The 85,403-nt window shown below is 28.9% G+C and carries 82 protein-coding genes, 1 pseudogene, 1 CRISPR repeat array and 1 other annotated feature; of the genes and pseudogenes, 14 read left to right on the forward strand and 69 right to left on the reverse strand.

Annotated features, from left to right (window positions below):
* Positions 1-286: 286 nt before the first annotated feature.
* From ASHG_RS07795 to ASHG_RS07840, 10 genes are all read right to left on the reverse strand, one after another.
* Positions 287-1,606, reverse strand: coding sequence for a glutathionylspermidine synthase family protein (locus tag ASHG_RS07795; RefSeq protein ID WP_040398722.1), 1,320 nt, complete (start codon positions 1,604-1,606; stop codon positions 287-289).
* 19 nt (positions 1,607-1,625) lie between these two features.
* On the reverse strand, positions 1,626-1,850 hold the full coding sequence (locus ASHG_RS07800) for a DUF951 domain-containing protein (protein ID WP_040398723.1): 225 nt from the start codon (positions 1,848-1,850) through the stop codon (positions 1,626-1,628).
* Positions 1,837-2,703, reverse strand: coding sequence for a mechanosensitive ion channel family protein (locus ASHG_RS07805; RefSeq protein ID WP_040398724.1), 867 nt, complete (start codon positions 2,701-2,703; stop codon positions 1,837-1,839). Before ASHG_RS07805 ends, ASHG_RS07800 begins: the two co-directional genes overlap by 14 nt.
* Positions 2,696-3,214 (reverse strand): SGNH/GDSL hydrolase family protein, encoded by a 519-nt coding sequence (locus tag ASHG_RS07810; RefSeq protein ID WP_040398725.1) that lies wholly within the window; start codon positions 3,212-3,214, stop codon positions 2,696-2,698. Before ASHG_RS07810 ends, ASHG_RS07805 begins: the two co-directional genes overlap by 8 nt.
* Positions 3,214-5,205, reverse strand: coding sequence for an alpha-amylase family glycosyl hydrolase (locus ASHG_RS07815; protein WP_040398726.1), 1,992 nt, complete (start codon positions 5,203-5,205; stop codon positions 3,214-3,216). Before ASHG_RS07815 ends, ASHG_RS07810 begins: the two co-directional genes overlap by 1 nt.
* Before the next feature lie 24 nt (positions 5,206-5,229).
* Complete coding sequence (gene fusA / locus ASHG_RS07820; RefSeq protein ID WP_040398727.1) at positions 5,230-7,290, reverse strand: elongation factor G; 2,061 nt, start codon at positions 7,288-7,290, stop codon at positions 5,230-5,232.
* A 197-nt stretch (positions 7,291-7,487) separates the two neighbouring features.
* Complete coding sequence (locus tag ASHG_RS07825; RefSeq protein ID WP_040398728.1) at positions 7,488-7,856, reverse strand: DUF956 family protein; 369 nt, start codon at positions 7,854-7,856, stop codon at positions 7,488-7,490.
* The gene (locus ASHG_RS07830; protein ID WP_040398729.1) at positions 7,856-8,785 is read right to left on the reverse strand and encodes a PTS system mannose/fructose/sorbose family transporter subunit IID; all 930 of its coding nucleotides are present in this window, start codon (positions 8,783-8,785) and stop codon (positions 7,856-7,858) included. Before ASHG_RS07830 ends, ASHG_RS07825 begins: the two co-directional genes overlap by 1 nt.
* A gap of 8 nt (positions 8,786-8,793) precedes the next feature.
* Positions 8,794-9,603, reverse strand: coding sequence for a PTS mannose/fructose/sorbose transporter subunit IIC (locus tag ASHG_RS07835; RefSeq protein WP_040398730.1), 810 nt, complete (start codon positions 9,601-9,603; stop codon positions 8,794-8,796).
* Between the two features lie 9 nt (positions 9,604-9,612).
* Positions 9,613-10,614, reverse strand: a complete 1,002-nt coding sequence (locus tag ASHG_RS07840; RefSeq protein WP_040398731.1) for a PTS sugar transporter subunit IIB — start codon at positions 10,612-10,614, stop codon at positions 9,613-9,615.
* Between the two features lie 170 nt (positions 10,615-10,784).
* Here ASHG_RS07840 and ASHG_RS07845 point away from each other — a divergent pair, with 170 nt between their 5' ends.
* The 4 genes from ASHG_RS07845 (at position 10,785) to ASHG_RS07860 (ending at position 16,242) form a co-directional block, all read left to right on the forward strand.
* Entirely contained in the window at positions 10,785-13,643 is a 2,859-nt protein-coding gene (locus ASHG_RS07845) for an insulinase family protein (protein ID WP_040398732.1), read from the forward strand.
* 112 nt (positions 13,644-13,755) lie between these two features.
* On the forward strand, positions 13,756-14,874 hold the full coding sequence (locus ASHG_RS07850; RefSeq protein WP_040398733.1) for a 5-bromo-4-chloroindolyl phosphate hydrolysis family protein: 1,119 nt from the start codon (positions 13,756-13,758) through the stop codon (positions 14,872-14,874).
* Positions 14,867-15,973 (forward strand): toxic anion resistance protein, encoded by a 1,107-nt coding sequence (locus ASHG_RS07855; RefSeq protein WP_040398734.1) that lies wholly within the window; start codon positions 14,867-14,869, stop codon positions 15,971-15,973. The genes ASHG_RS07850 and ASHG_RS07855 overlap by 8 nt, the downstream gene beginning before the upstream one ends.
* 8 nt (positions 15,974-15,981) lie before the next feature.
* Positions 15,982-16,242 carry a dihydroxyacetone kinase gene (locus ASHG_RS07860; RefSeq protein WP_040398735.1) on the forward strand — a complete coding sequence of 87 codons (261 nt, stop codon included), beginning with the start codon at positions 15,982-15,984 and terminating at the stop codon, positions 16,240-16,242.
* 162 nt (positions 16,243-16,404) lie between these two features.
* Here the strand turns inward: ASHG_RS07860 and ASHG_RS07865 are convergent, their stop codons facing one another.
* From ASHG_RS07865 to ASHG_RS07965, 21 genes and pseudogenes are all read right to left on the reverse strand, one after another.
* On the reverse strand, positions 16,405-17,355 hold the full coding sequence (locus ASHG_RS07865) for a magnesium transporter CorA family protein (protein ID WP_040398736.1): 951 nt from the start codon (positions 17,353-17,355) through the stop codon (positions 16,405-16,407).
* A 108-nt stretch (positions 17,356-17,463) separates the two neighbouring features.
* On the reverse strand, positions 17,464-18,096 hold the full coding sequence (locus tag ASHG_RS07870; protein ID WP_040398737.1) for an ABC-2 transporter permease: 633 nt from the start codon (positions 18,094-18,096) through the stop codon (positions 17,464-17,466).
* Complete coding sequence (locus ASHG_RS07875; RefSeq protein WP_040398738.1) at positions 18,077-18,943, reverse strand: ABC transporter ATP-binding protein; 867 nt, start codon at positions 18,941-18,943, stop codon at positions 18,077-18,079. The genes ASHG_RS07870 and ASHG_RS07875 overlap by 20 nt, the downstream gene beginning before the upstream one ends.
* Entirely contained in the window at positions 18,936-19,313 is a 378-nt protein-coding gene (locus ASHG_RS07880; RefSeq protein WP_040398739.1) for a GntR family transcriptional regulator, read from the reverse strand. The genes ASHG_RS07875 and ASHG_RS07880 overlap by 8 nt, the downstream gene beginning before the upstream one ends.
* A 215-nt stretch (positions 19,314-19,528) precedes the next feature.
* Entirely contained in the window at positions 19,529-19,999 is a 471-nt protein-coding gene (locus ASHG_RS07885) for a ferritin-like domain-containing protein (RefSeq protein ID WP_040398740.1), read from the reverse strand.
* A gap of 9 nt (positions 20,000-20,008) precedes the next feature.
* Positions 20,009-21,034, reverse strand: a complete 1,026-nt coding sequence (asrC, locus tag ASHG_RS07890) for a sulfite reductase subunit C (RefSeq protein ID WP_040398741.1) — start codon at positions 21,032-21,034, stop codon at positions 20,009-20,011.
* Positions 21,035-21,043: 9 nt separating this feature from the next.
* Positions 21,044-21,877, reverse strand: coding sequence for an anaerobic sulfite reductase subunit AsrB (gene asrB, locus ASHG_RS07895; RefSeq protein WP_051145908.1), 834 nt, complete (start codon positions 21,875-21,877; stop codon positions 21,044-21,046).
* Entirely contained in the window at positions 21,877-22,917 is a 1,041-nt protein-coding gene (asrA, locus tag ASHG_RS07900; RefSeq protein WP_051145909.1) for an anaerobic sulfite reductase subunit AsrA, read from the reverse strand. Before asrA ends, asrB begins: the two co-directional genes overlap by 1 nt.
* Before the next feature lie 251 nt (positions 22,918-23,168).
* Positions 23,169-23,642: an SH3 domain-containing protein gene (locus tag ASHG_RS07905; RefSeq protein WP_040398742.1), complete on the reverse strand. Its 474-nt coding sequence runs from the start codon at positions 23,640-23,642 to the stop codon at positions 23,169-23,171.
* A gap of 9 nt (positions 23,643-23,651) precedes the next feature.
* Positions 23,652-24,254 (reverse strand): AAA family ATPase, encoded by a 603-nt coding sequence (locus tag ASHG_RS07910; protein ID WP_040398743.1) that lies wholly within the window; start codon positions 24,252-24,254, stop codon positions 23,652-23,654.
* Entirely contained in the window at positions 24,247-25,149 is a 903-nt protein-coding gene (locus ASHG_RS07915; protein ID WP_040398744.1) for a YveK family protein, read from the reverse strand. The genes ASHG_RS07910 and ASHG_RS07915 overlap by 8 nt, the downstream gene beginning before the upstream one ends.
* A gap of 1 nt (position 25,150) precedes the next feature.
* Positions 25,151-25,930, reverse strand: a complete 780-nt coding sequence (locus tag ASHG_RS07920; protein WP_040398745.1) for a glycosyltransferase — start codon at positions 25,928-25,930, stop codon at positions 25,151-25,153.
* 1 nt (position 25,931) lies between these two features.
* Complete coding sequence (locus tag ASHG_RS07925) at positions 25,932-27,077, reverse strand: glycosyltransferase (protein WP_040398746.1); 1,146 nt, start codon at positions 27,075-27,077, stop codon at positions 25,932-25,934.
* Between the two features lie 111 nt (positions 27,078-27,188).
* The gene (locus ASHG_RS07930; RefSeq protein ID WP_040398747.1) at positions 27,189-28,073 is read right to left on the reverse strand and encodes an undecaprenyl-diphosphate phosphatase; all 885 of its coding nucleotides are present in this window, start codon (positions 28,071-28,073) and stop codon (positions 27,189-27,191) included.
* Positions 28,070-28,878, reverse strand: a pseudogene (locus tag ASHG_RS07935) (tRNA 2-thiocytidine biosynthesis TtcA family protein). The gene ASHG_RS07930 and the pseudogene ASHG_RS07935 overlap by 4 nt, the downstream one beginning before the upstream one ends.
* A complete protein-coding gene (locus ASHG_RS07940) occupies positions 28,878-29,669 on the reverse strand; it encodes an MBL fold metallo-hydrolase (protein ID WP_040398749.1) in 792 nt (263 codons plus the stop codon). Before ASHG_RS07940 ends, ASHG_RS07935 begins: the two are co-directional and overlap by 1 nt.
* Positions 29,670-29,782: 113 nt before the next feature.
* Complete coding sequence (locus ASHG_RS07945; RefSeq protein ID WP_040398750.1) at positions 29,783-30,598, reverse strand: Cof-type HAD-IIB family hydrolase; 816 nt, start codon at positions 30,596-30,598, stop codon at positions 29,783-29,785.
* A gap of 76 nt (positions 30,599-30,674) precedes the next feature.
* Positions 30,675-31,979 carry a coproporphyrinogen dehydrogenase HemZ gene (gene hemZ / locus ASHG_RS07950; RefSeq protein ID WP_040398751.1) on the reverse strand — a complete coding sequence of 435 codons (1,305 nt, stop codon included), beginning with the start codon at positions 31,977-31,979 and terminating at the stop codon, positions 30,675-30,677.
* The gene (locus ASHG_RS07955) at positions 31,976-33,253 is read right to left on the reverse strand and encodes an HAD-IA family hydrolase (protein ID WP_040398752.1); all 1,278 of its coding nucleotides are present in this window, start codon (positions 33,251-33,253) and stop codon (positions 31,976-31,978) included. The genes hemZ and ASHG_RS07955 overlap by 4 nt, the downstream gene beginning before the upstream one ends.
* Before the next feature lies 1 nt (position 33,254).
* On the reverse strand, positions 33,255-33,701 hold the full coding sequence (locus tag ASHG_RS07960) for a PPC domain-containing DNA-binding protein (RefSeq protein ID WP_040398753.1): 447 nt from the start codon (positions 33,699-33,701) through the stop codon (positions 33,255-33,257).
* 638 nt (positions 33,702-34,339) lie between these two features.
* Entirely contained in the window at positions 34,340-34,882 is a 543-nt protein-coding gene (locus ASHG_RS07965) for an ECF transporter S component (protein WP_040398754.1), read from the reverse strand.
* 218 nt (positions 34,883-35,100) lie between these two features.
* On the opposite strand from ASHG_RS07965, the gene ASHG_RS07970 reads away from it, so the two are divergent.
* On the forward strand, positions 35,101-35,757 hold the full coding sequence (locus ASHG_RS07970; protein WP_040398755.1) for a hypothetical protein: 657 nt from the start codon (positions 35,101-35,103) through the stop codon (positions 35,755-35,757).
* 39 nt (positions 35,758-35,796) lie between these two features.
* Here ASHG_RS07970 and ASHG_RS07975 read toward each other — a convergent pair whose 3' ends face one another.
* From ASHG_RS07975 to ASHG_RS07995, 5 genes are all read right to left on the reverse strand, one after another.
* Positions 35,797-37,026: an ABC transporter permease gene (locus ASHG_RS07975; protein WP_040398756.1), complete on the reverse strand. Its 1,230-nt coding sequence runs from the start codon at positions 37,024-37,026 to the stop codon at positions 35,797-35,799.
* On the reverse strand, positions 37,019-37,909 hold the full coding sequence (locus ASHG_RS07980) for an ABC transporter ATP-binding protein (protein ID WP_040398757.1): 891 nt from the start codon (positions 37,907-37,909) through the stop codon (positions 37,019-37,021). Before ASHG_RS07980 ends, ASHG_RS07975 begins: the two co-directional genes overlap by 8 nt.
* 75 nt (positions 37,910-37,984) lie before the next feature.
* Positions 37,985-38,503 carry an FUSC family protein gene (locus ASHG_RS07985; RefSeq protein ID WP_040398758.1) on the reverse strand — a complete coding sequence of 173 codons (519 nt, stop codon included), beginning with the start codon at positions 38,501-38,503 and terminating at the stop codon, positions 37,985-37,987.
* A complete protein-coding gene (locus tag ASHG_RS07990; protein WP_040398759.1) occupies positions 38,500-39,360 on the reverse strand; it encodes a nucleoside hydrolase in 861 nt (286 codons plus the stop codon). The genes ASHG_RS07985 and ASHG_RS07990 overlap by 4 nt, the downstream gene beginning before the upstream one ends.
* A 777-nt stretch (positions 39,361-40,137) precedes the next feature.
* Positions 40,138-41,301, reverse strand: a complete 1,164-nt coding sequence (locus tag ASHG_RS07995; protein WP_040398760.1) for a M20 metallopeptidase family protein — start codon at positions 41,299-41,301, stop codon at positions 40,138-40,140.
* A 302-nt stretch (positions 41,302-41,603) separates the two neighbouring features.
* Here ASHG_RS07995 and ASHG_RS08000 point away from each other — a divergent pair, with 302 nt between their 5' ends.
* The gene (locus ASHG_RS08000) at positions 41,604-42,626 is read left to right on the forward strand and encodes a PTS sugar transporter subunit IIC (RefSeq protein ID WP_040398761.1); all 1,023 of its coding nucleotides are present in this window, start codon (positions 41,604-41,606) and stop codon (positions 42,624-42,626) included.
* Between the two features lie 63 nt (positions 42,627-42,689).
* Here ASHG_RS08000 and ASHG_RS08005 read toward each other — a convergent pair whose 3' ends face one another.
* From ASHG_RS08005 to gltX, 7 genes are all read right to left on the reverse strand, one after another.
* Positions 42,690-42,890 (reverse strand): hypothetical protein, encoded by a 201-nt coding sequence (locus ASHG_RS08005; RefSeq protein ID WP_040398762.1) that lies wholly within the window; start codon positions 42,888-42,890, stop codon positions 42,690-42,692.
* A 3-nt stretch (positions 42,891-42,893) separates the two neighbouring features.
* The gene (locus ASHG_RS09165) at positions 42,894-43,070 is read right to left on the reverse strand and encodes a hypothetical protein (protein ID WP_167320530.1); all 177 of its coding nucleotides are present in this window, start codon (positions 43,068-43,070) and stop codon (positions 42,894-42,896) included.
* 468 nt (positions 43,071-43,538) lie between these two features.
* Positions 43,539-44,540, reverse strand: coding sequence for a sigma-70 family RNA polymerase sigma factor (locus tag ASHG_RS08010; protein WP_040398763.1), 1,002 nt, complete (start codon positions 44,538-44,540; stop codon positions 43,539-43,541).
* Positions 44,541-44,631: 91 nt separating this feature from the next.
* A complete protein-coding gene (locus ASHG_RS08015; RefSeq protein WP_040398764.1) occupies positions 44,632-45,156 on the reverse strand; it encodes an NYN domain-containing protein in 525 nt (174 codons plus the stop codon).
* Complete coding sequence (rlmB, locus tag ASHG_RS08020) at positions 45,143-45,856, reverse strand: 23S rRNA (guanosine(2251)-2'-O)-methyltransferase RlmB (RefSeq protein WP_040398765.1); 714 nt, start codon at positions 45,854-45,856, stop codon at positions 45,143-45,145. Before rlmB ends, ASHG_RS08015 begins: the two co-directional genes overlap by 14 nt.
* On the reverse strand, positions 45,856-47,274 hold the full coding sequence (gene cysS, locus ASHG_RS08025; RefSeq protein ID WP_040398766.1) for a cysteine--tRNA ligase: 1,419 nt from the start codon (positions 47,272-47,274) through the stop codon (positions 45,856-45,858). The genes rlmB and cysS overlap by 1 nt, the downstream gene beginning before the upstream one ends.
* Before the next feature lies 1 nt (position 47,275).
* A complete protein-coding gene (gene gltX / locus ASHG_RS08030; protein WP_040398767.1) occupies positions 47,276-48,757 on the reverse strand; it encodes a glutamate--tRNA ligase in 1,482 nt (493 codons plus the stop codon).
* Between the two features lie 314 nt (positions 48,758-49,071).
* Between gltX and ASHG_RS08035 the strand changes: the two genes are divergently transcribed.
* Positions 49,072-49,752 (forward strand): hypothetical protein, encoded by a 681-nt coding sequence (locus ASHG_RS08035; protein WP_040398768.1) that lies wholly within the window; start codon positions 49,072-49,074, stop codon positions 49,750-49,752.
* Complete coding sequence (locus ASHG_RS08040; RefSeq protein WP_040398769.1) at positions 49,749-50,327, forward strand: AAA family ATPase; 579 nt, start codon at positions 49,749-49,751, stop codon at positions 50,325-50,327. Before ASHG_RS08035 ends, ASHG_RS08040 begins: the two co-directional genes overlap by 4 nt.
* A 185-nt stretch (positions 50,328-50,512) precedes the next feature.
* Here ASHG_RS08040 and ASHG_RS08045 read toward each other — a convergent pair whose 3' ends face one another.
* The 12 genes from ASHG_RS08045 to ASHG_RS08090 form a co-directional block, all read right to left on the reverse strand.
* Positions 50,513-51,394, reverse strand: coding sequence for a radical SAM protein (locus tag ASHG_RS08045; RefSeq protein ID WP_040398770.1), 882 nt, complete (start codon positions 51,392-51,394; stop codon positions 50,513-50,515).
* Positions 51,395-51,398: 4 nt separating this feature from the next.
* Positions 51,399-52,409, reverse strand: a complete 1,011-nt coding sequence (locus tag ASHG_RS08050; protein ID WP_040398771.1) for a threonine aldolase family protein — start codon at positions 52,407-52,409, stop codon at positions 51,399-51,401.
* A gap of 194 nt (positions 52,410-52,603) precedes the next feature.
* Positions 52,604-54,676 (reverse strand): heavy metal translocating P-type ATPase, encoded by a 2,073-nt coding sequence (locus tag ASHG_RS08055; RefSeq protein ID WP_040398772.1) that lies wholly within the window; start codon positions 54,674-54,676, stop codon positions 52,604-52,606.
* 1 nt (position 54,677) lies between these two features.
* Positions 54,678-55,019, reverse strand: a complete 342-nt coding sequence (locus ASHG_RS08060) for a DUF6110 family protein (RefSeq protein ID WP_040398773.1) — start codon at positions 55,017-55,019, stop codon at positions 54,678-54,680.
* Between the two features lie 181 nt (positions 55,020-55,200).
* Positions 55,201-55,392, reverse strand: a complete 192-nt coding sequence (locus tag ASHG_RS08935) for a hypothetical protein (protein ID WP_244264285.1) — start codon at positions 55,390-55,392, stop codon at positions 55,201-55,203.
* Positions 55,393-55,416: 24 nt separating this feature from the next.
* Positions 55,417-57,567, reverse strand: coding sequence for a ferrous iron transport protein B (gene feoB, locus ASHG_RS08065; protein WP_040398774.1), 2,151 nt, complete (start codon positions 57,565-57,567; stop codon positions 55,417-55,419).
* The gene (locus ASHG_RS08070) at positions 57,568-57,792 is read right to left on the reverse strand and encodes a FeoA family protein (protein ID WP_040398775.1); all 225 of its coding nucleotides are present in this window, start codon (positions 57,790-57,792) and stop codon (positions 57,568-57,570) included.
* Positions 57,792-58,013, reverse strand: coding sequence for a FeoA family protein (locus ASHG_RS08075; protein WP_004814786.1), 222 nt, complete (start codon positions 58,011-58,013; stop codon positions 57,792-57,794). The genes ASHG_RS08070 and ASHG_RS08075 overlap by 1 nt, the downstream gene beginning before the upstream one ends.
* Before the next feature lie 1,026 nt (positions 58,014-59,039).
* The gene (locus tag ASHG_RS08080; protein ID WP_040398776.1) at positions 59,040-59,906 is read right to left on the reverse strand and encodes a DegV family protein; all 867 of its coding nucleotides are present in this window, start codon (positions 59,904-59,906) and stop codon (positions 59,040-59,042) included.
* Positions 59,907-60,136: 230 nt separating this feature from the next.
* Positions 60,137-60,529: a thiamine pyrophosphate-dependent enzyme gene (locus ASHG_RS09430; RefSeq protein ID WP_244264286.1), complete on the reverse strand. Its 393-nt coding sequence runs from the start codon at positions 60,527-60,529 to the stop codon at positions 60,137-60,139.
* Between the two features lie 93 nt (positions 60,530-60,622).
* Positions 60,623-61,654, reverse strand: a complete 1,032-nt coding sequence (locus ASHG_RS08085; RefSeq protein ID WP_244264287.1) for a thiamine pyrophosphate-binding protein — start codon at positions 61,652-61,654, stop codon at positions 60,623-60,625.
* 91 nt (positions 61,655-61,745) lie between these two features.
* Positions 61,746-61,979, reverse strand: a binding site (T-box leader).
* A 142-nt stretch (positions 61,980-62,121) separates the two neighbouring features.
* Positions 62,122-62,634 carry an AI-2E family transporter gene (locus ASHG_RS08090; RefSeq protein WP_040398777.1) on the reverse strand — a complete coding sequence of 171 codons (513 nt, stop codon included), beginning with the start codon at positions 62,632-62,634 and terminating at the stop codon, positions 62,122-62,124.
* Between the two features lie 86 nt (positions 62,635-62,720).
* Between ASHG_RS08090 and ASHG_RS08095 the strand changes: the two genes are divergently transcribed.
* Positions 62,721-63,767: an exonuclease/endonuclease/phosphatase family protein gene (locus ASHG_RS08095; RefSeq protein WP_040398778.1), complete on the forward strand. Its 1,047-nt coding sequence runs from the start codon at positions 62,721-62,723 to the stop codon at positions 63,765-63,767.
* 48 nt (positions 63,768-63,815) lie between these two features.
* Here the strand turns inward: ASHG_RS08095 and ASHG_RS08100 are convergent, their stop codons facing one another.
* The 12 genes from ASHG_RS08100 to ASHG_RS08155 all read right to left on the reverse strand — a co-directional run bounded on the left by ASHG_RS08100 (position 63,816) and on the right by ASHG_RS08155 (position 79,248).
* Positions 63,816-64,595: a Cof-type HAD-IIB family hydrolase gene (locus ASHG_RS08100; RefSeq protein WP_040398779.1), complete on the reverse strand. Its 780-nt coding sequence runs from the start codon at positions 64,593-64,595 to the stop codon at positions 63,816-63,818.
* A 146-nt stretch (positions 64,596-64,741) separates the two neighbouring features.
* Complete coding sequence (locus ASHG_RS08105) at positions 64,742-65,254, reverse strand: nitroreductase family protein (RefSeq protein WP_040398780.1); 513 nt, start codon at positions 65,252-65,254, stop codon at positions 64,742-64,744.
* A gap of 153 nt (positions 65,255-65,407) precedes the next feature.
* Positions 65,408-67,081: a CRISPR direct-repeat array (repeat unit 32 nt; unit sequence ATTTCAATCCACACTCCCGCGAAGGGAGTGAC).
* A 122-nt stretch (positions 67,082-67,203) separates the two neighbouring features.
* Complete coding sequence (gene cas2 / locus ASHG_RS08110) at positions 67,204-67,497, reverse strand: CRISPR-associated endonuclease Cas2 (protein WP_040398781.1); 294 nt, start codon at positions 67,495-67,497, stop codon at positions 67,204-67,206.
* A 3-nt stretch (positions 67,498-67,500) separates the two neighbouring features.
* Positions 67,501-68,529: a type I-C CRISPR-associated endonuclease Cas1c gene (gene cas1c, locus ASHG_RS08115; protein WP_040398782.1), complete on the reverse strand. Its 1,029-nt coding sequence runs from the start codon at positions 68,527-68,529 to the stop codon at positions 67,501-67,503.
* Positions 68,526-69,179: a CRISPR-associated protein Cas4 gene (gene cas4 / locus ASHG_RS08120; RefSeq protein ID WP_040398783.1), complete on the reverse strand. Its 654-nt coding sequence runs from the start codon at positions 69,177-69,179 to the stop codon at positions 68,526-68,528. Before cas4 ends, cas1c begins: the two co-directional genes overlap by 4 nt.
* A complete protein-coding gene (cas7c, locus tag ASHG_RS08125; RefSeq protein ID WP_040398784.1) occupies positions 69,180-70,043 on the reverse strand; it encodes a type I-C CRISPR-associated protein Cas7/Csd2 in 864 nt (287 codons plus the stop codon).
* Complete coding sequence (cas8c, locus tag ASHG_RS08130) at positions 70,036-71,925, reverse strand: type I-C CRISPR-associated protein Cas8c/Csd1 (RefSeq protein WP_040398785.1); 1,890 nt, start codon at positions 71,923-71,925, stop codon at positions 70,036-70,038. The genes cas7c and cas8c overlap by 8 nt, the downstream gene beginning before the upstream one ends.
* Positions 71,922-72,638 carry a type I-C CRISPR-associated protein Cas5c gene (gene cas5c, locus ASHG_RS08135; RefSeq protein ID WP_040398786.1) on the reverse strand — a complete coding sequence of 239 codons (717 nt, stop codon included), beginning with the start codon at positions 72,636-72,638 and terminating at the stop codon, positions 71,922-71,924. The genes cas8c and cas5c overlap by 4 nt, the downstream gene beginning before the upstream one ends.
* Positions 72,639-72,791: 153 nt before the next feature.
* Positions 72,792-75,311, reverse strand: a complete 2,520-nt coding sequence (locus ASHG_RS08140) for a CRISPR-associated helicase/endonuclease Cas3 (RefSeq protein WP_040398787.1) — start codon at positions 75,309-75,311, stop codon at positions 72,792-72,794.
* Positions 75,312-75,434: 123 nt separating this feature from the next.
* Entirely contained in the window at positions 75,435-77,168 is a 1,734-nt protein-coding gene (locus ASHG_RS08145) for an NADH-dependent [FeFe] hydrogenase, group A6 (RefSeq protein ID WP_040398788.1), read from the reverse strand.
* Positions 77,169-77,177: 9 nt separating this feature from the next.
* A complete protein-coding gene (locus ASHG_RS08150; protein ID WP_040398789.1) occupies positions 77,178-78,758 on the reverse strand; it encodes an NADH-ubiquinone oxidoreductase-F iron-sulfur binding region domain-containing protein in 1,581 nt (526 codons plus the stop codon).
* Positions 78,751-79,248, reverse strand: coding sequence for an NADH-quinone oxidoreductase subunit NuoE family protein (locus ASHG_RS08155; RefSeq protein WP_040398790.1), 498 nt, complete (start codon positions 79,246-79,248; stop codon positions 78,751-78,753). Before ASHG_RS08155 ends, ASHG_RS08150 begins: the two co-directional genes overlap by 8 nt.
* A 451-nt stretch (positions 79,249-79,699) precedes the next feature.
* On the opposite strand from ASHG_RS08155, the gene panD reads away from it, so the two are divergent.
* The 3 genes from panD to ASHG_RS08170 are packed head-to-tail and all read left to right on the forward strand — an operon-like array spanning position 79,700 to position 81,937.
* Positions 79,700-80,083, forward strand: a complete 384-nt coding sequence (gene panD / locus ASHG_RS08160; RefSeq protein ID WP_040398791.1) for an aspartate 1-decarboxylase — start codon at positions 79,700-79,702, stop codon at positions 80,081-80,083.
* A gap of 56 nt (positions 80,084-80,139) precedes the next feature.
* Positions 80,140-80,979, forward strand: a complete 840-nt coding sequence (gene panC, locus ASHG_RS08165; RefSeq protein ID WP_040398792.1) for a pantoate--beta-alanine ligase — start codon at positions 80,140-80,142, stop codon at positions 80,977-80,979.
* Between the two features lies 1 nt (position 80,980).
* Positions 80,981-81,937, forward strand: coding sequence for a bile acid:sodium symporter family protein (locus ASHG_RS08170; RefSeq protein WP_040398793.1), 957 nt, complete (start codon positions 80,981-80,983; stop codon positions 81,935-81,937).
* Between the two features lie 82 nt (positions 81,938-82,019).
* Here the strand turns inward: ASHG_RS08170 and ASHG_RS09600 are convergent, their stop codons facing one another.
* Complete coding sequence (locus ASHG_RS09600; RefSeq protein WP_392389270.1) at positions 82,020-82,121, reverse strand: hypothetical protein; 102 nt, start codon at positions 82,119-82,121, stop codon at positions 82,020-82,022.
* 58 nt (positions 82,122-82,179) lie between these two features.
* Positions 82,180-83,544: a DUF438 domain-containing protein gene (locus ASHG_RS08175; protein ID WP_040398794.1), complete on the reverse strand. Its 1,365-nt coding sequence runs from the start codon at positions 83,542-83,544 to the stop codon at positions 82,180-82,182.
* Between the two features lie 67 nt (positions 83,545-83,611).
* Between ASHG_RS08175 and ASHG_RS08180 the strand changes: the two genes are divergently transcribed.
* Positions 83,612-84,376, forward strand: a complete 765-nt coding sequence (locus ASHG_RS08180) for a triphosphoribosyl-dephospho-CoA synthase (protein WP_040398795.1) — start codon at positions 83,612-83,614, stop codon at positions 84,374-84,376.
* Positions 84,369-85,370 carry a [citrate (pro-3S)-lyase] ligase gene (gene citC / locus ASHG_RS08185; RefSeq protein WP_051145910.1) on the forward strand — a complete coding sequence of 334 codons (1,002 nt, stop codon included), beginning with the start codon at positions 84,369-84,371 and terminating at the stop codon, positions 85,368-85,370. Before ASHG_RS08180 ends, citC begins: the two co-directional genes overlap by 8 nt.
* The last annotated feature ends 33 nt before the right edge of the window (positions 85,371-85,403 follow it).

Raw genomic sequence — 85,403 nt, forward strand, 5'->3', positions numbered from 1 at the left:
ATTAAAGGTTCATGTGTCATTTGTAATGACTATTTAAGTCTACCACCTTTTTGAAAGCTTGTCAAGTTTTTTTTAAGATTTTTTTCAAATTCTTTATTTAACTTATCGCTTTTCTTGGTGCCGACTATTATATTATATCTCGTATTTTTTTATTGTCAAGTTTTTTTTGAAGTTTTTTTAAAACTTTTTTCTTGACTATTTTTGAGATAAAAAATATAGCTGTTAATCAAACAGCTATATTAGTATATTATCTTTTTTGACTTTTGTCAAATGTTTTTTTAGATTTTTATTTTTCTTTAATTTTCAAGGAACTTACAACATAGTATTCTCTAGCAGAACTTATTAAGGCTGCATTTCCTATTCTCATATATGGGGCTAAAAACTTTTCATTATAAGCAAATAAGCCTGTTACATAGGAGAAGTCTTCTAGTTTTGCTTTTTCATCTTCCATTTTCACAAATTTTAATGGTTTTACCATGTAATATTCTTGATATATATAATTTTTATCTTTTATTTCTTCTAAGATTTTTTCAAATTCTTTTTTATCATGCTCTTTTCCTACATATATACCATGAGACGCATAGCCTTGGATTGGTTTTAGTATATATTTATCCTTGTTTTCTAATATTTTTTCTTTATCTTTTTGATAAGAAAATTTTTCAGTGTAAGGTATGTGTTTTTTTATAAATTCATTTTCTTTTTCTGATAGTATTTTTTGACTTTCTTTTAGTCTTAGTATTCTGAAAATATCTTTTGTGTAGAACAAGGTTGACCTAAATGACCCTATAGTCATTATTTCATCATTTAAATATGATTCTATCAAATCTTTACCTATCTCTTTATTTTCTATTAGATCACTTGTTACAAGTCTTCTATATACTAAGTCAATTTTCATATCTTCTATATATAGCCCATCTTCTTTTCTTTTTAGATCTTTTAAATCTGCAATTTTACAATTGTGTCCCTTTTTTTCAAAAAGTTTTTGTATTGTTTTAAATTCTATATTGTCAAATTCTATTATATCTACTATGGCTATATTTATTTTTTTTCTTGTATTTTTTGCCTTGTAATATAAATCTTCTATTGAATCTACTAGAGTTTGTAAAAGATCTATATGTTCTATTTCATATTTTTCTTTTAATTTTTCAATAGCTTTGGTTTCTTTCATTAAATCTGCTAAGGACTTATCTTCTAGCATTGCAGATGAGCCGTCTGTGTTTAATTCGCAAAATTTATAATCTTCTCTACCATCATACATTACATCAAATCTTGCTATTGGTGTTGATATATTATAGCCTGGATCTTTTAATATTAATTTTTCTGTTAAAGGATCTAGGTCAAATATTTTTCTGTATGATTTATTTTCTACATATTCTTTTGTCACTTTTTCTACTATGGACATAAATATATCTATCATGTCTTCGTAAATCTTATAGTCTTCTTGGTTATAAAAATATGCATCATATAAGGTAGGTATTTCTTCTTCTTTATATGTTGCTCCATATGCTTTTCTATTTTTTAGTAATTTTTTGTAGTCGTTTTTGTATTCACTATAATTTTCATTTATTATTTTTATATAATTGTTTTTTATTTGGTCATTTATCATTAATTCCTGTTTTTCTCCTCTAATCTTCTGGATTGTAATTTACTATGGAAACAAATTTCCCATCTTTGTTTTGTATTTTTCTAATTCTTTTATCAAATTCTATTCTTTTTAGCCAAACTAATTTGTCACAACCTAGACATCTTAGTTTCATATCCGCTCCCATTCTTTCTATTTTCCATTTATTTTCTCCACATGGGTGGGGCTTTTTCAGGCTTACTATGTCATTTAATTTATATTTTTTCATATATTTCTTCTTCCAATAAACTGCTTTTTATTTTTCTTTCTTCCATTTCTATTTTTATTAGCTCTCTTATTTTTCTTGAAATCTCCCACTGAGTTCCGATTTTTACAAGTGATGTTACTCTTACTGTATAGGAGAAATCTTTAAACTCTGTAATTTCAAAAAAACTAAGGTCTTCTATAAAGACATTTTTGTATTCAGGTATATTTTTTATTTTTTGTGATACTGATTCAATCATAGCTTTCACTTGCTCAAGTTTTGTATCATTGGATACGCAAAAATATGCCTCACTTCTTTGAGCTCCCCTGTTGTAGTTTTGAACATTTGTTATATTTGAATTTGGAATTATATGAAGAGAGCCATTGTAATCTCTTATTTTTGTAATTCTAAGGTTTACTTCTTCAACTGTTCCTTCTACCCCTGAACATGCAACCCATTCTCCAACTCTTAGTTTATCATCAAATATTATAAAGATTCCTTTTACAAAATCCGCTATTAAAGTTTGAGCTCCAAGAGCTATTGCTATACCTCCGATTCCTGCAGTCGCTATTAAACTTGAGGTATTTATACCAAATATGTCCAAAATAATTGTTATTGCTATAAAAATTATTATTACCCTAACTGTTGAATAAAATACCTTTATTAAGGTTTCAAGTTTTGCTGAATTTCTATTTATTATCTTTTTATTCCTATTAAAAAATCTTATTATGATTTTATGAACAAGTTTTAAGGTTAGAAAACAAATTAGAGCTACAATAAAAACCGAAATCAAATTTATCACTAATTTATTTCTCATAAATTCAGGCAATAAAGAGCTTTTGGCTACCATTTTGTCTATATCATTTATTTCATCCATCTATATCATCCTTTATTATTTTTTCAATTTTCTCTGCCAATTTTTGATGAAAAATCTTTCCCATATGAAGCCCATCTAGGTAGTAGGGGTCGATTTGCCTTGAATCTAAAATAAGGGCATTCAAAACATGCAATTTCTCTGCAAAATCATTTATTTTTTCATTTACATAAGCATATATTGGATAGGCATCTTCCTCTTCTAGAAGGGGTGGAATAATTATTAGATTTTTTTTGGCACTTGATAAGTCTAATATACTTTTGACATTAGAATATGCAAGATTTACACTTTCTCCATTCAAAAAATCATTTGAACCACCAAATATTATTAGATAATCTATATCTTTGTATTTATTTTTTATATTTTTATACCTTTTAACCATATCAGAACTTGTAGAACCATTTAAACCAAGATTTATAATTTCAAAACCCGCCTTAGTTAAAAAGCGGGTGTAATCATTGCATTCTACAAGATATCCTTGGGTAAAGGAGTCTCCTAAGCAAATTATTTTCATTATTCTACCTTCTTTAAAGCGAGGGCTGTTCTTGATGGGATATAAATTTCAATTCCATCATAATCAGTATTTTTCAGATTTTTAGATTCATAAATAACATCTTTTGAAATTCTACCAAGTCCACCAAATTCTTCATCATCAGTATCTAATATTACTTTAAATTTTCCCTTATCGTGAATTGGCACTTGGAAAGAATCATAGGAATTTTGTGGGTGGAAATTGAAAATATAAACTATATCTTTATTTCTGTAAGCTATAACTTTTCTATCATTATCTAGCCAAAGCCTAAAAATATCATTTCCTAATTGATTATCTTCTTTTATTTGATCAAGCATTTTTTCATCCCATTTTAATAGCCAATCATATTTTAATAAATCATTATCTGCCAATGACCAAAGACGTCTTGCATAATGGAAGGAATAATTATTTCCTTCTCTTGGAAAATCTATCCATTCAGGATGGCCAAATTCATTTCCCATAAAGTTTAAATATCCTTCAGCTCCCATAGAAATTGTAATCCATCTGATCATTTTATGAAGAGCAATGGCCCTATCTATAACAATATTGTGAGTTTTCTTTTCCATATCCCAATACATAGAAGAATCTGCAAGTCTAAAAATTGTAGTTTTTGATCCTACAAGAGCTTGGTCGTGACTTTCTACATAAGAAATTCTTTTTTCTTCTGGTCTATAGGTTGAAAGTTCATACCACATTCTTCCCATATCCCAATCTTCATCACGCTTTTCTAGGGCCTTTTCCCAAAAATCTGGCATACCCATAGAAAGTCTATAGTCAAAACCAATTCCACCATCTTTTATAGGAAGGCACATTCCTGGCATAGCAGACATATCTTCAGCAATTGTAATAGCATTTTTCTTAACTTCTCTTATAAGTTCATTGGCAAGTTGTAGATAATTTATAGCTTCAATATCAGTATTCATAGAAAAATATTTTGAATAATTGTCAAAACTTTCTCCTCTTCCATGATTTTTATAAATCATAGAAGTTACTCCATCAAACCTAAATCCATCAAAATGAAATTCTTCTAGCCAATATTTTATATTTGAAAGAAGAAAATGACATACTCCAGGTTTATTATAATCAAATAATTTAGAATCCCAATCAGGATGGTTACCCTCATCTCCTTCATGGAAAAATTGAAAATCTGTTCCATCAAATCTATTGATTCCCTCAAGGGTATTTTTTACAGAATGAGAATGAACTAAATCCATTATCACATTTAGGCCCATTTGGTGAGCTGTATTTATTAATGATTTTAAATCATAATTTTCTCCATACCATGAAGATGGGGCAAAGTAATTGGAAACTTGGTAACCAAAAGATCCATAGTAAGGATGTTCTGCTATAGCCATAAGTTGGATTGTATTATAGCCTTCTTTTTTAATTCTTGGAAGAATATTTTTCTCGAATTCTTTATAAGTTCCAACTCCTTCTCTTTCACAAGCCATTCCAATATGGGCTTCATAAATTAAAAGATTATCTTTTTTAATCTTAAACTTATCGTCAGTCCATTTGAATTTTTTTCTAGGATTTTCAATTATAGCTGAAAAATCTTGGTTTTCATCTCTTTCAACTCTTCTTGCAAAAAGAGGAATTCTATCTTGAAGTTTTTCACCATAATCAACCATAACCTTAACTCTAGATTTATGAGGGATAGTTCTTATACCTTTAATAAAAATTTCCCAATCTCCATCATTTATTTTTTTTAGAGGATGAGAATGTCTATCCCAATTATTAAAGTCCCCAATTAGATAAAGACCTTTGGCATTTGGTGCCCATTCCCTATAAATCCAGCCTGTTTTTGTTTTATGAAAACCGTAATAATTGTGGGCATTGGCAAAATCTTTTAATTTTTCGCCTTTTTTTAAAAGCCTATTTTTTTGTTTTTTATATTCTTCCATCCTAAGGTCTATATCATTTTTGTAGTCCTTTATCCAAGGATCAATCTCAAAAATTTTCCAGTCTTTCATTATTTTGCCCCTTATTTTATAAAATTATTCTTTTTTATTTGCCTCAACAATTTTTTCAGTTAAATCTTTTGGAACTTCTTCGTATTTTTCAAATTCCATTGAGAAAGATCCACGAGCCCCTGTCATTGACCTTAAATCTATAGAATAAGTTAATACTTCACTTTCTGGTGCTAGAGCTGATATTATTTGTGATCCATCTTCTTGTGGATCCATTCCTAAAATTTTTCCACGTCTTTTGTTCATATCTCCCATAACATCGCCCATGTATTTTTCGTCAACTTTTATTTCAAGTTTCATGATAGGCTCAAGTAATATTGGTTTTGCCTCTTCAATTCCTTTTTTAAAGGCAATTCTTGCAGCTGATTTGAAAGCTTGCTCGTTTGAATCTACTGGATGGTAAGATCCATCGTATAATGTAGCCTTAATTCCAACAACCTTGTAACCTGCAAGAGGACCTTCGTCCATAGAATCTTTTAAACCTTTTTCCACTGCTGGGAAATAATTTTTTGGAACAGCCCCACCAAAAACTTCTTCTTCAAAAATAAATTCTTCATCACAAGGTTCAAATCTTACAAAAACATCACCATATTGGCCTGCACCACCGGATTGTTTTTTGTGTTTACCTTGAACATCTGATTTGCCCTTAATAGTTTCCCTATATGGAATTTTTAAATCAACAATTTTAGTATTAACAGAATAATTATCTTTTAACTTATCCATCAAAACTTCAAGTTGAACATTACCAAGTCCTGCCAAAACTTCTTGATGAGTTTCAACATCTCTTCTATCTTCAAAAGTTGGATCTTCTTCAGATAATTTTTTCAAAGCAGATGAAATTTTATCCTCATCATTTTTACTTTCAGCCTCTATTGCATAAAATAAAACTGGTTTTGGATATTTAATTCTCTTATATTCGATAGGCTTGTCCTTTGTACATAAAGTATCTCCAGTTTGAAGACTTTCTTGTTTAGAAAATGCTCCAATATCTCCAGCGACAATTCTTTCAGTTTTAAATTGTTCTTTTCCTCTTAAATAGAAAATATTAGAAGCCTTTAATTCCTTGTCCTTAGAAATATCATAGAAGGTTTGATCTTTTTTAATAGCTCCAGATAAAACCTTAAATAAAGATATTTTTCCCAAAAATGGATCGGCAATTGTTTTAAAAACAACTGCAGAAAAAGGGCTATCTTCACTAACTGCAAATTCTTCATAATCATCTGTTACTCTAAAACCAATATTTGCAGCCTTGTGGTCTGGAGATGGCATAAATCTAGTAATAATATCTAATAATAAATCAAGACCAATTTCCTTTTCTAAACTTCCAGCCAAAAGTGGAACAGCGCTACCATTTATAATAGCCTTTCTAAAACCTTCCTTGAATTCTTCTTCTGTAAAGCTTTCGCCGGAAAAATATTTATCCATTAACTCGTCATCACTTTCAGCAACAACCTCTAAAATTTCCTCATAAACAGCATCAACTTCTTCAACTCTAATTTCTGGTATTTCTATTTCTTCTCTTACGCCTTTATTATACTTATAAGCTTTTTTATCTATAACATCGATCAAACCTTCAAAGTTTTCACCTTCGCCAAGGGTCAAGGTTAGTGGGATTATTTTTTTAGAGAATTCAATGTGTAAGTCACTAACTGCTTGGTTAAAATTAGCATTTTCTTTATCTAATTTATTAACAAAAATTATTCTTGGCAAAGAAATATTTTCTGTATATTTCCAATATTTTTCAGTTCCAACTTCAATTGGATTTTCTCCATCAATTACAAACAAAGCTGATTCACTTGCTCTAAGTGCATTTAAAACTTCACCTTCAAAGTCAAAAAATCCAGGAGCATCGATAAAGTTTACCTTATAATCTTTATATTCAACAGGAATTATTGAAGTTTGGATAGAAATTTTTCTTTTGATTTCTTGCTTTTCATAATCAGAAACTGTATTTCCGTCAGAAACTTTTCCTACCCTATCAATCGCCTTTGTATGGTATAGTAAAGATTCAGTTAGGCTAGTTTTACCTGCTCCTGAATGCCCTACTAAAGCTAAATTCCTTAATTTGTTTGTTTTATAATCTTTCATAATAAAATAACCTCCATTTAGTCGATGAAAACATTTTTTCATTCTATGTACTTTATATACCCAATTTATTAAATTTAACTAAAATATCTTTATAAAAAAAGCAGATTTTTTTGGTGTAAAAGTTTTTATTGTTAAAATTTCTTCTAAAAAAACTTATCAACTTAAAATTGCCCACAAAAAAAGACTCAAACATGAGTCTATTTTTTTATTAAATTTTTAATCCCTCTTTTAATTACTTCAAAAAACGATAGGGACCTTCTTAATTTATTTGAATCTATATAATTATTTAAAGCTCTTAAAACTTTTTTATTATCCTTACTTGTAAAAATAAAATTTCCACTTTCTTTTGTATGAATTGCAAATCTATTTATTTTTTTACCAAACAAAACAGATGCACTTACGAAAGAAATTTCTGTATAAGGAATTTGTATATAATCTTCTAGATTTTTTTCATTATAATATTCAAAAGCCTTATCCCCTATCATTATATCTCCATCAGAAGTAAATCCATTAAGGCATCTAGCCTTAATGGATAAATCTACTTTTTTATTTTGACTTTGAACCATTACATGATTCCAAGTACAGATGCAATAATTCCTATAATAAATAGGGCAACAATTATAACAATTGGAGATACATTTTTCTTTAATAATTTACAAATTCCAAGAGTAAGAAGTACTGGAACAAGTCCTGGTATTAATTGATTTAAGTTATCTTGTAAAGTTGTAACTTTTACTTGATCAAGTCCTGCTGATCCTAATTGATCATAAAGTTTAAAGGCTTCTTGAAGTCCTTTACTTCCACTTGATAGAGAATTCCAATCAATATATGAACCTGCTTGTTGAGTTACTTCGGAAACATTTACTGTAAATGTAACATTTACCCATCTTTGAACTAAAGCACCTACTATAAACATACCTACAATTGATGCAACTAAGTTTACTTTTCCTAAAAGTCCACCAGATAAATCTTTAGTTATTTCATTTCCTACTTTATAACCAAACTCTTGACTCTTCCATTCAAATAACATTCTTATAATATTCCATAATACAAAGAATAATATTGGTCCAATAGGATTTCCTGTAAGTGCCATTGATGCACCGAGAGCACCTATTATTGGTCTTGCTGTAAACCAGAAAACTGGATCACCAACACCTGCTAAAGGTCCCATCATTCCGACTTTTACAGAGTTTATTGTTTTATCTTCTATAGGAGCACCATTTGCTCTTTCTTCTTCCATAGCAAGAGTAACTCCCATTACAGGGCTTGATAGATATGGGTGAGTATTATAAAACTCTAGGTGTCTTTTTAGTGCAGATTTTCTGTCTTCATCTGATTTGTATAATTTTTTGATAGCAGGAATTATTGAATAACACCAACCACCATTTTGCATACGTTCATAATTCCAAGAACCTTGTAGGAGTTGATGACGATTAAATACTTTTATCCTATCAGATCTTGATAATTCTATTCTTTTTTCATTTACTTCAGTCATATTTCCTCCTAATAATCATTTATAATATCGCCAAGTGGATCTCCAGTATTATTTGATCCATTTGATGAAGATGATTCTTTAAGTTTTAAATAAATAAGAGCAAGTGAAAATCCTACTACACCAAGTCCAATTAGTGTTAGTTGTGGGATTGCTGCAACTGCAAAACCAATGGCAAAAAATGGCCAAGTTTCTTTTGTACTCATCATATTAATTACCATTGCATAACCTACTGCTGCAACCATTCCTCCACCTACTTCCATACCATGTGTTAACCAATCAGGCATAGAATTTAAAACTCCTGTTACAACTTTTGGTGATACGAAACAAAGTGCTGCTGCAGGAATTGCAATTCTAAGTCCTTGCATTAAAACTGCAAGCATATGAAGAACTTCTATTTTTCTAAAATTACCATCTTCTGCTGCTGCATCCATTCCGTGAACTATTGGAATTGATAAAGTTCTTGCTATCATTGTTAAAAATAGACCTGCTACTGAAAGTGGTATAGCTACTGCTATTGATGTATTTATAGCATTGTTTATATTTCCTGATCCATCTTGTAAAGCTAAAACCATAATTATAGAGCTCGCTACTGATGCAAGGGCTGCATCTGGAGCTACAGCTGCTCCTACATTTGCCCAACCAAGAGCGATCATTTGAAGAGCACCTCCAAGCATAATTCCTTCTTTTAAATGTCCACTTACAAGTCCAATCAAAGTACAAGCTACGATTGGTTGGTGAAATTGGAATTGGTCTAAGATTCCTTCCATACCTGCAAGTAGAGCAACCATAACAATTAAAATAATACTAATTGCTGACATAATTCCTCCTTAAGCCAAACCAAGTTCTGATTTTGCTTTTTTCATAATATTTTTAAAGTTTTCCGGTTGATTTGCTGGAACTTTTCTAACATCAATTTTTACTCCCTTATCGAGTAATTTTTCATAAGTTTCAACATCTTCCTTACCCATAGAAACTGTAGAAGTTACATAAGCTTTTCCTTGTGAGTGAGACATTGATCCAAGATTTACTTCTTTTAAATCAGCTCCCAAATCAATAAGTGCTAGGGCATCTTGTGGTGTTTCAAATAATAACATAGCTCTTGTATCACCAAAACGTGGATCTTTAAAAATTTCTGCCATTTTCCAAACTGGTACAACGTGAGCTTTAACTCCTGGAGGTGCTGCCTCCATTATCATTGATTTACGAAGTTCATCCTCACTTACATTGTCACTTACAACAATAATCCTTGAAGGATTTGTTGCCTTTGTCCAACTTGTAGCAACTTGTCCATGAAGTAATCTTGTATCAATCCTTGCTAGGACAATATTAATTTTTCCGCTTCCTATTACAGTTCCTTCTGGAATCGATCCCGAAACTGTTGGAACATTTTCTTTAACATCTTCTTTTTGATTTGAATTGTTATAGTCGTCCATCAAGGATTCTGGTTTTGTTTTTACTCCCTCTTTGGCAGGTTCTAACAAGGCTTTTGCAAGATCGTGTGATTTTTCTTCCATAAGTCTTGAACCTAGCGCTTCAATTAACATGGGTAAATTAAGTCCGGTAAGAACTGCCCAATTTTCTTCGTGACCATCCATAAGAGCTGAAACTTGATTAAATGGTGTTCCACCCCATAGGTCAACTAAGAAAAGTATCTCTTGGCAATCAAGTTTTTTGACTTTTTCTTCAAGTTCAGCCCTTAAATCATCAGGACCCATTGAAGGTAAGAGAACTGCTGTTTCTAATTTTTCTTGTTCTCCGAAAATCATTTCACCAGATTGTCTTATACCATTAGCAAATTCACCGTGACTTGCCAGTATAATACCTATCATTTACTCCCCTCCTTAAATTATATTGATTTATTTTATAAACCTAATTTAATTCTACACTATTTTTCGAAAATTTTTAAATATTTTTTTAAAATCATTTTTTTCCTATTAATGAGATAAAATTTATTTAAGAGTATAGTCCTAGTAATAAATATTAAAGAAAGGATTTATTAATGGAAAAATATAACTTAATAAAAAATAAAAATTATGAAAAACTTGGTCTGGATGTTTTTTTGTATGAGCACAAAAAATCTGGAGCAAGAATTAATTATATAAAAACAGATGACAAAAATAAAACTTTTGCCATAGCTTTTAAAACTCCCCCTGAATCTTCAAAGGGAATTTCTCACATTTTGGAACACTCTGTTTTAAATGGATCAAAAAAATATAGGACTAAAGAGCCTTTTATGGATATGGTCTCTTCAAGTCTTCAAACTTTTTTAAATGCAATGACCTATCCTGACAAAACTGTTTATCCTGTGGCAAGCGAAAACGACAAGGACTTTTTTAATCTGCAAGATGTTTATTTGGATGCAGTTTTTAATCCAAGAGTTTTAAATAAGGAAGAAATTTTCTTACAAGAAGGAAAATCTATAAAAATTGATGAAGATGGAAAATTTTCTGTATCTGGAGTTGTTTATAATGAAATGAAGGGAGCTATTACAAATCCTGATACTCACATTATAAATGAAATAAATAAATACCTTTATAAAGATTCTTGCTACCAATATATTTCAGGTGGAAAACCCTATGATATTTCAAAATTATCCTACGAAGAATTTTTAGATTATTACAAAAGATTTTACCACCCATCCAACGCCGATATTTTCTATTATGGGGATATGGATATTGAAAAATATTTAAAAAATCTTGATGAAGAATATTTATCTAATTATGATAAAAAAGAAATTATAGCTGATTGTAAAGTTAAGGAAAATTATTACCAAAAACCAATTTTCACATCTTTTCAATCAAATAATGAAGATAAAAATAAATCTTATCTAACATATTCTTTTTTAACCAACAAAAGATCAAATATAAAAGACCAATTGGCAAATACCATTTTATCAATTGCCCTTTTTAATTCAGATTCTTCCGAAATTTCCCAAAGAATTTACAAGGAAATTTCTCCTGAAAGTTTTTATGCAAGAACAGGTTACGGGGATATATCTTCCATTCAAATTACTGCCCAAGGCACATCATATGAAAATTTGGATATCTTTGTTCAAATCATAGAAGAAGAACTTAAAAAATATGCTCACCACATTCCAAAAGATTCTCTAAGAGCAGCCCACGCTCTTTTTGATTTTTCACAAAGAGATCAAATAAATTCAGCTACAAAGGGAATTGAATATATACTAATGCACAATTTGGATAATGAAATTTTTGAAAGTTTAAATTTGATTGATTATATAAATGAATTGGGTGATTTGATTGAAACTGATTATTTCGAAAAACAAGTAGAGAAATATTTTCTTAATAACAAGACTAAATTAGTTCTTGTAGCAAAAGCTGATAAAAATCATTTTAAAAATATAGAAGAAAAAATCGACCAGGACTTAGAAGATTTGAAAAAATCATTATCAAATGATCAAATCGAAGATTTAAAGAAAAAAGAAGAAAAATTAAAAGCCTTCCAAGAAAAAGAAGATTCAAAAGAAGACAAAGAAACAATACCAAGTCTTGAAATTAGTGACATAGATCTTGAAATAGAAAAAGTTCCAAGAAAAATCGAAGATGATAATTTTAAATTTATCTATCACGACCTTGATAGTGCAGGAATGATTTATAGTGAATTATTTTTTGATATAAACCATCTAGACATTGAAAAGCTCAAATACCTTTGCCTAATTTCAGACTTTTTGGGATCAATCGATACAAAAAAATATTCCTACCAAAAATTGGATGATATAATTCCAATAAATATGGCAGGTCTTAATTTCACCATCCAAAATATAAAAAATAAGGACGGAGAGATTAACAATTTTATAAAAATTTCCTTTAAAACTACCCTTGATAGGTACGAAAATTCTCTTGAAATAACAAAAGAAATAATGGAAAACACTGATTTTTCAGATGAAAAAAGAATTAAGGATATTTTAAAACAAATTAAGGCAATGTTTGAGATGAATATGTATGATTCTGGTCATAGCCTTTCTTTAACTCGTTCTTTTTCACATTTTGATAAACTTTCATACATCAAAGATGAGCTTACAGGCTTTGGCTACTATGAATTTATAAAGAAAATTTCCAAAAATGTAGAGGATGATTTTATTAAATTTAAAGAAAAATTGGAAGATTTGCATAAAGAAATTTTCTCAAAAAATCTATTAATCAATATAACATCATCTAAAAATGATTATATAAAGGCAAAAGAGATTATTAAAAAAGAATTCTCTAACCTTGATGAAATAAAAAAGGAAAAAGCTCAAATCAAATTTGAAAAATCTTATTATAAGGAAGGAATAATTTCTGATGCTAATGTAAATTATGTATCTATGGGAGGAGATTTGAAAGAATTTTCTGATAAGAAATTAAATATTTTAGCCCTTTCCTCATCAATTATTTCAAATCCCTACCTACATGATTTAATTCGTGCAAAAGGCGGAGCTTATGGAGCAGGTCTTATGATTGATAAGTACGGAAATATTGGAACATATTCTTACAGAGACCCACACATTAAAAAAACAGTGGAAAATTACAAAAAAATCCCTCAAATTTTGGAAAATTTAAGGCTTGATCCAAATGATTTGAAAAACCAAAAAATTTCAAAAATGGGTTCATATTTAAAACCACAATCTCTTCAAGCCAAGGGATCTTTAGATTTTATAAGATATTTACAAGGTTTTTCTTATAAAGAACTTGAAGAAAAACTTATGGATATTAAAAATGCAAGTTTAGATGATATAATGAATTTAAGAGATGATTACAATAATATTTTAGAAAAAGATAATTTAACAGTTTTTGGAAACAGAGAAAAAATTCTAGAAAATAAAGAATATTTTGATAATATTATAGACCTTAATTCTTAAATATATGAATTTTCTTTTTAATATATTTAAGCTTTGCCATTATATATTAAATAAATATTAAAGATGATTTAAGATTTTAAGCTTTCGGGTATAATTTTATTAAGGAGTGTTTATGACAAATTTTGATAAAGAAAATGAAAAATCTTTGGAAAATAGCCTAAATAAGGCTATAAACGACATGGATTTTTCTGATATTAGTGAAAAATTAAAAAATAGCTTAGATAATTTTATTGATAAAACTATGGCTTTTATAAATTATAGACCAAATAATAAAGCTCTAGTACAAACCAAAAACCCTCAGGTTTGTGTGCAAAATTTACCCGAAAAAACCAAATCTGGACTTTTGAAAACTGGTGGCATTTTTTCATTTATAGTAACTTTTGCATCTAGCATGTCTTTTATTGATGGAGATCCTGATATGTTTTCAAATTTAATTATGGCTATAGTTTTTGGAGTTTTTGGAGTTTTTTCTTGGAAAAGAGCAAAGGAAATTGACACAATTTCTAAAGATTACACTAGATTTCTAAGAGAGCTTGGTCATAATACTGTAATTCCCGTAAGAGATTTGGCATCATCAGTTCAAAAATCTGAAAAAGATACAATAAAAGAGCTTATGTATATGATGGATAAGGGATATTTTAAACAAGCAAGAATTGTAGAAAATGATTCATTGTTTTTGCTTGATATCCCAACTTTCAAATTATACAAAACTCAAAAGTCCCAACTTCCCCATACAAGTTATGAGGAAAATAAAAAAATAGAAAATCAAGCACATGATGAAAACAGCAAAAATAAAGCTGAAAATATATTAAAAACTTCAAGGGAAAACTTAAATTCGATCAATCTTTCAATTTCAAGAATAAAAAACAGAGATTTTCTTGAAAAGGTAATAGAGATTAAAAAAACCATAGAAAACATTGTAAATATAGTAAAAAGATATCCAGAAAAGTCCTATATTTTGGATAAATTTATCGATTATTATTTGCCAACAACTGTCAAATTAATTGATGCCTATACAGAATACGAGATAATGGAATCAAATGATCCAAAAATTAAAAATTCTCTTTCAGAAATAGAATCTTCCATACAAACAATCAATGAGGCCTTTGGAAAAATCCAATTGGAACTTATGGAAGATAGGACTATGGATATAAAGACTGATATAGATACAATGAAGCTTTTGTTAAATCAAGAAGGATATTTAGAAAAAGATTGGAGCAAAGATGAGTGATATTAAATTAAGGTTAGATGGAGCCGACCAAGATCCAAAACTAGAAGAAGTTTCTTATGACAAAAAAATTAAAATAGATAAATCTATCAAATTTTCACCAGAAGAAGAAAAACAAATTGACGATTTTTCTAAAAAAATAAATCTAGAAGATTCAAATATAATTTTACAATATGGGGTTGGAGCTCAAAAAAAGATTTCGAATTTTTCAGAAAAAACTTTAAACACCGTAAAAAATAAAGATCTTGGTGAAATTGGTGGGCTTTTAGATAGTGTAGTAACTGAGATAAAATCAATGGATCAAGATGATAGTGGAGTTTTTGGATTTTTTAAAAAACAAAAATCTAAAATGGAAAATATGAAATTAAGATATCAGTCAACAGAAAAAAATATTGATGAAATTTCCAAGGCCTTGGATAATCATCAAATAACTCTGCTTAAAGATATTTCCATGCTAGATCAAATGTATGAATTAAATGAAGATTACTACAAGGAACTTTCTATGTATATAGAAGCTGGAAATAGAAAACTTCAAAAAACTTTCGAAAAGGATATTCCTGAGCTTGAAAATAAGGCGCAAACATCAAATCTTCCAATGGATGCTCAAAAGGCAAATGACCTAAAAGCTCAAGCAAATAGATTTGAGAAAAAACTTCACGATCTAGATTTAACAAGAATGGTTTCAATGCAAATGGCTCCACAAATTAGGATGGTTCAATCATCAAATTCAATTATGGCTGAAAAAATCCAAACAACAATTGTAAATACAATTCCTCTTTGGAAAAATCAAATGGTTCTAGCCCTTGGCATGAGCCACACAGAACAAGCAATACGCGCCCAAGAAGCTGTAACAAATCTAACTAATGATTTATTAAAATCAAATGCTGACAAATTAAAACAAAACACAATCGATACAGCAAGAGCAACAGAACGCGGTATAATAGACCTTGATACAATCAAACACACAAACGACACTTTGATTGAAGCCATCGATGAAGTAAGAACTATTCAAATAGAAGGAAAGAAAAACAGAGAAGATGCCAAAAATGAACTTGGTAGACTTGAAGAAGAATTAAAAAGAAATTTATTAAAAAATAGTTAGGAGAAAAAATGGCAGAAAAAATAGAATTCAAATTTGACACTCAGCTTTTAATAGCAGGAGAAGATTTAGACGAAGACGAAATTTTTGATCATATAACAGAAAATTTTGAAGGAGATAGTCTCCTTGCAGTTGGAGATGAGGATTTAATAAAAATTCACTTTCACACAAATAGACCATGGGAAATATTAGAATATGGCCAATCAATTGGAGATATATTTGATGTAGTAGTAGAAAATATGCAAAGACAAGCAGATGGACTAAAAGGATAAAGAAAAAAGACAGGAATTTTTCCTGTCTTTTTGTTTGTCTTGGAATAAAAAATTATACTCTGAGATCTCTCGACTCATTTCATTCGCTCGAGATGGGTATGTGTTCGATTTTTTTATCGTCAAAGTTTATATATTAATAATGCATGTGTCCTACTTTTCTTTTTACCTATCAAATTTTTTAAATAATAAATAAACCAAAATTACACTAATTAAAGAAATTCCAATCACATAAAGATAACCAAAATGCCATTTTAACTCTGGCATATTTTCAAAATTCATTCCATACCAGCCGGTTATTATTGTGATTGGTGTAAAAATCGTAGTAACAACCGTCAAAACTTTCATGGTATTATTCATAGAAAGATCCATCTTTGATGTATAAGAATCTTTTACATTTGTAATATATCCACTTAAATAAGAAATATTTGAAGAATATCTTTCAACTCTAAATAAAACTGATTTTAAATGCTTTATATCATCGTCATCAAAAATTTCATTTTCATTTTCCATAAAAACTTCCAAGGTATCAAGAAGTCTTTCGTAGGAAGCATACAAATTAAGGGCCTTGTGCCTGTTATCAGAAATTACTTCTATACTATTTCTGAAATTTCTATTTTTTATAATAGCATCTTCTACATCAGCTGTTGAATTTTTAATTTGGTTAAAAATTCTTGTATGATTATTAACTAGAGAAGTAATAAAATATTTCAAAAGTCTTCCTGGAGACCTTGCTGAAAATTTCTTTGTAAGCATTTTTCTAAAAGCCTCTGTTGTTGATTGATCTCTATCATATAAATCAACAATAATAAGCCTATTATTTTCTATGTAAAATCCTATTAGGTCTGATGTTTCAAGATTTCCCATAATATCCAGCATTTCAAGAATGGCAAAGGTATAATTATCTTCAACTGCCATATAAGATTTTTTTGCAGTATCTGACATAAGTAAATCAATTATGGCATCATCTAGGTTATAAGTTTTGGCAAAATCAATAAAGCTTGCCTTGCCCAAATACATTAAGTAAAAATCATCATCTTCTATAACATCATAAAAACTGGATATATCAGTCATTTCAAACCCATTATCCGTATCAAATTTATATATATAATCCATTTTTTCTCCTTTGTTAGGAAATTTTATATATCTATTATAACTATATGAATTATAAAAAATAAGTCAAATAATCATTAATATGAAAAAGACAGGAAATAAATCCTGTCTTTAAAAATCTTTATTTTCAAAAATTTTAATTGAAGAAAAAATTGAAAGTAGATGAAAAATTATAGTTATGGCAAATATCAATAGAGCTAAAAGAGTCTTATCCATGCTTAAACCCTTATTTACATATTCCAAAATCCATTCTTTGTTTGAAGAGATGGTTGAGAAAAATGCAAATACGACAAAGTATAAAATCACAAAGATAAACCTTGCCTTTTCTGCCCCAAACTTATACATCAAAGGAAGTTCAATAACCCCAACTATGCTAGTTATGAAAAATAGGGATGATATAATTAAGAGCATGGGGATTTCTTTTGTAAGAGGATTTTTGTCAAATCCAACTACAAAAGCTAGACCTATTGCAAAAAGAGCCATAAATAAAATCATCAAATACCTTGAAATAACAATTTTTTTCCTAGAAATTCCACTTGATACTAAATATTTATTTGTTGAATATTGGTTGTCAATTCCAAAAACCATACCCAAAAGTATTACTGGAACTAGGATAAAAAATAAGGGAATTAAAACCAATTGATTTTCCTTATAAAAATAAAGTCCCAAGGCAATTATAATTACAAATTGTAAAATTAAGGCTTTTTTTATTGAAATCAAATCTTTATATATCAAGGCTTTCATTGTATTTCTCCTTTATCATGTAAACCATAATCTCCTCAACACTTGCCTTTTCAACCTCAAGACTTTCAGGAAGTAATTGTTTTTTTACCAAACATTCCTTGCCAAATTTATAATCTCTCACAGAAATTATGGCACTTTTATCTAGGCTCTCAAATTCTTCTTTGGAAAGAGAAACTATACCGTACTCTTCCTCCAAAATATCCTTACTTTCTACAAAAATTAATTTTCCCCTATGTATAAAGGCAATTCCATCAGCAATTTTTTCCAAATCTGACAATATATGGGATGAAATCATAATGCTATTATTTTCATCTTGGATAAATTCTAAAAGTATATCCAAAATATCATCCCTTGCAACAGGATCGAGCCCGCTTGTCGCCTCATCCAAAATTAAAAGCTCTGCCTTATGACTTAAGGCCAAAGTCAAAGACAATTTCATCTTCATACCTCTAGAAAAAGTAGAAATTTTCTTTTTTTCTGGAAGATTAAATCTTTTAACAAGCTTATTAAATTTTTCCTTCTCCCAATAATTTCCATAATACATAGCATGAAATTTTTCCACTTCATTAATGTTAAGCTCTTGGGGAAAGAAAAAATCTTCAAAAACAAAGGCAATTTTTTTCTTCTCATCTTCTGTCAAATCTTCAATTTTTTTACCAAAAATATAAATTTGCCCAGAATCTTTTTTCATATCTCCTAAAATCAACTTTATTGTAGTAGATTTTCCAGCTCCATTTTCTCCAATATATCCAAGGATAGACCCTCTTTTGATATTTAAATCCAAAGGTCCAAGATAAAAATCATTCAAAGATTTGCTAAGGCTTTTTATTTTTAATATATCATTCATAATCTTGCTCCAATATATCTATAAGAGAACTAATTTCTTTTTTTGAAATTCCTGCAAGTTTAGACAATTTAATAACTTCTCTTAGATGGTCTTCAATTTTTAATGAAAATTTCTCTCTGATTAATTCTGGATTTTGATCTTTAATAAAATTTCCTTTTCCAGGAACAGAATTAATAAGTCCATCTTTTTCAAGTTCATCATAAGCCCTTTTCGTTGTAGCTACACTAACTCTAAGCTCTTTTGCCAAAAGTCTAATAGAAGGTAGGGCCTTGTCTTTTTCTATCTCGTCATTTAAAATTGCATCTCTTATTTGATTTTTGATTTGTAAATATATAGGATCTTTACTCGAGTATTTGATCTTAATATCCATTTATTCCTCCTACTGTTCATAGTGTACATTAACAGTTAAAGATTGTCAAGTCCTAGCCTAAAGCTAGCTATTTAAAAATTAAATTTATTTTAATTCCTATAAAAATCAAAACTTTCATATGAATTTTTTTATTTTTAAATAAAAAAACACCCATTTCGGGTGAAAGTAAAGTCTAGCTTTTAAACTTTTCTTCATTCGAAATGGGGTTTTAATTTTTATTTTACAAAATCATTGTACCATTGGTGGATTAATTTGATGTGACCTCTTTCTTCTGCCTCAACTCTATCGATTAATTCTGGTTCAAAGTCAGGAACTATTGTTCTTACTTCTTTAATAAAAAGAATTGTATCTTTTTCAATTCCTATAGAAAATCTATAAATATCTATTGGATCATCTCCAACATTTGATGAATCAAAATTAAATATTTGATCAATCATTGATTGGATATAAGATTTGTATTCATCATCGTATTCTTTATCAATTGATTGGTTGTTATCAATTTTTTCTGACAAATTTTTGTATAAAACTTCGTGATGAGTTTCTTGCTCAGCTAAAAATTCAAAGAATTCTCTATTTTTTTTGTCATCTGAGAATTTTTTTGCCATTTCTTCATAAAATTTTTGACCATTTTGTTCTAGTTTTACTAATGTTTCTAGTAAATCTTTTGGTTGAAATTGTGATCTCATATAAGCTCCTTATTTTACATTTTTGTGATCTTCTACTTTCATTACATTTATTGAAGATCTATATTCTTTTTCTGTCCAATTAATTCTATCAGCTATTAGACACTCTGGATTTAAGTCAACATCTTTTAACATCATTTTTTTGAAAGTTGGGAAACCTACTCTATCTATTAAATGTCCACCATGCATATAAACAGGTTTATTATCAAGTACATAGGCAGAGAAATCTTTCCAATTTTTCATCATTTGAATTACAGCATCTTCGTCCATCCATCTTGCGAACATTTGTCCCATTCTTGGGAATTGCTTTCCGGTTCTTCCACCAATTATTACATTCCACATTTTTCTATCTGGTCTTTTCCATGCAGAATTTGGACATCTTGTTACACATTCTCCACATCCAACACAGCAACATGGATCTTTATCTACTTTACCTTGTTCATTTAGTGATAATACCCTTGTTGCTACAGCTTTGCATCTATCAACACAAGCTCCACAACCTATACAACGATCAATATCATAAACTGGCTTTGTAACACCAATAAATCCAAAATCTGTAAAGTGAGCTTTTACACAGTCATTTGGGCAACCTGTAACTGCAACTTTTATTTGATAAGGTGATTCATATATTATTTTTTCTAATTTATCTGCAAGTCTTTGTGTATTTTGTGCAGCTTTTATACAATGTCTTCCACCAATACAAGCCATAATATTTCTTGGCCCAATATATGGATATCCTTCGTCATTGTATACAATTTCTACATCTCTGCTTCCTTCAATTTCTTCTATGTATGGTCTTATGATTTCATTTACTTTTGGAATATCTTCGTATTTTATTCCTGTAATATTAAAAGTTTGTCTTGTACCAAAATGAAAATTTCCATCTCCATATTTTTGACAAAGCATTTGTACCATTTCTAACCATTTTGCATCTACCAAAGCTCCAGGAGATCTTAATTGTAGTAAAAATTCCCCAGGTATTTTAGATTGGCGATAACAATTATTTCTAACTTTTGCTACATTAATATCTAATGTCATAATCTCTCCTTAATCTAGTAAGTCTTTTGCAACTGTATAAGGGAAAACTGGGCCATCTAAACAAACATATGTTTCATTTATTCTACAATGTCCACATTTTCCTACTGCACAAGACATTTTTCTTTCAAAACTTGTCCAAATTTTATCTTCTGTTACACCTTCTTTTATTAAGGCAAGAGATGTAAATTTCATCATAATTGGAGGGCCTACCATAACTACTGCATAGTTTCCATCAAATGATTTTAACGGAAGATCAGGAATAAATGCTGTTACCATTCCTTTTTTAAATCCATCAACTTCTTCATTATCTAGTGAATAAACAGTACTTATTTTTTCTTGATTTTTCCATTCTTCTAAATTTTCTTTGAACAAAACTGATTCATGATTTTTAAATCCTAAAATTAAATTTAATGATTCGAATTCATTTGGATTTTCTTTTATGTATTCTATTAAACCTTTTACAGGGCTTACTCCTGTACCACCAGCAATAACAATTACATTTTTACCTTTCAATTTATCAATTGGCCAACCATTTCCATATGGTCCTCTTAGATAAATTCTATCACCTGGAGTTGATTTGAAAAGCTCAGATGTAACTTCACCAACATTTCTTATAGTCATTTCTACATAGCCTTCTCCCATTCCTGAAACAGAAATTGGAGCCTCACCAATTTTGGCAAGAGATACTTGTAAAAATTGACCAGGTTCTACTTTTTTATCAAATTCTACTTTGAAAGTCCATTCATTATTTGTGTGTTTTTTGATATCCAAAATTTCATAAGATTTTGGTAAAACATAATTTAAATAATCATCTGTTGATCTTTTTATTTCATTTTTTTGCATTATTTTACCTCACTTCTTACTTTTTCTAATTCTTTACTTACCTTGTTAATTGTTTCTGGATAAGAAATCAATTGTGGGCAGTGAGCTGAACATCTTCCACAACCTACGCACATTGGGCCATCGCCAAATCTCTTGTTGTGAGCGTAGATTTTATGCATGATTTTATATCTGTATCTTTCTTTCAATTGGTTTCTAAAATGTCCACCACCAGCTACAAGATCAAAATCTTTAGTCATACAAGATGCATTTGTTCTTCTTCTTTCACCAACACGTCTATTTAAAGTATAAGTAACATCTCTTGTTGTAAAACATGTACAAGTTGAACAAGAAGTTGTACATGATCCACATCCTATACATCTTGAATTATATTCATCCCAAATATCAGAATTTGCAATTAAATTTGCTTCTTTATCATCTTTTATTTGCGGGAATATAACTTTTAATTCGTTTTCTTCTGGGAATTTCAAATCAAACTTTTTATTTGAAAATGCTGATAAGTCTAAATCATCTTCTACTTTTATATTCATAGATCCATCATCATTAAATCTAAATGCATATGTATAATTATCTGTTTTGTTTGCATCACATGATACACAAAAACAATTTCTATCAAGGTCTGATTGGCATTCTAATAGAGCGTAATGAACTTTATTTTTACGTCTTTTATAGAACATATCTTCGAATGGTCCATTTTTTATGAAAATATCATCTAAGTGTTTAATCGCATTTATATCACAAGCTCTTGCAAAAACCAAAACTTCTTTTTTGTAAGGTTGTTTTGTTTCTGTATAATCATCTTCTGTAAAGTAAAATAAGTTTTCAGTCATTGGAAGTAGAGCTTCCTTAGCTGAATATGTAGATTTTTCTTTATACTCTATTTCATCAAAACTTTGTACATTTTCGTACATTATTGTATCCATATTACAATATCTTCCACCATTTTTTATTCTTTTTGGTGCAAAAATTGTGTATTTGGATTTTAGGATTTCAAATAAATCCTTGGCCTCATCTTTTTTGATAAGATAATCTGTATAAGCCATATATCCTCCTAAAAATAATTTAAGAAATTTGATAGCAAGTATCATCTTCCTATGAAACTTAAAAAATTTTATAGACACCTATAAAATTTTTTAACAAACGTTATTTTATTACAAATTAAGTATATCATTAAATAATAGTTAATAAAAGTATATCAATAATAAATTTTGAATTATATATTTTTTTAAATTAATTATTTGAAATTTCAATATTTATCAAATTAAAAAAGTCTAGTATAAAACTAGACTTTTTATTATTGAATATCTGTTAATAATTCTGTTAAGATATATCCTTCATATTCTCCATAAGAAACTTTTGACCATTCACCACTAATTTCTGTCCTTTGTATTTCTACTCCAGGCTGAACAGTTGCTACAATTTCTGATTCTGTATCCATTTCTCTTCTTATATTTGAAATATCTTTTACAGTAAATATTCCTTGAGCATTTTCTTGATTATTTTCTTCTTTTGGATTTTCTACATTTTCATTTTGATCATTAGAATTATTTTTTTCATTTTCAACCTTTTCCAATGACCCTTCTTGTGTATCAGAAGGTGTGCTTTCTTTTTTAGAATCATTATTTTTTTGATCTTTATAACTTACACTTGTTGATATTGGATTTGATTTTTTATTTTCATCTGGGTGTCTTTGTGATACATATTCATCTTTTTTGCATGCTGAAAGTGTCAAAGACAAGGCTAATATTAATAAAATTTTCTTTTTCATTTTTTCTCCTTAATTATCTGTAGTAATTATGCCAGATATTTCGCAATCCACATTTTCAAGCTTTCTGATTGATGAATTGAGTCTTTTTTTTCTAAAATCTTTTTTATTGGCTAAGACAATTACAAAATCTGAAAGGCTTGGATAAAAATTTGCATCATCGTAATTTTCGTTATTTGATGTATCCAAAAATATATAGTCATATTTTTCTTTTAATGAAGAAAATATACTTTCTATCCTCTCATAGTTCATAATGTTATGAACATCATCTCTTTTATTTGGAGCAAGAATTAAATCTAAATTTTTTTGAAAATGATCTTTTACTATAAAGTTTTCATATGGTTTTTCTTTTTCTAAAATATCAAAAAATCCTCTATCAAAATCAATATCGCAAAGCTCTCCAAGTACTGGATTTCTAAAATCAGCCTCAATTATTATTACTTTGTAATCATCTTTCGATAAACTTCTTGCAAGATTTAAAATCAATGATGTTTTGTTAATCTTCTCGCTTGATGAAACAAATTGAACTAATGAATTTTTCTTTGTAATTTCCAAAAAATTTTTCTTTAACTTTTCAAAAGATTTGATTATTTCGTCATTTTTTTTGTTAAACATCTATATCACCATCATCATATTTTGGAATATCTGCTATTATTGTATATTCTTTATTATTTTCTTTATTTTCGTAAATTTCTAAATCTTCTTCATCTTCATTAGCGCTATCTACATATTTAAAAGATTGGTCATAGTCAATTTTTTCTTCTTGAATTTCTTCATTATCATAATTATGGTCTTCTACTTGTTCATCTACATCATATTCTTTGACATATGAATCTTCAAAATTTTCTTCATTTATAACATCTTCGTATGAATCTTCTTCGTATTCATAATTATCTGTACCATCTTCTTCAAAAACCACTTTTCTAACAAGTCTTTGATCGGTATTATCTTCATCTTCATCAATTTTAGAATTTCTAATAAATAATAATAGAGATCCAAAAATAAAATATGTTAAAAATCCTGCAAGACCCATTTTTAATACGTCTTTGTTGGTTGTTTTAACTAAAGTTGCATTTGGATAAGCATGATCAATTATAAATGAATCTGCCTTATACAATTCATTAATTACAGAAACTGTTATTTCTGCATATTCATCAGCTATATCTTCTGCCCTAAGTTTTACAGAATCTTCCACATTTATATTTAAAATGTGAGTATTTGGTATAGCTTGTATTTGCACTTTTTTATCTAGATCTGCTTCATTTATATCTAGTTTTAAATTTTCTATTACTCTTTTTTTGATTGCATTAGAATTTACTGTCTCTGCATAAGTAAAGGTAGTCTTATCTTGATCTTTTATTTTTTCATTTGATGTTGTAAGTATTTTTGCTTGAGCCTTGTATTTTTTAAATCCAAAACGATCAGATAAAAAATAAAATCCAATCCCAAGTATAAGCCCAAAAATTAAAGACTTTTGTATAACAACAAATATCGATTCTTTCTTTTTCATCCTAACCTCCAAAATATTTTGCCCCTTCTAGCATTTTTTTTCTTGCTGTCTTTTTATCAATTTTTTCCATGAATTTTTCATGATTTTTCAAAAAATATTCTATATATAGCCTATAAGATTTTGGGAAAAGTGCTTTTGCAAGTTGACCTTTATCAAAAAACATTTTTTCATTATAGCCATTAAACCATGTAGAATTATCATTGTAAACTTTTGCTATAAGCTTTGTTGAAGTTCTAAATTTTAATTTATTTTTAAAACCATCTCTTATAAATAAGGAATCTTCACCGGACCCATTTTCAGTTCCTGCTCCAAAATATGTTGAAAATGACATATTATATTTTTCAATTTTTTCTCTTCTAAATACAAAATGAACAGATCCATATTTTAATGAATTAAAAAATTTCAACTCCCCATCGTTTTTCACCTTAATAATCTCTTTATTATCTTGATAAATTATTGTTTTCATTATAAAAAAGTCAGTATCAGGATGGTTTTTAAATTCACTTTCTATCTTTTCAACATAGTCATCTTCAAATACTTCATCATCATCGCACAAAACTATTAGATCAGCCTTAGAATTTAATAGCCCAAGATTTCTACTCCTACCAAGTCCCCTGGTATTTGTTGAAATCATTCTAATTTTATTTTCCTTATCATAAATCTCTTCATAAGAATTATGATCTGTTTGATTTATAATAAGACAATCAGAGTTTATATTTAATTTTTTATAAAAATCTATGGATTTTTGTCCCATAGTCGATACTAATACTTCTATTTTCATATTATCTTGTTGATTCCGCCTTTTCCCAAGTTGGTTTTGACTTTCCACTTATCTCATTATAAGCTCCCTTAATTTGAGCAAGCATCATAAGGCTATAATATAAGGGAAAATATAAAATTTTTGACTTTGAGTTTGTAATATGTCCCAAAAATGCCAAAAGATAAAATAAAATTTGTCCTAGCATTGTTATTTGATAAAAAATTCCACTTTTTACTAAAAATATATTTACAACAAATAAAACTATATGGAAAAATGCTTGTAAAAATCTTAAAGTTTTATGATTAAAATGGAAAAATGAAAACCAGCCATACTTAAATATATTTAGTCTTTTCAAATTTGTAAAAATATTGGTAAAGATTCTTCTTTGCATCCTTACTTTTCTTTTAAATTCATCTTTTGTTGTTGCTCCTGCTTTTTCTACAGCAATTGCATCCTTATTAAACAAGGCTCTTTTTTTATTTAGCCCTGCATAAAGAGGCATTTCATAATCATGAGATGAAACTAAATTATAATGTCTATAATCTTTTTTTCTACAAGCATAAATAGCACCATTTCCTGCTGCTATGGTAGAAATTTTTGATTCAATCTCACGCATTCTAAGTTCTAAATCCCAATAAGTATTTTCTGCAACAACTGATGATATTTGATCATCTTTTTTATAAATTAAGGATCCACAAACATATTCAACATCATCAGATGTAAAATATGATACCAATTCTTTAATTGCATCTTCCTTAAACATTGAATTTGCATCAGAAAATACAATAATTTCTCCATTAGCTACATGGACTGCCTCATCTTGAGCATTAGTTTTTCCAAAATGATCTTTTGCAGTATTAATTTTTATATCAAATTTCGGATGATCTTTAATAAATTTTTCGCAAATTTCTACTGTCCTATCATCAGAACAATCATTTGCAATAATTATTTCTAGATTTTCATAATCTGATTTAATAATATTTTCAAGTTTTTTCTCAATTACCTTTTCTTCATTATAGGCAGATATAACCATTGATACCTTGGGCCTATAAGAATAATCTTTTTTATTTTTTCTTTTTAAAATTTTATCTAAAACAATTAAAGTTAAAGGATAGCCAATCATTGCATAAAAAAGTGCAAAGGCTGAAATCCAAAACAAAATTTTCATATAAATTCCTCTTTTTTTCAAATTCTCATATTCTAATTTTACACTATAAGCTGATTTTTTTAAAGTTTTAGAAATTTAAAAAAGACGGTTTAAACCGCCTTTTAAATTTTTTTATTTAATTATTATAAAATATAAAAATACTATTATAGCAAGACCTATTCTATATTTTCCAAAAATTATAAAGTCATTTTTTTGAACATATGATATAAATTTCTTTATTACTATATAAGCAACAATAAAACTTAATATCATTCCAATGATTATTAATATCCATTCATAACCTGTAAATCCTGATACATTTTTAATAACTTTTAATAAAGTTGCTCCAAGCATAGTTGGAATTGCCAAAAAGAATGAAAATTCTGCACTAGCTGATCTTGAAAGTCCCAAAATCATAGCACCAATTATTGTTGCAGCTGATCTTGATGTTCCTGGAATCATAGCCAAAACTTGAAAACATCCTATGAAAAATGCTGTTTTATATGAAATTAAGGAAAGATTATCTATCCTTTTTTTGTTTTCATTTTTATTTTTCTTTTCAAGTAAAATTATTCCAATTCCCCACAAAAATAACATTAGGGCAACTACCATAGGATTAAATAAATAAGCATCTATTATATCATCTAATAATAATCCCAAAACTCCTGCAGGAATTACACCAATTATTACTCTTTTCCAAAGATCCATTGTATCTTTATGTGGATGAGTTAATCTGTAATATATTTTTGATTGACCATTTAAATTTTCATAATTTTTCGGAAAATATTTTTGAGTCTTTTCAAAATCCCAAGGGTTTAATTTTCTAAAGTATAAAACTACTACTGATAAAATTGCCCCTAATTGAATTATTACATTAAAAGCATTGGCAAACTTTTCTGGTTCAAGTTTTACAAATTCATTTACCAAAATTAAATGCCCAGTTGATGAAACTGGCAAAAATTCGGTGACCCCTTCTACAATTGAAAGGATAAATACTTTTATTAAATCTAAAATCATTTTTCAAATTCCTCCAAAAATGAATGTTTTTCACCATTTATTTGATATCCCAAAATCATATCGCAATTTACATTTTCTGCTGATCTTAGAATTGATTTTTCTATATTTGGTATGTCATCTTTTAATTCTTCAATAAGATTTTTTATTTTTTTCTTGTATAAGACTCACTTTTTTTTGTAACAGTGCAAGCACAATTTAGGGCATTTAATCCAATATAATCACGCCAAGCTATTACATCTTTTTCTTCTATAAAATACATGGGTCTTATAAGTTCCATTCCATCAAAATTTTGCGCTAATAATTTTGGTTTCATTGTTTTAAAGTTTCCAGCATATAAAACATTCATAAGTGTTGTTTCTATTGCATCATTCATGTGATGACCCAAAGCTACTTTATTACATCCAAGCTCTTTTGCCTTGGCATACAAAAATCCTCTTCTCATCCTAGCGCACATATAACAAGGATAATCTCCAGAAATTTTTTCGCTAATTTCGAAAACATCTGAATCGAAAATTTTAGCTGGAATATTTAAATATTTTAAATTTTTTTCCAAAAGATTTCTATTTTCCTCATCATAACCTGGATCCATACAGATATATTCAACTTCAAAATCTACATTTGAATGTTTGTGCAATTCTTCTACAAGTTTTGCAGTTAAAAGTGAATCTTTTCCTCCAGAAATTGCACAAGCAACCTTGTCTCCTTCATTTATTAATTCATATTTTTTTACAGCCTTAATAAATTTTGACCATATTTCTTTTCTATATTTTTTTATTATTGATCTTTCTATTTCTACTAATTCCATTATAACTCCACTATAGTTGAAGGTGCATGTCTTTTTGCAACTTCTAATTTTATATCTCTATTTGTATCTAGTCCACAAGATTTTAGGTAATTGTCTACTGTTATTTTACAAAGCTCTTTCGAATTATTCGTTTCTGATAAATGGGCTAGAAAAATTTTTTCATTTTTTCCTTCTAAAGCATCTGCCAAAAATTTAGCTGATTGATCGTTTGATAAATGTCCCATTTTTCCCATAATCCTAATTTTCATAGGATATGTATAAGGTCCTCTTTTTAAAGCTTCCAAATCATGGTTTGCCTCAAAATAATACACATCAGATCCTTTTATTTCATTTAAAATCCTATCATCAATTATTCCAGTATCGGTTAAAACAGTAATTTTTTTATTATCCAAATATAAAATGAAACCAACAGGCTCATTTGCATCATGATGAATTGAAATTGGAAAAATATCAAAAGAATTAAAATTCAAAAATGAATTTGACTTAAATAATTTAATATTTTCTTCTTTCAATTTTCCACATCTTTTTATAAAAGAAAGCCAAGTTCCCTTATTTGCATAAATTGGAATATCATATCTTCTACTCATAACAGCAGCTCCTTTTACATGATCCGCATGTTCGTGAGTTAAAAAAATTGCATCTATATCGTTTGGCTTTTCACCGATTTGAGATAAAAGATTTTCAATTTTTCTTCCAGAAAATCCACAATCAATCAAAATCTTTGAACCATTGTGTTCAACAAAAACAGAATTTCCTGAAGATCCTGAAGCTAGAGAACAAAATTTACTCATAATACTTCCTATCTATTATTTTAAAAATATTTTAACATAAAAATATGTAAGATTTTAGAAAAATCTTACATAAATAACTAATCATATAATACTTTTTTTAAATTAACTTTCAATCACTTGTCAAAAAATACTTTTTCCAAAATATCAAAAACTCCATCTTGGTCATTTGAATAATCTGAAACAATATCAACCATTTCTTTTACACTTTTTCTACCATTTGAGCAAGTTGCAGAAATTCCTGCAATTTCAAGCATTGACTTATCATTATTAGAATCTCCAATAGCAAGAGTTGAATTAATATCAATATTTAAAATTTTACAAAGTCTCTCAAGAGCTTGCCCCTTGTCAGCTTCTTTATTTAAAACCTCAAAAACTTCCGGCACATTTCTTACAGTTTGATAAGTTTTCAAAAGATTTTTATTGTGATTTTTTTCAAATTCATCAACTATTTCCCTATCACCCATAATTGTAATTCTATCAACACTTTGATTTTTATTTTTCTCATCAAATTTTTCAATAGGCATTTTTAAAAGTTTTGATTCAAATTGAAAATGTTTATTTATATTGTCGCTATTATTGTACAAATTATATTTATTATAAATTCCAATTTGAAGCTTGTCATTTATTATTTTTTTAAGATTTAAATAATCATCTATATGAAGGATTTTCTTGGAAATATCTGATTTGTCCTTGTTTTTTATAACAAGAGATCCGGTATTGGTTATTGAATAATCATCATTAGAAAATAAATTCAAACGATCAAGAATCCAAGAAAATCCACCCACAGGTCTTCCAGTTGCAATTACAACAAAAATCCCCTTATCTCTTAATTTTTTTATAATTTTAAAATTTTTCTCAGAAACATTTTTATCAGAACTCAAAAGCGTCCCATCAAGGTCGATAGCTACAAGTTTTATATTTTTATCCATTTTTACTCCTAACTTAAATCTATTTTTATTCTATCACATAAAATTATTTATTTTAAAATATAAAAAATAAGCCCTATTATAAAGGCTTATTAATAAAATTTTTTATTAATTTATTCTTATCAGAAATTTCTTTTTCTATATTTTTATAATAATCTCTTAGATTTCTTTCGTTTCTATATTTTTTCCCATTCATTAATTTTGAATTTGCATTCATTCCAAGACCTATTATATTTTCTAGCTCTTCATTTATCAAAATATTATATCTTTGAGCGGTATTCCCTTTTTCGTAACCTACATTTTCCAAATTTCCTATAATATTTTTTTGCCTATAAAGATAATAGGGTTCATATGAATTTTCTTTGGTAAATTTTTCTATATCTTTTGAAATTTTTATAGCATCATTACTATTTCCATTTATATTTTCTTCAAAATATTTAGACCCAACTTTTTGAGCTAGAGCGTGAAAAGTTATATTATCAGGATTTAAATCCTTTAAAATTTCAAAATTTTTCCTAAAACTTTCTCTACTTTCTCCAAAAAGACCAATTATAAAATCCATATTTATAATAAAACCCAAATCTTTAGCATACTCATAAATTTTTATAAAGTTTTCAAAATCAATCGGCCTATTTACATTTTCTAAAACATTTTTTGAAAAAGTTTGAGGATTTAGAGAAATTCTTCCTACATTTTTTTCCTTAAATAAGTCCAATTTTTCAAAATCTAAGGTATCTTCTCTGCCTGCTTCTAAGGTAAATTCGTCAAAAGTAAATTTTTCATTTAATAAAGATAAAATCTTATCCAATTCTTTAACAGATAAATTTGAAGGAGTTCCTCCTCCTAAATAAATTGTATCCAATTTTTGATCTATCTTTATCCCTTTTATTTCTTTTAATAAAAAATCTACATATTGATTTTTATCTACTGCCTTTGACACAATAGTAGGATAAGAACAGTACCTACACCTTTGAGGGCAAAAAGGAATATTTATATAAAGATTAAAAGATTTTGGATTAAAATTTAGTCTATCCTGGCTTTCTTTTACACTTTTTAAAAGATTAATTTTTTCATCACTTACTTTATAAATATTTTTCAAATCTTCTAAACTGTGATTTTTGAGAAGTTTTGATGGTTTTGACCCTGTCAAAATTCCCCAAGGAGAAGATTTTTTTGATTCATCTTTTAAAATTTCAAATAAAATTTCTTTTAATTTTAAATTAGAATCAAAAAAGTAAGACTTATCTTTTGTAGTAATAAGTCCATTTTTAATTGAAATATCACCATTTTCTTCTACAAAAGAAAAGTCTTTTTTATCATAAAAAATATTTAAAATATCATATACAATTTTTCTTAAATTTTCATTTTCTAAATATATTTTCATATTTCTTTTACTATTTTCCTAGCCCAGTTTTGATCTATCACTTCTGTATTTTTTATATCTATGAAAGGAATATATTTTTCATACAAACTTTCATACAAATCGCTTATAAAGGGCATTTTAAATTTACCCTCTTTACTATTTATAATAAATTCATTATCTTTATAATAAATTTTTAAAATATCATCATTATTAAATTTAAAATCTGGACTTTGCATCAATACCAATTTCATTATTTCAACTATATTATCAATTTTTCCATCATTAAAAATCGAAATTTTTTCTTTCAAATCATTATCATCTTGGCACATTCTTATCAAAAAATCACTAGCCTTATTTTTATTAAACTTATCCAAAAGTTTCAAAGAAGACTTAAAAGCAAGCTGATTTCTTTTTTGACTAAATTTAGGATCATTTACAAACATTAATTTTTTGTCATTATCTGTATAAACATACCTATAATTTAATTTAAATAATTTTTTACAAGAAGGACATTCGATAAGGCCAATATTTTCTAGAAAATCTTTAGCATTTATAGAAAAAACTGCAGTTGGCAAAGATTTTGTAAAATTTGCCCCACAAGATGGACATGATAATTTAAAATCTTTATTTCTATTATCTATTTTTTCATTATTTTTTATATATGATAAAAATTCATCAAGTGATGAAAAAACCAAGTCTGCTTGACTTTTAATAAGCTCAGATTCATCCAAATCAATTATTAAAACGACTTTAGCGCCACTTTTTTTGGCTGCTTTTACTCCTGCCAAGGAGTCTTCAATAATATAAGTTTTATTTTTATCTGCACCAATTTTTTCCATTGCCAAATTAAAAATTTGCGGATCAGGTTTTCCTTTTGTGATATCATCTGATGAAATTATTTCATCAAAATAATCTCTCACTCCTTCCCTATCAAGTAAAAAATCAATTCTACTTTTTATAGAAGATGATGCAAGAGCAATATTTTTATTATTTTCTCTCAAATATAATAATAAATTCAAAAGTCCTGGTTTTTTTAAACTGTAATCAAGCTCATTAAATTTTTTATCTCTCAATTCATTTAAATTTTTACGTATTCTAATAGCCTCTTTTTCATCCATGGAAAAATTTTCTACCATATAAGCTATTGATTCATTGCTTTGTTTACCAGATAAACGAACTTTATCTTCTAATCCAAAAATAAATCCTTCTTTTTTTGCAATATCTAACCAAGTTTGATAATAAAATTTTTCAGTATCAAAAATGGTTCCATCCATATCAAAAATAAAATTATCCATATTAAAACTCAATTAAATTCAATCCCAATTCTTCATCAAATTTTCTATTGATATCACCATCAATTATTGTTACAAAAATTTCTGCTGTCAAAGAAATTACAGCTTCATTTAGATGTCCTGCTATAGCGTCTCCAGAAATTCCTCCAGTTAGAGCATTGGTTTTCGCTTTTCCACAAGTAATGTGTAAATGAGTATAAAGTTTTCCATCTTTATTAGAAATATTTCCACAAAGATTTGCAATTTCTAAATCTTCTTCATATTTTTTTATTTTATAATCTTTAGTTTTTGGGTCAAAAAGTCCAAGATCAAGATTATCAGTTGCCCCAATTCCTGTCAAAAAACCTGCCTTAACATTTTCTTTTTCAAGAATATTTCTAACAGATTCAACAAGCTTGTCGCCCTTTTTTAATCTAATAACTAATTTATCACCAAATCTTTTATAAATCATAAAAAAATCCTTTCATTTTTCAATTTGAATTTCGCATTCTTTAAACATTATACCCAAACATAAGATAGTTGTTGATTTTTAAAATTAAATTTTTAATTTTTATTTTTAAAATAAATTATTTTATTAAATTAATACTTCGTAATGTTAGAGCGGAGGAAATGGGGGAGTTTCGATTCTCCCCCTTTTTTCTCCCCTTAACGACCCCCTCTTTTTTGCCCCCCTGCAACCGACCATTGCATGGAGCTTTTCTTGTAAGAAGCTTCGCTTCTTTCAAGTTTTTAAAGTTTAATTGCTATTTAAAAATAATTATGATTTCGGGTAAATTCTTAGAGAAATTTTTTTAACCTTAGTAGTTATTTTTTCTCTTTTAATGAACTTTGAATTTATTTTCGGTATTTATTTTTATTAAATTCGGATAATTAAATTAAAAAGTGAAAGAAACGTAAGTTTCTTTCTAATTTTTGCTCCCTGCAAGGGCCGGTTAAGGGGGTTCGTTAAAAGGGGTTTAAGGGGAAAAATTGTGGGGACAATCGGAAGTCCCCTAATCTGTCCCCTTAATAACGAAGAATTATATAATTACGAAAATAAAATATAAGATTAAAAAATCAAAAAAATCAGCATTTAAAAAAGGACTATTTCTAGTCCATTTTTACTCTTTTTGCTACTGCAATTGCAAATATACTTGCAACTATTACAGAAATTATTCCGTTTATTGAGGAAACTCCCAGTTTTTGCAAAACTTCTACCATATTTGCTTCAAATGATAAGCCCATAGCTATTTTATTTTTTATAAATGTGTACAATAAATAAAGAATTATATATGTTACTTGCCCACAAAATCCAGCAAGGGCTGCTTTTAATTTTTCGTTTTTAATTTTTACTTTTTTAAAGACTAGACCTGCAACAAAACCCATCATAAATTTATTTATGAAAGTAAATGGAGCTGATGCAAAATAAAGTGGATTTGTTAAATCAAAAATTGCAGAACCTATTCCTGCAGCAAGTCCACCAAGTCCTGGTCCTAAAATTATTCCTCCTAAAAGACAAAATACATTTCCCAAATGAAATCTTGTATCTCCCATTGGTGTTTTTAGTGGAATTTGAAAAAATGCTGAAAAAATAAATACCAAGGCTATAAAAAGTCCTGTGTATGTAATTTTTTTTGTAGTTAATTTATTCATAAATCCTCCCAATAAATTTATTATTACTAATCAATTATATATTATATTTTAAATTGTGTAAATATTTCATTTTCTCTTATAAATTTTTATAAATATTCAAAATTTACTTTCTTTAATTTCTTAAATTTTATCGTAAAATATTAGAATGTAACATGGGTTACAGAATTTTATTTATTTTTTTAATATAATGAATTTAAAATAGTTTAAAGGAGTTTTAAATGAGTGAATTTTTAGGACCAATACATTTTATGATGTATGATAAGATAAAGTTTCAAGATAAAATAACAAATTTTATTTTGGATGGAAATACAAAAGAAATCGATGAAAAAATTTCCCCTGTTTCAACAGATAATTTGGAAAATTTAATCGACCAAGAAAATATTCACGGTTGGCTTGATTCAAAAATTGATGTTGTTGAAAATAGACTTGCCTATGCAATAAAAAATAGTCAAGACACAAAAGAAAAGTTATTTGAATTTGGAAAAAAACAAGCAGATGGAAAAAATTTCTCTAATTATAATGAAATTTTTGAGGATTTAAATACAATGATGCTTGATGGAATGCCTTGTGATAACGGACTTTCTGCAACAATCGATGAAAATGGAGATTTATTTTTAATTACAAATGTAAATACTCACGAAAAATATTTCAAAGATTTTATAAATCCAGATGATTCTCTTTCAAATACTTGTGAAGGAGGCCACAGTCACGATCACCACGAAGCTTTTGAAATTAATAAAAATGGTTTTGAATTAAAAGAAGAAAAATCCCCATACCATGAATTTAGATATGAATTTTTGAAGGGATATTTCCATAATTCCCCTTATGGAGTAGACCTTGTTGGTGGAATTAATTATAGGATTTACAAAAAATAAATCAGAGTTTAAAAAGAGCAAGAATAAACTTGCTCTTTTTTATCTATTATTTTTTATTTTTTTAATTTTTAATTTTTTTCCTCTTCCAAATAATTTGTTTGTTGAATAATTTAGAATGTTTTTCTTATATACTCTTGCAGCAACTATATACATTAGAATTATTCCAAGCAATAAAATTACTAGGGAAATCATTCCTTGGAAAAGACTTGCATTTTCGTAAATCAATCTCATTGGCATGAAAAATGTTGATAAGAATGGAATATATGAAAGTATTTTTATAAATAAATTTGGTTCGCTTCCTACAAATGATGTTGAAATAAAATAGCAAAACATTATTATTAGCATAATTGGTGTTGCCATTTTTCCAGCGTCTTCTTGTTTTTGTACCAAAGATCCAAGCATGGCTGAAAGGATTATATATAAAATCAATCCCAAAACCATAAATAAAACTATTTCAATAACCAAGTTTGTGTTTATTCCCTTGAATAAATCAGAAATATTTAAATCTAACATTGAACTTATCTTATCATAAAAACCTGTAAATTTAATTATAGCAAATCCTACAAGTCCCAAAATTAAATATATGCCAAAATGAACGAGCATGGCAAGGATAGTTCCAAAAATTTTTCCTGCCATATAAGTTCCTGCCCTTACTGATGAGAAAATAAATTCAAGCATTTTTGATCCCTTTTCTATTGCTATATCTTGCATTATTATTTGTGAATAAAAAATTAATACAAAATACATAACAAAAATTGTAGCAAATAGAGCAACCATATTTCCAGGATTTTTTAGATTATCTTTTATTTCATGAAGCTTAACTTGAGGTTTTTGGCTAATTATTGCATTTTGCTTGGCATTTATATTTGAATTTTTCAAGTTTTCTTTTCTTTGCATGGACTCTGCCAAAGAATTTATAACAAGCATTGGGGTTTTTGCTGTTGTATCTCCATAATAATCAAAATTTAAAAGTCCATCTTTATTTTTCACTTCAAGGTAAGCTGAAATTTCCTTATCATCAAGGGCTTTTTTGGCCTCATTTTTTTCCTTAAATTCAAAATCTACCATAGGATTATTTTGGAAATTTTCCTTATATTTCTCCTCACTTACAATAGCAATTGTGTCAGGAGTCTTGGTTGAATAGGAAATATAAGAAACTATTCCAATAATTACTGCCATTATAAAAGGCATAAGAACCATAACCCAAAAAGAACCAGATTTTAGATGTTTTTTTAAGGTATCAATAGATACAGTCATAAATCTATTCATTTTCTTCCACCTTTCTTGCAAAAATTTCATTTAATGTTGGAGGTGATTGGTCAAAATATGGAACAAAACCTATACTATCGACAATTTTTTTGAAAATTATCTTAGCATAATCCTCTTCTTTTAAAATAAAAGTCCATTTATCTCCATCTTGTGAAATCATTTCAATATTTTCGTCATTTAGGAAAAACAAATCCTCGCTTGATTCAACAACTAATTTATTCCTTTCATAAGAATTTCTGATTTCTTGAGGAGATCCGTTTAAAACTATATTTCCTTTTTTTAACATGATTAATTTTTTGCAAAGACTTTCCACATTTTCCATATTGTGAGATGAGAACATAATTGTTGTTCCTTCTTTGTTTACATCTTTAATTATTTTTTCCAAAAGTCTAATATTATATGGATCAAGACCTGAAAATGGCTCATCCAAAATAACAAATTCTGGTTTATAAATTAAAGCACATAGAAGTTGAACTTTTTGTTGGTTTCCTTTGGAAAGCTCTTTTATTTTTGATGATAATTTTCCATCAATTTCAAAATAATCAAACCATTCTTTTAATTTTTGATCTGAAATTTTTTCCATTTTATTTAATTTTGCAAAATATCTAATTTGATCTTCAACTTTTCTTTTAGGATCTAAAGATCTTTCCTCTGGCAAAAAACCAATTTTTTCTAAAGGAACTTTTGAAAATTTCTTGCCATTATAAGTAATATTACCTTCATATTTTGTATAAAAGTTCATTATACATCTAAATAGGGTCGATTTTCCTGCACCATTTTGGCCTATAACTCCAAAAAGTTCCCCATCTTTTACTTCAAAATCTACTCTTTTTAAAGCATCAAGATCGCCAAAACTTTTACTTAGCTTATCTACTTTTAGCATAAATGCTCCTTAATTTTGTAAAAACCTATTCATGATTATTTTAACATACAAATTGTAATAAAAAAAGATAAGAAATTATTCCTTATCTTTCTGTTTTTCAAACTTTATAAATTTTAAAATTTCAAAATCTATTGAATTAACTAAAATGGCAACTAAAACTCCGACCAAGGTATCAAAAACCCTGTTTACTGCAAAATCAATTGCCCCAAAATTTTCTCCTGCATGATTAATTGACACCGATGCCAAGACTATACACATTATAGAAATTGCATTAGGTTTTTCTAATGAAGAAACTAGCCAAATTAAAAATGCCATAATTACAGAGAGCAAAAAATACTCTTCTATTTCATTTGTAAGATTTTTCTTTACAAACAAAAGATATAAAAAACCAACAAAACCACCAATAAAAGTCCCCAAAATTCTATTTAGCCCAATATCAATAGAATCTGTCACATCATTTTTAGTACAAATTATTGCAGCAATAGCTGAGTAAAATGGAAGAGCACTAGCTGACCTAAAATGCGAAATAGTAAATGACAAAAAAACTGCTAAAGAAGTTTTAAAAATTCTTTGTCCAGGTCTTTTAAAATTCATATTTCTAACCTATTTAATAAAAAGTCAAAGAATGTTTGATCATTTACTCTATTTGCCACGTATTTTTTATTTTTAGAATTTATTTCACTAATAGCTCCCCTATCAAACTCTTCGTTTACATTGATAGATTTTTCTTCAAAAATAAAGGCTTGAGGTTTTACTACCATGTAAAGCAAAATAGCTGCCTTCAATTCCCTTTCATTTTTTGGATACATCTTATAAATTTCTTTTATTTTATTTAAAACTGAATCAGAATATGTTTTTTTCAAAATCTTATCTGGCAAAGACAAAGAATTTGAAAGATCTATTGGCAAAATAAAAGTATCAATGTTTTCTTTTAAAACAATATTTGCAGCCTTTGGATCTGTAAAAAAATTAAATTCTGAAGATTTAGTAATATCACCAGATGAAAAATTTGATCCTAAAATAAAAATATGGTCTATATAATCTACAAAATCATCATATTTTTCTATAGCTTTTCCTATATTTGTAAGAGGACCTGTTGCAATAATATCAAGCCTTCCGCAATCTCTTGCTAAATTATAAAGAAAATCTTCAGGATCTTCTTCTGACAAGTAGTCATCTTCTTTATCAAAAATCACAGAATTTTCTCCCCTAGTCAAAATTTCTTGATTTTTCAAATTAGAAGATGACCCCTCACAAATTGGTAAAATTAAATCTTCCATACAAGTCATAGACAAGATATTTAAAGCGGCACTTTTTGCATCCATGAAAGAATTTACGCTAGAAATCCCAACAATCTCAAACTCATTAGAATTAAAAGCAAGCTTTAACATCAAAATTTCTGATAAACTAAAATTAGTATCTATATAAACAAATGGTTTTTCCTTTTCCATAATTCACTTCCTTTAATAAAAATTATACTAATATAAAGGAATTTTTCTATTGATAAAATTTAAGGATTAAAGAAATAAAAAAATTATTTGAATTACTAAAGAAATCAAAAATTAAAAAAATAAACTAAACAAAAGAGATCTCTCCACAAGGTCAAGATGGGTAATACGTAAATATGATTTAAGCTAAAGTTTGAATTGTAGGATTAGATTTTCTTAAATATTTAAATCAGTAATTAATAAAAATATAAAATTTTAAAATTTAAATAATCAAAAAAAACATCCTTCAGAAATAAACTCATTCCTAAAGTCACCCATCTCGAGCCAAGCCGAGAGATCTCATTGCTTAAGTAATGCGAATAATTCAAAAATTCATTGGAATTACTAAAGAAATCAAAAATTAAAATATAAACCAAACAAAAGAAATCTCTCCACTCACTTCGTTCGGTCGAAATGGGGGATTTGTATATATAGTTTTAAGCTAAAGTTTAAATTATTCGGTTTATTTTTCTTACATATTTAAAGTCAATAAATACAAAAAGATTTTAATAAATCAATCAAAACATTCTTCAAAACTAAACCCAAGAGCAAATTACCCATCTTGAGCCGATAAATATGCTCTGATTTGCCACATTTATCCCTAAAACTATTGGAAAATACGAAAAATTTTGCAAAGCAAATGGGTTTTAGTAGCCGAGAGATCTCATAGCTTAAATTTATAAGATAAATTCTGTAACTTAGATAAATAAAAAATAGGCTAATAAACTTAGCCTATAAAAATTAATTATTATTTAACCAATTAATAGCACTTGTCAAAAATAAACCTACACCTATTGGCATGGCATCCTCTGAAAAATCTACTTTTGGACTGTGGTGAGAATAATCATTTCCTGGAACTTTTGAATTTAGTAGGAAATAAACTGTAGGAACTTTTCTTGAAACAAAGGCCATATCCTCACTTGCCATTAGTCTTTCTCCAGAAATCATTTCAATATCAGATGATTTTTCTACATATTCAACAAGCTCTTTTGTAAGGTCTGGATCTGAATAAAGTGAAGGAACTGAGGCAAAATATTCCAAATTAACTTCACATTCACTTGCCTTTGAAACTCCTTCTACAATTTCATCAATTCTTTTTAATAATTTTTCCCTAATTTCTGGGTCATAAGTTCTCATAGTTCCTTGTAAAATTGCTGTATCAGGAATAATATTTGAATTTGAACCTGAAGAAAATTGTCCAAATGTTAAAGTTGTATGTTTTGAAGGATTTGCATCACGACTTATAAGTTGATTAAATTGTTGATAAATCATAACTCCTGCATTAATAGGATCTTTTGTTGTGTGAGGATAACCACCATGTCCTCCTTGACCCTTAATTGTAACTTTAAAATTATCACAACTTGTTGCCATATATCCTTCATAATAAGAAACTGATCCAGCCTCATGAGTTAGGTTTGTGTGAAGGGCAAGTGCAACATCAACCCCATCAAGTACACCTTCTTCAATCATCATCTTTGATCCCTTAAAAATTTCTTCAGCAGGTTGAAACATAAATCTTACCTCGCCCTTAAAATCTTTTTTGTGTTTTGCTAGTAATTTTGCACTAATAAGGCCAATAGATGTATGAAGATCATGTCCACAAGTGTGGGCTACCCCCTTATTTTTTGATGAAAAATCTAGGCCGCTTTCTTCATCCATTGGAAGAGCGTCCATATCTGCCCTAATTAAAATTCTTTTACCAGGACCCTTTTCTCCTTTGATAGTAGCTTGAACCCCACTTTCTCCAACCTCTTTTATTTCAGCCCCGATTTCTTTTAAATTTTTTATTACAAATTCCTTAGTTTGAGGTAAGGCTAAACCCAATTCTGGATTTTCATGTATATGTCTACGATTTTTAACTAATTCATTTTTGAATTCTTCTGCTTCTTTAAAATAATTTGTCATAAATATCATCCTTTCTTTTCTTTTAAAATACAAAAAGCTTTTTTAAAAGACTTTTTGTTAGCAATAAAAAAGACATAATAATGAGATTTTTATTCCTTAATATTTATACCCTATTTTTATCTTTAAATAAAAAAAACTATTAGCTTAATTTTTCCCATTATTTTAATATAGTTTGTCCACATAATAGTTTGATAAAATACAAATTATCTAAATATTTATAAAAAAATAGACAAATTTCACGAATATTTACAAATATTTATTTATAATATAAAATTGTATTTAAAGAATTTTAGGAGGGAGAAATGAAAAAATTTTTAAAAAGAAAAGGAATAAGTTTATCGGCAAAAGTTTATTTTATTGATGCCTTAGGATCAATGGCCTTTGGACTTTTCGCAACACTTTTGGTAGGGACAATATTAAATACAATTGGAAACTCCTTTGGAATTGACTTTTTATCTAAAACTATCTGGCCCCTTGCCCAAGAAGCAACCGGCCCTGCAATAGCAGTTTCGATTGCCTACGCCCTAAATGCTGACAGATTAATTTTATTTTCATCAACAATAGTAGGACTTGCCGCAAATAAATTGGGCGGCCCCATGGGAGTTTTTATAGCGACCTTAATTTCTGTAGAAATTGCAAAAATAATTTCAAAAGAAACAAAAATTGACATAGTACTAACCCCAATTGTTACAGTTTTAGTTGGAGTATTTATAGCAAATTTAGTTGGACCTTTTATCCAAGCTCTAATGACAAAAATCGGAATTATAATAATGGATGCAACCAAACAAAAACCCTTTATCATGGGAATAATTGTTTCAGTAATTGTAGGAATAGCTTTAACCTTTCCAATTTCATCAGCTGCTCTTTGTATGACCATAAGCCTTTCAGGTCTTGCTGCAGGAGCTGCAACAGTTGGTTGCTGTTGCCAAATGATTGGCTTTGCAGTAACTTCATTTAAAGAAAACAAAACCCAAGGCTTAATTGCCCAAGGACTTGGAACAAGCATGTTACAAATGCCAAATATAATGAGAAATCCAAAAATATTAATCCCACCAACCCTCGCATCAGCAATACTTGGACCATTTTCAACAATAATATTTAAACTTGAAAATTCCCCAATAGGAGCTGGCATGGGAACATGCGGTTTGGTAGGACAAATTTCAACCTTCACAGCAATGAGCTCCATCCCATTTTTTAAATTATTATCAACAATAATAATCATGCATATAATTTTACCAGCCCTAGTTTCATTAATAATTTATTATTTCGTTAAAAAAATAGGCTGGATAAAAGATGGGGATATGAAATTGGATTTTTCTAAATAAACATTCAAATACTTTATCAAATTTAAAAATGGACTATGCATATAATTTACATAGTCCATTTTTTTATTTGTCATCTTCTATATTATTTATTAAATTATTTACATCAGAAAAATCTAAAAATATTACAAAATTTAATATATTTGCAACAAATTTTGATATTTTATATTTTAAAGTCTTTTTACTTTTTTTCTTATTTTTTTCAGCTTGGTAAGCTACAAATAAAACTGAAAATACAGTCAAAATAATAAAAATTAAATCTATCATAGATTAATCTCTATTTTTTCCTGTAAATTTTTTTATACAAAAATATACAATAGCAAAAGCAAAGTAACTTATACTTGCATTTGTGTTATAAAAATCAATATCTAAGATTAGATTTAAAATTAAAGTTATTAGAAAAACTCCACCCATTACTGTTAATGTTTCATTTAAAGGATTTTTCATAAAATAGTCATCTCCTTTATTTTCTATAAAATAATCTCAAAATTATTTTACCGTAACAACATCCTATTAAAGACTTACCCGATATAAGATTGTTCAAACGTTTAATATTTTTTAGATAAGTAATTTATCTTTTATTTTTAAAAATTTTCTTCTTTTCTTTAGTCTGAGGGGTAAATATTAAAATAGTGCTACTGGCATATTTTTAAGCTAATTTACACGCTAAATTAACATTCATTTTTTAATAAATTAGCTTATTACTTTGTTTTTCTTAATTTATTTCTTCGTTTTTCTCCGTAGGATAAATATTAAAAACGTCCATATAGGGACCTTTTTAAGCTATTTATCTGCTAATTATCATTCTTTTTGTAATGATTTAGCATATTATTTTATTTTGCTTTTTGTAATTCTCTGTTTGACTCCGCGGGGTAATTATTAAAAACGTGCAACTGGCACGTTTTTAATATTTATCTAATCTTGATCGCTGTATTGTTTTAGTTTTCCTAGGGCTTGGTTTTCTATTTGTCTGATTCTTTCTCTAGATAGATTGTATATTGTTCCTATTTCTTCCAATGTTTTTGGTTTTTCGCTATCTAGTCCGTATCTATAGATTATTATTTGTTTTTCTCTATCTGATAATTGGTCTAGAGCCTTCATTAGGAAATCTTCCATATCTTTTTTTAGGATTTGATCGTCTACTGGGATTGAATCATCTCCTACCATATCCATTAGCTCATCACCTGTTGAGTCTTCTGAGTCTAAATTTATATTTAGGCTTGTTGAATTTACTTGATTTCTGTTTATTAGGAATAAATCATCAGCTTGTTTTTTGTCTATTCCTTCTTGTTTTAAAATCTTGTATAATTCTTCTTCACTTGCTTCTGGATTTGCTTTTAATATTTGTTTTAATTTGTTTAATTTCAAATATTTTCCAGCTGGTATTCTTATTGTATGCCCTTCTTTATTGATTGCTTTTCTTATTGCCTTGTCAATCCACTTGTAGGCGTAGGTTGTAAATTTGTATCCCAAGCTTAAATCAAATTTTTCTGCAGCTCTTATCATTCCAAGCATTCCAGATTGAACTAAGTCTTCTAGTTCAAGATCGTTTCCATGTGAACGATAAAAGTATGAGGCTCTACTTCTTACAAGTCCTTGGTTTTTATCTACCAAGGCCCCAAGGGCGTTTTGATTTCCTTGTTGAAATTGTTCTACAATTTGCTCATTTGACAAATCAGAAAGCCTAATTATATCACTTCTTTTTTTTGCCACTAGGGAATTTTTTATTTTTTGTATATTTTCTTCTTCGTTTTCTTCTAATTTTTCGTCTTCTAAGTATTGATCAAATTCTTCTTTTTCATCTTCTGTTAGGCCTTTATATAATTTTTCAGCCCCTTTTTGATCAATATCTTCTTCGTCAAAGAAATCTTTAAATTTTTCAAAGATTTCTTCATCATTAAAATTTATTTTATCCATATAACCACCATAAATTTGGTCTGCCTAAGCAGCCAAGTTCTTATAAAAATGATTTGAATTTTTATAAATTGAATTTATCTACCTTTACCATTTATTTTTCCAAGTCTTTTTTTATATCGTCAAGTTTTTTTATTATATTATCTGATAAGGGAAATTGCTTGAAATTATTTGAAAAGTCTTTTTTTTGACTTCTTTTTATTTTTACCCTTTTATTTAAAAGATCATTCCTAAGCTCAAGGGCAGTAATCCTACTTGCTCCTCTTTCAAAGGCAAGTGATTGGACTTGCCCATCGTCGGTTACAACTTTTACATTGTGGCGACGGGCGTATTGGTTGGTCATTTTTTCGATGTAGGTGTCAGCCGTTTGAAATTTTTTGGTATAGACAATCTCTACTCCTAATTTTTCAAATATATTTTCTTTTTCACCATCAGAATTGTAGGCATCAAAAACTACGACCACTTTTTCGTTTGAAAGAGAGGCATATTCTGCCATCTCGTCTATTAATTTTTCACGAGCAAGCTCTAGGGAATTTTCTTTTATATGATTTAAGTCAGGCCAAGAGTTTATTATGTTATAGCCATCAACATAGGTTATATTTTTTTTAGTTAAAGCCATTTTGTCTTAGACTTTCATAGATTGCGATTGCACTTGCTACCGATGCGTTTAATGAATTTATTTTGCCAAGCATGGGTATTTTTATTAGTCCATCGCAATTTTCTCTTACAAGTCTTGAAAGTCCCTTTCCTTCATTACCAACAACTAGGGCGATTTTTCCTGTAAGATCTGTTTGGGTAATATCGCCATCAGCTTCTCCAGCTAATCCATAAACCCAAAAATTTTCTTCTTTTATTTCTTTTATGGCCCTATTTATATTTTTAACCATGGCTATGTCTATGTTGTTGATTGCTCCAGCACTTGTCTTATATACTGTTGAATTTACTTTGGCAGATCTTCTTTCTGAAATAACTATTCCATCAAAACCAAAGGCCTCTGCACTTCTAATTATTGCACCAAGATTGTGTGGATCTTCTATTTGATCTAAAATCATTAGCCTTTTTTTATCTTTTAAATCATCCAGGTCCTTGTATTTGTAATCTTCTACTTCGATTTCTACACCTTGGTGGTTGCCAGAAATTCTTGAAAAATAATCCTTGTCCTCATAAAATATTGGCACATTTTTATCTTCTAATTTATTTATAATCTTATCAATTAACTTGTGATTTTTACCCTTGTTATCAAGGATGTGGGCTTTTTTTATATTTTCCCCTGCATCAATGGTTTCAAGTACAGATTTTCTTCCATATATGCTTGCCATTATTTAAGCTCCCACTTGGTTCCTTCTCTGGTATCCTTAATTATAATTCCCATATCAGAAAGTTTGTCACGAATCTCATCAGCCTTTGCAAAATCTTTTGCTTTTTTTGCTTCTTTTCTTTGATCAATTAATTCATTTATCAAATCTTCATCAAGGGAATCGTCTGTTTTTTTCCTATTTTCTATCCCAAGCACATCTTCAAGTTTTATGAATAAATCTCTTGTTTTTTCTACAAATTCTTTTGAAGAATTTGAATCTAGTTTGGTATTGGCAAATTTTGAAATTTCAAATAAAACTGTAAAGGCATCTGCAGTGTTTAAATCATCATCCATTACTTTTCTAAAATTATTTTCAAAATTATCAAGCTCTTTTAGCAAATCTTTTTCTTCATCTTTTAAATTTCCACTTGCCTTTTCTAAAAGATCATCCATCCTAAATTTGGCATTGTTTAATCTTTCTAGGGAATTTTTTGCTTGCTCTATTATTTCTCTTGTGAAATTTATTGGAAGTCTATAACCTGCAGATAATAGCCAAAATCTTACAACCATTAGGTCATATTCTTTTTTGATATCGTGGAGGGTAAAGAAATTGCCCAAAGATTTGCTCATTTTTGTTCCATCAACTTGGATCATTCCGTTGTGCATCCAATAATTTGCAAATTTTTTGCCTGATCTTGTTTCTGATTGGGCAATTTCATTTTCGTGGTGAGGAAATTGTAAATCTTCTCCACCAGCGTGAAGGTCGATTGTCTCTCCCAATAATTTTTTGCTCATGGTTGAACATTCTATATGCCAGCCCGGTCTACCCTTGCCCCAAGGAGAATCCCAAGAAATTTCTCCTTCTTTTTTTGCTTTTTTCCAAAGGGTAAAATCCATAGGATTTCTTTTTTTGCCCTTATCCTTATCATCTAATCTATTTGATGCGCCTTCTCTTAAATCTTCAATGTTTTTTCCTGAAAGATGGCCATAGTCTTTTGCTTTTGAAATATCAAAATAAACATCTCCATCAGATTCATAGGCACAATCCTTATCTACCAATTCTTTTACAAATTCTATAATATCATCCATAGTTTCTGTAGCTTTTGGGTGGATAGTATCCTCTTCATCAAGATTTAAGTCTTTTGCATCTTCCATATAAGCTTTTATATACTTATCTGTAACTTCTTTAGTTGATATATTATCTTTTATGGCCTTGTTTATAATTTTATCATCAACATCTGTAAAATTTACTACGTATTTTACATCATTTCCTAGATATTTTAAATATCTTCTCATTGTATCAAAAATTACCAAAGGACGGGCATTTCCTATGTGCATATAATCATAAACTGTTGGGCCGCATACATACATTCTTACCTTATTTTCATCGATTGTTTTGAAATCTTCTTTTTGTCTTGTGAATGTATTATATATTTTCATCTTAAAAATTTTCCTTAACGTAATTTAATCTTTCGATCATTTTTTCCTTGCCCATAATAACAAAGGCATTTACAAGTTCTGGGCCATGAACATTTCCTGTAAGTCCTGCCCTAACTGGGAACCATAAATTCTTTCCTTTTATTCCTGTTTCTTTTTGGATTGATTTCATTATGGTTTTTGCAAAATCTAGACTAACTTCATCAACTTCTTCAAGTTTTCCAATAAAGGCATCAAATAAAGTTTTAGCCTCATCTGTCTTTATAGCTTCAACTGCTTCATCAGTCCATTTCATATCTTTATCATCTACATAATAAACATAAGCTTCATCCTTGATATCAGAAAATTTATCAATTGCTGATTGCCAAGTAGCTGCAAGTAGATTTAATTTTTCTTCTGGATAATCTTCTGTGAAAAATCCTGCTTCAATACAATATGGTTTAATTGCAGCTGCCAAATCTTCAACGCTCATTTCCCTTACATAATGACCGTTAACCCAATCAAGTTTTCTTACATCAAAAACTGCTCCTGTTTTATTTACCCTATCAAAAGTAAATTGGTCAGCAAGTTCTTCCATTGTAAAAATTTCTTCTTCACTATCAGGTGACCAACCCAAAAGAGCCAAATAATTTATAAGTCCTTCTGGTAAATATCCTCTTTCGATGAAATCTTCAACCATTCCATCTCCATTTCTCTTAGAATATTTTTTGTGATCTTTATTTAAAACTGTAGGAAGGTGGATATATTCTGGAGCTTCCCATCCAAAAGCTTGGTATAAAAATACGTGTTTTGGAGTTGAAGAAATCCATTCATCCCCTCTTACAACGTGGGTAATTCCCATTTCGTGATCATCAACAATTACTGCAAAGTGATATGTTGGATACCCGTCTTCTTTTATCAAAACTTGGTCGTCCATATCATTTGTATTAAAGGTGATTTTCCCTTTAATTCTATCTTCAAAAGTAATATCTGTATCTTTTGGAAGTTTTAATCTTACAGTATATTTTTCACCATTTGCAATTTTTTCTTTTGCTTCTTCCAATGTAAGTGAACGGCAAAGTCCATCATATTTTGGTGTAAGACCATCAGCTTTTTGTCTTGCTCTTAAATTATCAAGTCTTTCCTTTGAGCAGAAGCAATAATAAGCCTTGCCTTCTTCAATTAATTTTTCTATATATTTATCATAAATTCCAGCCTTAACCCTATCAGATTGGATATAAGGACCAAAGTCTCCTTTTTCAGTAACTTCCCCATTTTCATCAAGCATAACGCCTTCGTCAATTTCAATTCCTGACCATTTTAAAGTCTTCAATAAATTTTCCAAGGCTCCTTCAACAAATCTTGTTCTATCTGTATCTTCAATTCTTAAAAGCATTTTTCCACCAGTATGTCTTGCATAAAGGTAATTAAAAAGTGCTGTTCTAAGTCCACCTATGTGGAGGTAACCTGTTGGTGATGGTGCAAATCTAACTCTTGTTTCTGTCATAAGTCCTCCTTAAAAATATTAATTTTATTATATAATATCTTGACTAATTTATAAACTTATATTTTTTTAAACTTTTCATAAATTTATCTAAAAATAACGAAAAGTAAAGGGAGTGCAAAACTCACTCCCTCCCAAATACTGCTTTTATTTTAGCATAAAATATATTTTTTTTCAAGATTTATTATCAATTACAAAGATTTATATTTTAAAAATTTTATTTTTAAATTTTATTTCAATTTTTTCCTCTAATATATTTATGTTATAATACGAGAAAGTGTTTCTGCTTATTCAAATAAAATTATAAGGAAAATATCATGTTAAAATCGCTAATAAAATTCAACTTCAAGATAATTTTTAAAGACAAAATTTCTATATTTTGGTCAATAATTCTTCCCCTAGTTTTTTTGCTTATTAATTCTCACAAAAAAATTGATATCAATGAAGCTTTAATCTATTGTGCCTATATAATAGTAACTTCCTATATTTATGGGGTGGGATTAAGGGCCCTAAGACAAAGAGAAAGTGGTATGTGTAAATTTATTTTCGGCCTAAATTATCAAAAAACAAAATATTTTGGGGCTCTTCTAATATCACAAATTATTTATGCAAGTCTTTGCAGCCTAATATTTTGCATCGGCGCAAGCTTTGTTCTTAAAATAAGTTTTTTAAAACTTTTTTCCTACGATATGGTATTAGTTTTTCTTTTGATAAATATAGGATTTTTATCTTATAACCTAACTCTTTTAAAAGATGTCCACGTAAATTCTATTTCAACTATAACCGATATTTGCGTATTTGTCGGAGTTTTTCTTTTAAATAGCCCTTCAAAAATCAATCTTATAAATCCTTTTTATCAAATATTTTTATTGATAAATGCCCTAATAGATAAAAATTTTTCCTATATAGGAATTTATATTTTAATATTTGTCTTAACTAGTGTTTTATCCCTATATTCAATAAAAAATTTCAGTCCATTTTCAAAGGAGCGTAGATGATGTTTAGTGTTTTTAATATAGAAACTTTGATTTTCAAAATAAATAGAATAGATTTTTCAGATAAAATAAATTATATTTGCGACAAAAATGGTTCAGGAAAAACTCTTTTTTTGGATAGCCTTTATTTTGATAATAAGGTTAGGATAGAACCTCATATAGACAAAAAAGATATAATCTATCTAAGCCAACATTTTTCTTTTTATGAAAGAGTAAAAGTAAAAGATTTTGTGGAATTTTTTGACCAAATAAATAATGAAAATCTTCTAGAAAAAATAAGAAAAAATTCTTACATAAATAATTTTATAAATGAAAATTTCGATAAAACCCTCTACCACCTATCAGGTGGAGAATTTAAATTTTTATATTTGATTTTACTTCTATTTACTGATAAAAAATTATACTTATTAGATGAACCCTTTAATGAACTTGATAAAGAAAAAGCAAAATACATAGCAAATTTAATCAAAGATTTAAACAAAAATGGCAAAAAAATAATAATAACCAACCACTATGATTTGGGATTATTTGAAGAAAAAGATATAAAAAAAATAAGGCTATTAGACCATACAGTCTAAATAGTCCAGAGTATAGACAAAGTCAGTTTACTAATTCAAAAATAGAATTAAGCTAAAACCCATCTCGACTAAGTGAGTGAAACGAACGCATGGAGAGATCTCATTAGATTTCTCCGTTCGTTTTACTCGGTCGAAACTGGCAGATTTTAGTTTGTCAACAGTCTGAGGCTATTAAACCCTAGAGTTTAAATAGCCCTGCCAATATTTTTTGAATCTAGGATTTTTTCGTCTAGATTTTCTATGACGTCTTCTAATTTTTTTATCATTTTTTCTTTGTTTCTCATGTGAGATGTTACTTTTACAAGATTTACTATGTGGCCTGATGAGTAGAGGACATTTCCCGGAACTTCTAGATTTTTTAATAATTCTATTTGTTCTTCTAGATTTTCTCTGTTTGTTGTTTCTTTAAAATCTCCTTCTTCTCTCATTTCATATAATTTTGACCCTCTTTGGACGTCTGTACTCATTATAAAAATTCCTATTGGTGGATAAAGGTTTAAAAATTTTGCAGTTTCTCTTGCGTTTTCTATTGAATTTCCATTTCCTGCAACTCCTTGCATTACTATGGCATTGTAGGTCATATTGGCATATTTCATTTTCTCTATGCCTTTTTTATAATCATCAAGGTCAGCTCCCTTATCAAGCCAATCTAAAACTTTTTGATTTCCCGTTTCTACCCCAAACCAAAGCTCATTATAGCCTTTTTCTCTTAAGAGTTTTAAATCTTCCTTTGTTTTATTTTTTAAATTATAAAAACTCGCGTAGGATGTTATGGTTTTTACTTCTGGGATATATTTGTGGATCAAATCGGCAATTTCTACCAATTTTTGAGTCGAAAGAACAAAAGGATCTCCATTTAATAAATAAATTCTTTCAATTTGCCTTGGATAGGTCATGGAAATTTCTAAAATATCACTTTCTATATCCTTTAAAGGAGAAATTCCAAAATTTGTCATATGATACATAGTACAAAAGGCACACTTGTTGTGGGAACAGCCGTAAGTTACTTCCAAAAGTGGTGTGTAGGCCTCAAGTGGTGGTCTATAAACTTGTCCTGTGTAATGCATAATACTAAATCCTTTCTAAAAATTCTTCTATTTCTTTTTCTTGGCTTTTGTAAGTTGTTACAAATCTTGCTACGAATTTATCTGCTCTTTTTTCTCCAACTTCAAAATAGGTAAATTCTTCCCATTTTTTTATATCTTCTTTTGAAATTTCTACGAAAACTTGGTTTGATTCAAATTCATAAGCGAGCTTGTAGCCTTTTTCTTCAAAGCCTTGAGCTAATTTTTCTGCCATTTTGTAGGCTTTTTTTGCTCCTTTTATATACAAATCATCTTGGAAGAGCCTTTCAAACATCATTCCTGTTACAAATCCTTTGGCAAGCATGGCTCCCTTTTGTTTTTGTAAATTTCTAAAATTTTTCTTCAAATTATCATTTACAATTACAAGGGCTTCGCCAAACATCAGACCGTTTTTGGTTCCTCCAAAATAAAATATATCGCAAAGTTTGGTCAAATCTTTAAATTTCAAATCTGATTTTTCATTTGCAATTGCATGAGCAAGCCTTGCCCCGTCCATAAATAAATATAAGTCATGTTTTTTACAAAAATCGTAAATTTCTTCCAAATCTTTTTTACTATAAAGAGTACCAACTTCTGTTGTGTTTGATATATAAACTTTTCTTGGAACTGTGTGGTGTTCGTTGGTAAAAGATTTATATTTTTCTTCCAATAATTTTTTTGTAATTTTACCGTCATCTGTTGGAATTGTTTCAATTTTTATTCCACAAGCCTCGATTGCTCCTGATTCTTGGTCTTCGATATGGCCACTTGTTGCAGAAATTATGGATTCTTGTGCCATCATTCCTACACTTGCTCCAAGAATATTTGCTCCTGTTCCTCCGTGAATAAAATATATATCTACATTTTCATCTTCTAATTTTTCTTTGATTAATCTCTCAGCGTTTTTGCTGTGATCATCAACCCCATAGCCTGGATTTATTTGGTCAAGATTTTCTTTTATATAATCTAAAATTTCTGGATAACAAATATCAGAATAGTCATTTCTAAAATTAAACATATCTTCTCCTTATAAAAAACGATTTTCTTATTTCTACCATACATTTTTCATAGTTTTTTTCCATTCTTTAAATTTTTAATAATGATAAGGGAGATAATTAAGATAATTTCATTTAGAATAATCCATTTAATTTATTTATAAAATCAATATATTAAATTTTCCCAAAGAAAAAACCAAAGTATTAAACTTTGGTTTTAAAATTTGTATTTTTTCATATTATCGCTTGCTATTGCAACTGTAGATATATTGTGCAAGAGGGCTGATTGGGTATTTGTTATAAATGAACCCAAGCCTAGTCCGATTAATAGGGTATTGAAAGCTATTATTCTTTCATAATCCTTTCTAACTCTTTTATCTACACTTTTTGAAAGTTTTACAAGGTCAACTAATTCTTTTAATGAATCAGTTTTTATGGAAACATCGGAAATTTCTTTTGCAAGGTCTGCTCCTTTAGACATTGAAATTCCTACATCAGCTTGGGATAGGGCGATTGAATCATTAACTCCATCTCCTATCATAATTACTTTTCTTCCCATATCTTTCATTTTTTTGATATATTCTTCCTTATCTTCTGGAAGAACTTGAGATTTGTAAAAGTCTAGGTCAAGTTTCTTGCTTACAGCTCTTGCAGAATTTTCATTATCTCCTGTTAGCATTGCGATATGAGTAAAGCCTAATTTTCTAAGCTTTGAAACAGTTTCTTTTGCATCTTTTCTAATTGGATCATCAACACATAAGACTGCCAACAATTTATTGTCAAAGGCCATAAATAAAAGTGAATATTCTTCTTTTAAAGAATTAATCAAATCGCCTTGGTCAGGGCTTATTTTTATTTTTTCATCTTCCAAAATAAAATGTTCGCTTCCAATTAAGGCTGGTTTTCCATCAATTGTAGATTTTATTCCATGAGCCATTACATATTCTGGCTTAGAGTGCATTTCTTCATGGTGAAGATTTTTCTCTTTTGCTTTTTTTACAACTGCCCTTGCTATAGAATGTGGGAAATGTTCTTCAAGACAAGCAGCAATTCTTAAGGCCTCATCTTCATCAATATCAAAAGAAATTACTCTTTTAACTTCAGGTTCTGACTTGGTCAAAGTTCCAGTTTTATCAAAAATAATGGTATCTGCCTTTGCTATACTTTCAAAATATTTTCCACCCTTTACAAGGATATTTTCATCTCCTGCTTGGCTTATAGCCTTCATATAAGCTATAGGAATTGTAAGTTTTAGGGCGCAAGAATAATCAACCATTAAAAATGATTTTGCTTTTATAAAATTACGAGTTAATAAATATGTTAAACCTGCCCCAATAAAGGAATATTTTACCAAAGAATCTGCCATAGACTCAGCCTTTATTTGTGCCAAGGATTTATTTTTCTCACTATCTTCAATCAATTTTATAATATGGTTTAATCTAGAATCATCATATTTTTTCTTACTTCTTACAAGAAGGTCTCCCTCTTCAAGGACTGTTCCTGCAAAAACAGATGATTTTTCATTTTTTTCTACAGCCTTGGATTCTCCTGTAAATGAAGATTCATTAACCATACCAAAACCTTCAACAACTTCTCCATCAACAGGAATTGTTGTTCCCATAGAAACATAAATCAAATCACCAATTTCAACTTCTTTTAGGTGTTTAAAGACTTTTTTGCCCCCATCTTTTACTAAAACTTGATCAATATTTAGGGCTAGTGAAGATTTTAAATTTAACCTTGATTTTTTCAAAGTATAATCTTCAAGCTCTTCTCCCAAAGATAAAAGGGCCATAATGCTTGCAGCATCTGCAAATTGACCTGTTACAATTGAAACTGAAATTGCACTCGCATCCAAAAGAGCCACATCCATTTTTCTATTTTTTAAAGATTTTAACCCTTCTTTTACGAAAGGATAAGCCCTTAAAATTGTAAAAAATGGCCTAAGTGGCATTGGCATAATTTTTCCAAAAATTATCCTCTTGTATGCTGCATTTCTTAGTATATGAAAAATTGACTTATCAACTTGTGGGATAAAGTCTGCATCATCAATTTCAAAATCATCCAAAGATTTTAGATCAAAGTCAAGAATAAATCTTGCTATTTCTCCAATATAATCCTCATCATAATTTATTATAATAGATTTTGAAATTGTAGAGATTTGACAAAATTTTACACCTTTAACTTTTTCGATTTTGTACTTTAATTTATTAACGTTAGAATCTTTAAGATAGTCTTCAAACAAAAACCTAGATCTACCGAGGGTTCTAGCCTTTATAGACGCTCTCATCCTAATCCTCTTTAGCTTCTTCTTTTAACTCTTCCTTTACTTCTTCTTTAATTTTTTCTTCAGCTTCTTTTTTAGCTACATTTTCAATATCAAGATTTGCCTTTGCTTCAGCTTCAAGTCTTTCTTCAATTTCATTTTTAACCTTAGCTTCTGCAACAATATCATCAGTTGTAAGCTTAATATTTTCTACAGTTTTATCGACTGCTCCCTTAGCCTTTAGTCCTTGTTGAACTGTAGCTACTGCAGCTTTTTTTGCAAATTTTGATGTAAGAATTTTTCCACCAATTGCTCCTGCTAATACTCCTGCGCCTGCACTTAAAATTTTCTTGTTTACTTTAATCATCTCTTCCTCCTATGATTTAAAATTATATCAGTATTATTCTAGCAAAATTTTTTATATTTTAAAAGTTAAAATTTCTGTAGTTATTAAAGGCAAAAATACAAAAAATCTTGAGAATTTTATATTCTAAAAGGAAGACCCTCGCAAATTTATTTTTTGCAAAAGTCCTCCTTTTAAAAAACAATCAGTCACAATATGGGCATGATTTCTTTTTTGTTTTTTCTTTTTTGCTATGGCAAGTAGTTGATGAACAAGAACTTTTTTGTGCACAATCCTTGCATCCAAAATTTGATCCTTCTTTTATAAATCTTGTATAGATTATATAAGAGCAAATGCCCAATATTACTAGCAAAAATATCCATGATTGTAAGTTCATAAAATCATCCCTTTCTATTTTTTACTATTTTCTAGCTAAATTTAATTTATAAGTTCTCTTTTCTTCTTTATATTTAACAGGTCTAAATATTAAGTATAAGATTGCTGCTAAAACAATTAAAGAAAGTATTGTCATAATTGAAAATTCTTTATAAACAAAGAAGTTTGCTAAATGATAGAAAACAAAGGCAATAGCATAGGCATATGTCATTTGATATCCTATTGCAATTAAAGTCCATCTATTGTTGTTCATTTCTGTTTTTATAGCTCCAACTGCTGCGAAACATGGCATACAAAGCATATTGAAAAGTAAGAATGAATATCCAGCAACTGGTGTTCCTATGGCTTGGTTGAAAGCTGTAATTAATTGTCTATTTGTTTCATCAAGATCTGCTCCAATTCCAAGAACAACACCCATTGTTGAAACTACATTTTCTTTTGCAACGAATCCTGTAATTGTTGCTACTGCTGATTGCCATTGTCCAAATCCTAATGGTTTAAATAAAACTGCTATATATCCACCCAAAACTGCAAGTATTGAGTTTTCTGATTCAGCTTCTACCAATTTAAATGAGAAGTCGAAGTTTGATAAGAACCAAATAATTATTGATGATACTAAAATTATTGTTCCTGCTCTTTTTACAAAGGCCATTCCTTTATTAAACATATCTCTTAAAACTGAAGTAACTCTTGGTGCGTGATATGGTGGAAGTTCCATAACAAATGGAGCTGGATCTGATGCAAATTCTTTAAATTTCTTTAAAATAATTCCAGAAATTATTACAGAAACTATTCCAATTATATAAAATGAAAATGTCACCAAAGCTTGGTTTTCTTTGAAAAATGCTCCAGCGATTAAAGCTATTACTGGAAGTTTTGCAGAACATGGCATAAAAGATGTAGTTATAATTGTAATTCTTCTATCTCTTTCATTTTCGATTGTTCTTGATGATTGGATTCCAGGAACTGAACATCCTGTACCTATCATAACTGGTATAAATGATTTTCCAGAAAGTCCAAATCTTCTAAATACCCTATCCATTACAAAGGCAACTCTTGCCATGTATCCTATATCTTCAAGAATTGAAAGTTGGGCAAATAATACTAACATTTGTGGTAAGAATCCTAATACTGCACCAACTCCTGATATAATTCCGTCTGTTGCAAGACTAACTAAAACGTCACTGATTCCAATATTTGTTAGAAAATCTGCAACAGCAGGTGTCATTGTATCTTCAAAAAATCCATTTACGGCATCAGTCGCCCCAGTTCCTATAGTTGAAATTGCTATATAATAAATAACAAACATTACAAGGGCAAAAATTGGAAGTCCCAAAATCCTATTTGTAACTATCTTATCGATTTTATCAGTTGTTGAAAGCTTTGGTGGAGCTTTTTTAAGAACTTTTTCTCCAACTTCTCCAAGAGCTTCATATCTTTCAGTAGTTACAATACCTTCAGCTACGTCATCTTCTATTTTTTCAAAATCTTCTCTTATCTTATTAATATTTTCTTTCTTATCAGCTGATAAAGAAATATTTTCAAACATATCTTCATCATTTTCAAAGGCCTTGATTGACAAATATCTTTCAAGTTTAGAATCAACAGATCCAGAAATTTCACTAGAAATTTTTTCCAAAGCTTCTTCTAATTCTCCAGAATATTTTAAAGGATTTGGTAAAGATAATTTATTTTCTGATTTTACAATCTCATTTATTAAGTCCTTTGTACCTTGTTTTTTGTTAGCAACAATTTCTACAACAGGACAATCTAAAATTTTAGAAAGATTATCTTTATCAATAACATCGCCGTTTGATTTAACTATATCCATCATATTCAAGGCAATAATTGTTGGAATTCCAAGTTCAATTAATTGGCTTGTAAGATATAAGTTTCTTATAAGATTTGATCCATCAACAAGATTTACAATAAGATCAGGTCTTTGGTCAACCAAATATCCTCTTGAAACAACTTCTTCCATTGTATAAGGGGAAAGTGAATAAATTCCTGGTAAATCTTGGATAATAATATCCTTGTGTCCTTTTAATTTTCCTTCTTTTTTATCAACTGTAACTCCTGGCCAGTTTCCTACTCTTTGGCTTGAACCTGTAAGTTCATTAAAAAGAGTGGTTTTTCCTGAATTAGGGTTACCAGCTAAAGCAACCGTATAAGTCATCTATTCCTCCACTATTATGTTTTTTGCATCTTCTTTTCTAAGAGTCAATTCATAACCACGTAAATTAACTTGGATAGGATCTCCTAATGGGGCAATTTTTCTTACATAAATCTCAGTTTTTTTTGTAATCCCCATATCCATAATTCTTCTTATGGTAGCTCCATCTCCTTTAATTTTTTTAATAACAGCACTTTCTCCTACTGCTACATCTTTTAAAGATTTCATTAATTTATCTCCTTAACATATATTCTCTTAGCTAAATCTTTGTTTAGTGCATATTTACTATTATCAACCATAATAATATAATTTACTCCATCAAAGAAAAATAATTTAATTGTCTTTCCCTTTACAAAACCTAGATTTGATAAGTGAGTTTTTATCTCATCATCTCCTTTGATTTTTATAACTTCTGCTTCTTGTCCATTATTTAATAAGGTAATTGGCATCTGTTCCTTCTTTCTATAATTAATTAGTTCGACTATTACTATAACAAATTTGAATTAATGGCTTATAAATGTGATTTTTTTATAATAATATTCAATATCAACAATCTCTCAAAAAAAGAAAACCAGCTTAAGCTAAACTGGGCAATTATTATATTTGAGTTAATAATAGTTTATGTAAAAAACAATGATAAAAATTATCACTATCTTCATTTACGATTATACAACCAATTTATGATAGTGAATATCATTATATTGGCTTTCTTTTTTAATTTTACAAATATTTATAAAAAATTTCTGTTTTTTTCTTTGTTTGGAAAAATTTGTATAGCTTTACCCTTTAAAAATAAGCCTTATTAATAATATTTAAAAAAATAAGGCCTTTATTGTATTTTATGTTTATTACAATTTTTTATCATAATCTTTCAATTAAAAAATTACTTTATAAAATTTTTTTTATTTTTAAAATAAAAGAAAAGAGGTCTTAGTGAAAATTTACTTCTTGTATAAAACCATTTAATAATTTCCCATTTAAATAAGATAAAAAAAGCCTCCTAAAGCTTTTCAGAGCGTAGACAAAGTCAGTTTAATAATTAATTAATGATTCAAAAAATAAAATTACGCTAAAACCCATCTCGACTAAGTGAGTGAAACGAACGCATGGAGAGATCTCAAGAGATTTCTCCGCCCGTTGCACTCGGTCGAAATGAGAAAATTTTTAGTTTGTCAACAGTCTGAAAAGCCTCCTAAGGCTTTTTATTCCAATTTATCTTAATTATTATCGAGAAATCTCAAAACTTTTTCATAGCTCTTTAAATTCACCTAAAAGCTTAAACTTTCTGTGCTTTTGTAATAATTTTAAGGATGCTTATGCCATATCAAACACAATCACCCAGTTAAGATAGTTTTTAGCCTAATTTTTTATAAATAAATTAAAAACTAACTTTTCTATACTAGCTACTTATATTTCAATTTTTTTTCAATTTTTTTGGCATTTTAAAATTTTTTCAGCTTATATAGGCTAGAAATTTATTTTATTGGAAATACTGAGCAAAATACTACCCCATCTCCCAAGTGAACTCCTATTACTGGGGTTACGTCTATTATTTTAAAGTCTAGGGCTTTTTTAATTTCTTTTTCTAGTCCTTCTTTTAATATTTCTATTTCATCTTCACTGTCTGCCCCGCCTATTATTATTTGGTAGGAGTCGTATTTTTTACATAATTTTTGTATGTATTTTATTAATTCCTTGTAAGATTTCTTTTTCCCTGTCACTTTTTTTCTTAATTTTATTTCCCCATCTTCTATGCACAAGACAGGTGAAAATGAAATTAAATTTGCAAGTTTAACTAGGGTTTTGGGCAGTCTTCCCCCTCTTTGCAAGGCATCTAGGTTTTTTACAACTCCTGTTACATTTGCATATTTTAGGTTATCTAGGCTTTTTTTGTAGATTTCATCAAGTCCTAGACCATTTTTTGCATATTCTGAGGCTTTTATTACTGGATAAATCGCTGCAATTGTTGCTGTATATGAGTCTATTACTTTAACTTTCGCATCTTTTCTTTTTTCTAGAAACTCATCTTTCATAAGTTCCATCATTTGGTTCATTCCTGAAAATTTTTTACTTATCGAAAAAACCAGAAAATTCCTATAGCCTTTTTGGTATTCATTTTCTAGTAAGTTTAAAAATTCTCCCGGTCCTGGCGTTGATGTTGTTACTCTTTCCTTACTTTCTTTGTATTTTTTTAAGAATTCTTCCCTACTTAATTCGTAAAGGTCTGTATAGGACTTGTCTTTGAAATTTATTTTAAAAGGAAGAATTGATATATCGTATTCTTTTGCCATTTCAAGGTCTATATTGCACCCTGAATCTGCTATTATTTTTACTTTTTCCATTACTTCTCCATTTTTTTCTTTTCAAATTCTCAATTTTTCTAAACTATACTGTTTCAAATTTTTAAAACAATTTTATTAAGAATATTTTACTTAATTTTTGCATAATTTTAAAAATAAATGCTTGATTTTTCATAAATCTATAGTATTACAAAATTATAAAGCTATGATGTGGAAAAGTAAGCTAGATGAATTTTTAGAGAGACATTGGCTGGTGAAAAATGTTAAGGATTCTAGTATGAAAAATCACAAGCTCCTAAGGATTTTGAAAGCTTTATGTAGTCAATATTTTCCTCCATATTAGTTCCCGAAAACCTGTCATTATATAAAAGATGTTGCCATTGTCTTACCATGCCCAAAGTCTTATTGTTCATAACAACGGTTATAACTTTTATATTGTTATTTACTGCTGTAATAATTTCATTGAAATTCATATTAAAAGACCCATCTCCCGTTATCAAAACAACATTTCTATCAGGATTTCCAACTTTAGCTCCCATGGCTGCCCCATAACCAAATCCCATAGTTCCAAGTCCACCACTTGTCAAAAAAGACCTTGGTTTTGTTCTTCCACAATATTGGGCTGTCCACATTTGGTGCTGGCCAACATCTGTTACAAAAATCATATCTTCTCCTAAAGTTTTGGAAATATATTTTATAACTTGGTGGGGTTTTATCTTATACTCACTATCTTCCGGCCTATAATCTTCTTTTCTAAGCTAATTTATATAATCAAGCCAGTCACGTCTTTCTTTTTTTTCAATTTTTGGTAAAAGAGCATTCAAAACTTCCTTAACATCTCCCACAAGTTTATAGTCTGCATAAATATTTTTATCAATTTCTGACTTATCAATGTCGATATGGATTATTTTTGCATTTTTTGCAAATTTTTTGGTATTTAGGGCAACCCTGTCAGAAAACCTAACTCCACAAGCTATCAACAAATCACATTCATTAATGGCATTGTTGGTGGAATATTTCCCATGTATTCCAAGCATGCCAAGATTTAATTCATCCTCATATCCCAAAACTCCAATTCCCATAATTGTGTTACAGGCAGGAATATTTGAAAGCTTGATTAATTTTCTCAATTCCTTGAAACTTTCTGATGCAGTAACTCCACCACCTGAATAAATGATTGGTTTTTTTGAAGAATTTATACACTTTGCAATTTCTAAAATCTCATCTTCATTGACTAGCTCTTTTTTTTCTTCTTTCAAACTTTCCTTTTTTTCATAGTTACAAAGCTCTGCCATGATATCGCTTGGGATATCAATCAAAACTGGTCCCTTTCTTCCAGAATTTGCAATCATAAAGGCCCTTCTTATAGTATCTTGGAGAAATTTTACATCCCTTACTATAAAATTATGCTTGGTAATTGGCATTGTTATTCCCATTATGTCAATTTCTTGGAAAGAATCCTTGCCCAAAAGTTTTCTTCCAGCATTTCCTGTTATACAAACCAGGGGAATTGAATCCATAAAAGCTGTTGCAATTCTTGTTACAATATTTGTAGCTTCAGGTCCTGATGTAGCCAAAACTAGGCCAACTTTTCCAGTCGATCTAGCATAGCCATCAGCTGCGTGGGCTGCCCCTTGCTCGTGACTTGTCCTTACAAGTTTTAACTTATCTTTATAATCGTAAAGAGCATCAAAAACTTGGATAACAGAGCCACCAGGGTAGCCAAAAATTGTATCAACACCTTCATCAATCAAGGTTTTTACTATTATTTCTGCCCCTCGTATTTTCATAAAAGCTATTCCTTTCTAAAATTTCTAACACATTTGTAAAACTAACTTACCCCTTTTAAAAAACCCAATAAAAAAAGTCCCTTGTCTAATGACAAAGGACGAATTATCGCGGTACCACCTTTTTTCTTATTTTTTTGTATAAAAATAAGCTCTCAAACATCTAACAATGCAGGGTTACGATAACGCCAACCACGGCGGCAAATCTTACTTTAAGTTCAGATTAACATAAGAAAAAGGATTTTCAAGCTCATTTTAAATGTAGGTTTCCACCAACCGCCTACTCTCTGTGATTCTCCATGACTTTACTCTTTTTGAAATTTTGTCAAATCTTTTTTGAAATTTTTACGAATATTTTCTATAATTATTGAAAATTAGAATTCTAAAATACAAAATAATATGTAAAATTAAAATCCTCATGCAAAAAGATAGAAAAAATTTAATTCTAAATTTTCATGAGGATTTATAGATTAAGATTTTTTATCTTCTATTTTTTCATCTTGATTTTTTTCAAATTCAAAAGCCTTCCTAACTTCCAAAAAAGTTCCAATCATCATTGAAACTATTGGCCCTACAAGAGCTCCAAGGCCCGGAGATAGGAAAATCATAAAAGCTATGGTTATTAAAATTGTCAAAAATGGATTAAGACCGATTGTTCTTCCCAAAATTATTGGCTCTATAATTTGTTTGATTATAAAGGTTAGGGCAAATAAAATCCCAAGAGAGAAGCCAAGTTTCATATTTCCCATAAAAATTTCTATAATAGCCCAGGGAATCATAACCATGCCCGCTCCTAAAACTGGAAGTAGGTCCACAAAAGCTATTAAAATGGCGATTAAAATAAAATATTTTATTTTCAAAATCCCAAGTCCAATAGCCAAAACTACAAAATTTATTATCGATGAAATTAAAAGAGCCCTTAGCATATCTTTTAGACCAAGGCCTGTCTCTTTTAAATATTTTTTCAAAAATTCTTTTTTCATATTATTCCTTTCAAATACTTCAAATTGGGTATTTATATTATACTAATAATAAAAATTTGAACAATTTGTTCAAAAAAGAGGTGTGTATGAAAAAAATTTTGAAAATTTTCCTAATCCTAATAGGAGTTTTTTTATTAGGATTTTTGATTCTTTTATCCTATCTTTGGATTAGAGAATATAGGCCAGAAAAAATTGAGGATGTAAAAGTATATGGTAAGGGAGAAGATATTCCTGAAATTGGCAAAAATTATAGGGCTATGACTTGGAATATAGGCTATGGAGGCCTTGATAAGGATACGGACTTTTTTATGGATGGGGGTCAAATGGTTTTTCCCATAAATAAAAATCACGTAGAAAAATCAATCGACCATATAATTTCTACCAGCAAAAATATAGATGCTGATATAAAATTATTTCAAGAAGTAGACTATGATTCTAAAAGGTCTTTTCACATAAATCAAGTGGAAAAATTAAGGGAAAATCTCTTGGGATCATCAACTTTTGCCCTAAACTTTAAAACAGATTTTATCCCCTACCCAATCCCACCAATGGGAAAAGTCCAATCGGGCATAATGACTCAAACTGCTTTTGAAATAAAAAAATCGAAAAGATACCAACAAGAAATCCCCCACAAATTTCCAACAAGACTTGTAAACTTAAAAAGAGCCTTTAATCCATCCTATATTGATATCAAAAACTCGGACAAGAAACTTGTAATAGTAAATGTTCACCTTGATGCCTACGAATCAGGAAATAAGGGAAGAGTTGCCCAAACAAAAGAAATAATAGATTTTATAAACAAGGAATATAAAAAAGGAAATTACCTTATCGTTGGAGGAGATTTTAACCAAGAACTTTCAGGAAAATTCAAAAAACTCCCAGAAGGAATTTGGAACCCAAGTCCCTTCCCAAAAGAAATGTTGACAAAAAATATAAAACTTTACTATGACAAAAATGGAAAAACATCTGTAGTAAATGACAAACCCTACACAGGAAAAAATGCCTACCTTTCAACTATAGATGGATTTTTGGCAACAGATAATATCAAGATAAAAACCATAAAAACCCAAACAAAAGAAAATTTCCAATACTCCGACCACAATCCAGTTGTAATGGAATTTGTATTAAAATAAAAGATAATATAAAAGCCTTGATAATTTCTATCAAGGCTTTTAAAAATTCTAAATTATCCCCTTATCTTTCAAATAATAATAAATCCCATCATCATCAACGCTTTTACAAATATCGTAGGAAACTTTTTTCAAATCTCTTGACCCATTTTCCATACAAATTCCATATCCAACAGCCTCAAACATCTCCAAATCATTATTGCCATCACCAAAAGCAAGGCACTCATCCTTTTTAATATTATAATAAGATAAAATCTCCTCAACTCCCTTGCCCTTGCCGCCATTTTTGGGAATCAAATCAACAGCCCTATCCCACCAAGCTGCAATTTTTGTAGAAGAAATATTTTCCATTGCCCTCTCATATTCATTTTCCCTAATAGGCAAAATCGCTTGAAAAATATCATCATTTTCAATAATATCTTCAAATTCATCATAAACTTTAGGCTGACTGCCACCAAAAGAAAAATACTCCTTTAAATCAAAATTTGTCCCATTGCAGGCATAAAGATCCCTAGTAGCAATTGCCATCGGCTTATCCATGGCCTTAGCATTTTCCATCAAGGTGAAAATATCATCCTTAGAAAGAGGATTTTTAAAAATATCTTCCTTATCATTAAAAATCAAAGACCCATTAAAACTCAAATAAGCATCAAAGGAAATTCCAGAAAAATCAGGAAGTTGAATAGGAGACCTGCCCGTTGCCACACAAATTTTTATCCCATTTTCCTTAAGTTTTCTCAAAGAAAGAGCAGTTTTTTCAGAAATCCCCTCCTTATCCAAAGAAATCATAGTCCCATCAATATCAAAAAATACCATCTTTATTCTTTTCATTATTTCTCCTAACTTTTTTAAAATAAAAATACACCCAAAATATTTATTATATTAAAATTTCAAAAATCAAAATATGGTCTAAACACCTATATAATAACATATAAAAAAAGACATAGGATACAAATCCTACATCTTCAAATAAAAAATTAAATAAACTTAACAGTTTCATCAAGATCTTTTTTCTTAAAATGTTTTTCCAAAGGCTTTACCCCATCATTTGCATAACCCAAATCAATCATGGCAAGGACTTTTTCATTTTCAGGCAAAGAAAATTTCTCACTCGCCTTATCAGGATCAAAAAAATTAACCCAACAAGAATCAACTCCAAGACTTGCTGCAGCCAAAATCATATGACTTGCAACAATAGAAGCATCCTCAGCCCCAGAATTATATTTTCCACCAGGATAAACAAAAGCCTCACTCTCATCATAGGCCACAAGAAGAACAAGAGGAGCCTTGTACCTACACGGAGTTAAATCATCGACCTTTAAAAGCGCCTCATCAGACTTACAAACATAAATTCTTTGAATTTGCTTATTCTTAGCAGTAGGAGCAAACCTCCCAGCCTCAAGAATAAGATCAAGCTTCTCATCTTCTACCTTCTTATCAGAAAAATTTTTACAAGAAAAACGATTCTTAACAAGTTCAATAAATTCCATAATACCCCTTTCTTATAATTACATTAATATCAAAAATTTAAGATTCAAACTAATCTTATATTTTTATATTTTCTAATACTAGAACAACTTAAATAACTAATCTCATGAAATGAGTAAGCTAATCCAAAATTTCACCTAAAGACAAAGATTTCGATTTCAATATACACTCCCGCAAAGAGAGTGACATAATTTTTGATGGGCTTATTTCTCCTCTAAATACCATTTCAATCCACACTCCCGCGAAGGGAGTGACCAAAAAGACGTGCTTATATGCAAACAATTAGTAAAATTTCAATCCACACTCCCACGAAGGGAGTGACCGAAAGTAATTGCTATTGACAGTAAAACTTTTAAGATTTCAATCCACACTCCCGCGAAGGGAGTGACTTGATAAGTATAAAAACAATCGTTGGCGATTTTAAAATTTCAATCCACACTCCCGCGAAGGGAGTGACCTTCGTCCATTATCTCGTAAGCTTCCTCAATCCATAGAATTTCAATCCACACTCCCGCGAAGGGAGTGACATAATTAAATTGATTAATAACATGATATGTATTATTTCAATCCACACTCCCGCGAAGGGAGTGACATATGGAGGTCTTTAGCGAGCTTACTGGCACAATCATTTCAATCCACACTCCCGCGAAGGGAGTGACAACTTTTATTTTAAATTTCCCAGAAGATGTTTGGGGAATTTCAATCCACACTCCCGCGAAGGGAGTGACTAATAGGAAATTTAACACACGATCTAAAAATAACAATTTCAATCCACACTCCCGCGAAGGGAGTGACGAAATAGGATGTATAATGGTAGTGTGAAAGTAAGCGAATTTCAATCCACACTCCCGCGAAGGGAGTGACTTAAAAAATACCAAGCAAACACCAATATTTTACAAGATTTCAATCCACACTCCCGCGAAGGGAGTGACCAAAGGATTGTATATGCCGGTAATAAATCGCTGGCTGAAATTTCAATCCACACTCCCGCGAAGGGAGTGACCTTTAGAACAAAAAACAGACCAAGACTGGACAAGATTGATTTCAATCCACACTCCCGCGAAGGGAGTGACTGGTTTTATATCAACAGCTAAAAATAGGTCAGTTTTAAATTTCAATCCACACTCCCGCGAAGGGAGTGACTCAAAAATTTTTAATTATCAAAACGTACAGGAAAACATATTTCAATCCACACTCCCGCGAAGGGAGTGACGTCATAATAATTGTAGGAGTGTCGATGGAAGTTATCATTTCAATCCACACTCCCGCGAAGGGAGTGACAATTATTTAATTAGGAGGAAATTATGGCAGTATTAATTTCAATCCACACTCCCGCGAAGGGAGTGACTTAAATCTTCAAGTATAGGATCTAATTCATTTCCTAATTAATTTCAATCCACACTCCCGCGAAGGGAGTGACCGTCAAGCAAGTATTTTAGGACTTAATATAAATCATTTCAATCCACACTCCCGCGAAGGGAGTGACTCAAACTATTATTAATGGATTTAATTTAGATACTATTTCAATCCACACTCCCGCGAAGGGAGTGACTGCAACACGCCCATTTTTTATGCAAAAAAGACGCTATTTCAATCCACACTCCCGCGAAGGGAGTGACGCTTGTCTTGTTTTACTTACTACAGCAGACCACATAATTTCAATCCACACTCCCGCGAAGGGAGTGACTTGATCGATATAAAGTGCAGGCAAAGAATATTGATTTTATTTCAATCCACACTCCCGCGAAGGGAGTGACCTTGTAGTAGACTTCCAATGCCTATCAACCTTTAGCCTATATTTCAATCCACACTCCCGCGAAGGGAGTGACTGCAAATTTTGAGTCTTTGCAAGACTTTTTTTTAAGATTATACTTATATTTTTACGAATTTTTATCTAATTTTTATCAAATATATGAGATAGGTGAACTTATTATATGTTCAAACAGGTATCTCAAATAATTAATAAATCTTTTTCAGGGTTGTATGTTTCATCTTTACCTAATGATTCTACCCTTCTCTCCCAATTTTTCCCTAAATTATATATTCTTATGCTATCCTCTTCTAAATCTATAACTTTTTTTAATTGAGATTTTATTTTAACTAAATCCGAAGGATATATATTCAATTCAAAAACCGAATTTTGTACTCTTTGTCCATAATTCGTGCATATTTTTGCTACTTGCCTCAATCTTTTATTTCCTGTTTTACTTGATGTCTTTACATCATAGGTGATTAATACTTGCATTTATCACTTCCTTAGATATGGTGGATAGGATTCTATATCTTCTCTTAAATAGCTATTTAAAAGCTGTGCTTGGATATGTGGTAAAAGTCCTATTGGTATTTTTTCTTCAATAAAGGGATGATATATTTCTTCGTGGCACTTATCGTTCCAGTAATTTAAAACTATATTTCTACCTTTATCATTTAATAGGGTGGCATTATTTTCTTTTACTTCAAACTTGTTTTTATCTAGTCTATTTAAATTTATAAGACTGAGGACAAATTTATCTACTATTGGAGCTCTCATTTCCTCAATAATGTCTAATGCCATACTAACTCTTCCCGGTCTATCGGTATGAAAAAATCCTGCATATGAATCTATCCCCACCCCTTCTAATGCTTGAGCTATATTATTTGCTAAAATGCTATACATAAACGACAATAAGGCATTAACCCTGTCAAGTGGAGGTCTTTTGTTTCTTCCATTAAAATAAAAATCTTCTCTTTGTTTTACAATAAGTTCATCGAATACAGAAAAATATTCCGATGCGATTTTCCCCTCTATTCCTCTAAGTTCATCTTTAGATTTTGATCTTGGAATTTCTAGCATTAAGTTTTTTATTCTATATATTGCTTTTTCCATTTTCTCTAAGTTTATTTTATCTTTATGATCTAGTTTTCCTCTGATTAATAATTTTCTAGAATTATATGCCTTTGCATAAATTATATTTTTTGAAAAATCCAAAGATTTATCACTTTCACTGATTTTGTATTGTTTTTTTCTAGTATAGATATTTCCATAACTTTTGCCAACAACTCTTCCGCAAAAATTTCCATGCGGATCATAAAAACTTATACTTACATTTGATTTCATGCAAAGCTTCATTAGAGAAGGACTAACACCCATATAATTAAAACAAATAATTTGACTTAAGATATGGATAGGATATCTTTTTATACATCTTCCATCTATAAATATAAGTATATTTTCTCCTTCTCTTTTTAAATAAGCATCTGGATTTGTTATATACAAAGTATTTAATAGTTTTTTCATAAATCTTCTCCATACAAATAATTGTGAATGCTTTTAGGTTTTTTTGTAAGCCTTGGATTACATACTTCATATAGTGAGCATAATTTACATTTTCTATAAAATTCAGCTTTAGGAATGATTTTTTTATTGTAGTATTGGTGCATAAGTTTTGCAGTTTCTATGGTCAGCTTTCTTAATTTATCTTCAAAAATTATCTTTTCTCTAGTATCGGTTTTTCCATAATAAATGTATCCATATTCTAGATTTACGCCAAATTCTTCTTCTAAACAAATAGCCTCTGCCATAAGTTGACAATCGTCATAGGAGTATTTTTTCTTTTTTCCTCTTTTATACTCAATTATAGTTGCTTTCCACTTGCCATTTTTCCCTTTTATACTTATACCATCTTCTGATTTTTCAAATTCTATAACATCTAAAATACCACTTAAACCTAAAGTTTTTGAACTTATTGGCATAGCTCTTGATATTATTTTATTTTTTCTTTTTTCTTTTATGAATGGTTTGTCAGCCTTTGAATGAAGAATTTCCCCTTCACTTGTGTATATATTTTCTTCCCATAAATTTTCAATATGAATCAAAGCCCATTGTCTTTTACAAAATAAGAAGTGTTGGATGCCACTTAACATTAAATAATCATCTATACCATACATTTATAATCCTGAAAAATGTTCTACTTCTATACCTAATTCTTCATATTCTTTAAGTTTTTCATCATCAAGTCTAATATTATATTCCTTATAACTTCTTTTCAATTTTATTTCATCGCTTATATCGTAAATCAATAAATCTTTTAATTTACCACTTGATACATTTCCTATTTTAGAATTATGTTTTATCCAGTAAATATCTTTAACTTCCATTGATCCATCTGGTCTTGCTGATGAAATATCGTTTATAAATAAGGTTCTTATAGCTTCTTTCAAAACTTCTAAGTCTTTTTCATCAAATCCAGTTTTTTCAGCAAAATATGCATTTACACTTCCATTGACCACATATATTCCATAGTCTACATAACTTTTTGATCCTATAGTATCGGAGCTTCTTTTTCCACTTTTTTCTTCTTTTCCATTTACACTTTTAGTTATTTGCATAGTTGTTATATCAACTGTATCTATAGACTTTGCGATTGAAATTGATACTGGACCCCTAATTCCCATAGCTCTATTTTCCATATAGGTTATAACTTGTCCAAATGATCTTACATCAAGCCAATATTGACATGCTTTTTCTTCTATTTCTCTATTTGTAGATTTTTTATCTTTTTTATCAAATTTAGATAAAAACCTAGATTCTAATGAATTGAAACCATCATCACTTCTATAATCAGATTTCACAAATATTTCATGACCCATATCTTGCATTCTATTTCTGATTTTTCTTTTTATACATACATCGCTTATTTCTCCAAAACCATTTGTATCGATTCTAGGCATATTTCCAGCCAAAGGATCTCCATTAGGATTTGCACCTTCCACTTTTATTGTAAATATGAAATCTATTTTGTTATTAATCATCTATTTGCTCCTTATTATCTTTTTTTGTAAATATATCTTGAATTTGTCCTTCATATCCAAATATAAATCCTGAACTTAATGCTTTTCTATTTTCTTCTTTTCTATAATCATAATTATCAGCGATAAGATTTGTTACTTCGTTAATTTGATTTTTTATTTTAAAGTATATTCTTTTTTTATTTTCATTTGCAGCTAATTTTCTTTCATATGGCTTTATAGCATCTCTTAATCTTAAATTAATTGTAACTGGATTATTTATAAAGCTTGTCCAATATTTTTCTGCATTTGTTATTCTAGTAATCTGATTATCTTTATCTTTAGTCTCAAAACATAATTTTTCAACTCTTTCGTATAAAGCTAACAATCTACCATAAAGGTAAGACCTATCCAAATTTTCTTTATCTAACATATTATCTTTAATCCCCCATTTATATCTTAAAATTGACAAAGAAGTATTTTTTACTGTATTCCAAGTATCTTTATACTTAATTCTTGATTTTATATTTTTTTCTAAAGATTTTACAATATTATCACCTATATCTTTACCTTCAATGATACAAGATATGATATTTTGCATTTGACTTCTCAAAATTTTTTTATTATCAAGCGATATCTTTCCACTTCTTTCAACTCCGTATGATACAAGTGTAATAGTATAAGGACTTGGAGTATATATTATTTCATCATTTATTTTTTTATTAAATCCATACCAAAAATATTTATTTTGCCATTTTTGAAGATTTTCTTTTAAAATTGAAACATCTAACTCTTTAAAATATTTTGCTGCTGTTCTTCCATTGCTAATTTTATCAAAAATTCCAACATAATACTTTGAATCATCCGAAAATAAAATCTTTCCTTTTAAAAATGATTCTCCAACTTCTTTATTTTTCTCTCCACCTATTGTGTTTGAAATATTATTTCTAATCTTATAAATTCTCGAATTCAAATTTATACAAGTCTCATTTTTTATATCATCTGAAAACCAATTTACTAAATATGTATTATCTCCTAGCCACACGCTAGTATTTTCTGATGATAAAAGATACTTTGCCATAAGATGAATTTCTTGACTAGTATTTGCACCTATTTTAATAGTTTCATCTGGACTTTTAAATCTACCATAAAAATTTTCATTATTTGCCGTGATTTGTGATATTAACCTAGCTGTAGCCATTAAAGGTCTATGCTTTGTACACAAATAATCTTCTTTCCCACTTATATTACAAATTATTTTTTCTCTTTGAGAATCTTTTTTATTTAAATGATTAATGTATTGTAAATATATTTCGTGTAATTTATGATTTTTATTTAAAGACATGTCTTTAAGTCCATCATAATCTTCTATAGTAAAAGTGAAAAAAATTTTAGAAAAATCTATATCCTTTTTATTGTTATTTTTACTATTCGGATCATCTATACTTATTGTTAAATTTCCTTTAATTTCATAATCTACATATAAATTATCTATAATTTCTAAAAATGATTTTGAATTAGATAAGAATTTATAAACTATGTTTAAAAAATCATCACCACTATAATCTAGCCAATCTTTCAACTGATTCATATATGCAACATTTTTCTTTGAACCTATATCAAATAAATATGATCCATTGTCTACTAAAGGATGTGGACTAGCTCCACTTGACCTAGCAACAGAATCCTCAGTTACTGGAAATATTATATTATCATCCTTGTTCAAAAAATATGCATCAACAAGGTTAGAATCTTTATTAATTTTCAAAGAAACTATGTTTTTACCATTAGACTTTTTATTATCGTGGTATAAAGGAAGAATTACGTCATTAGAATCATACTTATCAATCATATTATTATTTTTTGCATATTCATATGAATTATAAAGTGCTTGAAGTAGGCTCATATTTTTCTCCCATATTCACTTAATTCCTCATCTACACTTTTTATTTTGTTTGAGATTTTAAAGTTGTACCCATTCAACTCATTAATAATTTTACATTCTTCCGCTTTTATAAAACTAATTCTCCCTTCTTTCATCTCTATATGAGTAAATGTAGATTTTAGTTTCTCTTTATTTTCATTGGGATATATAAAACCATTAAACATAAGACCGAAAGATAAGTTAGTTTCATCATAGTAACCGATATCGTTTTCATATTCATTTTTATTTAATTTTTCTATATATCCCATACATTCACTTACTCCCAAAAATATAGGTCTTCTTCCACCTCTTTTTAAGGATCTTTCAGTTATTTCTTCATGCTTTCTCATATTTCTATCATTTTTTAAATCTTCCCTATTATAATTCCATTCAAAATGAAATTTTACATAATAACAAACATCTGTTAAATAGGTATAATTACTTAGATCTGAAGAATTTCCGTTTATTAATAGCCTTGTTCCAACTGAGTAAGTTTCGATTTTTTTCATAATCCTAATCTCATCAATTTCATTTTTTATTGTTGGTTTAAAATAATTTGCATCTATTATTCCTCTTAAAGCTTCTCTAGTAGGAACTTGATATGTAAGCTTCTCACCTCCTCCTTTTGATTCTGGACTCGTCCACAAGGCTCTGGGGCCATAAACTTTGGCATAAAAATATTTTGATTTTTCCATTTCTCCTCCTTTCATCTTCATGTTATTATTAGTGTATTATATTTTGAAAATAAAATCAAATTCAATATTTTCTGGTATAATTTATATATCAGAGTAAGCTCTGTGGATTGAAAAATGTTTTTATTTGTGTAAGGAGCAAAATATGTGCTCCTTTTAAATTATAAATATATCTGAATTTTCAAATTCTACTCCTGTTTTTTTATTGTAAAATTCTTCTTCTAAAATATAAACTCTTCCATCCATTATTTTTTCACATGATTTTAGATTTGAGTTATTAATATTAACACTATATGGATTTAATTTTCTAATTATTATTTTTATATCCTTTAAAATATTTATATTATAACTTTGATAAAATTCACTTTCTAAATTCCTTAATTTACTTATATATTCTTTTGTATCTTCACATTCTACAATTGCTATGTTTTGATTTTCATCTATCAAATTAAAATTATCATAGACTTCTTTAAAACTCTGATACATATCAATATTTATATTATTAAAATATTCTAGATACTTTTCTTCAATTTTATTTATATTATTTATCATTTCTATATTTGTCGACAATAATTCAATTAAATTACTATTTTTTATTTTAAAACACAACCTTTGGTAAGGTAAATTTTCATAAAGTTTATTAAAATATAATTCTACTATATCATTTATTTCTTGATTATTTGCCAGTCGATCTAATGCGTATTTTCCAGCAAATTTTCTTTCTTTTAAGCTAATGATATGGTCTAAATTTTCAATTTGTCTTGATAAATTTATAAGATATACTATCCCAATTTTTCTTTTACCTTCTCTGTTGCACCTACCCATTGATTGAATTATTGAGTCAATACCTGTAAAAGATCTTATGACTATCTCAAAATCTACATCAACTCCTGCCTCTATTAGCTGGGTACTTATTACTACGATATTTTCATCATTTTTTAATTTATTCTTTATTTTCTCTATAATTCTAAGCCTATCTACTGAATGCAAATTTGTTGTCAAATAATACAATTTATCTTCATCTATAATATTTTTTAATGATTCATAAGTGTTTTTTACAGCTTTTTTTGTGTTTAGTATAGTCAAAACTGATTTGTTGGAGTTTTCTATAATTAGTTTTTTTAAATCTTCAAGATTAGATTCCTTTCCATTACTATAAATTTTAACTTTAGTTCTCTTAAATACCTCTTCTTTATCCTTACTTAAGTTTACTAAATCTACATTTTTTTCTTCAAAATCTCCATAGTTCAATTTGTAAACCAGGTTATTATAATCAAAAGTAGGTTGGGTTGCTGTCGATAAAATTATATTCGCTTTCATCACTACCTTCATAAAATTAAGGATTAAATTTGTTGGATATAAGACATCTACTGGAAGCGACTGTAATTCATCTAGTATAATTACAGAGTTTATCATCGATTTAAACCTTCTTATATTTGAAGACTTACCTTTAAAAAGGGTATTGTAAAATTGAACCATAGTCGTCAAAACAATTGGTTTTGTCCAATCATCTAGTAAATATTGTCTTTTCATTTGATAAAAACTATCACCATTTTCATCATTGTTTTCTGAAGAATCGCCTTCATTTTCATCATTAATTACATTAGAATGATGCTCTAAAATATAAGCATCATTTCCTAAAATATCTTTCATGACCTTAGCATTTTGCTCAAGAACTGAAAGATAAGAAGTTATATAAAAAAATCTTTTTTTATCCTTAAATTTTAATTGATTTACTCCATACCTCAAGGACAAGAGTGTTTTTCCAGACCCCGTTGGCAAATCCATCTTATATATGCCGCTACCGTCTTCAATAGATCTTTTTAAAATTTGATTTGATATATCATTTCTAGCTAAATTTATAGGTGATTTTTTCTTAGAAAAAGATTTATATTTTTTGTCTATATTCTCAACAAAAGAATGTATCACTTTTTTATTCTCATCATATTTCTCATCTTCTATTATTTTTTCGTAAGAATTGATAGTATCTTTCACGTCAGCAGATTTTAAAATAGACAAAATTAGTCTAGTAAGCATAGAATTATAAAATTGGATTGCCCTATATGAATTTTCTTGGTCTTTAATGCTAGCTGAAAATTCGTTTAATTTTTTAATTATGCAATCATATTCAAAAAAAGCTTTTTTAAATATTTCACAAATATCTATTTTTTCTTCTAATAAATATTTATTTACCTTTTCATATAAATCTTGGTATAAACCATAACTTTCTTCTAAGTTTACCATTCTATCAATGGATGTGAATACGTAATTATTTTCTTTATTTTTTCTAACCATATTATATTGGCCGTGGTGAGATAAAATTGAATAAATAATAATATTACAAAAATCATTAAATTGATAATTCATATCCTCATCTTTTAATAGACTAGAAAATTCTATCTCTTTTTTTAGTTTTTTTACTAACATATGTATAAAAATTCCACCTAAGCTTGAATGATCCACATGCTTATTTGAATTATTTTTTATCTTTTCTTGAAATTCCTTCCTTATTTTTCCTATATCATGAAATAATCCAACTATAAAAGATATATTTTCTATTCCTATTTCTTTGCCCATATTCTTAGAATCAAAAGCTGTGTTAATCAAATGGTCAAAAAGTTCCTGTTTCCTATTACTATTATTTTGATCTATGTGAGCGTATGTATTTTCAAACATTTATTATCCTTTAATTAATATTTTATATATAATTTACCCGATTAAATAGCCTCTAATATAATTAAATACAAAAAAGCTGTTGCAAAATTATGAACAATCATACTTGTGCAACAGCCGATTTTCTTACAACTTAGGCCTAGCCTTGTAGCTTGTGTGTAGTAATTCTTTTGCTTTTTCGCTTCCTACTTCTCCCAAGTATTCTTGATAAAGTTTTTTAATGTATGGGTTTTGGTAGGATTTTCTTAGTTTTTTGTTTTCATCTATTTGGTAGAGACCCTTTGATCTTTCTTTTAGTATGGATATTTTTCCATTGTGGTAAGGTTGACCTCCTCCTCCTATACATCCTCCTGGGCATGCCATTACTTCTATAGCGTCTAATTCTATTTCTTTATCTCTTAATTTTTCTAATAATCTTCTTGTGTTTCCAAGTCCGTTTGCTACTGCTATTTTTATTTCCCTGCCATTTATGTCAACTTTTGCTTGTTTTATTCCTTTTAGCCCTCTTAAGTCTTCGAATTCTACTTTTTCTAATTCTTCTCCTGTTATGGTATCGTAGGCTGTTCTTATGGTTGCTTCTATTACGCCACCACTTGTTCCAAATATATCTCCAGCTCCGGTGGACTCTCCCATTGGATTGTCAAAGTCAGATTTTTCTAGCTTGTTAAAGTCTATTACTGCTTCTTTTATCATAGCCCCAAGTTCTCTGGTTGTAAGTACTATGTCTACGTCTGAATATCCTTCGTTTTCTAGTTCATCTCTTTTTGCCTCGTATTTTTTGGATATACATGGCATAACTGATACTACTTTGATATCCTCTTGTTTTTTGCCGATTTTTTCTGCATAGTATGTTTTTGCTATTGCTCCAAACATTTCGTGTGGGCTTTTGCATGATGATGGTATGTCTATTAGGTCTGAGAATTGTTGTTCCATAAAGTTTACCCAGCCTGGACAGCAGGATGTTAGGATTGGGAGCTTCCCTTTTCCATTTAGTCTTTGAACAAATTCGTTTGCTTCTTCCATTATGGTTAAGTCTGCTGCAAAGTTTGTATCAAATACTTTGTCAAAGCCTAGGTTTCTTAGGGCTGTTACCATTTCTCCTTCTACAGATTCTCCTGGTTTTCTTCCAAACATTTCTCCAAGGGCAACCCTTACTGCAGGAGCTACTTGGACTATTAGGTGCTTGTCGGATTCTAATAGTTTCCAAACTTCTTTTATATTTGATTTTTCTGTCAAGGCTCCTGTTGGACAAACTGACAAACATTGGCCACAAAATGTGCAGGTTGTTTCAAACATGGACCTATTAAAGGTTGATCCGACATGGGTGTTAAATCCTCTTCCAACTTCTGCTAAGGCCCCTACTGTTTGGACAGTATTACACATGGTTTCACATCTTCTACAAAGTATACATTTGTTTGGATCTCTTACTAGAGAATAGGAGTTGTCATCTATTGGGAGATTTCTCATTTCTCCTGTATATTTTATTTCCCTAATATTTAAATCGTGGGCTAATTTTTGCAGTTGGCAATTTAAATTTTTGGCACATTTTAAACAATCATTTGGGTGGTCTGATAAAAGTAGTTCTACTATGGTTCTTCTCGCCTTTATTACTTCTTGGCTATCTGTTCTTATATTCATTCCTTCTTTTACAAAGGTTGCACATGAGGGAATAAATTTTCCCTTATCCAAATCTTCTACTAAACAAACCCTACATGATGCCAATTTGTTTACAAATTTTATATCGTGAAGGTCCATATGGCAAAGGGTTGGTATATTTATATTTAAACTTCTTGCTGCATCAAGGACAGTTGTAGCTTCAGAAACTTCTACATTTTTTCCATTTATTGTTAAATTAATCATGAAAACCTCCTAAACTAAGGCTATTGCCTCAATTGGGCAATTTTCCATACATTGACCACATTTTATACACTTATTATGGTCAATTTCATGCCTATTTCTTTTTCCACCACTTATGGCTCCCACTGGACAAAGCATTTTACACTTGCCACATCCTATACATTTTTCTCCAATTAAATATGATAAAAGAGACCTACATCTTTTTGCAGGGCAAGTTTTATTTTCTCCAATGTGGGCTTGGTATTCATCTTTAAAATAGTACATGGTAGAAATTATTGGGTTTGGACTTGATTGGCCTAGTCCACAAAGAGATGTTTCTGAAACTATTTTTGATAATCCTTCTAATTTTTCCAAAGTTTCTTCATTTGCTTTTCCCTTGGTCAAATCGTCAAGCATTTCAAATAATCTTTTGTTTCCAATCCTGCATGGGGTACATTTTCCACAAGATTCGTCTACGGAAAATTCTAGGAAAAATCTTGCAACGTCAACCATACAATCATCTTCATCCATTACAACCATTCCACCAGATCCCATGATTGAACCAATTTCTTTTAAGGATTCAAAGTCACAAGCAGTATCAAATAATTTTGTTGGAATACATCCTCCAGAAGGTCCTCCTGTTTGAACTGCCTTTGCCTTTTTATCGCTTTGAATTCCAAGTCCAATATCATAAACAATTTTATTTATGCTAGTTCCCATTTCTACTTCTACAAGTCCAGATTCTTTTACTTTTCCAACTAGGGCAAATACTTTTGTTCCAGGAGATTTTTCTGTTCCAAATGACCTAAACCAGGAAGAACCCTTGTTTATAATTTGGGAAATATTAGCAAAAGTTTCTACGTTATTTATTACTGTAGGTTTTCCCCAAAGTCCCTTGACCGTTGTTCTAAACTCTTTATTTCTTGGCATTCCTCTTTTGCCTTCGATTGATTCCATTAGGGCTGTTCCTTCACCACAAACAAAGGCCCCTGCTCCAAGTCTTAAATCTATGTCAAAAGAAAAATCTGATCCCATTATATTTTCTCCCAAAAGATTATATTCTCTTGCTTGTTTGATTGCATTTTTCAAAGATTTTACAGCTTTTGGGTATTCTGCCCTTACATAAATATATCCTTGTTTTGATCCGATTGCTATTGCACAAATTGTCATAGCTTCTAAAACTGAATGAGGATCAAATTCCAAAATAGACCTATCCATAAAAGCTCCCGGATCTCCTTCATCCGCATTACAAATTATGTATTTTGTGTCTGTATCTTGATTAAAAGCAGCTTCCCATTTTCTTCCAGTTGGAAAACCTGCTCCCCCTCTTCCTCTTAGGCCAGAATCTTTTATTATGTCAATTATTTCTTTTCTATCAAGATCGAAAATCGCCTTATTTAGGGCAAAATATCCATCTTGGCTTATGTATTCGTCTATATTGTTTGGATCAATAATTCCACAATTTTTTAAAACTAATCTAGTTTGATTTTCGTAAAATTTTCCCTTTAATTTAAAATTTCCATCCTTATCTTCATATACTTTTTCGTAATCTAGGCGATTTTTTAATTCTTCTAGAGATTTTTCTTTAATATGTAATAATTTATCCTTATTCATGATCCATCTCCTTAGCTTTAGAAATAATTTTATGAACATCAGCGCTAGATACATTTCCAATATCAAGATTTCCATCAATACTTACTACCGGAGCAATTCCACATTGACCAATACATCTTGCTTCAGCCAGGGAAATTTTTCCATCTTCTGTTGTATCTCCTACTTCAATTCCAAGTTCATCTGACAATGATTTTAAGATTTTATCGCTTCCTTTTACATAACAAGCAGTTCCTAAACAAACACAAATTTCATGCTCTCCTTTTGGTTTTAAGGAAAATTGCGAATAAAAAGTTGCAACTCCATAAATCTCACTTGATGAAACCCCAAGTTTTAAAGCCATCAAATCAACTATTTCTTCTGGAATATAGGAAAAAAGATTTTGGCATTTTTGTAAAACGGGCATTACTGCACCTTTTTTGCCAATATTTTCATCCAAAAATTCACAAAATTCATCAAACTTATCCTTGTTTAAATTATAACAAAAGCTCATAGCCTCCTCCTTTTAAATTATTATTTTACAATTAGATGATTAAATTTAATTTTGTGAAAACGTAATCATATTCTTTAAAAAATTTTTTTCACAACAATTAAATTTTTTTTAATAAATATCTTTAATTAAATTATAACAAATATTTTTGGAATCTGAAATTAATAAATTTTAATTTACTTATAAAGTTTTATCTTATATTTAAATAATATAAATAATTTTACAAAAAATAAGATTATCTAATTAAAACATTGTTAAATTTATAATTATACCTTATAATACTTGTAGAGATAGTATTTAAGTTTTTAAAACTATACTCTTTTACACCATTATATTTTAAATTTAAAAAATGAGCTTATATATCTAATGAGACTCAAAATAATTTGTTACTTATGCAAGGATTTTGGTTTTTTTATATAAACTTTTTTCCTTGCTTATTTTTTTAGGAGATTTTATGAATATAGAAATGTTAGAAGGAAAAATTCATAGGGCAACTGTAACTCAAGCTGAACTTAACTATGTAGGATCAATCACAGTCGATGAAGCTTTGCTTGAAGCTTCTGGAATTAGAGAGTATCAGAAAGTACAAGTTGTAAATATTAATAACGGTCAAAGACTTGAAACTTATACTATAGCCGGAGAAAAAGATAGTGGAATTATTTGTTTAAATGGTGCTGCTGCTAGACTTTGTTCTAAGGGTGATATGGTAATTATTATGGCTTATGCCTCATATAATGAGAAAGATTTGGAAAATTATAGGCCAAAGGTTGTTTTTGTAGACGATAAAAATAAGATTAGTAAAATTTCATCTTACGAAAAACACGGAAAATTGGCATAAATAATTTTTAGTGGTGTATTAGGCTATCTCTAAATATTTTTTTAGAGGAGAAGAAAATGAAAGTTATCAAAAAAATTGATGAATTGAGAGAAATTTTAAAAGATTTCAAAAAAGAGGGAAAATCCATAGGTCTTGTTCCAACCATGGGATTTTTGCACAAGGGACATGCAAGCTTAATTAAAAAAGCAGTTTCAGAAAATGATATAGTTGTCGTTTCTGATTTTGTAAACCCTATTCAATTTGGACCAAACGAAGATTTGGAAGCTTATCCTAGAGATATAAATGCTGACAGCAAATTGTGTGAAGACTTGGGTGCTAATTTTATTTTTAATCCTGAGCCTAGTGAAATGTATCATGACAAAAAAGCCTTTGTTGATATAGAAGGTCTTTCTGATAATTTGTGTGGAGCAAGAAGAGAAGGGCATTTTAGAGGAGTTTGTACAGTTTGTACAAAATTATTTAATATTGTAGGCCCTAACAGAGCATATTTTGGACAAAAAGATGCCCAACAACTTGCAATTATCAAAAAATTGGTTTTCGATTTAAATATCCCAGTTGAAATTGTTGCCTGCCCAATAGTAAGAGAAGATGATGGACTTGCCATGTCTTCAAGAAATACTTATCTTTCAAATGACGAAAGAAAAGCTGCCCTTTGTCTTTTAAAAGCAATTTTTGAGGGAGAAAAAATGGCAAATAATGGAGCAAGCGTAAAAGAAGTTTTGAGAAAAATGGAAGAAATAATTTCAGCAGAAAAACTTGCAAAAATTGACTACATCAGTGCAGTTGACCTCGAAACAATCGAAGACGTAGATAATTTCAACAAAGATACCTTGGTTGCCATAGCGGTTTTCATTGGAAAAACTAGATTAATTGATAATTTTATTTATAGGGTTTAATATGGAAAAAATTTCAAGAATTTCAGAAAAAATAACTCAAAATATCGGTTTAATTATTGTAATATTTTCTGTTACAGCCTATTTTGCCCCTGATTATTTTTCTTGGATGACAAATTACACCACAATTTTTCTTGCTCTTGCCATGTTTGGAATGGGAACTTCAATCGAAGCTGATGCTTTTAAGAAAATTTTAAAAAATCCTAAGGAAGTTTTTATAGGTTCTTTGGCACAATTTACAATAATGCCCTTGATTGCATGGTTTTTAGCTATTGCTTTTAATGTAAATAAAGATATTGCCTTGGGAATAATTCTAGTAGGATCATGTCCAGGAGGAACTGCATCAAACGTAATAACTCATATTGCAGGAGGAAATGTTTCAATGTCAGTTTCCATGACAATTTTATCAACTCTTCTTGCTCCAATTGTTACACCATTTTTAGTTTATCTTTTGGCAGGACGATGGGTTGAAGTTTCAATCTTAGCCATGTTTAAATCAGTTGTTACAGTAGTTTTAATACCAGTTTTGATGGGAATTTTTGCAAAAAAATTAAGCCCTGAAAAAATGGAAAAATCAAAATCAATTTTTCCATTAATATCATCACTTGCAATTATTTTAATAATTTCAGGAATAATCGGAGCAAACTCAGAAAAAATTGCCAAATCTGGTCTAATCGTCTTGTTGATAGTAATGATCCACAATGCTTTGGGACTTTTATTAGGACTTGGCGTTTCCAAATTATTTAAAATGGATTACGACAAGCAAACAGCCTTATCAATCGAAGTTGGCATGCAAAATTCAGGTCTTGCCATCCAACTTGCAACAGCAAATTTTGCCCTAAACCCACTAGCAACCCTCCCAGGAGCAATTTTTTCAATCTGGCACAATATTTCAGGTTCAATATTTGCATCAATTAGAAGAAAAGACGTAAAAGATCTTGCCCTTGCTAGAGAAAAATAATAAAAAAAGATGAGGAAATTAATCCTCATCTTTTTATTTTATATTTCTTGTCTTTGAGAGTTTCCTCTTATATAAACTTATATTATTTTTCAAGCTCATCATTTCTGTAGCCGTAAAAATAATTTGTTAGCTTTGCTGTTGAGCATGAGTGGTTTGGAATTATTTGGATTCTTTGTCCAACTATAAATCACTTTTATATTAATTTATTAAATAATTAAGATTTAAAATAAAAAGGATTTTTTTTATTTCTTCTTAGCCTTATCCCAAATTTCAAGATAAGATTTGTAGAAAGAAAGGTCTTGGACAGTTTCCAATGCTCCCAAATAATTTTCGTTTTTATCCCTAACTGCATAATAGGTCACTGCGTGGTCGTGGCCCTTTATGTTTTTTATAATTTGGAATTTATCCTTGCTTCCTTCTTTAAATTCACCAATAAGTCTTCTTACAATTGGTTCAACTTGGGGTGGGTGGCATGAATAAACTTCTCTTCCCAGGGATGTTTTTGCCCTTTTAAAAATCTTTTCACCCTTTATATCATTATAATAAGAATTTATATCATTTTTATCAACAAAAGTTATCTCAATTTCTAAAGTATCTAGAAGGGCCTCAAGTTCATCGATTTTCATCTTTCCCTTAGAAAAATTAATATATCCATCCAAAGAATTTTTTTCATCTTTAAGATTTTCTCCCTCATCCCAAATCTCTTTTTTGATTATATCATCAGGATAAGCCTTCAAATCCTCATAAAGACCTAAAAAATCTTCATTAGAAATCACATCTTCCATCAAAGGAAACAAGATATTTTCTTCCTTATAAGTCATCTCTCTTGCTCTTTCAAATACCTTTTTGATCTCATCAAAATCAGATTTTTTGAAAGCTTTTTTGAAATTTTTAGAAATTTCTATATCCACGCCCCACATAATTTCAGATGGACCTGGCTTTTTATAATTTTCCTTTAACAAAGGATATATCAAGTCTCCCTTTTTCCTATAATGGGAAGTAATTTTATTGGAAATATCCTTAATTTTTTCCAAATCTTGACTGTTTTCTCCTAAATCTATTAACTTTTTAATTTCTTCATTTTCCAAAAAGAAAAATCTAAGGGGATGGCCAGAAATATTTATTAATTTCAAATCTTTTCCATCTTCATTTTCAGTTTTTCCATGAAAAAGTGAAGAATGAACATCACAAAGTCTTTGAACATCAGCCCTATCAACTCCTCCTTCAAGAAGAGCCTCTTCAGCATCCATAATTTCAGAAGATGAAACATTTTCGAAATTTTTTACAAAATCCTTTCTAACACTTTCAAGATCTTCTCCTTCTGATAGTCTTTTTACATAAGATTTAATAAGATTTCTTCTATTTTTAACCTCTAGATCATCATAAGAATTAATAATTTCATAACCCAAATCTTCTAATTTTTTCTCAATATTATCAATTCCAACCATCTTAGCTCCACGCCTAATAGACATTTTCTTGCCTATAGTTTTGAGCATAAGAGGATTAGAAAGATTTTTAAAACCAAGACCTATAAGATCTTTTTTTAATTTATCATCATGATTAACCAAATCATAAATTTCTTTATTAATATCAACTTTTTTAGTCATATTACCCTCCAATTTTATTATACATCTAAAATGCAAAGTGTTCCCCTTGTTATGTTATACTTTTAATATGAGAGATATAAAAATATATACTAACGCTTTAAAAAATTCAATAAAAAAAGAATTATCCCGCTCTTTTGGTTTTGGTTGTGTGAATTATTTTAGCCAAGGATCACATGATGATATGGATTGGAAATTATTTGAAAAGTCAGCTAAATCTATAATTTTATCTTTTAACAACATAGATTGGTATAATATTAAAGATTTTTACGATTTAAAAAAAGTCGGTATAGATATTGAAAAAAAAATGTTTTTAGCTACAAATAATATTAATACACATAAGGGTTTAATTTTTTTACAGCTATTTTTAGCCTATGCCTATGTACATAATATAAATTGGAATGAGATAGAAAATTTTACTATAAACTTTTCTAAACCTCTAAAAAAAGATTATATAAAGAATTTTAATGCAATGAATTGGAATAAAAATGACTTAAAAGATATAAGATTTTACCCTCTTACAGGATTTAAAAAAATATTACACATAGTAGATGATATTTATCTAAAAAATATAAGTGATACAGATCTTACACTTTTACTTATTTCTATTGTTGATGATACTACTACTTTTCATAGGTCCAACCTTAAATTATTGAGGAAAGTTCAAAACGATGCTCTTACTATTATTAAAAATAAAAATAGTATTGATTATAAAAATAATATAAAAAAATTAAATGACTTTTATGTTAAAAATCATTTATCATCAGGTGGAGTTGCAGATTTGTTTACAACTATTAGAACATTGGAAGCTTTAAAGGAGGACTTTTGTGATTAAAATTTACCCTAAAGAAATAAGTAAAGACAAAAATGATGTAATAGATCTTCTTAAAAGTCAATCTATAAATTTTGAAGAAAATATTGATTCTACTTTTGGAGAGTATAGAAATGAAAAACTTATAGCTACAGCTTCTATCTATAAAAATATAATAAAATGTATAGCGATAGAAGATGGCTACAAGGGTGGTTCAATTTTTAATTCTTTAATGACAGAGCTATTAAATGAAATTGATTCAAAAAATTTTGATGGTGCCTTCGTTTATACTAAACCTATATATGAAAATTCTTTTTCAGCAATTCGATTTAAGAAAATAGAAAGCGTTATTCCTGATCTTATATTCATGCAAAGATCTCATAACGGTTTTGATAAATACCTAAAAAATTTAGAAGAAAAAAAAGTTCAAGCCAATACTATTGGAGCTGTAGTTTTAAATGCTAATCCCTTTACCTTAGGTCATAGATATTTAATAGAATATGCACTTAATAATTCAGATCACCTACATATATTTGTTGTAAGCGAGGATGAATCCTATTTTAAAGCTAAAGATAGATATAATATGGTAAAACTTGGAGTAAGCGATTTAAAAAATATTTCCTTACATAGCACAGAAAATTACATTGTTTCTTCTGCAACTTTTCCATCCTATTTTATAGATGAAAATAAGTCTATTACAAAAATACATGCAAAACTTGATGCAAGAATTTTTAAAAATTATATTGCTAAAACTCTGGATATAAATAAAAGATTTGTAGGAGAGGAACCATATGATATGGCAACTAAGGTATATAATGAAACTATGAAAGAAACTTTTTTAGAAGATAATGATATTGACCTTATAGAAATACCTAGAAAAAAAGTTTGTAAGGATATAATATCAGCCTCTAAAGTTAGATACTTAATTAAAAATAATGATATAAAGAAAACTAAGAGTTTTCTTCCAAAAACTAGTTATAACTACATCAATGAATTAATAAAAAATAGTTCTATATAATAAAGGAGTATTTACCCTTTTTACTTAATATTA

The organism is Anaerococcus senegalensis JC48 (assembly GCF_000321005.1).
GTDB classification, from domain to species: domain Bacteria; phylum Bacillota; class Clostridia; order Tissierellales; family Peptoniphilaceae; genus Anaerococcus; species Anaerococcus senegalensis.

Bases quoted from the DNA above. Each gene is read 5' to 3' on its own strand.
- ASHG_RS08050 (WP_040398771.1), bottom strand. From the start codon at position 52,409: ATGTTTAATTTTAGAAATGACTATTCTGATATTTGTTATCCAGAAATT.
- ASHG_RS07885 (WP_040398740.1), bottom strand. From the start codon at position 19,999: ATGAGATCACAATTTCAACCAAAAGATTTACTAGAAACATTAGTAAAA.
- fusA (WP_040398727.1), bottom strand. From the start codon at position 7,290: ATGAAAGATTATAAAACAAACAAATTAAGGAATTTAGCTTTAGTAGGG.
- ASHG_RS07815 (WP_040398726.1), bottom strand. From the start codon at position 5,205: ATGAAAGACTGGAAAATTTTTGAGATTGATCCTTGGATAAAGGACTAC.
- ASHG_RS08035 (WP_040398768.1), top strand. From the start codon at position 49,072: ATGTTAAAATCGCTAATAAAATTCAACTTCAAGATAATTTTTAAAGAC.
- ASHG_RS07855 (WP_040398734.1), top strand. From the start codon at position 14,867: ATGAGTGATATTAAATTAAGGTTAGATGGAGCCGACCAAGATCCAAAA.
- ASHG_RS09165 (WP_167320530.1), bottom strand. From the start codon at position 43,070: ATGAAAAATCCTTTAAATGAAACATTAACAGTAATGGGTGGAGTTTTT.
- ASHG_RS07880 (WP_040398739.1), bottom strand. From the start codon at position 19,313: ATGGATATTAAGATCAAATACTCGAGTAAAGATCCTATATATTTACAA.
- ASHG_RS07980 (WP_040398757.1), bottom strand. From the start codon at position 37,909: ATGCTAAAAGTAGATAAGCTAAGTAAAAGTTTTGGCGATCTTGATGCT.
- ASHG_RS07960 (WP_040398753.1), bottom strand. From the start codon at position 33,701: ATGATTTATAAAAGATTTGGTGATAAATTAGTTATTAGATTAAAAAAG.
- ASHG_RS08100 (WP_040398779.1), bottom strand. From the start codon at position 64,595: ATGAAAAGAATAAAGATGGTATTTTTTGATATTGATGGGACTATGATT.
- ASHG_RS08015 (WP_040398764.1), bottom strand. From the start codon at position 45,156: ATGGCTTTAACTAAAAAAAATATAACCTATGTTGATGGCTATAACATA.
- ASHG_RS08055 (WP_040398772.1), bottom strand. From the start codon at position 54,676: ATGAGAGCGTCTATAAAGGCTAGAACCCTCGGTAGATCTAGGTTTTTG.
- ASHG_RS07940 (WP_040398749.1), bottom strand. From the start codon at position 29,669: ATGAGTAAATTTTGTTCTCTAGCTTCAGGATCTTCAGGAAATTCTGTT.
- cas4 (WP_040398783.1), bottom strand. From the start codon at position 69,179: ATGTATGGTATAGATGATTATTTAATGTTAAGTGGCATCCAACACTTC.
- ASHG_RS08000 (WP_040398761.1), top strand. From the start codon at position 41,604: ATGAAAAAATTTTTAAAAAGAAAAGGAATAAGTTTATCGGCAAAAGTT.
- ASHG_RS08140 (WP_040398787.1), bottom strand. From the start codon at position 75,311: ATGTTTGAAAATACATACGCTCACATAGATCAAAATAATAGTAATAGG.
- ASHG_RS09430 (WP_244264286.1), bottom strand. From the start codon at position 60,529: ATGATTTTTGTAACAGATGTTGGCCAGCACCAAATGTGGACAGCCCAA.
- ASHG_RS08935 (WP_244264285.1), bottom strand. From the start codon at position 55,392: ATGAACTTACAATCATGGATATTTTTGCTAGTAATATTGGGCATTTGC.
- ASHG_RS08155 (WP_040398790.1), bottom strand. From the start codon at position 79,248: ATGAGCTTTTGTTATAATTTAAACAAGGATAAGTTTGATGAATTTTGT.
- ASHG_RS07825 (WP_040398728.1), bottom strand. From the start codon at position 7,856: ATGGTTCAAAGTCAAAATAAAAAAGTAGATTTATCCATTAAGGCTAGA.
- ASHG_RS08075 (WP_004814786.1), bottom strand. From the start codon at position 58,013: ATGCCAATTACCTTATTAAATAATGGACAAGAAGCAGAAGTTATAAAA.
- ASHG_RS07930 (WP_040398747.1), bottom strand. From the start codon at position 28,073: ATGATTTTAGATTTAATAAAAGTATTTATCCTTTCAATTGTAGAAGGG.
- ASHG_RS07850 (WP_040398733.1), top strand. From the start codon at position 13,756: ATGACAAATTTTGATAAAGAAAATGAAAAATCTTTGGAAAATAGCCTA.
- ASHG_RS07845 (WP_040398732.1), top strand. From the start codon at position 10,785: ATGGAAAAATATAACTTAATAAAAAATAAAAATTATGAAAAACTTGGT.
- gltX (WP_040398767.1), bottom strand. From the start codon at position 48,757: ATGACAGAAACAAGAGTTAGATTTGCACCATCACCAACAGGTTACCTC.
- ASHG_RS07945 (WP_040398750.1), bottom strand. From the start codon at position 30,598: ATGGATAAAAATATAAAACTTGTAGCTATCGACCTTGATGGGACGCTT.
- ASHG_RS07985 (WP_040398758.1), bottom strand. From the start codon at position 38,503: ATGAATTTTAAAAGACCTGGACAAAGAATTTTTAAAACTTCTTTAGCA.
- ASHG_RS07860 (WP_040398735.1), top strand. From the start codon at position 15,982: ATGGCAGAAAAAATAGAATTCAAATTTGACACTCAGCTTTTAATAGCA.
- cas2 (WP_040398781.1), bottom strand. From the start codon at position 67,497: ATGCAAGTATTAATCACCTATGATGTAAAGACATCAAGTAAAACAGGA.
- panC (WP_040398792.1), top strand. From the start codon at position 80,140: ATGAAAGTTATCAAAAAAATTGATGAATTGAGAGAAATTTTAAAAGAT.
- ASHG_RS07810 (WP_040398725.1), bottom strand. From the start codon at position 3,214: ATGAAAATAATTTGCTTAGGAGACTCCTTTACCCAAGGATATCTTGTA.
- cas1c (WP_040398782.1), bottom strand. From the start codon at position 68,529: ATGAAAAAACTATTAAATACTTTGTATATAACAAATCCAGATGCTTAT.
- ASHG_RS08150 (WP_040398789.1), bottom strand. From the start codon at position 78,758: ATGAATAAGGATAAATTATTACATATTAAAGAAAAATCTCTAGAAGAA.
- ASHG_RS08175 (WP_040398794.1), bottom strand. From the start codon at position 83,544: ATGACTAAAAAAGTTGATATTAATAAAGAAATTTATGATTTGGTTAAT.
- ASHG_RS07875 (WP_040398738.1), bottom strand. From the start codon at position 18,943: ATGAATGATATATTAAAAATAAAAAGCCTTAGCAAATCTTTGAATGAT.
- ASHG_RS07970 (WP_040398755.1), top strand. From the start codon at position 35,101: ATGAGTGAATTTTTAGGACCAATACATTTTATGATGTATGATAAGATA.
- asrA (WP_051145909.1), bottom strand. From the start codon at position 22,917: ATGGCTTATACAGATTATCTTATCAAAAAAGATGAGGCCAAGGATTTA.
- cas7c (WP_040398784.1), bottom strand. From the start codon at position 70,043: ATGATTAATAACAAAATAGATTTCATATTTACAATAAAAGTGGAAGGT.
- cas5c (WP_040398786.1), bottom strand. From the start codon at position 72,638: ATGGAAAAATCAAAATATTTTTATGCCAAAGTTTATGGCCCCAGAGCC.
- ASHG_RS07840 (WP_040398731.1), bottom strand. From the start codon at position 10,614: ATGATAGGTATTATACTGGCAAGTCACGGTGAATTTGCTAATGGTATA.
- cas8c (WP_040398785.1), bottom strand. From the start codon at position 71,925: ATGAGCCTACTTCAAGCACTTTATAATTCATATGAATATGCAAAAAAT.
- ASHG_RS07990 (WP_040398759.1), bottom strand. From the start codon at position 39,360: ATGGAAAAGGAAAAACCATTTGTTTATATAGATACTAATTTTAGTTTA.
- ASHG_RS07870 (WP_040398737.1), bottom strand. From the start codon at position 18,096: ATGAAAGCCTTGATATATAAAGATTTGATTTCAATAAAAAAAGCCTTA.
- ASHG_RS07975 (WP_040398756.1), bottom strand. From the start codon at position 37,026: ATGAATAGATTTATGACTGTATCTATTGATACCTTAAAAAAACATCTA.
- ASHG_RS07835 (WP_040398730.1), bottom strand. From the start codon at position 9,603: ATGTCAGCAATTAGTATTATTTTAATTGTTATGGTTGCTCTACTTGCA.
- ASHG_RS07830 (WP_040398729.1), bottom strand. From the start codon at position 8,785: ATGACTGAAGTAAATGAAAAAAGAATAGAATTATCAAGATCTGATAGG.
- ASHG_RS08010 (WP_040398763.1), bottom strand. From the start codon at position 44,540: ATGGATAAAATAAATTTTAATGATGAAGAAATCTTTGAAAAATTTAAA.
- rlmB (WP_040398765.1), bottom strand. From the start codon at position 45,856: ATGGCAAGCATATATGGAAGAAAATCTGTACTTGAAACCATTGATGCA.
- ASHG_RS07915 (WP_040398744.1), bottom strand. From the start codon at position 25,149: ATGAAAAAGAAAGAATCGATATTTGTTGTTATACAAAAGTCTTTAATT.
- ASHG_RS08180 (WP_040398795.1), top strand. From the start codon at position 83,612: ATGAGAGATATAAAAATATATACTAACGCTTTAAAAAATTCAATAAAA.
- ASHG_RS07955 (WP_040398752.1), bottom strand. From the start codon at position 33,253: ATGGATAATTTTATTTTTGATATGGATGGAACCATTTTTGATACTGAA.
- ASHG_RS08145 (WP_040398788.1), bottom strand. From the start codon at position 77,168: ATGATTAATTTAACAATAAATGGAAAAAATGTAGAAGTTTCTGAAGCT.
- ASHG_RS08090 (WP_040398777.1), bottom strand. From the start codon at position 62,634: ATGAAAAAAGAATTTTTGAAAAAATATTTAAAAGAGACAGGCCTTGGT.
- feoB (WP_040398774.1), bottom strand. From the start codon at position 57,567: ATGACTTATACGGTTGCTTTAGCTGGTAACCCTAATTCAGGAAAAACC.
- ASHG_RS07905 (WP_040398742.1), bottom strand. From the start codon at position 23,642: ATGAAAAAGAAAATTTTATTAATATTAGCCTTGTCTTTGACACTTTCA.
- ASHG_RS07920 (WP_040398745.1), bottom strand. From the start codon at position 25,930: ATGAAAATAGAAGTATTAGTATCGACTATGGGACAAAAATCCATAGAT.
- ASHG_RS07795 (WP_040398722.1), bottom strand. From the start codon at position 1,606: ATGATAAATGACCAAATAAAAAACAATTATATAAAAATAATAAATGAA.
- ASHG_RS08085 (WP_244264287.1), bottom strand. From the start codon at position 61,654: ATGAAAATACGAGGGGCAGAAATAATAGTAAAAACCTTGATTGATGAA.
- ASHG_RS08070 (WP_040398775.1), bottom strand. From the start codon at position 57,792: ATGAAATCTTTAAAAGATGTAGCAGTAGGAGAAAGTGCTGTTATTAAA.
- hemZ (WP_040398751.1), bottom strand. From the start codon at position 31,979: ATGAAAATATATTTAGAAAATGAAAATTTAAGAAAAATTGTATATGAT.
- ASHG_RS07925 (WP_040398746.1), bottom strand. From the start codon at position 27,077: ATGAAAATTTTGTTTTGGATTTCAGCCTTTGCACTTTTTTATGCAATG.
- ASHG_RS07805 (WP_040398724.1), bottom strand. From the start codon at position 2,703: ATGGATGAAATAAATGATATAGACAAAATGGTAGCCAAAAGCTCTTTA.
- ASHG_RS08045 (WP_040398770.1), bottom strand. From the start codon at position 51,394: ATGCATTACACAGGACAAGTTTATAGACCACCACTTGAGGCCTACACA.
- ASHG_RS07965 (WP_040398754.1), bottom strand. From the start codon at position 34,882: ATGAATAAATTAACTACAAAAAAAATTACATACACAGGACTTTTTATA.
- ASHG_RS07910 (WP_040398743.1), bottom strand. From the start codon at position 24,254: ATGTTTAACAAAAAAAATGACGAAATAATCAAATCTTTTGAAAAGTTA.
- ASHG_RS08005 (WP_040398762.1), bottom strand. From the start codon at position 42,890: ATGATAGATTTAATTTTTATTATTTTGACTGTATTTTCAGTTTTATTT.
- ASHG_RS07865 (WP_040398736.1), bottom strand. From the start codon at position 17,355: ATGGATTATATATATAAATTTGATACGGATAATGGGTTTGAAATGACT.
- ASHG_RS08080 (WP_040398776.1), bottom strand. From the start codon at position 59,906: ATGGAAAAAGTAAAAATAATAGCAGATTCAGGGTGCAATATAGACCTT.
- ASHG_RS07800 (WP_040398723.1), bottom strand. From the start codon at position 1,850: ATGAAAAAATATAAATTAAATGACATAGTAAGCCTGAAAAAGCCCCAC.
- ASHG_RS07995 (WP_040398760.1), bottom strand. From the start codon at position 41,301: ATGACAAATTATTTTAAAGAAGCAGAAGAATTCAAAAATGAATTAGTT.
- ASHG_RS08105 (WP_040398780.1), bottom strand. From the start codon at position 65,254: ATGGAATTTATTGAACTTGTTAAGAATCGTTTTTCTTGTAAAAATTTT.
- cysS (WP_040398766.1), bottom strand. From the start codon at position 47,274: ATGAAAATATATAATACATTCACAAGACAAAAAGAAGATTTCAAAACA.
- ASHG_RS08095 (WP_040398778.1), top strand. From the start codon at position 62,721: ATGAAAAAAATTTTGAAAATTTTCCTAATCCTAATAGGAGTTTTTTTA.
- asrC (WP_040398741.1), bottom strand. From the start codon at position 21,034: ATGACATTAGATATTAATGTAGCAAAAGTTAGAAATAATTGTTATCGC.
- ASHG_RS08170 (WP_040398793.1), top strand. From the start codon at position 80,981: ATGGAAAAAATTTCAAGAATTTCAGAAAAAATAACTCAAAATATCGGT.
- asrB (WP_051145908.1), bottom strand. From the start codon at position 21,877: ATGCAAAAAAATGAAATAAAAAGATCAACAGATGATTATTTAAATTAT.
- panD (WP_040398791.1), top strand. From the start codon at position 79,700: ATGAATATAGAAATGTTAGAAGGAAAAATTCATAGGGCAACTGTAACT.
- ASHG_RS08060 (WP_040398773.1), bottom strand. From the start codon at position 55,019: ATGATTAAAGTAAACAAGAAAATTTTAAGTGCAGGCGCAGGAGTATTA.
- ASHG_RS08040 (WP_040398769.1), top strand. From the start codon at position 49,749: ATGATGTTTAGTGTTTTTAATATAGAAACTTTGATTTTCAAAATAAAT.